At 33.7% G+C, this 115343-nt stretch carries 100 protein-coding genes, 1 other RNA gene and 1 pseudogene; 69 read left to right on the forward strand and 33 right to left on the reverse strand.

The genetic code is table 11. The features are described from left to right. Positions 1–317: 317 nt before the first annotated feature. The 22 genes and pseudogenes from ACFPTQ_RS08110 to ACFPTQ_RS08215 all read left to right on the forward strand — a co-directional run bounded on the left by ACFPTQ_RS08110 (position 318) and on the right by ACFPTQ_RS08215 (position 28395). Positions 318–1151, forward strand: a complete 834-nt coding sequence (locus tag ACFPTQ_RS08110; RefSeq protein ID WP_379776137.1) for a glycoside hydrolase family 16 protein — start codon at positions 318–320, stop codon at positions 1149–1151. Between the two features lie 59 nt (positions 1152–1210). Further along, positions 1211–2911, forward strand: a complete 1701-nt coding sequence (locus ACFPTQ_RS08115; RefSeq protein WP_379776139.1) for a beta-N-acetylhexosaminidase — start codon at positions 1211–1213, stop codon at positions 2909–2911. Between the two features lie 95 nt (positions 2912–3006). Beyond that, complete coding sequence (locus tag ACFPTQ_RS08120) at positions 3007–4389, forward strand: sugar MFS transporter (RefSeq protein WP_379776141.1); 1383 nt, start codon at positions 3007–3009, stop codon at positions 4387–4389. 40 nt (positions 4390–4429) lie between these two features. Beyond that, positions 4430–6355 carry a glucosamine-6-phosphate deaminase gene (nagB, locus tag ACFPTQ_RS08125; protein ID WP_379776143.1) on the forward strand — a complete coding sequence of 642 codons (1926 nt, stop codon included), beginning with the start codon at positions 4430–4432 and terminating at the stop codon, positions 6353–6355. Positions 6356–6389: 34 nt separating this feature from the next. Beyond that, positions 6390–6689 (forward strand): hypothetical protein, encoded by a 300-nt coding sequence (locus ACFPTQ_RS08130; protein WP_379776146.1) that lies wholly within the window; start codon positions 6390–6392, stop codon positions 6687–6689. A gap of 38 nt (positions 6690–6727) precedes the next feature. Beyond that, a complete protein-coding gene (locus tag ACFPTQ_RS08135) occupies positions 6728–7822 on the forward strand; it encodes a formylglycine-generating enzyme family protein (RefSeq protein ID WP_379776149.1) in 1095 nt (364 codons plus the stop codon). 112 nt (positions 7823–7934) lie between these two features. Further along, positions 7935–10364: a beta-galactosidase GalA gene (galA, locus tag ACFPTQ_RS08140; RefSeq protein WP_379776152.1), complete on the forward strand. Its 2430-nt coding sequence runs from the start codon at positions 7935–7937 to the stop codon at positions 10362–10364. Between the two features lie 146 nt (positions 10365–10510). Next, the gene (locus ACFPTQ_RS08145; protein WP_379777189.1) at positions 10511–11227 is read left to right on the forward strand and encodes a sulfatase-like hydrolase/transferase; all 717 of its coding nucleotides are present in this window, start codon (positions 10511–10513) and stop codon (positions 11225–11227) included. Between the two features lie 95 nt (positions 11228–11322). Beyond that, positions 11323–12738 carry an alpha-L-fucosidase gene (locus ACFPTQ_RS08150; RefSeq protein WP_379776154.1) on the forward strand — a complete coding sequence of 472 codons (1416 nt, stop codon included), beginning with the start codon at positions 11323–11325 and terminating at the stop codon, positions 12736–12738. 100 nt (positions 12739–12838) lie between these two features. Then, entirely contained in the window at positions 12839–14461 is a 1623-nt protein-coding gene (locus ACFPTQ_RS08155) for a beta-N-acetylhexosaminidase (protein WP_379776157.1), read from the forward strand. 87 nt (positions 14462–14548) lie between these two features. Then, entirely contained in the window at positions 14549–15934 is a 1386-nt protein-coding gene (locus ACFPTQ_RS08160; protein WP_379776160.1) for a sulfatase, read from the forward strand. 26 nt (positions 15935–15960) lie between these two features. Further along, positions 15961–16179, forward strand: coding sequence for a hypothetical protein (locus tag ACFPTQ_RS08165; protein WP_379776163.1), 219 nt, complete (start codon positions 15961–15963; stop codon positions 16177–16179). A gap of 211 nt (positions 16180–16390) precedes the next feature. After that, a complete protein-coding gene (locus ACFPTQ_RS08170) occupies positions 16391–17947 on the forward strand; it encodes a sulfatase (RefSeq protein WP_379776165.1) in 1557 nt (518 codons plus the stop codon). A gap of 134 nt (positions 17948–18081) precedes the next feature. Further along, positions 18082–20679 (forward strand): LamG-like jellyroll fold domain-containing protein, encoded by a 2598-nt coding sequence (locus ACFPTQ_RS08175; RefSeq protein ID WP_379776168.1) that lies wholly within the window; start codon positions 18082–18084, stop codon positions 20677–20679. A 150-nt stretch (positions 20680–20829) separates the two neighbouring features. Further along, positions 20830–22338, forward strand: a complete 1509-nt coding sequence (locus ACFPTQ_RS08180; RefSeq protein WP_379776171.1) for an alpha-L-fucosidase — start codon at positions 20830–20832, stop codon at positions 22336–22338. Between the two features lie 30 nt (positions 22339–22368). Further along, entirely contained in the window at positions 22369–22707 is a 339-nt protein-coding gene (locus ACFPTQ_RS08185) for an L-rhamnose mutarotase (RefSeq protein ID WP_379776174.1), read from the forward strand. A 455-nt stretch (positions 22708–23162) separates the two neighbouring features. Continuing rightward, positions 23163–24059, forward strand: a complete 897-nt coding sequence (locus ACFPTQ_RS08190) for an AraC family transcriptional regulator (protein ID WP_379776177.1) — start codon at positions 23163–23165, stop codon at positions 24057–24059. A gap of 60 nt (positions 24060–24119) precedes the next feature. Continuing rightward, positions 24120–25451 carry an L-fuconate dehydratase gene (locus tag ACFPTQ_RS08195; protein WP_379776179.1) on the forward strand — a complete coding sequence of 444 codons (1332 nt, stop codon included), beginning with the start codon at positions 24120–24122 and terminating at the stop codon, positions 25449–25451. Further along, a pseudogene (locus tag ACFPTQ_RS08200) lies at positions 25452–26231 on the forward strand (SDR family NAD(P)-dependent oxidoreductase). A gap of 21 nt (positions 26232–26252) precedes the next feature. Then, complete coding sequence (locus tag ACFPTQ_RS08205) at positions 26253–26384, forward strand: hypothetical protein (protein ID WP_379776182.1); 132 nt, start codon at positions 26253–26255, stop codon at positions 26382–26384. Positions 26385–26767: 383 nt separating this feature from the next. Then, complete coding sequence (locus ACFPTQ_RS08210; protein WP_379776184.1) at positions 26768–27097, forward strand: L-rhamnose mutarotase; 330 nt, start codon at positions 26768–26770, stop codon at positions 27095–27097. A gap of 137 nt (positions 27098–27234) precedes the next feature. Beyond that, positions 27235–28395: an alpha-hydroxy acid oxidase gene (locus tag ACFPTQ_RS08215; RefSeq protein WP_379776187.1), complete on the forward strand. Its 1161-nt coding sequence runs from the start codon at positions 27235–27237 to the stop codon at positions 28393–28395. A gap of 833 nt (positions 28396–29228) precedes the next feature. Here the strand turns inward: ACFPTQ_RS08215 and ACFPTQ_RS08220 are convergent. Further along, on the reverse strand, positions 29229–29588 hold the full coding sequence (locus tag ACFPTQ_RS08220) for a hypothetical protein (protein WP_379776190.1): 360 nt from the start codon (positions 29586–29588) through the stop codon (positions 29229–29231). An 838-nt stretch (positions 29589–30426) separates the two neighbouring features. Between ACFPTQ_RS08220 and ACFPTQ_RS08225 the strand changes: the two genes are divergently transcribed. The 3 genes from ACFPTQ_RS08225 (at position 30427) to ACFPTQ_RS08235 (ending at position 34343) form a co-directional block, all read left to right on the forward strand. Continuing rightward, positions 30427–30729, forward strand: coding sequence for a helix-turn-helix domain-containing protein (locus ACFPTQ_RS08225; RefSeq protein WP_379776192.1), 303 nt, complete (start codon positions 30427–30429; stop codon positions 30727–30729). Positions 30730–30815: 86 nt separating this feature from the next. Further along, positions 30816–32240: a DUF3945 domain-containing protein gene (locus ACFPTQ_RS08230; protein ID WP_379776194.1), complete on the forward strand. Its 1425-nt coding sequence runs from the start codon at positions 30816–30818 to the stop codon at positions 32238–32240. 21 nt (positions 32241–32261) lie between these two features. Continuing rightward, the gene (locus ACFPTQ_RS08235; RefSeq protein ID WP_379776196.1) at positions 32262–34343 is read left to right on the forward strand and encodes a type IA DNA topoisomerase; all 2082 of its coding nucleotides are present in this window, start codon (positions 32262–32264) and stop codon (positions 34341–34343) included. A 114-nt stretch (positions 34344–34457) separates the two neighbouring features. Here ACFPTQ_RS08235 and ACFPTQ_RS08240 read toward each other — a convergent pair whose 3' ends face one another. From ACFPTQ_RS08240 to mobA, 4 genes are all read right to left on the reverse strand, one after another. Continuing rightward, positions 34458–34634, reverse strand: coding sequence for a histone H1 (locus ACFPTQ_RS08240; RefSeq protein WP_055091131.1), 177 nt, complete (start codon positions 34632–34634; stop codon positions 34458–34460). An 86-nt stretch (positions 34635–34720) separates the two neighbouring features. Further along, complete coding sequence (gene mobC, locus ACFPTQ_RS08245; protein WP_379776199.1) at positions 34721–36721, reverse strand: conjugal transfer protein MobC; 2001 nt, start codon at positions 36719–36721, stop codon at positions 34721–34723. Positions 36722–36838: 117 nt separating this feature from the next. Next, on the reverse strand, positions 36839–38149 hold the full coding sequence (gene mobB, locus ACFPTQ_RS08250; protein WP_379776202.1) for a conjugal transfer protein MobB: 1311 nt from the start codon (positions 38147–38149) through the stop codon (positions 36839–36841). After that, positions 38146–38589: a conjugal transfer protein MobA gene (gene mobA, locus ACFPTQ_RS08255; protein ID WP_379776205.1), complete on the reverse strand. Its 444-nt coding sequence runs from the start codon at positions 38587–38589 to the stop codon at positions 38146–38148. Before mobA ends, mobB begins: the two co-directional genes overlap by 4 nt. 662 nt (positions 38590–39251) lie before the next feature. Between mobA and ACFPTQ_RS08260 the strand changes: the two genes are divergently transcribed. The 3 genes from ACFPTQ_RS08260 to ACFPTQ_RS08270 are packed head-to-tail and all read left to right on the forward strand — an operon-like array spanning position 39252 to position 41096. After that, positions 39252–40019 carry a ParA family protein gene (locus ACFPTQ_RS08260; RefSeq protein ID WP_379776208.1) on the forward strand — a complete coding sequence of 256 codons (768 nt, stop codon included), beginning with the start codon at positions 39252–39254 and terminating at the stop codon, positions 40017–40019. Positions 40020–40022: 3 nt separating this feature from the next. Then, complete coding sequence (locus ACFPTQ_RS08265) at positions 40023–40460, forward strand: DUF3408 domain-containing protein (protein ID WP_379776211.1); 438 nt, start codon at positions 40023–40025, stop codon at positions 40458–40460. 3 nt (positions 40461–40463) lie between these two features. Then, the gene (locus tag ACFPTQ_RS08270; protein WP_379776214.1) at positions 40464–41096 is read left to right on the forward strand and encodes a conjugal transfer protein TraD; all 633 of its coding nucleotides are present in this window, start codon (positions 40464–40466) and stop codon (positions 41094–41096) included. Positions 41097–41176: 80 nt separating this feature from the next. On the opposite strand, the gene ACFPTQ_RS08275 is transcribed toward ACFPTQ_RS08270, so the two are convergent. The 3 genes from ACFPTQ_RS08275 to ACFPTQ_RS08285 form a co-directional block, all read right to left on the reverse strand. Continuing rightward, entirely contained in the window at positions 41177–45430 is a 4254-nt protein-coding gene (locus tag ACFPTQ_RS08275; RefSeq protein WP_379776216.1) for a hypothetical protein, read from the reverse strand. Between the two features lie 126 nt (positions 45431–45556). Beyond that, on the reverse strand, positions 45557–46246 hold the full coding sequence (locus tag ACFPTQ_RS08280) for a hypothetical protein (RefSeq protein ID WP_379776218.1): 690 nt from the start codon (positions 46244–46246) through the stop codon (positions 45557–45559). Then, complete coding sequence (locus ACFPTQ_RS08285; protein WP_379776221.1) at positions 46239–46760, reverse strand: hypothetical protein; 522 nt, start codon at positions 46758–46760, stop codon at positions 46239–46241. Before ACFPTQ_RS08285 ends, ACFPTQ_RS08280 begins: the two co-directional genes overlap by 8 nt. 275 nt (positions 46761–47035) lie before the next feature. On the opposite strand from ACFPTQ_RS08285, the gene ACFPTQ_RS08290 reads away from it, so the two are divergent. The 10 genes from ACFPTQ_RS08290 to ACFPTQ_RS08335 all read left to right on the forward strand — a co-directional run bounded on the left by ACFPTQ_RS08290 (position 47036) and on the right by ACFPTQ_RS08335 (position 55450). Beyond that, positions 47036–47341, forward strand: coding sequence for a DUF4134 domain-containing protein (locus tag ACFPTQ_RS08290; protein ID WP_379776223.1), 306 nt, complete (start codon positions 47036–47038; stop codon positions 47339–47341). An 11-nt stretch (positions 47342–47352) separates the two neighbouring features. After that, on the forward strand, positions 47353–47685 hold the full coding sequence (locus ACFPTQ_RS08295; protein WP_379776225.1) for a DUF4133 domain-containing protein: 333 nt from the start codon (positions 47353–47355) through the stop codon (positions 47683–47685). Further along, a complete protein-coding gene (locus ACFPTQ_RS08300; RefSeq protein ID WP_379776227.1) occupies positions 47682–50180 on the forward strand; it encodes a TraG family conjugative transposon ATPase in 2499 nt (832 codons plus the stop codon). Before ACFPTQ_RS08295 ends, ACFPTQ_RS08300 begins: the two co-directional genes overlap by 4 nt. A 25-nt stretch (positions 50181–50205) precedes the next feature. Next, entirely contained in the window at positions 50206–50838 is a 633-nt protein-coding gene (locus ACFPTQ_RS08305; protein WP_379776229.1) for a DUF4141 domain-containing protein, read from the forward strand. A 5-nt stretch (positions 50839–50843) separates the two neighbouring features. Further along, complete coding sequence (gene traJ, locus ACFPTQ_RS08310; RefSeq protein ID WP_379776232.1) at positions 50844–51836, forward strand: conjugative transposon protein TraJ; 993 nt, start codon at positions 50844–50846, stop codon at positions 51834–51836. Positions 51837–51856: 20 nt separating this feature from the next. After that, positions 51857–52480, forward strand: a complete 624-nt coding sequence (traK, locus tag ACFPTQ_RS08315; protein WP_379776234.1) for a conjugative transposon protein TraK — start codon at positions 51857–51859, stop codon at positions 52478–52480. Positions 52481–52491: 11 nt separating this feature from the next. Further along, positions 52492–52779: a nitrogen regulatory IIA protein gene (locus ACFPTQ_RS08320; protein WP_379776237.1), complete on the forward strand. Its 288-nt coding sequence runs from the start codon at positions 52492–52494 to the stop codon at positions 52777–52779. Further along, entirely contained in the window at positions 52766–54085 is a 1320-nt protein-coding gene (gene traM, locus ACFPTQ_RS08325; RefSeq protein WP_379776240.1) for a conjugative transposon protein TraM, read from the forward strand. Before ACFPTQ_RS08320 ends, traM begins: the two co-directional genes overlap by 14 nt. Before the next feature lie 40 nt (positions 54086–54125). Continuing rightward, on the forward strand, positions 54126–55019 hold the full coding sequence (gene traN / locus ACFPTQ_RS08330) for a conjugative transposon protein TraN (protein ID WP_379777192.1): 894 nt from the start codon (positions 54126–54128) through the stop codon (positions 55017–55019). Positions 55020–55174: 155 nt separating this feature from the next. Next, on the forward strand, positions 55175–55450 hold the full coding sequence (locus tag ACFPTQ_RS08335) for a molybdenum ABC transporter permease (RefSeq protein ID WP_379776242.1): 276 nt from the start codon (positions 55175–55177) through the stop codon (positions 55448–55450). A 468-nt stretch (positions 55451–55918) separates the two neighbouring features. Here the strand turns inward: ACFPTQ_RS08335 and ACFPTQ_RS08340 are convergent, their stop codons facing one another. The 8 genes from ACFPTQ_RS08340 to ACFPTQ_RS08375 are packed head-to-tail and all read right to left on the reverse strand — an operon-like array spanning position 55919 to position 61119. Further along, the gene (locus tag ACFPTQ_RS08340; RefSeq protein ID WP_379776244.1) at positions 55919–56725 is read right to left on the reverse strand and encodes a PRTRC system ThiF family protein; all 807 of its coding nucleotides are present in this window, start codon (positions 56723–56725) and stop codon (positions 55919–55921) included. Beyond that, positions 56722–57435, reverse strand: a complete 714-nt coding sequence (locus tag ACFPTQ_RS08345; protein WP_379776247.1) for a PRTRC system protein B — start codon at positions 57433–57435, stop codon at positions 56722–56724. The genes ACFPTQ_RS08340 and ACFPTQ_RS08345 overlap by 4 nt, the downstream gene beginning before the upstream one ends. A gap of 10 nt (positions 57436–57445) precedes the next feature. Further along, positions 57446–58606 carry a hypothetical protein gene (locus ACFPTQ_RS08350; RefSeq protein WP_379776250.1) on the reverse strand — a complete coding sequence of 387 codons (1161 nt, stop codon included), beginning with the start codon at positions 58604–58606 and terminating at the stop codon, positions 57446–57448. 18 nt (positions 58607–58624) lie between these two features. Beyond that, on the reverse strand, positions 58625–58843 hold the full coding sequence (locus ACFPTQ_RS08355) for a PRTRC system protein C (RefSeq protein ID WP_379776252.1): 219 nt from the start codon (positions 58841–58843) through the stop codon (positions 58625–58627). Between the two features lie 16 nt (positions 58844–58859). Next, a complete protein-coding gene (locus ACFPTQ_RS08360) occupies positions 58860–59396 on the reverse strand; it encodes a PRTRC system protein E (RefSeq protein ID WP_379776254.1) in 537 nt (178 codons plus the stop codon). Between the two features lie 3 nt (positions 59397–59399). Beyond that, the gene (locus tag ACFPTQ_RS08365; protein WP_379776257.1) at positions 59400–59603 is read right to left on the reverse strand and encodes a hypothetical protein; all 204 of its coding nucleotides are present in this window, start codon (positions 59601–59603) and stop codon (positions 59400–59402) included. Continuing rightward, positions 59590–60684: a DUF932 domain-containing protein gene (locus tag ACFPTQ_RS08370; RefSeq protein WP_379776260.1), complete on the reverse strand. Its 1095-nt coding sequence runs from the start codon at positions 60682–60684 to the stop codon at positions 59590–59592. The genes ACFPTQ_RS08365 and ACFPTQ_RS08370 overlap by 14 nt, the downstream gene beginning before the upstream one ends. Positions 60685–60726: 42 nt before the next feature. Further along, positions 60727–61119, reverse strand: coding sequence for a single-stranded DNA-binding protein (locus ACFPTQ_RS08375; RefSeq protein ID WP_379776263.1), 393 nt, complete (start codon positions 61117–61119; stop codon positions 60727–60729). A 710-nt stretch (positions 61120–61829) separates the two neighbouring features. Here ACFPTQ_RS08375 and ACFPTQ_RS08380 point away from each other — a divergent pair. Next, positions 61830–62021 carry a hypothetical protein gene (locus tag ACFPTQ_RS08380; protein WP_379776265.1) on the forward strand — a complete coding sequence of 64 codons (192 nt, stop codon included), beginning with the start codon at positions 61830–61832 and terminating at the stop codon, positions 62019–62021. Beyond that, positions 62005–63561: a recombinase family protein gene (locus tag ACFPTQ_RS08385; RefSeq protein WP_379776268.1), complete on the forward strand. Its 1557-nt coding sequence runs from the start codon at positions 62005–62007 to the stop codon at positions 63559–63561. The genes ACFPTQ_RS08380 and ACFPTQ_RS08385 overlap by 17 nt, the downstream gene beginning before the upstream one ends. Here the strand turns inward: ACFPTQ_RS08385 and ssrA are convergent. Together ssrA and ACFPTQ_RS08395 are read right to left on the reverse strand one after the other, a co-directional pair. Beyond that, positions 63516–63913, reverse strand: a transfer-messenger RNA (tmRNA) gene (gene ssrA / locus ACFPTQ_RS08390). The two genes, ACFPTQ_RS08385 and ssrA, sit on opposite strands and share 46 nt — an antisense overlap. Before the next feature lie 86 nt (positions 63914–63999). After that, positions 64000–65205, reverse strand: coding sequence for a serine hydrolase domain-containing protein (locus tag ACFPTQ_RS08395; protein WP_379776271.1), 1206 nt, complete (start codon positions 65203–65205; stop codon positions 64000–64002). Between the two features lie 184 nt (positions 65206–65389). Between ACFPTQ_RS08395 and ACFPTQ_RS08400 the strand changes: the two genes are divergently transcribed. Together ACFPTQ_RS08400 and ACFPTQ_RS08405 are read left to right on the forward strand one after the other, a co-directional pair. Continuing rightward, a complete protein-coding gene (locus ACFPTQ_RS08400; protein WP_379776274.1) occupies positions 65390–66592 on the forward strand; it encodes an NAD(P)-dependent oxidoreductase in 1203 nt (400 codons plus the stop codon). 34 nt (positions 66593–66626) lie between these two features. Beyond that, on the forward strand, positions 66627–67103 hold the full coding sequence (locus tag ACFPTQ_RS08405) for a hypothetical protein (protein WP_379776277.1): 477 nt from the start codon (positions 66627–66629) through the stop codon (positions 67101–67103). A gap of 44 nt (positions 67104–67147) precedes the next feature. Here the strand turns inward: ACFPTQ_RS08405 and fumC are convergent, their stop codons facing one another. Next, complete coding sequence (gene fumC, locus ACFPTQ_RS08410; protein WP_379776280.1) at positions 67148–68533, reverse strand: class II fumarate hydratase; 1386 nt, start codon at positions 68531–68533, stop codon at positions 67148–67150. Between the two features lie 80 nt (positions 68534–68613). Here fumC and ACFPTQ_RS08415 point away from each other — a divergent pair, with 80 nt between their 5' ends. Next, positions 68614–68868 carry a hypothetical protein gene (locus ACFPTQ_RS08415; protein WP_379777218.1) on the forward strand — a complete coding sequence of 85 codons (255 nt, stop codon included), beginning with the start codon at positions 68614–68616 and terminating at the stop codon, positions 68866–68868. 132 nt (positions 68869–69000) lie between these two features. On the opposite strand, the gene ACFPTQ_RS08420 is transcribed toward ACFPTQ_RS08415, so the two are convergent. After that, complete coding sequence (locus ACFPTQ_RS08420; RefSeq protein WP_379776283.1) at positions 69001–71409, reverse strand: TonB-dependent receptor domain-containing protein; 2409 nt, start codon at positions 71407–71409, stop codon at positions 69001–69003. A 170-nt stretch (positions 71410–71579) separates the two neighbouring features. Continuing rightward, positions 71580–71924: an arsenate reductase (glutaredoxin) gene (arsC, locus tag ACFPTQ_RS08425; protein WP_379776286.1), complete on the reverse strand. Its 345-nt coding sequence runs from the start codon at positions 71922–71924 to the stop codon at positions 71580–71582. A gap of 96 nt (positions 71925–72020) precedes the next feature. Here arsC and ACFPTQ_RS08430 point away from each other — a divergent pair, with 96 nt between their 5' ends. Then, the gene (locus ACFPTQ_RS08430; RefSeq protein ID WP_379776289.1) at positions 72021–72944 is read left to right on the forward strand and encodes a CPBP family intramembrane glutamic endopeptidase; all 924 of its coding nucleotides are present in this window, start codon (positions 72021–72023) and stop codon (positions 72942–72944) included. Positions 72945–72947: 3 nt separating this feature from the next. Next, the gene (locus ACFPTQ_RS08435) at positions 72948–73997 is read left to right on the forward strand and encodes an AMP-binding protein (protein WP_379776292.1); all 1050 of its coding nucleotides are present in this window, start codon (positions 72948–72950) and stop codon (positions 73995–73997) included. 5 nt (positions 73998–74002) lie between these two features. Here the strand turns inward: ACFPTQ_RS08435 and ACFPTQ_RS08440 are convergent, their stop codons facing one another. The 5 genes from ACFPTQ_RS08440 to ACFPTQ_RS08460 form a co-directional block, all read right to left on the reverse strand. Beyond that, positions 74003–74701 (reverse strand): Crp/Fnr family transcriptional regulator, encoded by a 699-nt coding sequence (locus ACFPTQ_RS08440; RefSeq protein WP_379776295.1) that lies wholly within the window; start codon positions 74699–74701, stop codon positions 74003–74005. 198 nt (positions 74702–74899) lie between these two features. After that, complete coding sequence (locus ACFPTQ_RS08445; protein ID WP_379776298.1) at positions 74900–75448, reverse strand: DUF1697 domain-containing protein; 549 nt, start codon at positions 75446–75448, stop codon at positions 74900–74902. A gap of 15 nt (positions 75449–75463) precedes the next feature. Continuing rightward, a complete protein-coding gene (locus tag ACFPTQ_RS08450) occupies positions 75464–76099 on the reverse strand; it encodes an HAD family hydrolase (protein ID WP_379776299.1) in 636 nt (211 codons plus the stop codon). A 21-nt stretch (positions 76100–76120) separates the two neighbouring features. Next, positions 76121–76768 carry an HAD family hydrolase gene (locus ACFPTQ_RS08455; RefSeq protein ID WP_379776302.1) on the reverse strand — a complete coding sequence of 216 codons (648 nt, stop codon included), beginning with the start codon at positions 76766–76768 and terminating at the stop codon, positions 76121–76123. Positions 76769–76771: 3 nt separating this feature from the next. Continuing rightward, the gene (locus ACFPTQ_RS08460; protein ID WP_379776304.1) at positions 76772–77788 is read right to left on the reverse strand and encodes a M28 family peptidase; all 1017 of its coding nucleotides are present in this window, start codon (positions 77786–77788) and stop codon (positions 76772–76774) included. A gap of 210 nt (positions 77789–77998) precedes the next feature. Between ACFPTQ_RS08460 and rocD the strand changes: the two genes are divergently transcribed. The 10 genes from rocD (at position 77999) to moaA (ending at position 86744) form a co-directional block, all read left to right on the forward strand. Continuing rightward, complete coding sequence (gene rocD / locus ACFPTQ_RS08465; protein WP_379776307.1) at positions 77999–79249, forward strand: ornithine--oxo-acid transaminase; 1251 nt, start codon at positions 77999–78001, stop codon at positions 79247–79249. A gap of 6 nt (positions 79250–79255) precedes the next feature. Continuing rightward, positions 79256–80218 (forward strand): arginase, encoded by a 963-nt coding sequence (locus tag ACFPTQ_RS08470; RefSeq protein WP_379776309.1) that lies wholly within the window; start codon positions 79256–79258, stop codon positions 80216–80218. Positions 80219–80442: 224 nt separating this feature from the next. After that, positions 80443–81615, forward strand: coding sequence for a gephyrin-like molybdotransferase Glp (gene glp / locus ACFPTQ_RS08475; protein ID WP_379776312.1), 1173 nt, complete (start codon positions 80443–80445; stop codon positions 81613–81615). A 4-nt stretch (positions 81616–81619) separates the two neighbouring features. Continuing rightward, entirely contained in the window at positions 81620–82201 is a 582-nt protein-coding gene (locus tag ACFPTQ_RS08480; protein ID WP_379776315.1) for a molybdenum cofactor guanylyltransferase, read from the forward strand. Then, positions 82198–82998, forward strand: a complete 801-nt coding sequence (gene cobA, locus ACFPTQ_RS08485; RefSeq protein WP_379776318.1) for a uroporphyrinogen-III C-methyltransferase — start codon at positions 82198–82200, stop codon at positions 82996–82998. Before ACFPTQ_RS08480 ends, cobA begins: the two co-directional genes overlap by 4 nt. Continuing rightward, complete coding sequence (locus tag ACFPTQ_RS08490) at positions 82998–83234, forward strand: MoaD/ThiS family protein (RefSeq protein WP_379776321.1); 237 nt, start codon at positions 82998–83000, stop codon at positions 83232–83234. Before cobA ends, ACFPTQ_RS08490 begins: the two co-directional genes overlap by 1 nt. Positions 83235–83264: 30 nt before the next feature. Then, on the forward strand, positions 83265–84332 hold the full coding sequence (gene moeB / locus ACFPTQ_RS08495; protein WP_379776324.1) for a molybdopterin-synthase adenylyltransferase MoeB: 1068 nt from the start codon (positions 83265–83267) through the stop codon (positions 84330–84332). Between the two features lie 69 nt (positions 84333–84401). Further along, positions 84402–84833 (forward strand): molybdenum cofactor biosynthesis protein MoaE, encoded by a 432-nt coding sequence (locus tag ACFPTQ_RS08500; RefSeq protein WP_379776327.1) that lies wholly within the window; start codon positions 84402–84404, stop codon positions 84831–84833. Between the two features lie 2 nt (positions 84834–84835). Beyond that, the gene (gene moaCB / locus ACFPTQ_RS08505) at positions 84836–85750 is read left to right on the forward strand and encodes a bifunctional molybdenum cofactor biosynthesis protein MoaC/MoaB (RefSeq protein WP_379776330.1); all 915 of its coding nucleotides are present in this window, start codon (positions 84836–84838) and stop codon (positions 85748–85750) included. Beyond that, positions 85737–86744 carry a GTP 3',8-cyclase MoaA gene (moaA, locus tag ACFPTQ_RS08510; RefSeq protein ID WP_379776333.1) on the forward strand — a complete coding sequence of 336 codons (1008 nt, stop codon included), beginning with the start codon at positions 85737–85739 and terminating at the stop codon, positions 86742–86744. Before moaCB ends, moaA begins: the two co-directional genes overlap by 14 nt. A gap of 158 nt (positions 86745–86902) precedes the next feature. Here moaA and ACFPTQ_RS08515 read toward each other — a convergent pair whose 3' ends face one another. The 3 genes from ACFPTQ_RS08515 to ACFPTQ_RS08525 form a co-directional block, all read right to left on the reverse strand. Then, entirely contained in the window at positions 86903–87454 is a 552-nt protein-coding gene (locus ACFPTQ_RS08515; RefSeq protein ID WP_379776335.1) for an acyl-CoA thioesterase, read from the reverse strand. A 27-nt stretch (positions 87455–87481) separates the two neighbouring features. Beyond that, a complete protein-coding gene (locus tag ACFPTQ_RS08520) occupies positions 87482–88927 on the reverse strand; it encodes a rubredoxin (protein ID WP_379776338.1) in 1446 nt (481 codons plus the stop codon). Positions 88928–89002: 75 nt separating this feature from the next. After that, entirely contained in the window at positions 89003–92521 is a 3519-nt protein-coding gene (locus tag ACFPTQ_RS08525; protein WP_379776340.1) for a molybdopterin-dependent oxidoreductase, read from the reverse strand. Between the two features lie 670 nt (positions 92522–93191). Between ACFPTQ_RS08525 and ACFPTQ_RS08530 the strand changes: the two genes are divergently transcribed. The 4 genes from ACFPTQ_RS08530 (at position 93192) to ACFPTQ_RS08545 (ending at position 96967) form a co-directional block, all read left to right on the forward strand. Then, positions 93192–94424 (forward strand): CmpA/NrtA family ABC transporter substrate-binding protein, encoded by a 1233-nt coding sequence (locus ACFPTQ_RS08530; protein ID WP_379776342.1) that lies wholly within the window; start codon positions 93192–93194, stop codon positions 94422–94424. Positions 94425–94539: 115 nt separating this feature from the next. Continuing rightward, complete coding sequence (ntrB, locus tag ACFPTQ_RS08535) at positions 94540–95427, forward strand: nitrate ABC transporter permease (RefSeq protein WP_379776344.1); 888 nt, start codon at positions 94540–94542, stop codon at positions 95425–95427. Between the two features lie 82 nt (positions 95428–95509). Beyond that, positions 95510–96316, forward strand: coding sequence for an ABC transporter ATP-binding protein (locus tag ACFPTQ_RS08540; RefSeq protein WP_379776346.1), 807 nt, complete (start codon positions 95510–95512; stop codon positions 96314–96316). Positions 96317–96418: 102 nt separating this feature from the next. After that, complete coding sequence (locus ACFPTQ_RS08545) at positions 96419–96967, forward strand: chlorite dismutase family protein (RefSeq protein WP_379776348.1); 549 nt, start codon at positions 96419–96421, stop codon at positions 96965–96967. Positions 96968–97065: 98 nt separating this feature from the next. Here the strand turns inward: ACFPTQ_RS08545 and ACFPTQ_RS08550 are convergent, their stop codons facing one another. Further along, positions 97066–97698, reverse strand: coding sequence for a helix-turn-helix domain-containing protein (locus ACFPTQ_RS08550; protein WP_379776350.1), 633 nt, complete (start codon positions 97696–97698; stop codon positions 97066–97068). A gap of 787 nt (positions 97699–98485) precedes the next feature. Here ACFPTQ_RS08550 and ACFPTQ_RS08555 point away from each other — a divergent pair. The 5 genes from ACFPTQ_RS08555 to ACFPTQ_RS08575 are packed head-to-tail and all read left to right on the forward strand — an operon-like array spanning position 98486 to position 104374. Further along, complete coding sequence (locus tag ACFPTQ_RS08555) at positions 98486–98956, forward strand: T9SS type A sorting domain-containing protein (protein ID WP_379776353.1); 471 nt, start codon at positions 98486–98488, stop codon at positions 98954–98956. Next, positions 98953–99582 (forward strand): hypothetical protein, encoded by a 630-nt coding sequence (locus ACFPTQ_RS08560; protein WP_379776356.1) that lies wholly within the window; start codon positions 98953–98955, stop codon positions 99580–99582. The genes ACFPTQ_RS08555 and ACFPTQ_RS08560 overlap by 4 nt, the downstream gene beginning before the upstream one ends. A gap of 8 nt (positions 99583–99590) precedes the next feature. Beyond that, the gene (locus ACFPTQ_RS08565) at positions 99591–102311 is read left to right on the forward strand and encodes a beta strand repeat-containing protein (protein WP_379776358.1); all 2721 of its coding nucleotides are present in this window, start codon (positions 99591–99593) and stop codon (positions 102309–102311) included. Between the two features lie 44 nt (positions 102312–102355). Further along, positions 102356–103846 (forward strand): SUMF1/EgtB/PvdO family nonheme iron enzyme, encoded by a 1491-nt coding sequence (locus ACFPTQ_RS08570; RefSeq protein WP_379776361.1) that lies wholly within the window; start codon positions 102356–102358, stop codon positions 103844–103846. 21 nt (positions 103847–103867) lie between these two features. Beyond that, the gene (locus tag ACFPTQ_RS08575; protein ID WP_379776364.1) at positions 103868–104374 is read left to right on the forward strand and encodes a hypothetical protein; all 507 of its coding nucleotides are present in this window, start codon (positions 103868–103870) and stop codon (positions 104372–104374) included. Positions 104375–104455: 81 nt separating this feature from the next. Here ACFPTQ_RS08575 and ACFPTQ_RS08580 read toward each other — a convergent pair whose 3' ends face one another. From ACFPTQ_RS08580 to ACFPTQ_RS08590, 3 genes are all read right to left on the reverse strand, one after another. Then, positions 104456–105400, reverse strand: a complete 945-nt coding sequence (locus tag ACFPTQ_RS08580; protein WP_379776366.1) for a tRNA dihydrouridine synthase — start codon at positions 105398–105400, stop codon at positions 104456–104458. A 102-nt stretch (positions 105401–105502) separates the two neighbouring features. Beyond that, positions 105503–106288 carry an anti-sigma factor gene (locus ACFPTQ_RS08585; protein ID WP_379776368.1) on the reverse strand — a complete coding sequence of 262 codons (786 nt, stop codon included), beginning with the start codon at positions 106286–106288 and terminating at the stop codon, positions 105503–105505. A gap of 4 nt (positions 106289–106292) precedes the next feature. Beyond that, positions 106293–106823 carry an RNA polymerase sigma factor gene (locus tag ACFPTQ_RS08590; RefSeq protein ID WP_278035423.1) on the reverse strand — a complete coding sequence of 177 codons (531 nt, stop codon included), beginning with the start codon at positions 106821–106823 and terminating at the stop codon, positions 106293–106295. Between the two features lie 189 nt (positions 106824–107012). On the opposite strand from ACFPTQ_RS08590, the gene ACFPTQ_RS08595 reads away from it, so the two are divergent. The 5 genes from ACFPTQ_RS08595 (at position 107013) to ACFPTQ_RS08615 (ending at position 114829) form a co-directional block, all read left to right on the forward strand. After that, positions 107013–107582, forward strand: a complete 570-nt coding sequence (locus ACFPTQ_RS08595; RefSeq protein WP_379776370.1) for a glutathione peroxidase — start codon at positions 107013–107015, stop codon at positions 107580–107582. Positions 107583–107727: 145 nt separating this feature from the next. After that, the gene (gene menD, locus ACFPTQ_RS08600) at positions 107728–109389 is read left to right on the forward strand and encodes a 2-succinyl-5-enolpyruvyl-6-hydroxy-3-cyclohexene-1-carboxylic-acid synthase (RefSeq protein WP_379776372.1); all 1662 of its coding nucleotides are present in this window, start codon (positions 107728–107730) and stop codon (positions 109387–109389) included. 258 nt (positions 109390–109647) lie between these two features. Beyond that, complete coding sequence (locus ACFPTQ_RS08605; protein WP_379776375.1) at positions 109648–112080, forward strand: hypothetical protein; 2433 nt, start codon at positions 109648–109650, stop codon at positions 112078–112080. Between the two features lie 171 nt (positions 112081–112251). Continuing rightward, a complete protein-coding gene (locus ACFPTQ_RS08610; protein WP_379776379.1) occupies positions 112252–113850 on the forward strand; it encodes a family 43 glycosylhydrolase in 1599 nt (532 codons plus the stop codon). 124 nt (positions 113851–113974) lie between these two features. Next, the gene (locus tag ACFPTQ_RS08615) at positions 113975–114829 is read left to right on the forward strand and encodes a S1 RNA-binding domain-containing protein (RefSeq protein ID WP_379776382.1); all 855 of its coding nucleotides are present in this window, start codon (positions 113975–113977) and stop codon (positions 114827–114829) included. Positions 114830–115343 lie beyond the last annotated feature (514 nt).

The raw sequence follows: 115343 nt of genomic DNA on the forward strand, positions 1-115343 counted from the left end.
GTAACTTAAATGTAGTTGCAAAGTAACTTATTTGTAACCACCAGAAAAGACTTTTTACATAGTTTTAATTTTACTTTTGAAGAGTTAATAAAAATCTTTACTATCATAAAGACAAAATGTATTTATAAACTTATTTTAATGGAAAGTTATTGATTTATTGCATTTTTTTATTCTAAAAATTCTTGTCGCTGATAAATTTTAAACTTTCTTTTTTCACCCTATTAAATCATTAAGTCGTTTTTAAAATATAGAATAACTAATATATCTAGTTTTTGTTTGTACTGTTTGTTATTAATCGAAGATATTAAAATAAAACAATGAAAGGAAAATACAGTTTTAAGGTAATTATTGCAACATTGTTTCATTGTGGATTAACATCTTGTACAATTTGGAAATATACAAAAGAAAAAAAGCATACTATTAATTATGAATTAGTATTCGAAGATGATTTCAATGGTAATGCTTATGATACACAATTTTGGAGTTGTTATCCATTGGAAAACAGAAAATCACCATGGAATAAATATGTAACTGATGATAAGGATTTAGCCGAAGTAAAAAATGGCAATTTATTTCTGAGAGCTCGTTGGAACTCTAAAACTGATCTTCCTGAAACGGGAGCGATACTAACGAAAAATAAATTCAGTTTTAAATATGGTAAAATTGAAGTTAGAGCCAAGTTCAATAGGTTGGGTCAAGGAGGCTGGCCCGCAATATGGTTATTGGCTCAAAACGAAATATACTCAGGTTGGCCAAATGCTGGAGAAATTGATATCATGGAACAACTCAATTCAGATAATTTTGTTCACCAAACAGTGCATCAAACTGATGGAGAATCCAAACGTATATCAATTGAAAAAAAGCCTTTTCCTTTAATTTCAACAACAGAATACAATACTTATACTGTAGTAAAATTGCCAAATAGAATAGAATTCTATGTTAATAATCAATTGACAATGGTGCACGAACCCAAAGGGGATTATGCTAAACGCTGGCCTTTTGAAACTGATTATTACATTATTCTAAATTATGCCAGTGCAGATAAAGGAGATTCTGGAGTTAAATTTTGGCCTGAATTTGTGACTTCAACTGAAGGGTTTCCTTATGAAATGGCAATTGACTATGTAAAGGTTTGGAAAGTTATAGACTAATTAAGATTCATCATGAATTTAAAAAAGCTAAACATTAAATAATTGACAAATAATTAAAAATGAAAATACATCTATTGCTAATCATCTTCATTCTATCTTTTTCTTGCACTAATCCATACAAAGGGCATCAAAATTCAGTATCAGATTATCAGATAATCCCAAAACCAGAATCATTAGAAATTGCTAAAGGGAAATTTTTAATAACAGCTAAAACAAAAATTTCAGCCACTTCTGATTTAAAAAATGAAGGACAATATCTATCGTCTCTATTAAGTCATGTTGCAAAAATTGATGTTCCTTTTGATATTGAAAGTAATGGAGACATCGAATTACGAATAGATAATACTATAAAGGAAGAAGAAGGCTATTGGCTTTCAGTAACAAATAATAAAGTTCGTATTTCTGGTAAAACGGCTAAGGGTGTGTTTTATGGTATTCAAACATTAAGACAGTTATTGCCAGTTTCATTTGAATCCGGAATAAATCCTTTAACTATACCTGCAGTTACTATTAAAGATAACCCAAGGTTTCCTTATAGAGGAATGCACTTAGATGTAACAAGGCATATGTTTCCTGTAGATTTTGTTAAAAAATATATTGATTTAATTGCTATGCACAAAATGAATACGCTGCATTGGCATTTAACAGATGATCAAGGATGGAGAATAGAAATAAAAAAATATCCAAAACTGACCCAGGTAGGATCTAAGAGATATGGAACCATTGAGGGACGTTTGCATCAGGAAACTGGAAATGATGAAACAGAATATGGCGGTTATTATACTCAGGAAGAAGTAAAAGAAATTGTAAAGTATGCAGCCCAAAGGCATATTATTGTTATACCTGAAATAGAGTTACCAGGTCATGCAAGTGCAGCAATTGCTTCGTATCCTTTTTTAAGCTGTTTTCCAAATGAACCAACGGTGGTAACAAATAATATGGGATCGAAAGCAGGGAAGAAATTTCAAGCCAAGGGTAATCCAAAAATAGTTCAGGAAACTTGGGGCGTTTTTGATGATGTATTCTGTGCAGGAAATGAAAAAACCTTTGGGTTTTTAGAAGATGTTCTGGCAGAAATTATTCCACTGTTCCCTTCAGAGTATATTCATATTGGAGGTGATGAATGTCCAAAATCCAATTGGAAACGTTGTCCAGCTTGTCAAAAGAGGATGAAAGACAATAATCTATTAGACGAGCATGAATTGCAAAGTTATTTCATACAACGTATGGAAAAATACTTAAATGCTAAAGGGAAAAAAATAATTGGTTGGGATGAAATACTGGAAGGAGGTTTAGCTCCTAATGCAGCAGTAATGTCTTGGAGAGGTGAAAAAGGTGGAATTGAAGCTGCAAAGCAACATCATAATGTTATCATGACACCGGGAACACATTGTTATTTTGATAAGTATCAGGTCGATAAAGAAGAACAGGCAAATGAACCTTTAACTATTGGAGGATACATATCTGTTGAAAAAGTATATGGATATGATCCAATACCTAATGATTTAAGTAATGAAGAAAAAAAATATGTTCTTGGCGCTCAAGGAAATGTCTGGACTGAATATTTAGGAACTACTGATCTTGTAGAGTACATGATTTTACCAAGAATGTCAGCTTTGTCAGAGGTAGTCTGGACTCAAAAAGAGAATAAGGACTGGAAAGATTTTAAATTTCGTTTAAATAAAATGAAAGACCTTTATGAAGCTATGAAGTTAAATTATGCGAAACATGTTTTTGAAACGAAAACGGTTACTAAATAATAAGAGTAAAAGAAATCGTCAAATCTCTTCTAGAGAAATGATTTTTTTTATCATCAAAAGTTATTAAAATAAAATTGTATAAATAATCACACAAAATGACACAAACTAAAAGTGTATTAGAAAAAAGTCCAAATACTGTTTTTATTCCAATGGCTATTTTAACACTATTGTTTTTTATTTTAGGTTTCGTTACCTGGTTAAATGGACCTCTTATTCCTTTCTTTGAACTAGCTTGCGAATTATCATCTTCACAGGCTTATTTTGTAGCTTTTGCATTCTATATTGCTTATTTTGTGATGGCTATTCCATCGTCTTTTATAATCGAAAAAGTAGGTTATAAAAATGGATTATCAGTAGGGTTGATAATTATTGCATTAGGAGCATTTATGTTCTACCCTGCAGCCGAAACCAGAACTTTTGGTTTGTTTTTATTAGCATTATTTATCATGGGAACAGGTTTGGCTATTTTGCAAACAGCTGCTAATCCCTATGTAGTTGTTATTGGTCCCAGAGAAAGTGCTGCTGCCAGAATTAGTGTCTTGGGTATCGCTAACAAACTAGCTGGTTTTATTGCGCCTTTAGTTTTAACTGTTTTGGTACTATCTAATATGCAGGATTACACTGTTGATAAAATTGCTGCTCTTGATAGTGTTGCAAAATCAGAGGCATTAGATATACTCTCCCTAAAGTTGCAAACACCTTATATTTATATGGGACTTGTAATACTAATTTTGGCTTTATTTGTTAAGATATCACCATTACCAGAAATTGACTTGGACGAAGATGGACATGTGGAGCACATGAATATTTTTAAACAAATACGAAATGCCTTTAGATTTCCGCAATTGGTTTTAGGTGTAATAACATTAATGCTATATGTTTCCGCTGAAGTTTTAGCGGGAGATTCCATAGGTGGATTAGGCAAACAATTAGGTGTTTATGGAGAAGACGGTAATTTTTATTTGAAACTAACTTCCTTTACCATGACTGCAATGGTGGTTGGATATATTTTAGGTATTGCACTAATACCAAAGTACATTTCACAAATTACCGCTTTAAAAGCTTCAGGAATTTTAGGCTTTATGATGGTACTTTTAATTGTATCTGTTTCTCCAGCAATACTTGTTCAATTACCTGGAATTCCTGCATTACCCTTAGTAATTATTTTAGTAGCACTTATGGGATTTTCTAATGCCCTTTGTTGGCCAGCCATTTGGCCAATGGCTCTTCAGGATTTAGAAGGATATACTAAAATTGGAAGTGCCTTATTAATTATGGGAATCATTGGTGGAGCTATTTTTCCATTGATTTATGGTGTATTGGTGGAAACAATTAATACCGATAACGAAATAAATAATGTAGTAACAACAGCAAAAAGTGGCAATCAAATAGCCTATTTAATGTTACTACCAACTTACTCAATGATTATTTTTTATGCTTTTAAAGGACATAAATATAGAAGTTGGACTAGAAAATAATTCAAATTAAGATTCAAATTATAATATAATTCAAAAAACAATGAAAAGTACAATAGACAAAGCGACTGGATTTGAAAAAAGATTTGAAAATATCAATACCATAGTTTTTGAAAATTCAAAAGAGGCATCTAAAGCTGTTGCTCAAGAAATTGCAGAACTTATCAAAGCTAAACAAGTAAACAATGAAGTTTGTATATTAGGACTAGCAACAGGTTCCACTCCAAAAGGATTGTATGCAGAATTGGTGCGTTTGCACAAGGAAGAAGGACTGAGTTTTAAAAATGTAATTACTTTCAATCTAGATGAATACTATCCGATGGAACCAGATTCTATTAATAGTTATGTTCGATTTATGAAAGAATTATTATTAGATCAGGTAGATATTTTACCCGAAAACTACCATATTCCTGACGGAACTTTGTCTAAAGAAGCAATTGCCGAATATTGTGTTGATTACGAAACTAAGATTGAAGCTTTAGGGGGAATCGATTTGCAAATTCTAGGAATTGGTGGTAACGGACATATTGGTTTCAACGAATCAGGTTCGTTACAAAATTCAAAAACACGTTTGGTTGCTTTAGACCATATTACAAGAGTTGCTGCAAGTGGAGATTTCTCAGGCTTGAGCAATACGCCTAGAACGGCAATAACATTAGGTGTAAAAAAAATAATGGAAGCCAAACAAGTAATCTTGATGGCTTGGGGAGAAGGAAAATCAAACATTATAAAAAGATCAGTTGAAGGTGAAGTAACTAATCAGGTTCCTGCTTCATTTTTACAAGAACACAACAATGCTGTTTTTGTTTTAGATAAAGAAGCTTCTTCTAAATTAACAAGAATCAACAAACCTTGGTTAGTAGAAAAGATTGATTGGACTGATAAATTAATCAGAAAAGCAGTTTTAGGATTAGCATTGGATTTAAAAAAACCAATTCTAATGCTTACTGATGCCGATTATATTGAAAACGGAATGAGCGATTTACTGGCACATTCAGGCCCTGCATACGATATTAATATCGCCATTTTTAATAAATTACAAAACACAATCACAGGATGGCCAGGAGGTAAACCAAATGCCGACGATACTAATAGACCTGAAAGAGCTGAACCTGCACGTAAAAAAGTATTAATTTTTAGTCCGCATCCTGATGATGATATCATTAGTATGGGAGGAACTTTTATGAGGTTACAGGAGCAAGGTCATGAGGTTCATGTGGCTTATCAAACTTCAGGTAATATTGCTGTTGCTGATGATGAAGCTTTGAGGTTTGCCAGTTTCGTATGTGATTACAATGCCAAATTTGGAATAAAAAATATTGAAGCAGAAGATATTTATAAAAAAGCCTTAGCCTTTTTGAAAAATAAAAAAACAAGTGAAATTGATATTCCTGAAGTTCGATATATCAAAGGGTTGATTCGAAAAGGAGAAGCCCGTGCTACAAGTCATTTTGTGGGACTCCCTGATTTTCAAATCCATTTTATGGAACTTCCTTTCTATGAAACTGGAGCCATCGAGAAAAAACCATTAGGACCAGAAGATATCCAAATTACTATGGACCTAATTTCAAAAGTAAAACCACACCAAATATACGCAGCAGGTGATTTAGCCGATCCACACGGAACACATAAAGTATGCTTAGATGCTATTTTTGAAGCGGTAAAACAATTGAAACCGAAAGATTTTATGAAAGACTGTTGGGTTTGGTTATACCGTGGAGCATGGCAAGAATGGGGAATTGACGAAATTGAAATGGCTGTTCCTATGAGTCCGGATCAGGTGCTAGCAAAAAGACATGGAATTTTTAAACACCAATCACAAAAAGATGGTGTGGTATTCCAAGGATCAGATGCTAGAGAATTCTGGCAACGCGCTGAAGACAGAAACAGCGAAACAGCATTATTGTATAACCAATTAGGATTGGCTCATTATGCTGCAATGGAAGCATTCGTAAGATGGGAATTTTAATAAATATTGAAGTATATATTAATTAAAAGCTATTATGATTACTAAACCATTCTGTTTCCAAATAGATGAGATTATACAATTAAAGGATAAAGTTGTTTTTAACCAATTTGTTAATTGGGTTACTGGAGAATTTGATTTATTTCTTCAGGAAGAGGATGCTAACGGATTAAAAGTATATTTCCCTAATGGGTGGTTTAGTATTGGATGCTTTAAAAATAAAGATTTAGAATTTGATGCGGCAATTAAAATTGAAGCAAAGTCAGAAGTAGTTTGTCATGAAAAAAAACATCAATTAATGCAAATCTATAAGCAGATTTGTCTTTATAAAAGATAGTAGAAGAAGGCATTAATATATTAGACAATAAAATCAATATGAAAACAAGTGTAAGAATAGCACTACTTCCTTTAATTCTGCTGTTTTTTATGAATTTTAAGGATAATACTAAATCTCTTGAAGATAAAAAAAATAATATAGGTGCTTTTTTGATTGATGATCCAAAGGATATTTCAACTCCAGAAGGCATGGTTTGGGTAAAAGGCAAGACCTTTACACAAGGAGCAAAGCAGGGCGATCCATTTGCTATGCATAGAGAAATGCCAGGACATCAAGTAACTGTCGATGGCTTTTTTATTGATATTACTGAAGTTACCAATAAACAATTTAAGGCTTTTGTTGATGCAACAGCTTACAAAACTGTAGCAGAAAGAGTGGTAGATTGGGAAGTTATGAAAAAAGAATTTCCTGATGAAACCCCAAAACCCCATGATTCAATATTACAACCCGGTAGTTTAGTATTCAATACCTGTCTTGGTAAAATAACTTCTATGGATAATTACACACAGTGGTGGAGCTGGCAATTAGGCGCTAACTGGAAACATCCAGAGGGACCAGGAAGTTCTATAGTAGGAAAAGAGAATTATCCAGTAGTACATATTGCTTTTGAAGATGCCTTAGCCTATTGTAAATGGGCCAATAGACGTTTACCAACCGAAGCTGAATGGGAATCTGCAGCACAAGGAGATTTAGTAGATGCAATTTATACTTGGGGGAATACTCCTGAAATATTAAATCAAAAAGCGAATACCTGGCAAGGTGTCTTTCCTGTAAAAAATGAGTCAAAAGATGGTTTTGAATATATAGCACCAGTACAATCATATTCACCAAATTCTATAGGTATTTATGATATGCTGGGAAATGTTTGGGAAATGACAAGCGACGTATTTGATGAGCAAAATTACAAAAAAATAGATAACAAGAAATTGATTAAAAATTCTAAGACTGCTGATAAAACATGTTGTTTGAGTAATCAAAATAATAGGGAACATGTAATAAAAGGAGGTTCGTTTTTATGCAATGCATCGTATTGTGCTAGCTATAGAATTTCGGCAAAAATGGGAATGAACCCAGATTCTGGAACGAATCATATTGGTTTTAGAACTGTTGCTACTGTTGCTATGTTAAGATAGATTTGAGAGAGTTGATAAGTCTAAAATCTTTTCTGTTAATGTGTAAGTAAAAACTATTATCAAAAATAAAAATCGGTAATGATTTTATAAATAATTAAATACAAGTTAAATTATGAATCTATCTTTAAAAAATAACAATAAAATTTTGTTTTGGATTTTATTGATTTCTTTTCAAATAATTTATTCTCAGAATAATACTTCAAGAGAAAGCATTTCATTAAATAAAAATTGGAAATTCCATTTAGGAAGTGCTAACAATCCATCAAAAGATTTTGACTATGGCATTGTTCGTAATTTCACCATTGCTGGTGGTGGAGGCGGTGCTGTAGTGCCAAAATTTGACGATAGCAAATGGCGCACAGTTCATGTTCCTCATGATTGGGCAGTTGAACTTCCTTTTGAATACCATAAACATTTTGATGTTCAAAGTCATGGCTATAGACCCGTTGGTGGTTTTTATCCTGATAATAGCATCGGTTGGTACAGAAAACATTTTTCTGTTGATAAGGCGAAAGAAGGGCAGCGTTTTGTAATCCGTTTTGAAGGGGTTTATCGTGATTTTAAAATTTGGGTAAATAACAATTACATCGGAAGCAACTTTAGTGGATACACCGAAAGTTCTTTTGATATTACAGACTTTATAGAATTTTCAAAAGACAATGTTATTGTAGTTCGGGTTGATGCGACCCAATATGAAGGTTGGTTTTATGAAGGAGCTGGTATTTACAGAAACGTTTCACTGGAAACATTCAATCCGGTGCATATTCCCGAGTATGGAGTTTATGTATCAACAAAAGTCGATAAATCAAAAGCACTGGTACAAGCCGAAACTTCTGTAAAGAATCAAGAAGGTAAAACGATTGATTGTTCTGTAGTTTCTTATGTGATAGATTCTAAAGGAACTAAGGTTACTAAATCATTGACAGAAAAACTAACGGTTAAAAATAATGAAATTGGTAAAACAGTTCAGAAGTTATCTATCAACAAGCCGGAATTATGGGACTTGGATTCGCCTAATCTATACCGATTGGTTTCTATTGTAAAAAAGAATGGTAAAACGACAGATAGTACTCAAACCGAATTTGGTGTTAGAACTTTTGATTATAATGCCACTACAGGGTTTTCTCTAAATGGAAAATCAATGAAAGTCAAAGGAATGTGTGTGCATCAGGATCATGCTGGTGTTGGAACGGCAGTGCCGGATGCCTTAGTGTATTACCGAATAAAATTATTAAAGGAAATGGGGGTTAATGCCTACCGTTGCAGCCATAATCCGCCATCAAAATCCGTTCTGGAAGCTTGTGATAAACTGGGAATGATGGTTTTGGATGAGATTCGCGTAATCGGTACAGGGAAAGAATATTTCGATCAATTTGAAAAATTAATTTTAAGAGACCGTAATCATGCAAGTATTATGATGTGGAGTCTTGGAAATGAAGAAACAGGCGTTCAAAATACAGATTTGGGAAGACGTATGGCGCATACCTTGGTACAACGCCAGAAAGAATTGGATCCTTCACGCTTGAGTACTTATGGAGGAAATAACGGAATCAATTTTAAAGGAATTAACCAAGAGATGGATGTCCGAGGTTTTAATTATCATATTAAAGAATTGGATGATTATCACAAAGAACATCCTACACAGCCTATCATTTTTAGCGAAGTATCCAGTATGGTCAGTTCAAGAGGTATGTATGTAAAAGATTCACTAAAAGGGTATTTACCCGATTATGATTTGAATAAACCACGTTGGGGACAAAATGCTGAAGAATGGTGGAAATTTACCGTAGAAAGACCTTGGTTGATAGGAGGTTTTGTTTGGACTGGCTTTGATTACCGTGGAGAACCTACTCCTTTTACTTGGCCAAATGTTAATTCTCATTTCGGGATAATGGATGTTTGTGGTTTTCCAAAAAACACCTACTATTATTATCAAAGCTGGTGGACAGATAAAGATGTAATTAAGATTTATCCACATTGGAATGGGCATAAAACAGGCGATAAAATAAATGTGTGGTGCAACAGTAATGCTGATGAAGTTGAATTGTTATTAAACGGTAAAAGCCTAGGGAAAAAAGTAATGCCTAGAAACGGCCATTTAGAATGGGACGTTGTTTATGAACCAGGAAAATTAGAAGCAATTGGTTTGAGAAACGGAAAAATTATTCGAACTGCTGTAGAAACTACAGATAAAGCCTATCAAATTGTTTTGACTCCTGATCGTAAGATGATTAAAGCTGATGGGAATGATGTGTCAGTAATAAATGTAAGTGTTCTAGATAGTAAAGGCAGAGAGGTTCCAGACGCGATGAATTTGATTCAGTTTAAACTTGCAGGAGAGGCTCTCATTCTTGGTGTAGGCAACGGAGATCCAAGTTCTCATGAAGCTGATAAGTGTCTTGATGACAACTGGAAACGTTCATTGTTTAATGGGAAATGCCAAATTATTATTCAGTCTCTAGAAAAAGAGGGAGAATTTTCATTGACGGCTTCTTCTGAAGGTTTGAGAAATACCACTGTTTCCATAATTATAAAAAAATAAGAGAATGAAAGTGTTCACAATTCCAGTTATTCTGTTTGCTCTATCATGCGTTTTTTTTATGTAATGCATTGGCGTAAAATAAAGCGGAATCTACTAAAAGACCCAATATAGTAATCATCATTTCAAATGATCACGCCTATCAGGCCATTAGTGCCTATAATGGTAAATTAATGCAAACCCCGAATATTGATCGTATTGCCAAAGAAGGAGTTTTGTTTAATAAAGCATATGCGACAAATTCTGTTTGTGGTCCTAGTCGTGCCGTGATTTTGACCGGTAAATACAGTCATAAAAACGGTTTTAAGGATAATGAGAATTCCCAATTTGATGGCAGTCAGGATTCATTTGTAAAACAGTTGAAAAACTCGGGTTATCAAACTGCTTGGATTGGGAAATGGCATTTGGAAACCCAGCCACAAGGGTTTGATTTCTGGCAAATATTACCCAACCAAGGGCAATATTACAATCCTGATTTTGATTTGATGGATGGTAGTAAGAAGAAGGTAGATGGTTATGTGTCTGATGTTATTGAAGACGTTTCCGAAAATTGGTTGAATAATCGCAATAAGGATAAACCTTTTTGTTTGGTTATAGGACATAAAGTGACTCACCGTAACTGGATACCAGATACGCAAGACATGGGGGTGTTTGATGGTGTCGTTTTTCCTTTACCTGCCAATTTTTATGATGATTACAAGAATCGGGAAGCTGCCAAAGTGCAGGATATGACCATATCAAAAACTATGCAGATGGGATATGATTTGAAAATGTTTGACAATGAAAGTGACGCAAATAAAGATGGAAATATTAAGCGGATGAACCAGAGCAGCGACAAAAATTTGACACCTATTACGGCTCTATAGCTGCCAATTTAAAAGCCGAAAATTTGAGCGAAAAAGAATTAATTGTGAAGTCTAAATCTGGTTTAGCTAAAAATAAAGATTAAATAAGTATAGAAATGAGTTCAAAATATGTAAAGTTAATAATGAGTATTTTTTTAATGTGTTTTTTTTCGGTAAACGCACAATTAAATTCCTTGTCTTTGCCAAATAAACAGCAATTAGCCTGGCAGAAAGCCGAATTTGGGGTGATTTTTCATTATGATTTACATGTATTTGATAAGTCAAAATACAATCAAGACACAAACAGGATTAGCCCGGTATTCGATTATAATATTTTTAATCCAAATCAATTGGATGTCGAACAATGGGTCATTGCTGCCAAAGCAGCGGGTGCAAAATTTGCTATACTTACCGTCACCCATGAAACCGGTTTCGCTTTGTTTCAATCGGATGTAAATCCGTATTCGATGAAGAGTTTGAAATGGAAAGAAGGAAAGGGGGATATTTTTAAGGATTTTACAGATGCTTGTCGCAAGCATGGTATCAAACCAGGTGTTTATTTGGGTATTCGTTGGAATTCATTTTTTGGCGTACATGATTTCATCGTAGATGGTGAACCCAATAGTGCAATGCAAAAAAAAAGACAGGCCTATTACAATGCAATGGTGGAAGGAATGGTAAAAGAAATTTGCACCAACTATGGTCCTTTATTCGAAATATGGTTTGATGGTGGCGCCAGTAGCCCACAAAAAGGAGCACCAGATGTATTGCCAATAGTAAAAAAGTTCCAGCCTGATTGTTTGTTTTATCACAATGACCAGTTGGCCGAAGCTCGTTGGGGAGGTTCTGAAAGTGGGACGGTGAATTATCCTTGTTGGTCAACATTTCCATACAATTTTACAGGTTCGGGAGAAAGTGCTATTCCCGGAATTTCTAAAAACGGGTTTCAATTATTGAAAGAGGGAGATGTAAATGGAAAATATTGGGTGCCAGCGATGGCCGATGCACCTTTGCGCGGTTTTAACAGAAGACATGAATGGTTCTGGGAACCCGATGATGAAAAGAGTATTTATCCTTTGGAAGAACTAATGAACATTTATTACAAATCAGTTGGAAGAAATGCAACTCTGATTATGGGATTAACACCTGATAATACAGGGCTTATGCCAAAAGAAGATGTTCAAAGACTAAAGGAATGGGGTGATGAGATAAAAAGACGCTTTGATTTTCCTCTTGCTGCTACAAGAGGAAAAGGGAAAATAATTGAATTAAAGTTGGCTCAAGAAATGTCAATTAATCAGTTTGTGGTACAGGAAGATATTGCTTTAGGACATTGCATTAGGGCTTTCAGAATACAAGTCTATCAGAGAGGAAAATGGCAAACGGTCAACCAGGGTAAGGCTATAGGTAATAAGTACATTTTTTTATCGGATAAATATATTCTTGCAAAAAAGTTGAGATTAGTGATTGATGAATCAGTAGCTGAGCCGGATATAATAAATTTTGCTGCATATTATGTTAATTTAAAATAAAAATTATGATAAAATTTTTGCTTATGAAATTTAGGTCAAATCAGTAGTGAGGTTAACTCTTTTAAAAAATAATTATTTAGAGAACATAAATCAATTGATAATGAAAAAAATCCTGTGCTTAATGTTACTTTTTGCTATGCTACAATATGATGGCTTTGCACAGCAAATTAATATCATACCCCGTCCTAACAAATTAACGATGCTATCAGGCTATTTAGATCTGACTAAGATGCGTTATGTTTGCTATTCTGAAACCACTATGGCAGAGGCCAAAATACTTCAAAGCAATTTGAAAAAAGAGTATGGATTACAAATAAACCTAAAAGCTGATCAATACTTAGATAATTCAATAAATTTGGAGTTAGATGTAAACTTGACGGATTCTTTGGGAAAAGAAGGCTACCAGTTAATTGTAAGTCCTTCTAAAATAACCTTAAAGGCAGCCAGTCAAGCTGGTATTTATTACGGAATTCAATCTTTGCTGCAGGCCGTTGATACATCCAATAATAAAAAACAGCTTGCCTTGATGACTATTGAGGACAAGCCTCGGTTTGAGTGGCGCGCATTTATGTTAGATGAATCTAGGTATTTCAAAGGCATGGCGCAGGTAAAACTGTTGTTAGATGAAATGGCTCGTTTGAAAATGAATATTTTTCATTGGCATTTGGTTGACGATCAAGGTTGGCGCATCGAAATTAATAAATATCCCTTGCTTACTAAAGTAGGTTCCCATCGTAAGAGCACTCAAGTGGGCGAACAAAAATGGAAGAGCAATAAGCAATCGGGACAACCTCATTCAGGTTTTTATACCCAGACACAAATTAAGGAAATTGTGAACTATGCCGCACAGAGACACATCACCATTGTGCCTGAAATTGAAATGCCCGGACATTCGAGTGCGGCAGTGGCAGCGTATCCATGGCTGAGTACAGAAAATAAACAAATTGAAGTGCCCGTAAAATTTGGTAGGTTTTATGATATTTATGATGTGACCAATCCAAAAGTATACAATTTTATTGAAGATGTTTTACAAGAAGTATTTTCAATGTTCCCTTCAAAGGTTATCCACATTGGCGGCGATGAGGTAAGTTATGACGCATGGACAAAATCATCCAAAGTGAAAGCTTATATGGAAAATAACAATCTGAAGACTTATGCTGATTTACAAGTACATTTTACCAACCGTATTTCTCGGTACATAGAAAAAAATGAACGTAGGATGATGGGGTGGAACGAGATTATGGGCATCAACATTCACCAAGATTTTGAAGAGAAAAAAATTGATAAAAACGCCGAAACCTCATTGGCCAAAAACGTGATAGTCCATTTTTGGAAAGGCGATATTAATCTGTTAAAACAGGCCGCACAACATGGTTATGATATTGTTAACTCGCAAAATCAACTTACTTATTTAGACTATGCTTATTCATCAATTTCGCTTCAAAAAGCGTATGATTTTAACCCGATACCCAAAGACTTGGATTCTATATTTCATAATCGGATAATTGGCACTGGCTGTCAGATGTGGAGTGAATGGATTCCCACGATTGGTGAAATGCACTATCAGGTTTTTCCTCGTCTTGCGGCATATTCTGAAGTTGGCTGGACTAATAAGGATTCGAAAAATTATGATCAGTTTAGGGAAGCTTTACAGCCGATATTAAAGATATGGAAGACTAAAGGGATTTATTTCGCGCCCATAAATGATGCTGAAGCCAAATAAAGTTCAATTTGTTATAGTTTTTTGCAGATTTAACGATTGCAATAATCACAGTTTATAGTTGAAAAACGATTTTTTAAAATTAAAATAATGAAAAAATTTAGTTTAAAGCATAGTTTTTTTTTCGCCATTTTTATTTCTTTTTCTTTCGCAGGAAATGCCCAAAAGCAGCAGTCAGCAACAAGACCAGAAAGTCCCAACATTATAGTAATCCTTACAGATGATGCTGGCTATGCAGATTTTGGGTTTCAGTCAGATAAACTAATCCCAACGCCGAATATTGATGTATTACAGCAAAATGGCGTAACATTCACACAGGCTTATGCTACTGCGCCAAATTGCAGTCCATCTCGCGCAGGTTTATTAACCAGCTGTTACCAGCAACGTTTTGGTCATGAATATAATTTAGTAAAACCTAAACCAGCTGAAAGCATAAGTATAGATAGTTTGGGACTTCCATTATCTCAAAAAATAATCCCGGAATATTTAAAAATAGAAGGATATGCAACAGCCATTATTGGTAAATGGCATTTGGGCGAATTGCCATATTTTCATCCATTAAAACGGGGCTTCGATCATTTTTTTGGTACGCTGGAAGGTGATAGTTATTACCTAACAGGTCAGGCTAAAAAAATTGAAAGAAATTATAAAAAGATTCAGCCGGACAGCCTTCCATATTTAACTGATGCTTTTGGAGATGAGGCGGTTTCCTTTATAAAGAAACAGAAAAGACCGTTCTTTCTATATCTTGCATTTAACGCACCACATGTGCCTCTGCAAGCAAGGGAAGACTATCTGAAACTTTACCGTAAACAATTCGTGGATGTAAAAAGGGCTACTAATGCAGCAATGATCAAGTCCATTGATGATAATGTTGGCAAGATATTAAATGTGTTACAGGAAAAGAATATGCTGGAAAATACATTGATTGTTTTTACAAACGATAATGGAGGAGAAATATTTTTAAACGGATCAAGTAACTTACCTCTCAAAGGTTTAAAAAGAATGTTATACGAAGGTGGAATCCGAGTGCCCATGATTATTCATTGGCCCAAATATATAAAAGGTAAAAAAGTATCTGAAACGATTGTTTCAACGCTTGACATTTTACCGACAATTATTGCAGCAGCTAAACTGAAGCCTGAAACTAAAAAAAAAATGGATGGAAAAAACTTATTGCCACTGCTTAAATACGGTCAAAAACTTCAGAATAGAAGTTTATACTGGAGACAGGGTAAAATTGGAGCTATAAGAGATGGGGATTGGAAATTGATATATTTTAATTTTAAAAACTGTAAGCCTGAACTTTATAACATAAAAAGTGATATTAATGAAATTGTTGATTTGTCTGTTAAAGAACCTATTGTAGCTGGAAAATTATTGAAGAAATATATGAAATGGCAAGCAGACTTGATAAGTCCATTATGGACTGGCGGACCAACAGATGAAGAAGTCTTAAAAATGTATGATAAATAAATTAATTCTAAAATAACCATGTCCATATGAAACTTTCTTCAGGATTGATCCAGCAATTTTTTGAAGGGGATTTTCCTTGGGTGGTTTCGGAAAAAGGATTGAAAGCAAAAACACAAGCGCTAAGTAAATCAATAAATACTGATGTTGAGGCCAATAAGAATGGCGTGGTTCTTTATACCGGTTTTATAAAAATTCTAACCTATGGCAAATATAATTTTTCATTTCAAACATCCGGAAAAGCTTAACATGAAACAAAAGACCTATTAATCGGATCCCGATTTATAGAGCAAGCAGAGCTTTAGCTAAAACCGTTTTTAATAATTTTTCTATTCTCGATACGATTTTCTATCGAAAACATTCGAACTAACGAAAAATTATTATAAACTAATTGCAGCGCACGTGTTAGTTTTATAATAAGAGAGAATTAGAATGTAGTAATTGTAAATTTAGTATATAATGAATGTATCGTTAAATAAGTTTCGTGTTTGTGTCAGTATGGTGTTGCTGATTTTATCTATAGGAACTGCGAAAGCTCAGTCTTCAAAAAAAAATATAAAATCAAGACCCAATATTATTGTTTTTTTAGTAGACGATATGGGTTGGATGGATACTTCTGTTCCTTTTGGTAATAGCGTTATGCCTTTGAATAAACGTTTTCAAACCCCTAATATGGAGCGATTAGCAAAGGATGGGATGAAATTCACCAATGCTTATGCGCAACCAGTATGTACGCCAAGTAGGGCCAGTATGTTAAGCGGAATGAATGCGTCACATGCCCGAATCACAAATTGGACCTCCCCAGAAAAGAATAGTCCTACTGACAAACCGGATGAGCAGTTTAACTCACCCGAATGGAATTACAACGGCTTGAGCCCGGTCACAGGAATTGAACATACCCAATATGCAACTACTTTTCCACAATTACTTAAAGAGGCAGGTTATTTTACTGTTCATGTTGGAAAAGCACACTGGGGGCCAGCAGGTACTCCTGGGGCTAATCCTTTGAATATGGGTTTTATTATAAACATTGCCGGTCATGCGGCAGGACATCCAAAAAGTTATTTGGGGGAGGATAATTATGGGAATCAGTCCTCTAAAACAAGTTGGCAGGCGGTACCAGATCTAGAGGAGTATTATGGAACGACTACTTTCTTGACCGATGCGCTTACTAAAGAAGCAATCAAAACACTTGAAAACCCAATAAGAAACAAGCAACCTTTTTATTTGAATATGGCACATTATGCGGTTCACGATCCAATAATGAAGGATCCACGTTATTATCAAAAATACATTAGCGCAGGACTAGATGAAGTAGAAGCAAAATACGCCAGTCTGATTGAGGGTATGGATCAAAGTTTAGGTGATATAATGGATTACCTTAAATCTAAGCAAGTCGATAAAAATACAATTATTGTTTTTATGAGTGATAATGGAGGCTTGAGTCTTGTGCCGCCAAGAGGCGGACATGCTCATACACAAAATTTGCCTTTAAAAGCAGGCAAGGGCTCTGTAAACGAAGGAGGAATAAGAGTGCCTATGATTGTAAAATGGCCTAGTGTATCCAGAGCGGCATCTGTGGCAGAGCAGTATGTAATTATAGAGGATTTTTTTCCAACGCTGTTGGAAATGGCTAAGGTTAAAGATTATAAGAAAGTGCAGGATATAGATGGGAAAAGTTTTGTCCCTATTTTAAAAAATCCTGATTTTAAGGATGACAGCAGGGCTTTAATCTGGCATATTCCTAATAAATGGACAACAGAAGAGGGACCAGGAATCAATTTTCAGAGTGCCATCAGAAAAGGGGATTGGAAGCTGATATATGACATGCGTGACCAAAGCAAACAGCTCTATAATTTAAAAACGGATATCGGAGAGCATAGCGATCTATCAGTTGAACATCCCGACGTGGTAAAAGCTTTGTCTAAAACATTATCGGAGCAATTAAGAAAATGGAAAGCAACTATGCCAATAGATAAGAAAACGAATCAGCCCGCAGCTATGCCTGATGAATAGCTATGATAATTAATAAGCTTTAGATATTTGTTATGATATTTTTTATAGTAATGGTTGTGTTAATTATTTATAAAAAAATCATGTATTTGTCCTAGTAAAAAAACAACAATATTAATCAAAAACCATTATTTATTATGAAAAAAGTATTACTTATTGCTTTTTTATTTACCGTTAATCAGGTAGTGAAAAGTCAGGCAATCAACAAAAGTATTGCCTTTTCAGGTACTACAAATAGTTATGCCTCCTTTGGGAATGTCAATGAATTAAACGGAGTAAACCAGTTTTCTGTTGAAGCCTGGGTTTATATTAATTCATGGAATGAAAACAGTTATGTTTTCAGAAAAATGGCTTCAACCAACAATAGAATTGATTTACAATTGGGACCTATAGCAACAAAAAGATTATATTTTCATGTTGCCAACGGCGCAAATACTTATGCTGCTCTTGATAATTCGGCTATTGCAGTCGGACAATGGAATCATATTGTGATGGCTTATGATGGTACAAAGTCTGCTTACAACATGATTCGTATTTATATAAATGGAACCCAATCTACAACTGGAATCTGGTATTCTTCTGGAAATGGCTTGCTTCCCACAACGACTCCTATAAACACCGCAAATTTTGAATTAGGAAAATGTTTTAATGGTCGTATTGATGAGGTCAAACTTTGGAATTATGCTATCACAGCATCAGACATTGATATGAAGAATACAATTAATAAATACCATCCTTCATATGCCAATCTGATTTCTTATTGGAAGATGGATAAGAGCGCTACATCAGTTATTGATACAAAAAATATTTATCCTGGAACCCTTATAGGGGCATCCTTAGTACCAGTTACGGATAATAATACCTTTAAGTATAAAATTGTAAGTACTTATGTAAGATCTAATTTTTATGAGAGTAATCAAATTAGTGAGGAGTATCTTCGAAATAATAATGATATAATCTATCTGGCAGCCAATCCTTATGCAAATGGAGATTTATTTTTTGAATATCCAGTTAATGACGGATTGTTAACTAATGCTGCATACATGGCAAGTTTTGCTTCAAGAAACGGACTGATGGATTTTTCAGGTTCCGGTGCTTCTATGAATTGTGGGGGGGATTTACTTAATAAATCTACAGGAGGAGTTGGTACTTTTTCTTTTGCATCATGGGTATATATAGATCAATGGATTGAAAACAGTTATATTTTTAGAAAGTACGAATCAGCAACTAAAAATATTGATTTACAATTAGGTGCAGCAGCGAGTAATCAATTAATTTTCCATCTTTCAAATGGAGCTGATAATTATGTGATTGCTGATAATTCAGGAATTTCAACAGGTGGATGGCATCATGTTGCTGTAACTTATTCAGGAAGTGCAGCTGCTTATCAACAAGTAAAAATTTATGTTGATGGTGTTTCTGTAGCTGTTTCTTATAAAAATGGAGATGGTTTAGTTGCCACTACTGGACCTTTTAGTAGATCAAATTTTGAATTAGGAGTAAACTTTGATGGTAAGTTGGACGAAACTGTTACCAGTTTATTAAGTTTCAGTAGTGGCGAAGTGAATACAATTAAGAACAATCCTATAGTTGTAGATTCATGGAATGAAACAAAGACTTCTGCTTATTGGAAATACGACGATGCATCACAACCAGGAAAAGATTCAAGAACATGGGTAGGTGTATTAGACGGACTAAAACAAACCATGACTGGATATGATGGAGTACAAATTCGTTTAGGAATTAGTGGTGGAGATTGGAAAACAATGATTACAAGTAGTACGGCCAGAACAAATTTTGCTAATAAGGTAAAAAATATTGTAGATACCTATGGTTTTGATGGAGTGGATTTAGATTTTGAGTGGTGTTTAACCACACAAGAATGGTCTGATTACAGTGCTACTATTTTGGCTATGAATTCTATTTTTCCTTCAACCTATAATTTTAGTATTACACTACATCCATTGTATTATAAAATTAGTTCGGCTGCAATTTCGGCTCTTGATTTCATATCCATACAGTCTTATGGACCAAGTCCTAATCGATTTCCTTATACTGAATTTGTGAATAATGTTAGTACTATGCTTACTTATGGTTATCCTGCTCAAAAACTTATTATGGGAGTACCATTTTTTGGTGCTGCTACTGATGATTCTAAAGTAACTACAAGTTATAGAACGATTGTAGCTCAATATCCCTCACTAGATCCCTCACTTGATCAAATATCTGTGAATGTACCTCCTGTAAAGGATATTACCTTCAATGGACAAGAAACTATAATAGATAAAACGAAATATGTTAGAGATATGTCATTAGCTGGTATAATGTATTGGGATAGCGCAACTGATGTTGATTATACAAACCAACTTTCACTTTTAAGAGCATTAAATACTATAATGAATGCAAATTTAGATGGAGGGAATTTAACTGCTAAGAGTGTTACTAGTGTGAAATTAGAAAATAGTTCTAATACTGCTAATGGTACTAACGAAGTAGCATCTAATGTTTTGATATATCCAAATCCAGCTAAGTATGTTTTTACAATTGAATTACCCGTTGAAAAAGAGGGCTGTGTTAAAATATATAGTTTGAATGGACAAGAGATTTATACAAAAAATTTAAGTAGTGAAGAAAAAATTAATTTAAATGGAAAAGATTTTAAACCGGGCGTTTATATTGTTAAGTTTTATGATAAAAAAGGGAACTCTAAATCGTCTAAATTCATAATTCAATAGTGTTTTTTTATTGAACTTTCATAATCTGGAGGCTGTTCATTCAGTCTCCTTTTTATGAATTCATAGCTAATTGTGTTATTTTATCAATATACTATTCTGAAAAAGGATTGTAAATAAAATAAGAGAAAAAATAAATTTAATAAAAATAAAATGAAGAGTAGAATAAAGTTAGGACTTTTAATGACAATGCTTACATCGGTAGGTTTTTCGCAAACACAAAATTTTGTGCGCCTTGATAAGTCAATGTCTGACGATGAATTGGTAAAAATTGCGGCTAACATTACGCCCACACCACAACAATTAAGGTGGCAGCGTTTGGAAGTAACAGGTTTTATACATTTTGGAATCAACACTTTTACAGGTAGAGAGTGGGGAGAAGGGAAAGACGATCCAAAATTGTTTAATCCCACAGCTTTAGATGCTAAACAATGGGTAAGAACTTGTAAAGAAGCAGGAATTAAACAAGTAATTCTTACCGCAAAACATCACGATGGTTTTTGTTTATGGCCAACTAAAACTACTGAGTATTCCGTAAAAAACAGTCCTTGGAAAGAGGGAAAAGGAGATGTTGTAAAAGAAGTCGCCGATGCCTGTAAGGAGTTGGGGGTAGGTTTTGGAGTTTATTTATCACCTTGGGATAGGAATAATGCGTCTTATGGAACTGATGCATACAATGATTTTTTTATCGATCAATTAACTGAATTGCTTACTCAATATGGGAAAGTGGATGAGGTTTGGTTTGATGGTGCTAATGGAGAAGGTCCTAATGGCAAAAAGCAGGTATATGATTTTGAAAGATGGTACGCACATATTCGAAAATTACAACCACAAACTGTAATTGCAGTTTCAGGTCCTGATGTTCGTTGGGTAGGAACAGAAACCGGGCATGGACGTGAGCAGGAATGGAGTGTAGTGCCTGTAGGAAAAAACAATAAATACAATGAAGGTTCCCAAACTAAAGCTGATGAACCGCCATCCGGAAATAACAGAGGTCAGGTTTTAGGAAGTCGTAGTCAATTAAGAGATGGAGACGCCTTAAAGTGGTATCCAGCAGAAATAGATGTATCGATACGTCCGGGATGGTTTTATCATGAATCGGAAGATAAAAAAGTAAAAACACCAGAGTATCTTAAAGAAATTTATTTCCATTCGGTAGGAAGAAATGGAGTTCTTTTATTGAATATTCCACCTGATACAAGAGGATTAATTACCGATTTTGATATTAAGGCATTAAAGTCTTGGAAAGAGAAACTGGATGCTATATTTAAAGTAAATTTTTTAAAAGGAGCCAAAGGAGTTGGAGCGGTTAAAAAAATAAAATGTTTATTAGATGGAAATGATGCTACACACCATTCTTTTTCAATGAAGGAGAATGATAATAGCATTGAAATGAATTTGAAGAAAGAAAAAACATTTAATGTGTTACTACTTCAGGAAAACATTACGATTGGTCAAAGGGTAGAGAAATTTGTTCTTGAATATTGGAATGGTAAAGAATGGAAAAAAGCAACTGAAGGAACTACTATTGGTTTCAAAAGGTTATTAGAGTTTCCTGCTGTAACTGCATCTAAAGTAAGGTTGCGTATTGAGTCAGCTAGGCTGGAGCCAGCATTAGCCGAAATAGGTTTGTATTTTGATAAAGAAGGTATCAACGAGTAAAACTTAAAATAGGTTTTAAATAATACTTTTATGAGAACACAAAAATATTGTTTTGCTTTAGATTTAAAGGAAGATTTAGAGATGATAGAGGAATACAAAATGTATCATCTTGAGGTCTGGCCTGAAATTATAGAAAGTATAAAAGCCTCTGGAATTGAGCTGCTCGATATTTATAACGTTGGAAATCGTATGTTTATGATAATTGAAACGAATAAAGATTTTTCATTCGAAAGAAAATCAGAGATGGATGCCAATAATCCTAAAGTTCAGGAATGGGAAAAATTGATGTGGAAATATCAAAAAGCACTACCGTTTGCAAAGTCTGGAGAAAAATGGATACTAATGGATAAAATATTTGAGTTGAAATAAAGAGATAAATAAACGATTAAAATTGGATTATATAAATAAGTTTTACAATGATTTTCGTGGGATGGTATCGAAAATTGCTGACTTTTTATTGAAAAAAGCCTTAAAATAAATGATTTAAGGCTTTTTGTAGTTGTCGCGATTACAATTGAACACCTTAACCTGTATTAATGTTTTTTGATAGTCTCGATAAAATAGTTTGTAATCCCTTTTTTATTGAGGTTATCATTAATGATTGAATATTCACGTTTATTGGTATCAGATTCAGGTTTAAACCCCAGCAATTTATTATAGTACTTTAGTAATGCGAAATAATCTTTACCTTTAGATTATGAGTACAGATTTAAGAAAAGGTTCGCGTACATTAAGCCTATTAACATGTTATGTTGTTTGGGGTACATATTGTTTTAAGTTTGTTTGTGAAATTTAATATGATTTTCTAAATAAATACAAAAAACATGAAGCTTCATTTATTAAATAAAACAAAATTTGATACCACATCTTTTTCTGTTAGTATTAATGAGTATAATCATTTTTTGAAACTTTGGCATTATCATCCAGAATTAGAATTAGTGGTTATTATCAAAAGTACAGGTACTTGTTTTATAGGTGATAGTATTGAAAAATTTGAAGAAAACGACATCGTTTTAATAGGGAAGAATCTACCTCATAAATGGCTTAATGATGATGAATATTTTTTTAAAAATTCAGAATTAACAGCTAAAGCACTTGCCGTACATTTTGATGAAGAATTTTTGGGAAATATTTTTAATCGCGCTCCCGAAATGAAACCTATAGGAAGTCTAATTGAACGAGCTTCAAGAGGAATACGATTTCTTGAAGTTGATTGTACCTTAAAAAATAAAATTATTAATTTAAATGAAAATGGTGTTTTTGAAAGGACCATTAAGTTTATCGAAATTCTTTATGAATTAGCGAATCATAACAATTATAAATTGTTATCAAGTATAGGCTTCTGGAGTCCGAGTGATAATTCCATTGATAATAATTTGGATAAAATGTATAATTATATTTTTGATAATTTCAGAGGGAACTTGAGTTCTAAAGATGTTGCTGATTATATAAATATGAATCGTTCCTCTTTTAGTCGCTTCTTTAATCGAATTCAGAGAAAAACGTTTACCAAGTATTTGAATGAAATAAGAGTTGGTTTCGCCTGTAAATTATTGCTTGAAGCTAAAAAAGATATCACCACCATATGTTATGAATCGGGTTATAACAATATTTCAAATTTCAATAGGCATTTCAAAGAAATAAAGAATATGTCTCCAACTGAATTCATGAAATTACATAAAAACAATAAAAAAGGCAAAAAAAGTATCAGTGTTAGTTGATGATGTGTTAGTGTGTGGTGATTTTTACCGTTATTTTTATTTTTTTAAATTATTATAAAAATGAAGCAAAACATCATCATTACGAACATACAAGTAAAGGACGTTCGTTTTCCTACCAGTTTATCATTAGACGGATCAGATGCAATGAATCCAGACCCCGATTATTCAGCGGCTTACGTTATTTTAGAAACCAATCACCCTGACGGTTTGGAAGGTCATGGTTTAACCTTTACGATAGGTAGAGGAAATGATCTTTGTGTTGCTGCCATTAATTCTTTGAGCCCTTTAATTATTGGTAAAAAATTAAAAGAGTTTACCGATGACATGGCTGGTTTTTGGCGCATGATAACAGGTGATAGCCAACTACGTTGGTTGGGACCTGAAAAAGGAGTGATTCATTTGGCTACAGGCGCCATTGTAAATGCTGTTTGGGATTTGTATGCCAAAGTTGAAGGGAAGCCTTTGTGGAAACTTTTAGCAGATATGAGCCCAGAAGAATTTGTAGCCTGTGTTGACTTTACTTATATTACAGATGCTATAACTCCAGAAGAGGCTTTGATTCTGTTAAAAACTAAAGAAGCTACCAAAAAAGAACGTATTGCTTATTTAGAAGCCAATGGATATCCAGCTTATACCACTTCCGCAGGTTGGTTAGGATATTCAGATGATAAAATGAGAAGATTGTGTCGTGAAGCTAAAGCCGAAGGTTTTAAGCACATGAAGATAAAAGTTGGATCCGATTTACAAGACGATATGCGACGAGCTTCAATTATCAGAGAAGAAATTGGAGATGATTTAAAGTTGATGATGGATGCTAATCAAAAATGGGATGTTGATGAGGCCATAGTAAATATGGATTCTCTTAAAAAATTTAACCCTTGGTGGATTGAAGAACCAACTAGTCCTGATGATATTTTAGGTCATGCTAAAATCGCAAGAGCTGTAGCACCTATTAAAGTGGCAACTGGAGAACATTGCCAAAACAGAGTAATGTTTAAACAGCTTTTACAAGCAAACGCAATTGGAATTTGTCAAATAGACAGCTGTAGAGTAGGGGGTGTAAATGAAATTTTAGCCATTTTATTGATGGCAGCGAACTTCAATATTCCCGTTTGTCCACATGCAGGAGGAGTAGGATTGTGTGAATATGTACAGCATTTATCAATGATTGATTATATTGTTATTAGTGGAAGTTTAGATGATAGGATAATAGAATATGTAGATCATCTTCACGGACATTTTCTTGATCCAGTAGTGATAAAAAATGGTGCCTATATGCCACCAAAGTTGCCAGGTTATAGTATTACTATGAGAAGTCAATCGCTTGAAAATTATGAATTTCCACAAGGTAAAATTTGGGTTGAATTAAATAAGAATAAAATGGAAGCGTAGATTATAAAGTTTAATTTATCAGGAAAAATAGAGGTAGTTATAGGTGGTGGTAATGAAATAGGTAAAGCCATTTGAAATGCTTTAGCAGAACAAAGTGCAAATGTTCAAATTTTAGAAATTAACATTGAAAATGCAATTGATACGGTTGAAGAGATTGAGAAAAATGGAGGGAAAGTAGCAGCTTATCAGTACAATGTAGCGAATCAAAAACAAGTAAAAGATGTTATACAAATCATTACAGAGCAGACAAGTATTGGTATATTAATAAACAATGCTGGTATTACTCCTGTTGGAAACGTAGAAAACACTGCCGAAGAGGATTAAGATTGATTGTATGATGTGAATTTAAATGGCTTGTATAATTGCATTCTAGTAGTAATTGGTGTAATGAAAAGTAAAGGAGTTGTTATTTTGAATATGGCTTCTATAGCATCAACGGTAGGTATATTTGATCGTTTTGCTTATTCTATGACCAAAGGTGCTGTATTAACGATGACTTATTCAATTGCCAAAGATTATGTGAAATATGGTATTCGTTGCAATTGTATTTCACCAGCAAGAATTCATACCCCTTTTGTTGATGGTTTTATAAAAAAGAACTATCCAGATAACCAAGCTGAAATGTTTGAAAAACTGTCTAAAACCCAACCTATTGGTAGAATGGGTGAACCCGAAGAAGTTGCTAATTTAGCTTTGTATTTATGCTCTGACGAAGCCTCATTTATAACTGGTTCTAATTATGCACTTGATGGTGGATTTGTAACTTTAAACGGGAACTAAATACTATAAAAAAGCATAACGATGAAGTTAATTCGATTTAGAGTAGATAGTAAAGAGAAGGAAGGACATCAACTAGGAAGTAGCACAAGAATTGATGTGTTTGTGTTTAGAAGTAATATTTACAAAGATTTTTTCAGGATAATTTTTATGTAGTAGGTGTAGCTATTTGTTTGGGATTGTCATAGGTGAATCGTAGTAAATTAGTTTATGCAAGATTTAAATATGGGTAGCATTCTACTGAAGTGAGTATAGAGGGCTAGAAGAGTCTGAATTGTATTTAAATACGGTACTTCGTATTAGTGACTAACAAACATGTTTTAATCCCTAAACGAATCATATTATCCGATGGGAAGAAAGTTGACTAGTGTAATAGTAAAGAAAGTATCTTATGCTGATGAAGCAAATTCTTTTAAACGTATTTCTATGTATCGTAACAGAAAAATGAAAGTTCAAGATTAGTATAAATCTCTTATAAATTAAAAATAATAATTTACGCTATAGCGTAATGATAAAAACTCTTTTTAAAATTATAAAAAATGAAAAGATATTGTTTTGCACTTGATTTGATTAACGATCAAGAATCAATTAGACATTACATTGAGTATCATCAATTGGTATGGCCTAAAATTATAGAAAGTTTACATGAAGCAGGTATCGTTAAGGCTGAAATTTATCATGTTGAGGATCGTTTATTTTTAATTATGGATACTGATGTCAGTTTTTCTTTGGAAAAGAAAGGAAAGATGGATGCTGAGAATCCTATCGTACAGCAATGGGAAAATATTATGTGGAAGTACCAAAAGGCATTACCAAATGCTAAACCAGGAGAGAAGTGGGTTCTAATGAATCGTATATTTCAACTTTAAATAAGAAGATTACAAGAAGTAATGAAAAAAGTAGTGACTACTTTTATTTATTATAATTATATGAATTAATTGTTTATATAAGATAAAAGATGATTACGATAATGAAGATTTGACATTTTTTCAAAATAAATATTGTTATGAGTAATAATAAGGAAATAAAGATTAATACCAAGTATCCTTCAATAGACGATTTAAGGAAAAAAGCTCAGAAGAAGATTCCGAAATTTGCATTTGAGTATCTCGATGGAGGATGTAATGAAGATGTAAATCTTTACAAAAACACCAAAGAAATTAGGGATGTAGAATTGCTACCATATTATTTGAGTAAACATTTGGGCTCATGTATGAAAACCGAACTTTTCGGATATACTTATGATGCTCCTTTTGGTATAGCACCTGTTGGATTACAAGGATTGATGTGGCCTAATGCTCCTGAAATTTTAGCAAAAGCAGCTTTTGAGCACAATGTTCCTTTTATATTAAGTACAGTTACTACTAGTAGTATAGAAAGAATTGCCGAAATTACGGAAGGTAGATCATGGTTCCAATTGTATCATCCGGCTGAAAATAGATTACGAGATAATATCATCAAAAGAGCAGAAGTAGCTGAATGTCCGGTTTTAGTAATTCTATCAGATGTTCCTACTTTTGGATTTCGTCCAAGGGATATCCGAAATGGATTGGCTCTGCCTCCAAAAATGTCTGTAGCTAACATTCTTCAAGTTTTAGGGAAACCAGAATGGGCTCTAAACATCTTGAAATATGGTCAGCCTAGTTTTGAGACTCTAAAACCATATATGCCAAAAGGATTGGATTTGAAACAATTAGGTAAATTCATGGATGCTACTTTTTCAGGAAGATTAAATGAAGAGAAAATCAAGCCAATCCGTGATATGTGGAAAGGAAAGTTAGTTATTAAAGGTATTGCTAATGAGTATGATGTAGAGAAAGCTATTAGTTTGGGAGTGGATGGAGTTATTGTTTCTAACCATGGTGGAAGACAATTAGATGCAGGAGAATCTTCTATAAAACCGTTAGCTAGAATTGCCGAAAAGTATGGAAAAGACATCAAAGTAATGATGGATAGTGGTATACGTTCTGGTCCTGATATTGCCAGAACTTTAGCAAGTGGTGCAGATTTTACTTTTTTAGGACGTTCTTTTATGTATGGAGTTGCTGCTTTAGGAAAACAGGGAGGAGATCATACTATTTCACTTTTAAAAACAGAATTACAACAGGTCATGGAACAAATTTGTTGTGAAAAAATAGCAGATTTTCCAAATCACATCATAAAATAAATTGTTATAGGTCTTTAAATAGTGAGTCTGTTGTGTTTAAAAGTAAGTTTTATATTGTGTTATTTTTTGACTACTTTAATTTATGAATACAAAAGATCAATGTTGATCATTCTGCTATTAAATATTTGGTATATCTGTTTGTACTGTTAATTGTGATGCCAATGAAGAAACGTAAATTATATTTTTGCTGTAGTTGGGAATCAACGTGGCTTATATTAAAATAAAAGGGCAATACTGTTATCTGAATAGGATAGTTGATAAATTCTGATAATCCAGGAGATCTCTTATTGAAAAAGAGAAGGTAGTTGATGTTTAGAAACCAGTTATTTGTAATCACGGAGTTCCATGTTAATAGCAACTTCAATTAATAAATATTGACAAGAGTGGCTTTTATAGTAGTGTAATTAAAGCTTGTAATGAACGTTCATTTTCTAAAATTGAAATTCAACAATGTAAATACCTTAAATAATATAGTAGAACAGGATTATCGCACTCTGCTTAAATAAATTTAAAAATAAACATCAGTCATTTGCATAAACAGATCCAACCGATAAGATAAGAGTCGGTTTGGTAAAAGTGACTGTACCGCTTATCCCGCCCCGCAATTGTACTTCTTAGGGGCTGAACAATTGCCGGGGGCGACCTTGAATTTCCTTTTCTGAATAGATTCTGTGTTGATTAAGGGCAAAGCTTTAATGGCTTCAATATAATAAAAATAATCATTATTTACTGTATAACTGCCTAATTGCTCTACATCGGCATATTCATAATTTTCAGATTCGATGCTTTCTAAAATAACCGCTATATCTTTGGCTGAAATAAATTCGCCTTTTTCATTCTTTTAATAATTTCAAGGGGTTCCATTCCTTCGGATTATAACTTGCTGTTAAAATAATGCCAACCAGGGCTTTTTCGGCAATTACTCCCATTTCTACAGTTGATGTTGTAGATAAACCTAAATCGACAACATCTAGTCCCATTGATTGTAGTGCGCTACTCACAATCTTAGCTATTATTTTACCCGAAAGACGGGCATCTCGACCAATTACTATTTTTTTTCTCGTGGCATCTTTTGATTTTAACCAATAGGCAAAAGCTGCTGTAATAGTTACTATATCTTTTGGATTGAAAGCATTTCCTACTGTTCCGCCTTTGGTTCCTCTTATTCCTGAGATGGATTTTATTAGAGTCATAATTACTGTTTTTATTATAATTTATTTTTCTTTTTAAAGTTTTAGAAGCAAAATAGATGTAGGTTAAATAGTTTAATTACACAAAAAGATATTCGTCAATCAGAAAATACTTGTTTTTCTTTTTTTGAGATATTTTGAAATAATTTTGGAACTAAAAACAGAAATAAATAATTGTTTCTTAATTATCTTAAAATCATTTTTTTTATTTGTTTTTTTGTAATGGAAGTAATCTTGTTATTGGGCAATAATTAACGATATTAAATTAATATTATAAGAAAATGTATTAAAAATGTTCTCGAGCACACTATATTTGTATTTCAAATGATAAAAACTTATTTGAACTATTTAATTATCAAAATAAGAAGTTATAATTAATAATATGATATAGTTGTTTTTAAATTTTAAAAACTCAGATATTCTGTAATTTTTATGATCACTAAAAAGGTGGATTTTTGTATGTTAAAATTTTCATTGTAATTAGGGGTAAATAATTCTTATTTTTTTATTAATTATTGTTTATATGAAATCTCATTCTTCTTTTATGGAGCCTAAATTACATAGAGCCGAAATAAAAGAGGAATACACAATAAAACTTATCACAAGCTAAACAAGCTTGTCGGGCAACGACCGAGGTACTTTTTCCGTAAGGAAGTAGTACCTCGGCTTGTTTTTTATATCATCGATTTTCCTCTAAAATTAACATCTATATCCATACTTATTCTGAGGTACAGGGGTACAACTATTTAGTTGTACTTGTACAGCCGAGATTCTAATTGTTCTTTTGTTGCACACTGAATGAGATTTGTATTTCTAATAAGTTACTATAAAACAGGAGCGTATGAATATCGACAGAATGGAATTTATAGCTTGGATGGAGCGTATTATGGATCGCTTTGATATTCTGAACGAACATATTAACGATGTTCAAAAACAACGGAATAACATTGATGGAGAGGAATTATTAGATAATCAGGATCTCCTTCAGATGTTGAAAATTAGTAATCGCTCACTTCAGCGTTACCGTTCATTGGGGAAACTACCGTATTACACTATTAGCGGGAAGCTTTATTATAAATTATCAGACGTTCATCAATTTATACGTGATAGTTTTAATAACCCAATTAAAAAAGCCAAAACCTGACAACTACTTCCTCTGCAAGTCAGATTATTTAAATGCTTTTTTTATCACATTATTTTCGGGGGATGTAAATTCTAAATACACTAATAATGAACGAGCAAGCTATAGACAAACCACAACTCCACGAGCAATTTTCGGATATTTTATTAGTACTTGATAAAGAGAAAAAGAAAATAGAGGTAGTTAAGAATATTGGAAAGAATAAAGAATTGCAAACCGTTGCACCAGACAAAAAAAATGAAAGTCAGTTTATGCGTGTAGATAAACATGGCGATCTGTTTAGCAATTTTTTTAGCAATTTTCTGCATCAATTGAAAAATCCAACTCGCTTTAATTTTTTTAAGGTACCTACTCAAGAGGCAATTAGTATTGCCGATGCAATGCAAAAAGAAGTTGAAAATCCTACCGAAGCTGGAAAAAAACTATTTGAAAAACATGAAATAAAAATAAATCGTAAACAACAAAATAGTAATACTATGGAAACAACACAGTCAACAACGGAAACGAGCGAATACCGATTCAAACAAGAACAGATCGATTGGAATGCGATGTCTAATTTAGGACTAAGTAAAGAGCGACTTGAAAAAATGAAGCTACTAGAACCTTTGTTAAAAGGCTATAAGACCAATGAATTGGTTCCTATCAGTCTTGATTTAGGAACTTCCGTTACTCGTATGGATGCCAGACTTTCGCTGCAACAGAATGATAAAGGCCAGGTGGTTGTTGCTATTCACGGAATCCGAAAAGAACCCCAGTTGAACTTTCCATTCTTTGGTCATGAATTTACTAAAGAGGATAAGGATAATTTGCTAAAAACAGGAAACATGGGACGTGTGGTAGATTTGACTAATCCTAAAAATGGAGAAACAATCCCTTCAATTATTAGTGTGGATAGACTGACAAATGAATTGATTGCCCTTCGTACAGATCGTATCAAAATTCCAGATGAAATAAAAGGCGTAAAGTTAGATGAACAACAAAAGCAGACTTTGACTGAAGGTAAAGCTTTGTACCTAGAAGGGATGATTTCTAAAAAAGGAGAACCGTTCAATGCTGCTGTTCAATTTAATGCAGATAAATGTTACGTGGAATTTCTCTTTGACAGAACTAATAATACGCAATCTGTAAATCAACAACAGGAAATACCACGCATATTTAGAGGAAAAGAGCTTGATGAACAACAATACCAAAAGTTCAAAGATGGGCAAACGGTGTATGTAAGTGGTCTGGTTGACAAGAAAGGGAACGAATATCAGGGCTATATCACATTCAATAAAGAAACTGCAAAAACAGATTTTTCTTTTGATAATCCAAATAAAATGAAAGAGAAAGCGCAACCCAAAGAAGAAAATAAAACGCAAGTTGCTGTTAATTCCGAAGGTAAAACGAATGAGGCTACTAAGAACATCAAAGAACCTTTGAAAACCGAACAGAATAACCCAGATAGTAAAAAGCAACAACAAGAACAGGATAAACCCAAAGCAGCTAAGAAATCTACAGGTCGAAAAATATAACTATCCTAAAGACTCAATCGAATGAAAGTAGTAATTGCAGAAAAACCGAGCGTTGCCCGCGAAATAGCCAGCCTGTTAGGAGCCAGAGAGAAGAAAGAAGGTTATTTGATGGGTAATGGGTATCAGGTGACCTGGGCATTTGGACATTTAGTCACCTTGGCTATGCCCGAAGATTATGGAATTATAGGGTTTCAAAAAAAAGGCTTACCGATATTACCTAATCCATTCTTACTAACTGTGCGTAAAATAAAGGCAACTGATGGCTATGTTCCAGATACAACAGCATTGAAACAATTGAAAATCATTGAAAAGCTTTTAAACAACTGTGGAAGTATTATTGTAGCCACAGATGCCGGACGTGAGGGGGAATTGATTTTCCGTTACATTTATGAATATCTAAAATGCAACAAACCCTTTGAAAGATTATGGATAAGCTCATTGACAGAAAAAGCAATTCTCAAGGGATTTGAAACGCTAAAATCAGGAAAGGAATTTGATGGATTGTACTCAGCGGCCTTAGGAAGAAGCCGTGCTGATTGGTTAGTAGGTATCAACGCTTCACAAGCGTTAACCATTGCTGCCGGAGCAGGTGTTTATTCTTTAGGGAGAGTGCAAACCCCAACATTAGCACTTATTTGTAAAAGGTTCATAGAAAATACAGCATTCACAATTAAGAAATATTGGCAAATTGAGTTAGAGCACCGAAAGGATTTTATTGATTTCAAAAGCCTTTCTTTAACCAAATGGGATGATAGTAAACAGGCTCATCATGCACTGAAATTCACTCAACGACATGGAATAGCTACGGTAACAACATTTGAAAAGAAGATTGTTAATGAACAACCACCGTTACTATTTGATCTTACAGCATTACAAAAGGAGGCTAATATAAAACTGAATTTTTCAGCAGAGGAAACTCTTACTATTGCCCAAAGTCTTTATGAGAAGAAATTTATTAGCTATCCACGTACAGGGAGTAAATATATTCCCGAGGATATGTGGGGAGAAATTCCCAATTTAATAAGGGTATTAGAAGAAATGGATAAGTTTAGAGGAGTAGTGCCTAAAATGAAAAGAGGACGTTTGAATAAACGCATCGTTAACGATCTAAAAGTAACCGATCATCATGGTTTATTGATTACTGATAAAATACCTTCGGCTTTAGCAGCAAAAGAGAAAGCCATTTATGAAATGATTGCCTATCGTTTTTTTGAAGCCGTGTCTCCTGTTTGTATCAAAGAAATAACAGATGTTGCTTTGCAAGTGGCACATTATGATTTTTCACTAAAAGGATGTAAAATTATTGATGCAGGTTGGAGATTCATTAAGGGAAGTTTTATCGATGAGGATAACAATCCCGTCCAGGATTTAATGGAACTAAAAGTAGGGGATGAGTTAAAGATAAAAGAAGCTAAAGTTTTAGAGAAACAAACCAAACCACCAATCCTTTATACCGAGGCTAGCTTATTGGGAGCAATGGAAAATGCAGCTAATCAGATTGAAAATGAACAAGAGCGAAAGGCTTTGCAAGGAATAGGAATTGGAACTCCGGCAACAAGAGCAGCTATTATCGAAACACTTTTTAAAAGAGAGTATATCAAACGCGATAAAAAACTTTTGTTACCTACAGAAAAAGGATTAAAGGTTTACGAATGGGTAAAGGACAAAAAGATTGCTGATGTCGCTATGACAGCAGATTGGGAACTAGCTTTGCAAAAAATCGAAAACAATGAAGTAGATGTTGCAGTATTTCAAAAAGGGATGGAAGATTATACCAAGACTATCTCACAAGAAATACTCGCTTTGTCTGTTGAAAAAGAAAAACAACCCCAACTAATTTGTCCAAGATGTAAAATTCAGAAATTAGTGATTCGGGATAAATTGATGAAATGTCTAGATGAAAGCTGTAATTGGGTTCAGTTCCGAAATATATGCGGCATACAGTTAAGCTTTTTAGACTTGGAAACATTGATAACTAAGGGGAGAACCAATCTCCTCAAAGGTATGACCAGTAAATCCGGGAAAAAATTCGACGCTTATATCGAAATGGATGAAAAAGGGGAGACCGCTTTTACTTTTCCTGAAAAGAAAAAAAGCAAATAGAGAATTCTTTTTATTTAAAAAGGGCGTTAATTCATTGATTGCTTTCGGATTTGATCCGAGTTATAAAACTTTAAAAAAATGGCTGTTTCAAAGTATGAGACAGCCATTTTGATTTTATTTTTTTGACTCGTTTAAAGAAGTTTTTCTGAATTCTTTTAAAAGCTTTTCTATTTCCAGAGAAGCTTTACGAGCTCTGGTTCCTGCTGCTTTATTTCCTTTTTCTGTTTGTAATTCTGCATCCGATTTGAATGTTTCAAATTCTGTAGCGATTTTTTCGATTAGTTCTTTCATAGGTGATTTTATTTTATACCAATTGTAAAAATAGAAATTACTATTGAAATCTAATCCTGATAAAAGAATTTTTCATAATTAATTTTCTAACTCTCTTGTAGCAAATGCTTTAAGTCAGGATCATTCTTGATACGTTCCAATTCACTTTCAATTATTAGAACAATATCTTGTTTTACTTGCCTGTAATTGGCTTCAATTTCGGTTTTCATTTTATCTTCACCATTTTCATCAACGAAAGATAAAATCTCAGGTATCTTTTTATAAGCCTTGGTTTCTGTAGCTACTTTTTCATTGTTTACTACTATTTCGGAATGGAAAATTTTCTGTTCAATACGTTCATCAAAGTTATCAGAAACAGCTCCCACAAACATTCCTTGTGTTAATGTGGAAATTTTTGAAGCAGGTATAAGGCTGTCCAATTGTGTGGATATGGAAGTGGATTTATCGTTTCTATTGATGGTCATACTTTGTCGTTTCTGTAACACTTTCCCAAAACGTTCTGACAAGCTTTTGGCAGTTTCTCCTACCACTTGTCCGCTAAAGATATTACCTACTGTATTTTGGATAACCTTACTTTCTTTGTCACCGTAATCGCGTGTTAATTGAGAATAATCCTGAAAGCCTAAACAAACTGCTACCTTATTGCTTCGGGCTGTAGCAATCAGATTATCCAATCCTCTGAAATAGATGGTTGGCAACTCATCAATAATAACCGAACTTTTTAATTGTCCTTTTTTATTGATTAGTTTTATAATCCTCGAATTGTACAAGCCAAGTGCCGCAGAATAGATATTCTGTCTATCCGGATTATTGCCCACGCAAAGTATTTTAGGTTCATTAGGATTGTTGATATCTAATGAAAAATCATCACCAGTCATTACCCAATAGAGTTGAGGTGAAATCATTCTGGATAAAGGAATCTTGGCCGAAGCTATTTGTCCTTGCAATTGATCCTGTGCTCCACCTTGCCAAGCATCCATAAAAGGAGATAGGTAGTTTTCGAGATCAGGATAGGAAGTAAGGATCGTAAATACATCTACATATTTCTTGTTTAGCAATTCAATAGCATGAGGGAATGTGCAGTACTTCCCATTATCATAGATTTTCAAAAACCAGATGATAGCGGCCAACAGAATTATCGGAGATTCAACAAAAAAGTCTCCCTGCTTTTGTATCCAACTTCTGTTGAGGTTAAGCATTATGGTATAAGCCGATTCATAAGCGTCAGAGATGTCTGTCATAAAATTTGGATTGATGGGATTACAACGATGGCTCCTTCTTGGGTCATCAAAATTGATTATATAAAATTTTGGTTTCACGGTATATTTATCGGTATGCTTTAACAAATGATTATAAGCTATGGTTGAAAGATCATCAAATTTGAAATCATAGATGTACATCGAAAATCCCTTTTCGATATGCTGTTTGATGTAATTATTTATAATGGCATAACTCTTACCGGATCCTGGTGTCCCCAACACTATGGAGGCTCTGAACGGATTTACAACATTGATCCAACCTGTATTCCATTTGCCTTTGTAATAAAATTTAGTTGGAAGATTAACCGAATATTCATTTTGCATTAATTTAGTTTCTTGCATGAAACTTTCGTTCTCGTTATTAAAAACATCGTCCATCAGATTGTTTTTAAGTAAACGACTAATCCATACACCAGCCATCATCAAAGCAATGTAACCTATCGAGCTTGTCAGAATGTATAATAAAGTCGCTAATTTTGGAGATATCTGTAGTAAAAATGTATTTAGAAAGAAAAGTATAAAACCGATGATTAAAGCTATGTAGATTTTGGTCCAGGTAATTTTTTCATTTTTTACTCCTTTTGTTCCCAAACAACTTAACGCCAGTAAAAGCAATGCAAAAAGTTTGGTATATAAGGTATGAGAGAATAGACTTGCTGTTCGTTGGAAATTAGCTAATATCTTATTGATGATTGGTAATGTCCAATTTCGTTCTAGAAAAAAGCTGTAACAAAACCAGTAAAAGTGCATTAGTACCAGAAGTATACTTACTGCACGTATAAAAGCCATTATTTTGGCTAGTCCTCTTAAATCGTCTTCTCCTTGCATTTTGGCATAATTAAAAATTGTTGTTGAATTTAGGAGTTAAGGAAAATCTTTAAAACGAACGATCTTCAAATGGCTTTTATTGGCGTTATTTGTCTATAGAAAACTTAAATTGGAATCCTATTTATTATTACCGTTTCTTCTGCGTTTTTTCTTCATTTTGTTAGCAAAATCCTGTTCTTCATAATCCTCTGCTTGTGCTTCTGGTAATAAACTACCAAGGCTTTCGATAAAACCAAAATCAGTATTAGATTGAGTTGATTGGCTCTTATCAAGGAAATTAAAAAGAGCATGTGGTTTTTCTGTTTCCGGTTTTGTACTGTTAGTGCTTTCGGGAGATGTAATCTTTATATTGTCATGTATTCCATCTTGGCGTTTTTGAGTGGTTTTTTCGTTCCAACAATCATTAAAAATATTAGCAGAAAGGTTTTTACCCAATTGTGATCCGTTCCAAACGCTGCGGGATTCATGGTCAATAAACGTAATTCCGTAAATACGTCCTTCGTGATTTCTACGAACTACAGTGTTGATACCTTGTTCAAGCAGTTGTTTCTTGAATTCGGTTTCATTGGAGGTGGTATGGATTCCAACTTCTATTGTCTTTTTTAGGATTTCTTTTGCCAGTTCAGCTTTCATTTTTTCTTTTGACTGCTCGAAATGTTTTTGTAAAGCATCAAATCCTGCCTGTTTACCAAAGCGAGAAGCTTTAAACGGATTACTTACTTTTTCTCCTTGTTCATTCAGCGCGGAATAGACTAATCCTTGTTTGGGTTGTCCGTGTAATTCTCCTTTTACTTCTTCTGCGGTAATATTAAAAAGAGAAAGTAAGGCATTATAAGCCCCTAAGCTTTGATAGTGATAATACTTTGGTAAATGTCGAACGACCGAGGCTATTTGGCTTTTTATATTAGCTGCCTTGTAGTCAAGCGGTCTGAAAACTTCTTCTTTAGGATTAGGTGTTTTTTCTGTTGCAGGTATTAGTTTATATTCTTGTTCCAAAGCACGACAGGCATCCATGGAACGTAATTTTTCATAGTTGTCTGGTAGTTTTTTACCGTTACGATCTACACAGATTGATACAATATGAATGTGAGTTCGTTCAATATCGGTATGTTTAAAAACTACATAAGACTGGTCTCCATAACCCATACGTTCCATATAATCTTTTGCTATTTTTTTGAAATTTTCATCATTTACCTTGTCTCTCGGATCAGGGTTGAGAGAAATATGCAGCACGGGTTTTTCCGTTCGTTTGTTTGCAATTAGGTAAGGTTCAAATGAGTGATACAATTGAGTAATAGTATAATTTCCATTGACTGTTTCTCGTATTCTATGCGTTGCCAATATTGCTCCGTTTTCCTGGTCAACTTTGAGTTGGTTATAGGAAAGTGCACCAATGATATTTGCTCCACGACCAATCTTTGCTATCATTTTTTCTCATTTTTAATCAAATGTTTTACTTCAAATTCCTCGGTCAACTGTATTATGTCACGGCATAATTTTGCTAATTCTGTTGTTTGTTTTTCTAATTTAAACAGATAAGCGGCTGCTTTTTTTTCGGAAAAATTACGGTACAATATCTTCACAATCTGATTATAATTCACACCAACGGCACGAAACTGACCATACAAAGTGGTTAATCGCATGTAGTAATCCATAGCTGCCATATCAATTTTTACGGTTTTTATTTGCCTTTCAAATAGAACAGAAGTGATAAAGTTTGCTTTATTATCAACTCCTGAAGCTTCATAAAGGGAAAGAAATTTGGCATTTTCTTCGTCTGTTAAACGAAAAACATAACGATGAATGCTCGGATTCTTTTTGGGATTCCTGCCACCTTTGTGCTGTTTGTTGTTCTGTTGTTCATTCATCACTAATCCATTTGTAAATTTCACAAAACACCGACTTCGGAGGGTTTTTCAAGCTTCCTGCAAGGGCAAGTTGTTTTGAGGCACGGAATTTATTTCGAGTGCCTCAAAACACAACTTGCTCTGTTCTGGTGAACAGATAATCCGTCCGCCTGTCGGCGAACCGGATTTAATAAGGCAGGGAAAAACGGCTTAAGGCCGTTCCAGTTGCTGTCCAAATATTGATTTGATCTTTCCATCGATTTATCAGATTACTGTTTTATACAAAGTAAATGATTGAAAACATAATCATTATAGTGTGAAGAATAGCCAAGAATTACCAGTTAGTGCCAATTACTACCACGAGAATAAAAGCAAATACATAGCTGTATTTCTTTGTACTTATAAATAGACATAAGGACATAGTTAGCTATGCAGGTAACAACGTACTTACAGAAATAGAAATGTAGAAAAGTACAGTTATACGAATATAAATAAGTTGATAAATACCTATTCATGTACATACAGTTATAAAGGCATATTCGAATAGGTAAAAAGCTTGTTAAGTACTTGCCTAACTATATAATTCTGAACAGAGTGACAAACCTAAATGCAGTAATGAGTAAATAACTACTGATATAAATACATGAGTAATTAGATATATAAATAATTAAAACCGTTAAAATATGAATGCAAAACACAAAACAGTATTTATTGCCTTTTCTTCTCAAAAGGGTGGTGTCGGAAAAAGTACATTTACAACACTTATTGCCAGTACGATGCACTATCGATTGGACTACAATGTTGCCGTGTTTGATGCCGATTTTCCACAACACAGTTTGATGAAAATGAAATCCCGTGATCTGGCTATGGTAATGGAAAATGAGCATTTGAAAAAATTGGCGTACAAACAATTTACCACCATTAACAAAAAAGCCTATCCCATTATGCAACACAAGGCAGAAAGTGTATTGGAAGCAGCTCATGAATTTTTGAATACCTCTTCAGTTCCTATTGATGTTGTATTTTTCGACCTTCCAGGAACGGTAAACACTCCCGGTATACTCAAAGCATTGGCTGGAATGCACCACATTTTTACGCCTATTACAGCCGATCGTTTGGTGATGGAAAGTACACTCGTTTTTACCCAGCTTTTACAGGATGTGATTATGAAAAAAGGGACGACTTCCATAGAAACCATTAACCTGTTTTGGAATCAGGTGGATGGCAGGGAAAGTACACCCTTATATGATGTTTATAACCAACTTATAGAACAATTGGGATTAAGCCTGATGCAAAGTCAAGTTAAGAATAGCACCCGTTTTCGTAAAGAAAGTGAAGAGGATAGTAAAACTGTATTTCGCTCTACAGTTATGCCTCCAGATGAACGTTTAATGAAAGCTTGTCAGTTAGATTTATTTGTAAACGAATTTTTAAAAATCATTCAATTGTAGTTTATGGAGAAAGATAATAAGAGAAAAACCACTCCTGAAATTAACGAGGAGTTGATGATGAACCTGATGGTGGACGGCATAAAAAAAGAAGGTTTACAGCTTCCATCAGAACTGACTGAAGAATCAGAAAAGGAAAATTTTAAGCCTATAGAATTATCACCTGTGAAATCAGAAATTAAAGAAAAGACCAGAACCAAAAAGACCAGTGAACTGGATTACGAGAGTATTTTTTTTAAGAGACCCGATACCAATGCCCGTGATGGAAAAACGGTCTATATCAGGCCCGATTTTCACGAAAAATTATCCCGTATTGTTCAGGTGATTGGTGAAGACAAGATAACTATTTATGCTTATTTAGATAATTTGTTGAAATACCATTTTCAGGAATTTGGCGAGCAGATAATTAGGAGTTTTAATGATAAATACAAACCTATTTTATAAGTTATGGAAATAGTAATTGTGATATGTTTATTGATTGTAATTTTTCTTCTTTTGCAGGATAAGATTGTTATCAAGATAGGAGTGGAGCAAAAGCCAACACAGAAAAAAAATAATCCAAAGCTACTCCATATTATGGGGCAGCCCAAAACTCAAAGAAGTCTTTCAGTGTCAAACAATGCCAATGAAAGTCAAAAGAAAAAGCAGAAAGATAAAACGGATAATTTTGATTTTGAAATTGATGATCAAGATATTGATAAGCAAATTCCGCAGGAAGAGCTGGACGAAGTTTTCAGAAATATACCTGATTTTGAGGACGAGGCAGAAGAATGGAATAGTTATGGAATATCCGATGGTGATAACGGTTTTGCCCAAGGTGTTACCTTTGAAGAACTAAGCTCGGTGGAGATGCTGCTGCAAAAAGAAAATTTGGAGCCCTCTCAAAAGGAAAAAGCAATTGCTATAGTTCAGAAAATACAAGGAACCGAATTATTCGACCTACTGGAAAATTCTATGGAAAGTGCTTCCCGTAAAATAGCCGAGTTATTAGACAGTAGCCTTTCTTCTGAAACAGAAACTAGTTCTTCCTCTTTGCGGAAAAATGATTTCGAGGATTTTGATATTGGGGAGTTTGTGTGATAACAAGCTCCTTTTTTTTGTTTTTAAGTTTTTGATTGCAAAATGGACTTTCATTAGGGGCAATTACTTTAATCGATTTGTCACTTTTTTATTAAAGAATCTAATTTTCCTTTTATTTCCTGATTCTCTAACTTGTACAAACCAGATAAATATAGTTGTCCTAAATATTCCCCTTTTTTCCAGTGCCAATCGCCAAGAATCTGCTTTTCTCCTCTAACATTCCAGAGTAATACTAAATCTTCTTTTTTTAACCACTCGATTAACTTGTCTTTTCTGACGAGTAATCCCATAAGACTTTTGTTGTTTACTGATGGATCAAAACAAATAAGTTCACCATTACTATCTACTAGTTCACCTTCATTTTGAGAAAATTCCAATTTAAGTCCTTCCTTAATTTTTTGAACAGGCTTATGGTAGTAAATAGAATCTGTTTTTGAGCAATCATATTCTTCTTCCCATAAAAAATACTCACTTGTACGATGAAAATCACCAATTAACTTATCGCTTTTCCTGTTGTAAACCTCAATCCATTCATCACCGTTGTAGTATGGCTTATTATGGAACGCAAAAGCTTCAGACCAGTAATATTCTCTTGAGAATACATGGGTCATCGTTCTGATTTCGGGAAGGTCACTACGAAAAAAATCACCTTTAAGGTTCTTTTCAATTTTTGTCAAATCATTTTTCCTAACAAAATAACTTGATACCCAGTAAGCAAGTTTCTTGCGGACACTATCATATTTATCCTCGCCAAGAGTTTCTGGTTCTGACCAATTTGAATCGATGTCAAGCCATAACCATTTGTTCCCTTCTGGATCTGTCACTTCTAAAATATCCGATGGAGCAGGTAAATTATCTGTTGATATGAGCCAATCTTTCACCGACGCATCATAATCGTTGTAGATGGTATTGAACCACCAATTAGGAGTATATGTTTTATACCGTTCGGCTTTGGTTTCTTTAATTATCATTGTTGGATCAATGTCACGAACGTTAGGTTGCCATGGTCCATCATATGGTATACTCTTTTCCTTTTTATACCATTGAGATTCATCTAACAACTCACATTGGTCTGATACTCTTGCCAACAATTCATTCAATACTATCCACTGGTATTTTTTTCCAATTCGCTCCATGTGACCACTGCCTCTTCCAGAACCCTGATGGATGTCGAATTCACTAAATATTTTGGGATCGTAGCCTAGTTCAAAAATTCTCACAATGGCATAATTGCTTAACCCATCGTAATTTACTTTCCAATTCCTCATCGCACTTTGAAAAGTATATCTCCCAAAATCACCATAACCGCCAGTTTTACGACCATATTCTGTGGTCATTGATCTAAGAATAGCGGTAGTTCCCCATTGACTATTACCGTAATGTCCTTCCTCTCCTTTAGGAGCATATTTATCATCGATTTCTTTGTTAGACGGATATTTTAATGGAAGTGGTTTGCTTTTATAGGGAGGCCGAATTTTAGCAGTATCAAAGTCTAGTTTAACATTGTGAAACAAGGCAAATTCAATTACACCTCTAGCATAGTCCCTAAGCAAAATATTAGGTACTATTTTATTCTTATTAAAAATAGTTTTATAAATATAATTGCATAATTCAGTTAAATTCTGATTTTTTCCAGATCTCAGTGCGCACCCATAAGATACAGCATAAATTCTTTCAAGTATGTAAGGGTCGTTGACATCTTTGAATTTTTCTAAAAGTATAGGAAGCAGATGTATCCGATTTTCTAGCAGACAAATTAAAGCTTTAGTGGCACCATCACGGAGGTATCGATTAGCGCTACATAAAAACCATGATAGCGTTGTACTAGCTAACAATATAGCTTCATCTTTAATATGCGATTTATCATCTTCTTTCCAAGCCCAATTTATTAGACGACTTATTGCATTTGTGCTGCTGTTATCTCCGTATTTATCTTGAAGCCAAATAGACCATATTTCATCTCTTTCAGGCATTGTAAAACCGCTTAGGAAATTATGCAAACTTTCAGCGTTAAAATAGAATTCGGGTTTCATTGATGTCGAAACGACCGTGGCTAAAAAACTGTGAAATAATTCTTCTTCTTTTATAATAACATCATTCACAAAATCTTTGGCACTATCACCAATACAATCTGATTTTCGCCAGATTAAAGATTTTAAAAATGCGTCTGCAATTGGATAAATTGGTTTTAGATGTTCAGCCAGTTCAAATATCTCTTTACCAGTTCTTTCGGGAAGCTGAATTGTTAATGCTTCAACCAAATTTTGGTTTTCCCAGCATTTTATATCGTCTTTAGTTAAATCATACAGCTTTCCGCTTTCAAATGATTTTTTTGGATTTTCCATATCTAGATGCCTGTCCAGTAGCATCGATACTGTAAGATGATCTTGAAACCTTTGGTATGCAAAGTATATTATTTCGAATTCTTGTCCGCTATCTGACCACCTCAGATCTTTATTGAAGATACCTTCTGAAAGCAGCTTCTTTAGAAACGGTTCAGGTTTGTAGCAGTTTCCTGAAAATATGGAATTAATTACAATATTTGCATCTTCGTAAGAAATATATTCTTGATTTGCATCGACCATTTTTGAAAGAACTGTGTTGACCGATTTTTGAACTAATTTCGTGTTTTCATCAAAATGAAGTTCAGTCACAGTTGAGAGTTTTGTGTTAATGCTATCAAGATAAAAATCAATTATCGAAGTTATTCCGTCAACTCCGGCTGGCATTTGAGTAAGTCCTTTTGCTTTTATTGATTTACAAAACAATTTTAAGAATAATGGATTGTGAAATTCAGGATTTAGTATTGGAATTCCTGGCTCAACTAGACCATAATGTTCAAAAAAACGTTTTGTTGCTTCATATTCGTTGTCTGCAAAACCATAGTGTTCAACTCTTAAAATGATTGATTCATCGAATTCGGAAGTAGGTGCAATCAAACGTTCATAAGAAGACCGTAAACTTATTACCAATCCGAGCCATGGAAATGCTTTAAACGAATTGATAAAAGACTTTAATCGATTAGGCCAGATGTATACACCTTCTCCTTCATTAATAGCATCAATGAAGATTATTGTCCTTTTTTGCACACTTTCTGCCTGAGAATTTAGGGCACTTAAAAAGACGAGCTCATCAATACCAGAAATGCGTAGTTGGTTGTTTAAAATCTGTGTCCATGGTAAGTCTTTGTTTGAAAAATTTTCACCCAGTAAGAAAAGACTTTTATACTGATTCTCATTTCTCTTTTTTACTATATCAGCCAGTAAATGTGATTTTCCAATACCTGCATCACCAATTAGCAACAAGTATGGATTGTTACCTAAGAAAACAGTGTCACTCTGTAAAAAGTCTTTGTAGTTATTTATTGCTGAAAAAAAGTTATCGACTGTATTTAATTCAGAGGTAAAAGGACGATTGTAGACATCTTTAATAGCCTTTTCTTTCTCCGATCTCATGACATATAATCGGGTTAGTATTTTATCTGTTAGTTCAGACGCCATTTCAATTTCTTCTAAAATGTCATCAAATCCTAAATCATTACAACCTTCAAAATTTATACTGAGATACTCCTTTTTGATAATATTTATTCTTTGCTCTAATTTACTAAGGTTTTCTGTGAGTACAACGTCATCTGTACTTATACGGATATTTCTATATTTTTCGATAAAAGTAGTATAGCTTTCGTCTGATTGTGTTTTGAAATTTTCATCTCTGGCTAGCCCGTCAAAAAGTTTAGCGATAGGTAATTCGATATTTAAATCGATCGTATATCTTGCTCCTAAAGCGAGAGTACTTTCCTGATTTTTATAATTGAACCATGAATCAAGAAATTCCTCCTGATTAAACCAAAAATATTTCAATCCTTCGTTTTCCTTTTTAGCAAGTCTTGTTATTAGTTGAGAGCTACCCCAAAAATCAAATGTCAAATCAATGCCTTTTTTGTTAGCATAATCTTGCCATTTGACTATACTCGATTTCCATTTATCCAACATAGAAGTTTTTCCTTTAACCTTTCCATCGGGCATGTCAATAGGAATAGCAACGTAATACTTTTTAAGTTTCGGATGATTGTCGATAGCGGTGATGATAGATTTATCAATTTCTGTCCATTGGGTAGCCGTCAAACTTGTTGTAAAATACTTAGCCTGCCACATATGTAAATCACCATTTTTGAAATACCAGTAACATTCTTTTCCACCATCAGGTTTACCCATCCTCCAAAACGTTTTCTGATCAGAAATAATTTCTCTTGCGGCCAATTGGCATACTAATTCTTCAAAGCCATCATTGAGACTGTTATTTAGTGGACGTATATTGTTCCAGTTTACTGCCATTTCTATTTTGTTGAGAATGTTTTGTGTTTCTTCCGAAGCTATTATATTGAATCCTTTTTTCTGAAATACGATATTTTTATGGTGTTTTGTTCCTAAGCGCTGAAAACTATTATTGAAAGAATTTGTTTATTTTATGATTTGTTCTATTTTCTCCATCAACATCTGAAACCGTTCCTCCCTAATTAACGGATGGATGTGCATGGCTAAAATTTCGTTTGCTTGTGGATGGTTTTTAATAGCTGTAAGTTCTTGCTTGATGTATTGTTTCAAATCGACTTCACTTGCTAGTATTTCTTCGACTATTGTTGTTCTATTGTCAATCATATAGATGATGTCTTCATAGTCGTGACTTCCGTAAAAGTCATTTTGCCCTCTGTCTTTAAAAGCTTCTAATTTGGTAGCCAGAAAATAAGGTGATGGTAATACGTTGATTTTAATTCCTTCGGGCAATTCTATTTGTTGCAGGTATTTGAATCCGGGCTTGTACCATTTATTAGATATTCCAATACTACTGTCGTCAGCAGGCATAATGTCTATTGCTATATTTTCAAACTGATACGAACATATGGATTGTCCCTGAGGATCCGGGTAGAAATTAAGTTCTGCTAATCGTTCTTGCATTTGTGTCCATTCATAATAATTAGCTAAATTAATGGTCATGTCTATATCAGAAGTAGGACGAATTTCTTCTGCAGCCGGGTCATCTGTATATAAGCTAATTACTGCCCCTCCAATGAAGACCATCTTTTCATTTAATTCCTTTAAACCTTTCGCCACTTGAGCTACTAATGCCAGATTGATTACTTTATTATGCATTCAGTATTCGTTTTTCTAATTCTCGTTTTGCCATTTCTTTTTCTCTTACTCTTCCCACTCTAATGGCATCAACTAAAGTTAATAATTCGTATAAATCTTTGTCTTTTAATGAAGCTGCTACAAGAGTAGGGTATAAAGGTTCTATTGCCTGGCCACGGTCTAAACCTTTTGCATATGGCCAAACATATTTATCAGTTGCCTGAATTATTTTATTTAAAGGTTCCGCTGAATGAGCTGTTAAAATACCTCTAACTAATGCTCCTGGTTGCTGCGGAAAAGCATAGCATACACCATGAATTAAAAATTCATTAAAAGCAATTTTGTTTACTTTTTTTCTGGCATCATCAATTAGTCCTGCATATTTGGAACGATTTAAAGACTGACTAACTTCCGATTGACTCATACCCAATTCCTGAGCAATAGTATGGTGAAACCAGGATTTTTCACCTAATGCAATGATTTTTAACAAAATTACAATGTCTTGCGGTTTGAGATTATTTTTTGCTTGTGCCATTCTGATATTTCATATTGCGATATGCAATATTAGTTATAAAATTTACAATAAACAATCTTTTACTGTGTAATATTGCATATTGCGATTTGCGATATGTAAAATATTTGTTTGCTCAAATTTAATGATTTTTATTTCATAAAGTAAATGATTACGTCTTCTTCTGCCAAATAACTCCACTTAAAGACAGCTCATTACTAGTTTCCTGTTTCCATAAGACATTTGACATCAAATCCTGCAATGAGCAGGAATGTCTAACAAATAAATTCATTTAAATCATGGAAAAACAAAGAAAAAAAGTTTTACTGATGGCTATGGCTATGCTGTCAGCTTTTGGCGCATTCGCACAAGGGAACGGTTCTGCAGGAATCAACGAGGCTACCCAAATGGTAACCTCTTATTTTGATCCTGCAACTCAGCTTATTTACGCCATCGGAGCAGTAGTTGGACTAATCGGAGGTGTTAAGGTGTATAACAAATTCAGCAGTGGTGATCCTGATACGAGTAAGACCGCAGCAAGCTGGTTTGGAGCTTGTATTTTCTTGATTGTATCGGCTACTATTTTACGCTCCTTCTTCCTTTAATCTTTTGGCTGATGAGTACTTACAACATCAACAAAGGTATTGGGAGGGCGGTAGAGTTTAAGGGATTGAAAGCACAATACCTTTTCATTTTCGCTGGTGGATTGCTTGGGATTCTTATTCTGGTAATGATTTTGTACATGACAGGAGTCAATTCCTTTATCTGTCTGTTTATTGGAACAGGAGGAAGCTCTCTAATTGTGTGGCAGACTTTCTCTTTGAACAAAAAGTATGGCGAACACGGCTTAGTGAAAATAAGTGCTCATAAACGGCATCCTCATTACATCATTTGCCGAAAGGCTATCCACCGTTATTTCAAGTTTAAAACTAAATCCAGGAACGCATGAGAAATAAATCAAAAGCGACTACATTGGAAAGTAAGTTTCCATTGCTAGCGGTAGAAAATAATTGCATTATCTCAAAGGATGCGGATATCACCGCTTGTTTTCGGGTAGCACTTCCAGAGCTTTTCACAGTGGCTTCTGCGGAATATGAAGCGATTCATTCCGCTTGGCATAAGGCTATTAAGACTTTGCCCGATTTTACGGTGATACACAAACAGGATTGGTATATCAAGGAAAATTACGCTCCTGATATTGCTCAGGAAGATTTAAGTTTTTTAGCAAAATCCTACCAGCAACATTTTAATGAGCGTCCGTTTCTGAATCACTATTGCTACTTATTTCTAACTAAAACGACTAAGGAACGTATGCGAATGCAGAGTAATTTCTCTTCGCTTTGCAAAGGGGTACTTATTCCAAAAGAAATAAGGGATAAAGAAACAATTCATCGTTTTATGGAAGCCGTAACACAGTTTGAACGAATCGTAAATGACAGTGGTTTTGTAAAACTAGAACGATTAAGCGAAGAGGACATCCTCGGAACAGAGGACAAGCAAGGAATATTAGAACAATACCTAACGCTTTCAAGGGAATATGGAACACCGATGCAAGACATTGCTCTGGGAGCTGAAGAAGTGCGCATTGGAAACAAAAGACTTTGCCTGCACAACTTATCAGATACAGACGATTTACCCAGAAATGTAACGGCAAATACCCGTTATGAAAAATTGTCCACAGACAGAAGTGATTGTCTATTGTCTTTTGCCGCTCCAGTTGGATTGTTGTTAAGTTGCAATCACATTTACAATCAGTATTTGTTTCTGGATAACAGCGAAGATAACCTGCGTAAGTTTGAGAAATCAGCAAGAAACATGCACTCATTGGCACGTTACAGCAGAGCGAATCAAATCAATAAAGAATGGATAGAACGCTATTTGAACGAAGCACATTCTTTTGGACTTTCTTCTATTCGGGCACATTTCAATGTGATGGCTTGGTCAGAAGATCCTGTCGAACTAAAACAGTTAAAGAACGATACTGGGAGTGCTTTGGCACTGATGGAATGCAAGCCTAGGCACAACACTACAGATGTTGCCACGCTTTACTGGGCAGGAATTCCGGGGAATTCCGGAGATTTTCCGAGTGAAGAAAGCTTTTATACTTTCATAGAACCCGCACTCTGTTTTTTTACTGAGGAAACCAACTATCAAAGTTCTCCATCGCCTTTTGGAATTAAGATGGCTGACCGGCTTACAGGCAAACCCATTCATTTGGACATCTCTGATTTACCAATGAAGCGTGGAATTATCACCAATAGAAACAAGTTTATATTAGGTCCTTCAGGTTCAGGAAAGTCATTTTTTACCAATCACATGGTCAGACAATATTATGAACAAGGTGCTCATGTGCTGCTGGTGGATACCGGGAACTCTTATCATGGATTGTGCGAACTCATCAAAGGAAAAACAAAAGGGGAAGATGGTGTTTATTTCACTTATACAGAAGACAATCCTATAGCCTTTAATCCTTTTTATACCGATGACGGTGTGTTTGACATAGAGAAAAGAGAAAGTATCAAAACCTTGATATTGACCTTATGGAAACGGGATGACGAACCACCGACCCGCTCAGAAGAAGTGGCATTGTCTAATGCTGTGAGTGGTTACATCGAACGCATCAAACAAGATGATGAATTGCCTTCTTTCAATGGGTTTTATGAATACGTAAAGGGTGATTACAGAAAGATATTAGAAGAAAAACAGGTACGGGAAAAAGACTTTGATCTAGCCAACTTCTTCAATGTGTTAGAACCTTATTACAAAGGAGGCGAATACGATTATTTGTTGAATTCGGATAAGCAACTGGACTTACTTTCCAAACGATTTATTGTGTTTGAAATAGATGCCATAAAGGATCATAAAATTCTTTTTCCGATTGTAACCATAATCATTATGGAAGTTTTCATCAACAAAATGCGTCGCTTGAAAGGAGTGCGGAAGTTAATCTTAATTGAAGAAGCCTGGAAAGCTATTGCAAAAGAAGGAATGGCAGAGTACATCAAATACCTGTTTAAAACGGTAAGGAAGTTTTTTGGAGAAGCCATAGTAGTAACTCAGGAAGTGGATGACATTATCCAATCGCCCATTGTAAAGGAAAGCATTATCAATAATTCGGATTGTAAAATACTGTTGGATCAGCGTAAATACATGAACAAATTTGATGATATACAAGCCATGCTTGGTCTCACTGAAAAAGAAAAAGCACAGGTACTTTCTATAAACATGAATAACGATCCCGGGCGGTTATACAAAGAAGTTTGGATTGGTTTGGGAGGTACTCATTCGGCAGTATATGCCACAGAAGTGAGTCTTGAGGAATATTTAGCTTACACCACAGAAGAAACCGAAAAGTTGGAAGTGATGCGTCTTGCCGGAGAACTGGATGGAAATGTAGAACATGCTATTAAACAAATAGTCCTTCAGAAAAAAGAAAACAAATAGTAATTATTTTAAAAATTAAAAAACAATGAAAAAGTTAATGTTCATGGTGTGTACAGTAATGTTATTTGCTGTCACACCAGCCGTTAAAGCACAATGGGTGGTAACAGATCCTTCTAATTTGGCTCAGGGGATTGTAAATACAGCGAGACAGATTGTACAGACTTCTACCACAGCTACCAATATGATTAACAACTTTAAGGAAGTCCAAAAAGTGTATAATCAGGGAAAAGAGTATTATGATAAACTAAAGGCAGTAAATAATCTGGTAAAAGATGCCCGAAAAGTACAACAGACTGTATTGCTTGTAGGGGATGTTTCTGAGATTTATGTAAAGAATTTTGGAAAAATGATGAACGATCCTAATTTCAATGCACAGGAACTTTCGGCAATTGCTAATGGGTATTCCATTTTGCTTAATGAAAGTACTGAGCTATTGAAAGAGCTTAAACAAATTGTAAATGCTTCCACTTTGTCATTGAATGATAAAGAGCGTATGGATATTATCGATGGTGTGTATAAGGAAGTAAAAGAGTATCACAATCTTGTTCGTTATTTTACAAACAAAAACATTTCAGTCAGTTATTTAAGAGCTAAAAAAGCCAATAACAGTAAAAGAGTATTGGAACTTTACGGGACTGCTAACCAAAAATACTGGTAATCATCATGGAATTTACTAATCTTCATGAAGTATTACGCTCGCTCTATGATGAGATGATACCACTCTCAGCGGATATGGCGGCGGTAGCTAAAAGTCTAGCGGGATTAGGAGCTTTATTTTATGTTGCTTTAAAAGTGTGGCAGGCACTAAGCAGTGCAGAACCTATAGATGTCTTTCCACTCCTCAGACCTTTTGCTTTGGGACTTTGTATTATGTTTTTTCCAACGATGGTTTTAGGTACTCTCAATGCAGTATTGAGTCCTGTGGTAAAAGGGACACATAGTATCTTAGAAAATCAAGTTTTGGATTTGAATGCCTTACAGCAGCAGAAAGACCAACTGGAAAGGGAAGCAATGCTTCGCAACCCTGAAACCGCTTATCTGGTATCAGATGAAGAGTTTGATAAAAAACTCGATGAACTGGGTTGGTCACCTTCAGATTTAGTTACCATGTCTGGAATGTACATGGAAAGGGAAATGTACGGAGTTAAAAAGGAAATTCGTGATGGTTTTCGGGAGTTTTTGGAAATACTGTTTCAGGCAGCTGCGCTGGTTATTGATACGATAAGGACTTTCTTCCTGATTGTCTTATCCATATTAGGACCGATAGCTTTTGCCATTTCAGTATGGGATGGATTTCAGTCTACACTAACACAATGGTTTACCCGATACATTAGTGTGTATCTCTGGTTGCCTGTTTCTGATCTTTTTAGTGCTATGTTGTCCAAGATACAATCCTTAATACTACAGAAAGATATAGAAAGTTTGTCAGATCCCAATTTTATTCCTGATTCATCCAACACTGTGTATATCATCTTTATGATTATTGGCATCATTGGGTATTTTACAATTCCTACAGTAACGGGTTGGATTATTCAGGCTGGGGGAGCAGGTAATTTTATGCGAAATGTAAACCAAACTGCAACAAAAACAGGAAATATTGTAGGAGCCGGTACAGGAGCAGTTGCAGGTAATATTGGAGGCAGACTAATGAAGTAATAATATTAAATAGCAGTAAAATGGAATTTAGAACCTTAAGAAATATCGAAAATAGTTTCAGGCAAATCAGACTTTATGCCATTGTGTTTGCATTGTTCTGTATTGGAGTAACCGGATATGCGGTGTGGCAATCGTATCACTTTGCAGAACTGCAACGTCAAAAGGTGTATGTGTTGGATAATGGTAAATCGTTAATGCTGGCTCTTGCTCAGGATGCTTCTATCAATCGTCCTGTTGAAGCCAGGGAACACGTCAGACGTTTTCACGAACTTTTCTTTACCCTGGCACCCGACAAGAGTGCTATAGAAAATAATATGAAAAGAGCATTTAATCTTGCAGACAAAAGTGCTTTCGATTACTATAAAGACTTGTCTGAAAAAGGGTATTACAATCGTATCATTTCAGGGAATGTGCAACAGCGTATCGAAATAGATAGTGTGGTATGCAATTTCGATAGTTATCCGTATGCTGTGAGAACTTATGCTGAGCAATTTATTATTAGATTCAGTAATGTAACTAAGCGTAATCTGGTGACATCATGTTACCTCGTGAATTCAGTTCGATCGGATAACAATCCACAAGGCTTCAATATAGAAAAGTTCAATGTAATTGAGAATAATGATGTAGAAATTATGGAACGTTAAAAACGGCTAAGATGAAAAAACTACGAGCAAATATAAACACTTGGTTTGATAAGCTTGATAAACAATGGAGGGAACTTCCTGTGCAGCAACAGTACAATTATCTTTTATACTGTTTTCTGGGGTATCTGATGCTAACTATAGCTGTAATTCTAAAGGTTTGGTATGATACAGCGAAATCCAATCCAAGACTAATTATCGAGCATATTGAAAATCCTGTTGTTAAAAAGAAAGAATCAGCTATATCGATGCAGGATTCATTGTTAAAAAGCATAAAAAACAAAAGTCATGAAAGAAAATGAAAATAAAAAAAATACCGTCTTTGTTACAGATAGTAGTCAAGATAATTCTTCGGATATAGTACTGGAAAGCAGTTTAAATAAAGTCAATAAATTTAAAAAGCCACTTATTTTTTCGTTGATGGGGATGGTATTTCTGGGATGTATGTATTTGATATTTAAACCATCTGAGAATAGCAAAGTGACACAAGATATAGGTCTCAATGATTCGGTTCCTCAAGCTACTGATAACGGTTTGCAGGATGATAAGGAAAAAGCCTATGAGGAGGCAATGTTGGAGCAAATGAATCTGGAAAAACAAAATTCACTATTATCTCTTTCTGATTATTGGAAAGAAGACGATATAGATAGTACAACTCCAGTTCTTTCAGAAGATGAGAATGAAGTTTCAAATAATACAGCTACAAACACGAATCCCTCCTTATATAGTTATCGCAATGCACAACATACCTTAGGTACTTTTTATCAGAATGACAATTCGGAGACATTACAACTGCATAAACAACTGGATGAGCTAAAAGAGCAATTGGCTAAAAAGAATGAGACACCAATTGATCCAGTGGAAAGCCAATTGGAATTAATGGAGAAATCTTATCAGATGGCAGCAAAATACCTTCCAACTAATGCGGTTTCAGGGGATCAGCCAAAAGAACAAAATACAGTACTTTCTGGTTCATCAAACCAAAAAGAAACTTTTGTTGCGTTTGTTCCTGCCAGTAAAAATGTAGTTTCTTCCTTATATAGAGTACTTCCTGATAGTACATTTATTGCTAATTGGAGCGAAAATTACAACCTTGGATTTAATACGGTTGGAAAAACCGAGCAACAATTACAGCCCAAAAACAGTATCCGTGCTGTTGTGCAACAAACACAGCTTCTAACGGAGGAGAGTAGTGTTCGTCTACGTTTATTAGAATCAGCCAAAATAGGAAATCATATTATTCCGCAAGGAACAGTATTGACAGCCAATTCAAAAATTCAACAAGGACGTGTCCAAATGAAAATTACTTCGATAGAACAGGATGGCAATATTATTCCGGTTAACATTATAGTGTATGGACTGGATGGGCAAGAAGGTTTGTTTGTGCCATATTCTCCCGAAATGAGTGCTTTCAAAGAAATGGCTGCTAATATGGGACAGACTTCAGGAAGTAGTATTATGATGACAAATTCTGCCGGACAACAAATAGCAGGCGATTTGAGTCGTGGACTTGTACAGGGTGTTTCGGGCTATTTTTCTAAAAAAATGAGAACTCCAAAAGTAACACTCAAAGCAGGACATCAAGTATTTCTTGTTTCTAAAAAATAAATATTCAATTTTTTAAACTTTATACAACATGAAAACAACAATGAAAAACATACTAATAGCATTGGTCTTAGTATTAGGCTATGCTACTCCATTTCAGGCACAACAGACTGTTCATAATATCACAAAGCTGGACTTGGGAAAAATAGAACCGTATAAGATAGAAGTAACTTACAGTAAAACTTCGCACTTGATATTTCCTGCTGCTATCCGCTACGTGGATTTGGGAAGTGATTATCTGGTTGCAGCCAAAGCAGAAGATGCAGAAAATGTATTACGAGTAAAGGCAGCAGTTCGTGATTTTGATGAAGAAACTAACTTTTCGGTAATCACCGAGGATGGACGTTTTTATAATTTCAATGTGCTTTTCAACGCTTTTCCAGTTAGTATGAATTACAATCTTTTGGAAATGCAAAAAGGAATAAGTAGGGAGAATGCTAATGATGTTCTTTTTGAGGAACTTGGAAAGAATTCACCTTCGCTTGTAGGTGAGTTAATGGAAACGATTTATAAAAAAGACAAACAGCTGATAAGAAATATTGAAACTAAAAGTTTTGGGATTCAACTTTTATTAAAAGGAATCTATATCCACGACGATAAATTCTATTTCCATACCGAGGTACGTAATCTTACCAATGTGCCATTCCGAATTGATTTTATTGATTTCAAAGTAGTAGATAAAAAGCTCGCTAAACGCACTGTAATACAAGAAAGGACGATAATTCCTTTACGAATATACAAACCGTTAGACGAAATTGTAGGTAATACTGTTGAGCGAAATGTATTTCTGTTGGATCTATTTACTATTGCCAATGACAAAGTACTCTTTATAGAAATTTTCGAAAAAAACGGTGGCAGACATCAGGTATTAGAAATAGAAAATTCTGATTTGATCAAAGCAAAGCTTATCAAAAACATGAAGTTAAAGATTAATTGATTTTAATAAAAACATAAAAAGGGGCTGTTTCACAATTGGTGAGGCAGCCTCTTACTATTTGTTGAATGTATTTGTTTTAAACCTTTAAAAAACAATAAGTTATAGCTAAGGAGCGTTTTTTAAAATTAAAAGAGTGAAATATAAACGTACACATTATGTATCCAACATTGTTTTTAAGCATCCTGGCTCTGTTAAGTGGTTTTGGTCTTCGTTACTGGATTAACAGAAGGAAATTTTATCGAAGAAACCCAATGGGAGCGGAAGGCTTTTCGAGTTATGAAAAATCAGTATTCATTTCTTTTCTGGAGCGTACTGGAAAATGGATTGCTTTTATTTTGATTGTTTTTGGACTTTTGTTCTTCTGGAGTTATTCAAGACAAAAGAAAGAAAAAGAAGAAGTGGTTTTAATTGAAACACAAAATCCAAAATAATCAAGCGGCGTTCTTTTGCTTCTTTTCTTTGGTCGCTGATGTGGAAAGAAAAGAAGTTAAACCAAACTAATAAAGAGGATAATAAATATTCTCATGTAAAACTAGCAAGCTTTTTGGTGAAATGGTAAGGCTTTACATTTTAGCAAAGTGCTTGTACCTTTTTTTAGTAAAAATACTTTCCCGACCATCGAGAGGGAGTGTCTTTTTACTCTGATTTCATCATAAATAATTCAGCGACGTTCTTTTGCTTCTTTTCTTTGGTCGCTTATGTGAAAAGAAAAGAAGTCGGACAAAATAAATAATGAGGATAGTGTGTATCCTCACGCAAAACTTACAAGCTTTTTGGTAAAATAGGAGGATTCGCATTTTACCAAAGTGCTAGTATCCCTTTTTCTGCAAAAAGACTTTCCTGACCATCGGAAAGGAGTGTCTTTTTGCAACCCGCCCCGATATCTATCGGGGGTTGGCTTAGCCAACTGGGATGGGCTGTGACCTAAAGTCTTTCAAATTGAGAAAAAAGCCTCTGTATTGGGTAAGTCCGTTGCGAAATAAACCCCACAAAAGAGAACTACCCATCTGTGCCAATGCAGAATTAATATATAAATCTTGTTTTTCCAATGCTTCCGCAAGGGAACAACTTGGAGTGTCGTCTGTAATTTCGGACTGTTTCAGCAGTTCGGGAAATTCTTCGGTTACAAAAGGCAAGTTAGCAACGGTTTCATATTTTTCTGAATTAGGCTGTTTAATATCGCCTATAGAGGATAGTATCACTTGTCCGGTATGTTGGCTATTGCCAAAATCCATCCAATAACGTGGGCGATTAGCATAAGCTCGACTGTTATTAAGTTGTTTTAAAATGTCAGCAATTTCAAAACGAGCTTTCACGCTATCCACACAGCTAATAAAAATACTTGCTCCAGCATTTTCGGGTAATCTTTCCAAACTGTCTTTTTCAAATTTTATAGTTTCCGCTTTCCAGTTTGTACCCGACCAACGATTGGCACGGTTTATCAGTGCGACCGATTTGTACAGTCCTGTTTCAGAATGGGCAAATCGTTGTCTGCCCAAATTGGCTTCTGTGATTATATCATCATCCCAAAGACGAACATTTAAACCTGCATGACCTAATGCAATAAGGCTATGATTCATTTCCATTAGGGAAGTTAGTACTTTTGAACCTGTACCACCTGCACCGATAAGATTTAGCGTTATTGGATTTGTGGGATTTATTAAATAGTTGTCCGTAAAGTGGACTTTTGTTTTTTCGGTGTTCATGACAATATATCTTTTAAGGTTTTACCATTCTTTTTTAATACTTCTTTAGGAAAAGAGGTGTTTGTATTGACAAGGCTTTCCCAAAGAGTTATACAGTTTCCTTTTATCGGATTATAGTCCTGCATCAAATGACTGAAATAGCTGTTGAAAAAATAACTTTCCCATGCGGTTGTAAATTCTTCTAATGAAGCAATTTTCTTCATCTGAACATCTACCGTTCCCATGCACACATTAGCATTTTCATATACATTAAAAAAAGGAGCATTGTACAATTTTGTGTTTTCTTTAGGTCTGCGATTACTTCCCAAAGCAAAAACAGAAAGACTATTTTTGTTGGCAAACCATAACATAGGAGGTACATTTACCTTGCCATTTGGGATACCTAAATTTTCTGTAAAACAAAGTTCTCTTTGCATGGCTTTGGTAAACCAGATTACTTTATTTTGAGTAGGGTCAATATGTAAAATAGCATTGCTTATTATTCCTTCTGATTTTAAACAAGGTTCTTTTTCTTCTTTGGCTGTTTTCAATGCCTTTGCCAGTTGGTTTGCTTCTCTTACAGTTAATGGATGGGCATTAATAGGATTCCCATTTTTATCCATGTCAAAATATTCTACATAGGTATCAGAATTCGTTCCTTTAGTCTGATAGAATACTAATGCAGATTTAGGATGATACAGTGTTCCAAAATTTTCTGTTATATCGTTCATCACTATTGTTTTAAAAATGGTTTAACAGGTAAATTAATTCTCCGATAAGGGCAAACAGCCTATTTTCAAAATCAAGATTGTTTGCTGTGATGTCACTTCCGTCAAAACTTTTAACGATACTAGGCTCTTCCATCTGTCCGTATTCTTGTAATTCACTATTTACACATTGAATAATATTTTCATTCAGCCAACCTTTTCCATCAGCATAAAAGGATATGTAGTAATCCATTGTTAAAATGTTTTCATTTTCGTCTTCGTTTTCTTCTGCTTCTTCGTTGGGTCTTGCTTTTCGAAATATATTTTCATTTGGATATTGCTCTAAAAGGGCATAGGTTTCTTGAGCTAATTTTAAACAATCCTGTTCAAAAGCGTTCGCACTTTTAAAGCGGTTCAATCGTTTTTTGAAAAAAGTTAAATTGGCAGTATTGAAGATTTTTTGTTCCATTTTGTCGCCAATCCATTCTGCTTGTTCGAATTCACTCAAATAAATGGATGTTTCTTCGGAATCATCATCAGTTAGTTGCCATTCTTTTAACATCTCGTATTGATAATAAAGAAAACTATTTTCCTGTCTGTAATAAGGTATGTTGACACTATGATAGAGATAACTACAAACCGATAATAAAAGCTGTGCACTGTGTTTTCGTTTATTGTTTTTTAACAAACGGTACAGCGGTACTACTGGAATATAATAGAGTGTAGCGTTAGTATTGTATCGTTCTTCACTTGTAAAAAAGGTTTTTTTGTTATCCTGTACGAGTTTGATTTCTTCCCAATCTCTCACCTTATCTTTTAGTTTTTCTTTGGTGTCCCATAAAGCCAAAGCGATATTGTATGGATAACCAAAAGGTTGGGTGTGAATGGGGTTAATATTATAATGTGTTGCAAGTTGGGAAAGAGATTGGTAAAAATCTCTTTCCGTTTTTACTGTTTTCTGACAAGCTTGTACCGTTTTCGTTTCTGCCAAAACAGGCAGGAATGAAGTTCTTAAAAAAACATTAGTAACATCGGTACTGGTAAGGACTGCTGTTTGTCCTTGCGGATTTCGTTTGCATCCTTTGTTCGTTTTATCCAGTTTGCGAACTCTCCTAATTGGCGGTGTAGTTGCTTTTGTTTGGATTCTTTGGGTAGTTGTATCGTACCCGCTATGATGTGTGATTGCATAAGTCATTTTTTTAATGTTTTTGGATTAACCTTTTGTACCTATAGCACTTTCAAAGTGGTATTGTACCGTATCATCCTTTATTATGGGTGCGCCAATTTTTGCTGTTGTAAGTATGGGATAGGTGTTCGAATAGAAGTTTAACACCGCTTGTACACTCCATTTTGGTTCGGGGTCTGTGAGTTTGATTTCTTGTCCTTTATCGTTAAACAGAAATACTCTTTCTAATTGCGTGGCTAATAACATAATGATTCAATTTAGATTAAACATTTTCTTGCTCTGTTCCGAAAAGACTAGGCGAAGCGAATTTATCAGATAGTTCTTTTTTGCGTTTGTGTATGGCTTCGGCATATTCAGGGTAATCGTTAGGATTAGGTACTTTCATCCAGGCATCACGGGGTTTGCCATCGTTGTCCAATTCATCAGCCTTTGCCATCGCTTCTTTGTATTTCTTTTCTTTTTCGTCCTTTGCTTTTTTCTCCTTATCGGTTTTTTCTTTTTCCATTGCCGATTGTTTTTGGGCATTTTCCAATTGCTTCATATAGGCTTCCATATTGACCATTAAACCCGAAGCAGTTCGTAAGGGTACTGTAATGCTTTCAAAAAATCCCTCGTCTAGTTCTTCTGCTGTTCCTCTAAGATTAAGAGGCGGGATTAGTTGTTTGGCATTGTCTCCGCATTGTTCGTTTTGCAGTAGAATAGAAACAACCATTTTGTTTTCTACTCTTTTGGATATCGTTAGCTGTAAATTGCCTATAATTTCCAATTGTGCTATCTGATTGAAAAAATTAGTATTCATATTTTAAACTTTTAAAGTGTTGTTTAATCCGTTTTTAATTACCGTTAATTTTTCGTGCATATCCATCCAATAGGCTTTTTGTCTTTCATTGAAATCTGAAAAATCGTTACCCTCCTGTTGGTAGTCTTTGTATTCTGCCGTTATTTTGATAGCTTCATCAAGGTCGGTTACCTCAATAGCATAACCATTCAAATCAATTACTTCCATTCATCAAAAAATTTATGTTGATAGCATTCGAACCAATTTTTGCAAACGAGCTACACAGTTCGAATGCTTTTTGTGATTTTATTTGTGCCGTACCGCCTAATACAATGGATTGTAATTTGGCTTCATCATCTTTATAATTGCGTACATTTTGATAGTAGCCAGTCACAGCGTTATAAGCCCCAAATAAAGTCCCTTTTGTGGTTTTCATTTTTTGGGTATCATTAGTCATCGCATAAGCAAAAGCACTTTCAACAGTATTTTTGAACAGGGTGGAGATTTCGTCATTATTCCCTTTTTTGATATGCTCTAGGGTTTCTTTATTGGGACAAAGTGCCAACTGTATCAATTTTTCAACCTCCTTATCACTTATTTTTACTTTCGCCCAGTCATTAAAGATGTTTTCTAATTGATTGCTAAACTCGTTTGCTAATCCCATTACTTTGTGAGCATTGTCTAAGCGTTGTTTTGCTCCCGAAGTATGACGAATGCGTACTACATTGCTCATATTGCGAAGTGAAGCATTAAGCGTATTTTGACAAACAATTCTAACAGGAGTAAAAGCTGCGGTAATACTTCCACTACCATCGTGAGAAGTAGTGAGGAAAATATATTTTTCTGTTACATCATCGCCATTACCCACACGGATATAATCAGGCAGTTTTGCAGTAATAAAAATACGCTCTCCATTGCCTAAAGCCCCTGCGGTCTCGTATAAGATTCCGTCAGTTCCTCCAACAATAGCATCAAAAAAACTAAAAGCCTCCCGATTTTGTACAATATGATAGTCTTTACCTACCACGCCCAAAACGGTGTTGTTATCAGTGCGCATAGTAGCAAAATAATTAGGCACGTTTAGTTCGTTGTCTCTAATTTCTATGCTGTTTGTATTTTCAATAATACCTGAACCTTTTGTGTATAAAGGGCTTTTGATTACCTCATAATCCAGTCCTGCGTGTTGGATTGCTTCTGTACTTGTGGGATAATCTTGTACAATTTGCCCTAAACCGTGCCATGCTTTTTGCTGAACACTAAAAAATGAATAACGTTCTGTTTTTTCGTTGAAGTTTAAATTATGTGCCATGATATTGAAATTTTAAAATTTGAAAAGATTAAATGAATTGTGTTAGAATGGTAAATCGTCTCCAGTATCCTGATTTGAAGTTTTAGTTTTCTGTTCGTTGTTGCTTGTCTGAGCGATTTCTGTTTTTTTACCACCTCCGTGCAATTTGATAGTTGAAGTATGGAAGTTTAAACTTGCTCTTAATTCCCCATTATTGGCTGTCCACGGTCTTGTGCTAACTCTACCTGTAAGCTCTACGAAAGTGCCTTTGGTGAGTATCTTCGCTACATTTGGGCTTATCCAATAAGAGCAATCGAAATAGGTAGTTTGCTCTATGCGTTCGCCTTGTTTGTTGCGATAACTGTCATTTGTAGCTATTGAAAAGTTGACTACTTGTTTTTCTTTTGACGTTGTGCGTACTTCTGCATCCCTTGTCAGTCTTCCGATAATGTTCATAATATTTACTTTTTAGAGTTAAATTTTATTTTATTTATTCGGCAATGAGAGGAGGAGCTGTTTCGTTTCACTCTATTACCATTTCTAATGCTGTTCTTTTCCATTATTGACATTTTTTTTATTCGTCTAAAGAGCCGGAGTATGCTTTGTTTCGTTTCAGGAGCATAAAAGGTTAGTGTTTAGCAGGAGCAAGGTTTTGTCAAATAAATACGACCCGAATGGGTGGAGATTTTTTTGCAAACCCTTAGGGCATGACCTTGTTCCTGCGTTAAGAACACTAGAATACCTTTGCTCTTGAAATGGGACAAAATAGCATACTGACTCTTGAATAAAAACAGAGTGGAAGCGATAAAAAAGGCATTGAGTAAATGGTTCTATATGATTTGAAAAAATGAACTAATGCGATAGAATTCCTAGAAAACTTTAAGTGTCTAGTGTTTTTTTAAATATTTGGCTATGAAAGCCATGTAAAAGGATCTTGAAAAATAGTGTTTGGGAGTAGATTTTCGGTTTTTAAAGATGCTGTTATTAGGTATCCGATTAAGCTTTTTTATGAAGTAGAGTAGCGGATGAGTAAATGTGCTTTGAGGATTTAAGTTTATCTGTTCGATGACAATATTAGTCAAAGTAAGACTTAATAAGCCATGATTTCCTGTTAGATTGTGTAGCGGTTAAATTTATTTGTTAATACACATAATAAATAATTAATAATGCAAAATATTTTTTTGCATGGAAAGGTATGGAGGATAAAGATGAATGAAAATGATAAAGTGTTGATAGACGGAAAGATAAAAGAGTTAAAAAAGGATATTGAAGAGAAAAGGGAACAAAATTTTATAAATTTACTAATTGAAATTATTGTTACCATAACATTAAAAGAGTTAAATGAAAAGAGCGATTAGATATTTAAGATTTAGTCAGTTAGGACAAAGTAATGGATCTATTGAGAGACAGGAACTTTATACTGATCAATGGTTGAAATTTAACAATGTTGAATTGGTTGACACCTTTATAGATAGAGGTAGAAGTGCAAAGACATTTGATAGACCAGATTTTATAAAACTTCAAGAGTTTATTTCGAAACATTTTAAAAGTGTTGATTATCTTTTAGTGGATCAGATGGATAGGTTCAGTAGGGATGCTGGTGAAGCTATGAGTATGGTGAAAACACTTCAAAGAAAATACAATATTCAGGTAGTTAGTGTAACTGAAGGAATCACATTTGATTATGATACACCTGGAAGTTTTTTCAGAGCAGGTTTGCAACTTCTGCTTGCTGAAGAGGATAATATTAATAGAAGTATCAAAATTAGAGGAGGGCTTTATACCGCAAGAGCAAAAGAGGGGCGTTATATAGGTATTAAACCTCCGTTTGGATATGTGAAATTAGGAGAAGGAAAAGAACGAAAATTAGTTATTGATGAGACAGAGGCTAAAATTGTAAAATTTATTTACGATGCTTTTTTACATGATACACCACTTTACATAATAAAAGAAAAAGCTCGTGCTCTAGGTTTTCCTAAAAGAGGAAATACGGCTGTCGAAAGAATTTTGTCAAATCCTGTTTATGCAGGAATGCTACAAGTACAAGGTTATAAAGAATATCCTGGAGGAATATTTCCCGCGATTCATGAAGCAATTATAGATACTGCAACTTGGCAGCTTGTACAGAGTAAAATGAAAAAACCAGAAAAGATTAGAACTGTTTTAGATGAAGATCTTCCTCTCAGGGGTATTCTAAAGTGTCATTGTGGTAATTATTTGACAGGAGCTCCGTCAAGAAGTAAATCAGGAAAATATTTTCATTATTACAAATGTAAATTTTCGAAGCATAATAATATTAGTGCAATAAAAGCTCATAAACAGCTTTTAGAAATTTGGGAATTAATGAGTCTTCCCAAAAATAGATTGTTAGAGATAAAACAGTCAACAAATAAAGCTATAGAAGAAAATTTAAAAGTTAGTAAAAACAAAATAATAGAGAAGAAACTTATTCTTGAAGAAACTCAGCAAAAGATGTTTTCGGTTGAAGAGAAATGGATTAAAAATGAAATATCAAAGGATACTTATGACAGATGGTATTCTTCTTATAGTAATACTATTTTTTCTTGTAAAAGTGCAATTGAACGACTTGGTAAGTTTGAAAGTAATGCTTATACTATTTTACAGAAAAATTTAGATATGCTAGGAGATATGAAAAATATATACTTACGAGCAGATATTATTCAAAAAAGAGAATTTGTAAAACTGGTGTTCGACAGCAATTTATACTATCAAGATGGTATCTATCGAACACCTACTATGATCGATTCTTTGTCTCATAATCATCTGATAATGAATGAGAAATGGTTACTTGTGTGCGATAAAAAAAGGGATGATTTTCCAATCATCCCATCCAGTGGAGTCGCCGGGAATCGAACCCGGGTCCAAACAAGCAACTAAAGAGCTTTCTACACGCTTATTTCCTGATTGAATTTTCGATAGGATGCTAGGCCAGAAACAGCCACATACTACTTAGCTTCTTAATTTTCGAAATCTGCCCGAAGCTAACAGAAATCTAGGTCTATTTTTACGGTTCCCCTGTACTGACCGCCATAAACCAAGGCTTTCAAGGAGAATCCAGCTTCCCTACCTTGTAGGGACGTGGCGTAATCGTACTATAATTCGGATTATGCAGCTAAAGCGTAAGTATTTTCGCCGTTTAAAAGTTCGAGATCTTATATTTACGAGCAAGGTCTCAATGCTCGACGTGCTTACTGTTCAATTCGACTTGCTGTCAAAACCAGTCGACCCCAGTTGTGTAAAGTATTCAAATCACAATTTGAGTGCGCGAATATACAATTTTATAGTTTAATATTACTATTAGCCTAGTAGCAAAAATTATTCCTCATTATCATCTTTACCTAATTTAAATGGATAGTCTCCAAATAAGGGAGCTAATTTTTTAACCTGATAGGTCTTTGTAGTGTACTTATTTGATAAAGCGATAATGGTCACATGTTCTTTCAGCAAGGTTATATATGATGATGTATTTCCATGCCACCAACCGTTATGGAAATAGAAATTTTGTCCTGTTTCCCAATTAATCATTCGGATTCCTAATCCATAATTTTTTTCTCCTTTACGTTCTTGGCTAAAAGGGGTATAGACCATTTTTAATAATTTTGGACTTAAAAAATTTGGATTATTTCGAGCCAAATCAAATTTTAGTAAATCTCTAGGTGTCGAATAAATATTTTTATCTCCATATATAGCGTCCAGATAGTCTTTACCTATTTCTACTTTGTTCCCTTTATAGGAAGGAACAATTGAATCTTTATCTCTTTCATAATCAAAAACAAAAGTGTGGTTCATACCCAAAGGTTTGAAAATCATACGTTCCATTGCTTTATGGTAACTTTGACCTGTCGCTTTTTCGATAATTAATGCCAAAACGGCATAATTGGTGTTGCAATAAGCAAAACGAGTATTTGTTCTGGATTCTAAACCAATTTCTTTGGTGGCCATTAAGTGAACAATATCTTTGTTGCTTAGAATATTATGTCGGTCCCAAACACCATCTTTTTTGTCTGTAAAATAGGCGTAATTGCGCATACCACTTCGATGATTTAGTAGCATTTTTACTGTTACTTCGGGAAAAGGAAAATTTCGAATTATGGTATTTACTTTTTGATCTAAACCAATTCTTTTGGCATCTATTAATTTTAGTACGGCAGCCGCTGTTAGAATTTTACTAACTGATGCTAAATGCAAAGGGGTCGTAGCAGTAATAGGCCTCTCGTCTCTAAAATTAGCCATACCTTCATATTTTTCAAAGATAATTTTGCCATTTTGAGCCACTAAAAAACTACCATTCATGCTGTTATTAGGCCAGTTTTTATTGTAAAAACGTTCAATAGCATTTTTTTTAGTATTTATATATTGAGCGGATAACTTTGGGAGTTTATTAGTTGGAGGCTCCATATGAGGCATGGTATCCTTTGGTTTTTGGTTTTCAGCAGCCTCTTTATTCTTTTGATTACAAGAACTCAAAACTAAGATTAGGAGGAGTAATTGTAGTATATTTGTCTTTTTTATAAAATTCATTTTTGCGAGTACTATATTCGCAAATATATAGAATCAAATAATTTTGGGCGTTGTTTTTTTTAACGTTAACAGATTTTTTTGAAAGTTTTGAGGAGCATTTTTTCTATGTTTTTGGCTTTCAGCTTCTAATGAATTTTGAAGAATAAAATAGATTTATCACAAGAAATATAAGGAATCTTACATTATGAAATTTGGAATACTACAAGAAAGAAAAATCCCTGCTGACAGACGTGTTGTTTTTTCTCCTAAAGAGCTAATGAAACTACAATCGCTTTATCCTGAATTAAGTATAAAGGTAGAAAGTTCTCCAATTCGAGTTTTCTCTGATTTGGAATATCAAAATGAAGGGATCGTTGTTAGTGATGATGTTTCTGATTGTGAAGTTTTAATTGGAGTAAAAGAAGTTCCTGTAGCGCATTTGATTCCAAATAAAACTTATTTCTTTTTTTCACACACTATTAAAAAGCAGCCTTATAATAGAGGTTTACTTCAAGCTTTATTGGCTAAAAATATTGATTTTTATGACCATGAAACTCTTGTAGATGTTCAAAATAACCGTTTAATTGGTTTTGGGCGTTATGCAGGAATGGTAGGAACTTATAATAGTATTCGAGCATTTGGAATTAAATTTGAATTATTCAAATTGCCTAAAGCGGAAACACTTTCGGGAAAGGAAGATTTAATTCGCTATTTAAAACGAGTGGTACTTCCACCGATTAAATTTGTGGTGACCGGAAAAGGAAAAGTGGGCGCTGGTGTCAAAGAAATTTTGGATGCTATCAAGGTAAAATCGGTAACGGTTGAGAATTTCTTGACTAAAAATTATACACAATCGGTATATACGCAAATCGATGTTTTGGATTATAATCAAAGAAAAGACGGAGCAGTTTTGGATAATAACGATTTCTTTAAAAATCCTCAGGATTACGAAAGTAATTTTGAACGATTTACCAAAGTTTCGGATATAGTAATTACAGGTCATTTTCATGCCAATGAAGCTCCTGCGATTTTAACGCAAGAGATGTTAAAGGCTAAAGATTGTAAAATAAAAGTAGTAGGCGATATCTCTTGTGATATCAACGGTCCTGTTGCCTGTACCTTGCGTTCTTCTACTATTGAAGAGCCTTTTTATGGTTATTTACCTTCAGAAAACAAAGAAGTAGATCTATTTCATCCGGCTGCTATTGTAGTGATGGCAGTCGATAATTTGCCATGCGAATTACCTAAAGATGCCAGCGAAGGTTTTGGTCAAATGTTTATCGAAAAAGTAATCCCTGCTTTTTTTGATGGGGATAAAGATGGAATTCTAGAAAGAGCCAAAATCACTGAAAAAGGAAAGTTAACGCCAAGATTTAGTTATTTACAGGATTTTGTGGATGGGAAATAGGTTTTAGTTTAAAGTTTAAGGTTTAAAGTTTTTGATGAAAAATATTTTTATACTTTTTATTATTTTGTTTAATATTCAATTTTGTGATGCTCAAAGTGAATCATTAGATGATGGAAATTTTCCTCTTTCATTGTTATCAAGAAATTTTGAATATTTAAACCAAGGAAATGAATTATTTGAAAAACATCCTTTTTTGAAAAGAACAGAATTAAATTCAATAATTGGATGTATTTATCTTTTAAACGATAAAGAAGAAGAAATTAAACATGTTGCACTCGGAAGGTTGGAAGGTATAGCCACACAATTATTCAATGAAGGTACTCCTGTTATTTTAATATCAGGCATGGATAGTACTGAGTCGGCAAATAAAAAAAATGAAAATTTAGAAGATGATAATCACATCATTTATTTGAGTATAGCTGCTTGTCATGTTTTTGAAGCTGAAAGTAAAGCTCAAAAAATATTTAATGCGCAAACGATGAAATTAATCGCTCAGAAAAATGCTTTTTAAAGTCCTAATTCGGCCTTCCAACTCCGAACTTCTAACTTCTAACTTTATACCATATCCTCAGGTTTTACCCAATTATCAAAATCCTCAGCAGTTACATAACCCAAACGGATAGCTTCTTCCCTGAGAGTAGTGCCGTTTTTGTGAGCGGTTTGGGCAATTTCGGCAGCTTTGTAATAACCAATTTTAGTATTCAATGCTGTAACCAACATTAACGAATTGTCTAATAATTCTTTGATGCGTTTGTAATTCGGTTCGATTCCTTGAGCACAATGTTCATCGAATGAGGCACAGGCATCTCCTAACAAGTTTGCAGATTGTAGAAAGTTGGCTGCTATCATAGGTTTAAAAACATTCAGTTCGTAATGTCCTTGCATACCACCAATTGTAATTGCCACATCATTTCCCATAATTTGGGTACAAACCATAGTTAATGCTTCGCATTGAGTAGGATTGACTTTTCCTGGCATGATGGATGAACCGGGTTCGTTTTCAGGAATTAGAATTTCACCAATTCCCGATCGTGGTCCTGATGCTAGCATTCTGATATCATTGGCAATTTTGTTCAAAGAAACAGCTAATTGTTTCAAAGCACCGTGTGATTCTACTATCGCATCATGAGCGGCTAAGGCTTCAAATTTATTGGGAGCAGTTACAAATGGAAGCCCTGTAAATAAGGAAATATATTCAGCTACTTTTGTGTCATAGCCTTTTGGTGTGTTTAGTCCAGTTCCTACGGCGGTTCCTCCTAAAGCCAATTCGGCTAAATGGGATAAAGTATTATTTAATGCTTTCAATCCGTGATTTAATTGTGCCACATAGCCTGAAAGTTCTTGTCCTAAGGTGAGTGGAGTAGCGTCCATTAGGTGAGTGCGACCAATTTTTACAATATCTTTAAAAGCTTTTGCTTTTTTGTCTAAGCTGTCTCTTAGTTTTTCAATATTGGGGATTGTGTTTTCAATCAATGTTTTATAAGCGGCAATGTGCATTGCAGTAGGGAAGGTGTCATTAGAAGATTGTGATTTGTTCACATCATCATTGGCTTTTATGTAAGCTTCATCTTCGCCAATTTTCAGTCCTTTTAAAATTTGTGCTCTGTTAGCAATAACTTCATTAACATTCATGTTGCTTTGTGTTCCAGAGCCTGTTTGCCAAATCACTAAAGGAAATTGATCTTCTAACTTTCCTTCTAAAATTTCATCACAAACGCTCGCGATAGCATCTCTTTTATCAATACTTAAAACACCTAAATCACAATTAGCGAAAGCAGCTGCTTTTTTTAAATAGGCAAAACCAACAATAATTGCTGTAGGCATTGAAGCCGAAGGACCTATTTTGAAATTATTTCGGGAACGTTCGGTTTGCGCTCCCCAATATTTGTCGTAAGGAACTTTAACTTCGCCCATCGTGTCTTTTTCTATTCGGTATTGCATGATTATGAATTTGTATTTTAGGTGATTCTAGCTTGATTGACTTTTTTAATTAACAAAAAGCTGTTTAAATGTACGCATAAATGTATTTTTATGAAAATTGGCAGTTGATTTTATTGCTAAGAAAAAAATTAACTGCTACATTTGTGGCTACATTCAAAATTCCGGAAAACATGTTTGAATTTTCACAGTATTTAGGCTTTTTACTTTTCTTAACCATCCTTACTATGGGATTTTGGTTAATGTTTTTCCTAGTGAGCTTCGTATCTTATTGGGTAGGTGGTGCTGCTTGGGAAAGATTTAAAGAAAAGAAAGCAAAAAATCAAGAATCTCTATAATGGAGGTTTAATAAAAAAGGATTCGTTTTACGAATCCTTTTTTTATGTTCAAAAATTAAATTCCAATAAAAAATCCAAATTCCAAATGTAAATATTGGAATTTGGATTTTTTTATTTTGGTATTCTTATATATTATCCTGGGAATTCACCACCGTCACCACCGCCGTCATTGTTATTTCTTTGTTGCTTAGGTTTATCCGTTTTTTTCATGTTCAAACGGTAAGTAAAAGATAAATTGAATTGTCTTCTTCTCCATTGGTATTCACTATAAGAAATAACACTTGGTAAGTTTACATCATTTTTCATTTTTCTAGAATTGAAAAGATCACTCACATTAAAAGCAATTGTTCCTTTATCTTTCAAAACATCTTTACTAAATGCCGTATTGATAACGTAGTTTCCTAAACTCTTACCTTGAGCTGTTTTTCTTGGTCCAAAATACATTCCATTAATTTGCCAATCAATTTTATATGGTAATGTTAATCTAGAACTTACTCTTGAGAACCAAGAGAAAGCCTCATTATTAAGTTCTTGTGTTTTTACTTCTTTGTTAACATTGGTATAAGTATAACTTCCAGTAGTTTTAGAATTTGATAAATTGAAACTACTATTTAGTTTCCACGTTTTGGTAGGATTGTAATTTAGTGTAAATTCAAATCCAAATTGTTGTTCCTTAGCAAGGTTGATAGGACTACTTAAAACTACAGGATTATTACCCACATAATCTCCTGTTTCTGTTCTTACAAAAGAGAAAACATCTTTTGTGTTTTCAAAAAACATCGAAGTACTAAATGTTACTTTTTCCCATTTTTTTAAATATCCTAAATCAAATTTATCTGTAAATGAAGGATCTAAATCAGGATTACCTCTAAACAGGTTAATATTACTCGAATAGTTGGTGGCTGGATTTAAGAAACGTCCTCTAGGTCTTGATAATCGTTTACTGTAACTTAAAGAAACACTGCTTTCATCTGAAATTTCATAGTTGATGAATGCGCTTGGGAAAAAGTTATTGTACTTTTTGGTATTGAAATTTTGGGTATCTAACAGGTTTACATCAATTTTAGTATCTTCCCAACGTAAGCCAAATAGATAAGAGATTTTTTTTAATTTAAATCCATATTGTGTGTACAAAGCATTGATACGCTCATTGTATTCTAAAGTATTCGATAGGAAACTATTTATTGGATTTCCTTGATCATCAGTGGTAACACTATATATGTTGTCTAGGTTATTAAAATTTCCTTTATATCCCATTTCAAATTGACTACCATTTTCAAAAGGTAAAACATAATCTGTTTGAACTTGAATCATGTTTTGTTTTTGTTTGTTAAAGGTAGTGTCATACGTTGCAGGGGTGTTACTGTTTAAGGTTTCATCAGTAATTAGAGCGTTTTCGTTATCATTATTTGTAGCGTATGAAAAATCAACGGTTAATTTGTGCCCATTATCATTGAAGTTTTTTAAGAAGTTAGAAGCAAATTCGGTGTCGTTTCCATTATCATCTCCTTCGCTTAAACGGTAACGTTTAGAGATGAAATTATAACTTCCATCAAAAGAATTATAGTTAACTAAATCATTATTACTACCTCGATCATCTCTGTAACTTATAGAATTTGTCCAAAAAGTATTAGGAGCTACGGTCCATTCTATACCTGTTTTACTGGAAATTCCTTTTCTGATTCGTTCAGTATTTTTATCTTCATTAGTATAACCAATGGTGTTTTTATTACTATCTAATAATTGCGAATAGGTTAAACCTGCACCTTCACTAGTTCTATAGTTGTATCCTGTAGAAGTGAAGAAGTTTAATTTTTTAGTTTTAAAATTCAAATCACCACTTAAACCATAGGTTTCTGGAATACCTGTTGAAGCGATAAAACTTCCATTAAAACCTAAATTTTTTCCTTTTTTCAAAACAATATTTAAAATACCAGCACCACCTTCGGCATCGTATCTAGCGGATGGATTTGTGATTACTTCAACTTTATCGATAGCATCTGCAGGAATTTGACGTAGTGCTTCGGCCATATTTAATGAGTTAGAAGGACGTCCGTCAATAAAAATACGTACATTTTCATTACCACGTAAACTTACATTTCCTTCTACGTCAACTGTTACCGAAGGAACATTTTCAAGCACATTGCTCACTGTTCCACCTTTTACAATCATATCTTGACCTACGTTGTACACTTTTTTGTCTAATTTTATTTCAACTGTAGATTTTTCGGCACGTACAACTACTTCATTCAAAACAGCGGCGTCTTCAGAAAGTACGATTGTTCCTAAATCGCTATTTTTTTCAAAAGTACGATTGTTGAATTCAACCGCTTTAAAAGAAATAAATTCAATTTTGATGTTGTAGGTTCCTGGTGCAACTTCAATTGCAAATCCTCCTTTAGCGTTCGTTATTCCTCCCGAAATCACTTTTGGATTTTTTGAATCAGTAATAGTGATTGTTGCGTATTCCAGCGGTTGTTTAGATGTTTTTTCGATTACTGTTCCTGTGATTTTTACTTTTTCCTTTGCTGGATCATTCACAGGGTCTATTGTTTTTGCGTAATTAGTAAGGCAAATAAAAAATAAACTAAGGCTTAAAAATAATTTAAAAGGTCGTTGCATTTTTGTTGTTTTATGTTTTTCCTTTGAATAAAAAAAACCGATTAGGTTTAAAACCAAGGATGTTAAATTGCTGTTAAAAAGTTATTTGTTTAACTAAAGAAAGCTTCAATTTTATCCATATCGCGAGCAATAATGGCTTCGTTTCCTTTGATGATGATAGGTCTTTCGATTAAAATAGGATAATTTACCATTGCTTGAATAATAGCTTCGTCAGTCATTTCTTGATTTTTGTAATTTTCAATCCAGATTTTTTCTTTTTGACGAATAAGATCTATTGGTTTCAATTTTAGCTTTGATAACACTGATGTAAGTTCATCAATACTAGGAGTTTCTTCTAGATATTTAATAATTGTATATTCTTGATTTGCATTTTCTAAAAAAGCCAAACAATTTCTTGATTTTCCACAACGTGGATTATGATATACTTGAATCATGAATTCTGGTTTTATAATGTGAAATAAAAAGGGTAATTTCGAAGTAGCAAAAATAACTTACGAAAGTTTAATAGTACTATTTAAATCGTTAAAAAAATGTTTATAGAGCAAAGTATTCGAAAAGACAATCCATTTTGGAAGTATCTATTGGGTTCAGCAATAATTATTGGAATGTCTTTTATAGGTCAGCTTCCACTTATAATTGCTATTATGACCAAAACGATGACAACAGGCGAAAGTTATCCAATGACACAAGAAGCAGTGATGCATTTTTTAGAATCAAATTTGACTCTTTTCTTATTATTACTCTCTTTTGTTTTCGCATTTGCTGCGATTGTTTTTGTTGTAAAATTTTTCCATAAACAAACGATGCTTTCGGTTACAACTTCCCGAGACAAAGTTGACTGGGGGAGAATTGGGTTTTCTTTCGGAATTTGGGCCTCCATATCAATTGTTTCTACATTAGTGTATTATTTTCTAAATCCAGAATTGTATGTTGTTGATTTTAAGCCGCTTCCTTTTGCTGTTTTAGTGCTTATTGCTGTTGTTTTAATCCCTTTCCAGACCAGTTCAGAAGAATATATTTTTAGAGGATATTTGATGCAGGGATTTGGTAATTTGGCTAAAAATAAATGGTTTCCATTAGTGATGACTTCGCTAATATTTGGAGCTATGCATTATTTAAATCCAGAAGTTGATAAGATTGGAAATCTAATATTTGTCTATTATATTGGTACAGGATTGTTTTTAGGAATCATCACTTTGATGGACGACGGAATGGAGTTGGCATTAGGTTTTCATGCCGCTAACAATTTAATAGGAGCTTTGTTGGTAACCTCAGATTGGTCCGCTTTTCAAACCTATTCTATATTTAAAGACATGTCAGAACCTCGTTCAGGCTTAGATATTATTCTACCAGTAGTCTTGATTTACCCTTTACTTTTACTTATATTTAGTAGAAAATACAAATGGAGTAATTGGAAACAAAAGTTATTTGGTTCAATCGATACTAATTTCTAGTTTATGAAAAAGGTTACCTATAAAAACATTCATAATTATTTTAAATTCAACGGAGTTCACTTAAATGGTGAGGAATTAAGAGTGACGGCTTATTACTTTATTAAGGAAGGCGATGAGCATGAAAAAGCGCTGGGGGAATTTTTATTGGATTGGTTTGATGATAATTGGTATATCGATTTGCAAACATCGGGTACCACAGGTTCCCCAAAACGTATTCGAAAAAGTAAACAAGCTCTTGTGAATTCAGCCTTAGCTACGGGTGATTTTTTTGGTTTAAAACCAGGTGATACTGCTTTATGTTGTTTACCTGTTCAGTTCATTGCAGGCAAAATGATGTTGGTGAGAAGTTTTATTTTAGGTTTAGAAATTGATATTGTTCCACCTAGTTCGACTCCATTGGCTTCATTGAATAAAAAATATGATTTTGTTGCGATGGTGCCTATGCAAGTTCAAAATTCTTTACATGATTTGCACAAGGTTAACCAACTTATTGTGGGTGGCGCTAAAATGGATAGTAGTTTAGAGCAAAAATTAGTAGGTTTAAACACTAAGGTTTATGAAACCTATGGTATGACCGAAACCATAACACATATCGCAGCAAAGCGGGTTGGAGAAACAGCATTTTCGATATTACCCAATGTGCGTATTTCGCAAGATGACAATGAATGTTTGGTTATAGATGCACCGTTGGTGAGCGAAGAGCGATTGTTTACTAACGATTTAGTCCAGATTATAAATGAAAACCAATTTATTCTTTTAGGCCGTATTGATAATGTGGTAAATAGTGGCGGTGTCAAATTGATTCCTGAAAAAATTGAGGAAAAATTGGGCAATAGTATTTCTTCTCGTTTTTTTGTTGGAGGTATTCCAGACGCTGTTTTAGGCGAAAAATTAGTTTTAGTTATAGAAAGTGACAAACAAGATTTTGACGATACAATATTTCATTTGTTAGAAAAATATGAAAAGCCAAAAGCTTTGTTTTTCGTCCCTGAATTTGAAACTACTGAAAGCGGAAAAATTAAGCGTAAAGCGATTTTAAAATCGTTAGTTTAATTGTTTTATTTGTGTTCGGCGATTTCAGCATTTAATTTGTTGAGCTGTAAGATTCCAATTTTTTTATTAACGATTTTAATTACACCTTCTTTTTTTAGACTTGAAAGTATACGAGTTACTTGTTCATCGGTTGTACCAGCAAAATCAGCAATTTCTTTTCTTGATAGGTTGATATTAAGTAAGTTGTTAGTGTGTCCGAATTTTTTATGTAAATACAAAAGGATGTCGATTACTCTTTCACGAACATTCATTTGAGCAATTTTTTTCACTCTGTTTTCACTTTTGTTCAGTTCTTCGGCATAGAATAACATCATATCATAAGTAAATTCAGGAATTGATTTTAGAATGGCGTGCATTACATCGTTACTAAAATTACATAAAACAGTATCTTCAATTGCCGAAGCCGCAATTAAATAACGATTAGTGGTACCAAACCCTCTAAAGCCTAAAGTATCTCCATCAGTAGTGAGGCGAACAATTTGTTCTTTGCCGTAAATTCCTGTTTTTAAAACCTTTACTTTTCCTTTATGGATAAAATACAAACCTTGCATAGGAGCGCCTTCAATCATGAATTGTTGCCCTTTTTTGCAAGTATAATTTGTTTTTTCTAAAACAAAATCTTGCATTTTTTCTAGATGTATATGCTTTTTAATAAAACAATTAGTGTTGATGCAGTTTGTACATTCAGTAGTAATTCCTCTCATTTGTTTTATATTTTAGATGAGTTGAACTCAGTTATCAATAAAACAAAAATAAATAAAATAAGTATTATTACTTAATTTCTATAGTTTAAATTACGTAGTTTTAAGTGTTTTTATGAATTTAAGAAATGGAGTTGTTCTTTTTAGGATAATTGTATTTTTTAGAAATAAAATATATCAAATTCTCAGTTGATGAGTTGGTTATGCTTCTTCATTGTACATTTTTAGTAAATGTGTTACCGTATTCCAGTTACGTATTGTAGCCGTAAGATTGAGTTTTTTTTCAATATATTTTTGGTCTAATCTTGTCTTTCCAGCCGAAACAGCATATTTTATAAATATTTTATTGCTGTCTATGTGAACTTCATCTGGTTTTACTTGACTCATTTTAAGATCGTGAATTCTGTCTTTGTGCAATTCCATTGAAACAAATGCTACGTAGAGTTTTTTAGTATCTACATTGTTTTCTTTCAAAAAGGGATTGTTTTCTTGACAAGCAATTAAATCTTCTTTGTTAATAACAACTACAGGGACATCATGTCCAAAGGTTTTAAAAATTTCTTGTTTGATTTTAAATCCCACTGCAGCTGGACTTTCTTCTTCGCTAGTTACAAAAACATTACCCGTTTGAATATGGGTTTTAACATTAATAAAGCCCATGTTTTCAAGCATTTTTTGTAATGCATCCATTTTCATCATGTTGTGTCCAGACACGTTGATGCCGCGAAGTAAAGCCAAATGTGTTGTCATTTTTATTGAAATAAGTTAGTGTAAAAGTAAGTCAAGTTGTGTCATATCGTCAAAAAGCGGAATATTCATTTGCTGTAAAGCATCAAAATTAGCATGATTAGTAAAACCAAAAACATCAAATCCACCACTCAAAGCAGCCTGGACTCCTGCAGGACTGTCTTCGATAATGACACAGTCTTTGACGTCAAATCCCATGATTTTTGCGGCATGTAAATACAATTCGGGATTGGGTTTCCAGCTATTGATGTCGTAAGCACTAAATATATTACCCTCAAATTTATCAATCAGTTGGGTGGTTGTTAAGTTTAGTCTTATTTTATCAGCAGGACCATTTGATGCAACAGCAATTGGTACGTTTATTTTGGCTAACAAATCATGAATTCCTTTAATAGGTTGTAATTCTTTTTGAAAAGCCTCAAAAGTTCGTTTTCGAAATTCTTCCTCAAAATTTTCAGGTAATTTTTTTTGAGCCAAATCAGCAATATAGTTAAAACAAAATTCAAGTGATTTTCCTAAGAATAATTGATGTGCATAATCTAGTTCAATACTAGCTCCATGAGATTTTGCCATTTCAACTAATGTACCTATGGAAATAGCTTCGCTATCTACCAATACACCGTCACAATCAAAAATGATGCATTTGTATTTCATGTTCTTTGTATTACAGGCTATTTATAAAAGTTTCAGTAATTCTAACGGATGTTCAATTAGGGCTTGTGCTCCTTCTGTTACTAATTCCTCTTTTGGTCGATAACCCCAAAGAACCCCCACAGCAAACATTCGGGCGTTTTTAGCAGTTTGCATATCTATTCCAGAATCGCCAACATACAGTATTTCTTCTGGTTTACAATCTAGTGCAGTACTGATTTCAAGAGCCGCAATCGGATTGGGTTTTTTAGTTGATTCACTTTTCAACCCCATAACAATTTCGAAATAGTTTGGGAATAAGGTGTTCCCAATTTTCTTAGTTAATTCATCTGCCTTATTCGATAAAATGGCAAGTTTGATATTTTTTGCTTTTAGTGAGTCTAATAATTCCATGACTCCACAATAAGCAATGGTTTTGTTAGTGCAATTTTTCCCGTAAATGGTTATCATCGCCCCGAAAGTTTTTGTGATTGTTTTGCTATCTTGATGAGTATTTGGAAGGGCTTTTGTAACTAAAACATGCAGTCCGCTGCCAATGAAATTATTAATAACTTCATAGCTATGTGTGGGTAAATTACTTTCTTGAAGAACAAAGTTAATAGAATCTGCTATGTCTTTTAATGAGTTGACTAGGGTCCCGTCTAGGTCAAATAGTACGGCTTTGTATTTCATTTATTATTTTTTATCTACCAGAATTCTTTCGTTTCTATTTGCAACTTCCCATGCGATGTTAAATGCTAGTTGCGCTCTTTTTGCTAAAGCGTCATACTCAATTTTGTCGGCAGTGTCTGTAGGTTTGTGATAATCGGCATGCGTTCCGTTAAAAAGGAAAACAGAAGGGATGCCTAAGGCAGCAAAATTATAATGATCCGAGCGACGATAGTAATTGTTTGGATCGTTTGCTGCATTGTATTTATAATCAATGTCTAAATGGGTGTAATTTTCGTTTACTTCCTTACAAATTTTATCTAAATCACTTGAAAGTCTGTCGGCACCAATTAAATAAATATAGTTGTTAGTATCTTTATGAGCTACATCACGACGCCCAATCATATCGATATTGATATCAGCAACAGTGTTTTTGATTGGGAATAATGGATTTTCAGTATAATAGCGAGAACCATGTAAGCCGTGTTCTTCACCTGTAACATGTAATATTAAAATAGAGCGTTTAGGTCCCTGTCCATGTGCTTTTGCAAGTTGAAAAGCTTGGGCAATTTCAAGAAGAGCTACTGTTCCTGAACCATCATCATCAGCACCATTATAAATAGAATTGTTTTTAGTACCCACATGGTCGTAATGGGCAGATACCACAACGATTTCATCTGGTTTTTCAGTCCCCTCGATGAAAGCCCAAATATTCTCTGAATCAGGAAGATTCTCATTTCTTCTGGCATTTAAAAAAGCAGCAGGAACCGTTTGATAATAATTTTGAGCTCCTTTTGGAAACGGTATTTTGTCTTTTTTATATTGATTAATTAAATAGTTTCCCGCTTTTTTTTGCCCTACAGAACCTGTTTCTCTACCTTCCATAGAATCACTGGCAACGATGTAAAGGTGTTTTTTTAATTCTTCAACTGTAATAGAATTAGAATATTTAATTGGGCTAATTGTTTTTTTTGACGAGACTTCTTTCGTACCTTGACAAGAAGCCAACGCACTAAAAGCAAGTAGAAAAAGAAATTTTCTCATAAATTGATATCTGATGGTTGTGATTGTATTTTTTACAAATATCTGAAAATTAATTTGATAAAACCTAGTGATTCTATGCTGATGAAGCTGTTTTTTATGTAAAAAAGAGAGAATAAATCGCTTCATTTTCTTGTCTTTAAGGCTAATATTAAGGTTTTGATAGGCAATAAAATATACGTATTTTTGTAACTTAGAAATTAAATAGAAATCATGGCACAAATACAGGAAATTCACTCTCCAAAATCGGAAGAATTAATTAATAAAGAAAATAATTATGGAGCTCATAATTACCATCCTTTACCAGTAGTTTTGGAAAAAGGAGAAGGTGTATTTGTGTGGGATGTAGATGAAAAAAAATATTACGATTTTTTATCGGCTTACTCAGCGGTTAATCAAGGACATTGTCATCCTAAAATTGTGGGAGCAATGCTTGAGCAAGCCCAAAAATTAACCTTAACTTCTCGTGCATTTTATAATGATAAATTAGGTGTTTACGAAGAATTTGTAACGCAATATTTTGGTTTTGATAAGGTTTTACCAATGAATACAGGAGCAGAAGCTGTGGAAACTGCTGTGAAGTTATGTAGAAAATGGGCCTATGAAGTAAAAGGAATTGCTGAGAATCAAGCACAAATCATTGTTTGTGAAAACAATTTCCATGGAAGAACTACAACTATTATTTCTTTTTCGAACGACGAAACGGCTCGCAAAAGTTTTGGGCCTTTTACGGAAGGATTTATAAAAATAGAATATGATAATCTGGATGCATTGGAAAAAGCATTGGAATCTTCAAAAAATATTGCTGGCTTTTTAGTAGAACCTATTCAAGGTGAAGCAGGAGTTTATGTTCCTAGCGAAGGATATTTGGCGAAAGCCAAAGCATTATGCGAAAAACACAATGTGTTATTTATTGCCGATGAAGTTCAAACAGGTATTGCTCGCACTGGAAAATTATTGGCAGTACAACATGAAAACGTACAACCCGATATCTTAATTTTAGGAAAAGCCATTTCAGGAGGTGTATATCCTGTTTCGGCTGTTTTGGCAAATAATCCAATAATGAATGTAATCAAGCCAGGGCAACACGGTTCTACTTTTGGGGGTAATCCTGTCGCTGCTGCGGTAGCAATTGCTGCATTAGAAGTTATCAAAGAGGAGAAGTTAGCCGAAAATGCTGAACGATTGGGTGTGATTTTGAGAAAAGGACTAAATGAAATTGCAGCTAAGAATTCATTGATTAAGCTAGTGAGAGGAAAAGGTTTATTGAATGCAATCGTAATTGATTGTGATGAAGAATCAGATTTAGCATGGAATATCTGTTTGAAATTCAGAGATTATGGTTTGCTGGCTAAACCTACACATGGCAACAAAATTCGTTTAGCGCCACCGTTAGTGATTACAGAAAATCAAATACAAGACTGTTTGTCAATTATCGAAAAAGCATTAAACGATTTTAAATAAAACTTTATGAATCGTGTAGTTAAATTAATCAAGAATCGCTCCGATATTGGTGGAGGCACGCGTGGTTCAGATATTGGAGTTGATGCATTGGAAATTGCCGCTATTAATCAAGGAAGCGACTATTTTAATCAATTTACCTTCGAAGATGTTAAGACGCACAACGAAACCATTTACGATAAGAATCGAAATACATTTGCGAAACGTATTGAGTTTGTTTTAGAACAATGTACTCGTGTTTCCTATGCAATTAAGCGTACTTTAGAAGCACATTTTTTACCTATTGTTTTATCAGGAGATCATTCTTCAGCTTTGGGAACTATTAGCGGAATTAAAGCTATGTATCCTCATAAAACATTAGGAGTTGTTTGGATTGATGCTCATGCTGATTTGCATTCGCCTTATACTTCTCCTTCAGGAAATATTCATGGAATGCCTCTTGGAGCTGCTTTAGGTTTTGATAATTTAAAATGTCAAATCAATGAAGTAATTCCGGAAACGCAACTTCATTGGGAGGAAATGAAAAATATTGGAATTCCTGGTCCTAAATTAGAGGCTGAACATTTAATTTATTTTGGAGTACGGGATACTGAGGAGGCTGAAGACTTCCAAATTGCACAATTAGGTATTAAAAATTTCCGTGTTGAGGAGGTTCGTTATAAAGGTTTAGCTAATTGTGTAGAAAGAGCATTGTCGCAATTAGAACATTGTGATATGATATATGTTTCATTTGATGTTGATTCTCTAGATTGTGATTTGGTATCAAATGGAACAGGAACACCGGTTTCAAAAGGTTTTGATCACTATGAAGTAATTGCTATAATTAATCAAATTATTGCTTCTCGAAAAGTAATTTGCGTAGAATTCTGCGAAATTAATCCACTTTTAGATACGAAAGGGAATAAAATGGCTGAAGCTGCTTTTGAAATTTTAGATAAAATTACGTCTTCCTTAATCTTACCTAATGAATAATTAGTGTTTTTGTATAAATAAGGGATTTAATTTACGTTGTTTTAAAGATTCGTTTTTGGTGATTTGCAACAAAAAACAAATTATTATTTGTTTTTTCGCAATTTTTAGAATTTTAATTCTATTTATAGCATTTCGTTCTTAAAAATGTTTCATTTATCACAATATAAAACATAATTACTTATATTTGTATAAGTATTTATACTTATTTTTAAAAATAAGTTTTTATGATTCAAGTAGCCGAAGCTTTAAAAATAATTGCTGAGAACAGTAGTAAAATGTCAATTACTAAAATCAAAGTGAGTAAATCATTGGGATTTGTATTGGCAGAAGCTGTTTATTCACCAATCAATATGCCGCCTTTTCGTCAGTCGGCGATGGATGGATATGCATTTATTCATGGTGAATCATCAAAGTTTAAAGTGGTGAAAACGTCTCAAGCGGGTGATTTTTCTGAGGAACCTATTGAAAAGAATGAAGCTGTTCGCATTTTTACAGGTGCTTTTGTTCCTGATGAGATGGATACTGTTGTGATGCAAGAGCATACGAAGCTAACAGATGATCGGCTTCAAATCGATAAAATGCCATTGGCTAAGGCGAATGTGAGAGAGAAAGGGGAGCAAGTTAAAAAGGGGGAATTAGTTTTTGAAGCCAATACGGTTATAACTCCAGCGGCAATAGGTTATTTGACTTGTTTAGGAATTACCAAAATCAAAGTATATGAAAAGCCTAAAGTAGCTATTTTAGTTACTGGTAACGAATTGGTTACTGCTGGAAAAAAATTACCCAAAGGAAAAATTTACGAGAGTAATTCAGTGATGCTTGAAGCAGCTTTGAAAACAATTGGAATCAAAAAAACGACTATTTTTAAAGTGAAAGATAGTTTGAAAAAAACAAGAATTATCATTGATAGTTGTTTGACTAATTATGATGTATTGTTGATTTCTGGTGGAATTTCGGTGGGGGATTATGATTATGTGCGAGAAGCTTTGTTGAAGAATGGCGTAACTGAGTTGTTTTATAAAATCAATCAAAAACCAGGAAAGCCTTTGTTTTTTGGTCGAAAAGATGAAAAAATAGTTTTTGCCTTACCTGGAAATCCAGCTTCATCCTTGACTTGTTTTTATGTGTATACTTTGCCGGCTTTGAAAAAAAGAATGGGATTTGAAAATGTGCATTTGGCAGAAATAACACGAAAAATAAACACATCTTTTACCAACACAACAGGGAAGACTTTATTTTTGAAAGCCTTGTTTGATGATGAAAAGGTGACAATATTAGAAGGACAGAGTTCGGCAATGTTGAATACTTTTTCGATAGCTAATGGATTAATTGTTGTTCCAGAAGATGTATCGACAATCCAAGCAAATGAAGCTGTAAAAGTGTTAGCCTTTAGTTGATAACATGGAAAAAGTAATGGTATTTATTCTTTGTGGAGGCAAAAGTAGCCGAATGCAATCGGAAAAAGGATTAGTGCTTTTCCAAGGTAAACCATTTATAGAGCATATAATTGAAGCGGCTTTGCCCATTAGTAGTGAAATACAATTAGTGACCAATACAGCAAATTATGATTATTTGCCGTATCAAAAAATAAAAGATATTGAATTAGATAAAGGACCTATTGGCGGAATTTATTCGGCTTTGGTTCATTCGGAATCAGAATTGAATTTGATTTTGAGTTGTGATATTCCTTTGATTTCAACGGAATTATTAACAGCGTTAATTGCAAAACATCTAACAAATTTTGAAGTTTCTGTTTTTGCAGATAGCAACAAAATACATCCTTTGATTGGAATTTATTCGAAAAAAATAATTCCAATTTTAAAAAAGGCCATTGAAGAAAATGATTTAAAAATGATGCACTTGCTAGATAAAGTGAATCATCAAATAATAAAAGTTGAGGACGAAAGAAGTCAACAATTTAGAAATGTAAATTCGCTAACCGAATTGCAAGAATTGAATACCAATTTAATCGGAGAATTATGAAAAATGCAAACACACCAAGGTTGACAATTGTAGGAGCAGGTCCTGGCGATGTGGAATTAATTACCATTAAAGCGATTAAAGCTATTGCTGATGCGGATGTAGTGCTGTACGATGCATTAGTTAATGAGGATTTATTGCAATATGCTGCGGCAGGAACAGAGATTGTTTTTGTGGGTAAGCGTTTTGGTTGTCATGCTTATACTCAGGATCAAATTAATGAATTAATCGTAGTAATGGCAAAAAAACATGGTCATGTGGTACGATTAAAAGGAGGAGATCCATTTGTTTTTGGTAGAGGAAGTGAAGAAATTGAATTTGCTCAACAACACGGTTTATTAACTGCAATTGTTCCGGGTATTTCTTCTTCATTAGGAGTTCCAGCATCTAATGGGATTAGTTTAACGCAACGAGGTATTTCAGAAAGTTTTTGGGTAATTACAGGAACAACTTCATCTCATAAATTATCTACCGATGTGACTTTAGCAGCACAATCATCTGCAACGGTGGTCATTTTGATGGGAATGCATAAATTGGACGAAATTGTAGCCATTTATCAAAGCAATAGAACCGATGATTTACCAGTTGCCATTATTCAAAATGGAACAAAAGAAACGCAAAAAAAAGCAATAGGTACCGTGAGTACTATAAGTAAGTTGGTGGCTGAACAACAATTGTCATCACCAGCCATTATTGTAATTGGGGAAGTGGTGAAACATGCTTCGGAATTGTCTGTTTTTACTAAAGCAGCTTATAGCGAAGACGAATTTATTTTTCAAAATCTAAATGTAACCGAATAATGCTAAGTGTTAAATATTTTGGTGCTGTAGCCGAGAAAACTAAAGTTCAAGGAGAAAATATTCCTATTTCTAATTTATCTTTACAGGAATTAGTAGATGAATTGGAACAAAAATACGATTTGGCTTCACTTTCTTATAGTATAGCTGTCAATCAAAAACTAGTGCAAGACAAAAACAGTTACATGTTAATGACTAATGATGTTGTTGCTTTGTTACCTCCATTTGCAGGAGGTTAAGAAACGACAATTTCTAATTTGGTAGCAATTATGCGATACAATCGACAAATTATACTTCCTGAAGTTGGCGAAAAAGGTCAAGAGAAATTAGCTCAAGCCAAAGTATTAATCATTGGTGCAGGTGGTTTAGGTGCGGCAATTTTACCGTATTTGGCAGCTGCCGGAATTGGAGAAATCGGGATTATTGATGACGATGCTATCGAAATAACCAATTTACAACGTCAGGTAATTTATAAAAGTAATGCGATAGGAAAATCAAAAGCATTAGAGGCTAAAGAAATGGCTTTATCTCTAAATCCTACCATTCAAATCAATGCTATTACCGATACTTTAAATGCTAAAAATGCCATTTCATTATTCGAATATTATGATATTATGGTCGATGCAACGGATAATTTGCATACCAAATATTTGATTAATGATGCCTGTGTGGTTACCCATAAACCTTTTGTTTATGGTTCTATTTACAAATTCCAAGGACAGGTTTCGGTGTTTAATTATCAAAACGGACCAACCTATCGCTGTTTATTTCCAGACGAATCTACGAATAGCAAAAACTGCGTAGATGCCGGTGTGATGGGAATTTCAGTTGGAATCATAGGTATGTTTCAGGCTAATGAAGTCTTGAAAATGATTTTAGAAATGGGTAAGGTACTTTCGGGTGAATTGTTAATTTATAATATGCTAACGAATGACCAACAAAAATTTGATTTAGTAAGAACTTCGGAGAATTCATTAAGTAAATCAGATTTTGAAAAGAAATATAGAGTGATTTCTACTACTGATTTAGAAATTTCTGCCCAATTAGCATTGGAAAAAACTAATGATAGTCAAGTGATTTTTTTGGATGTTCGAAATGAAGAAGAATTGCCTAAACTGAGTTTGCCAAATGGTATTCAAATTCCGCTTTCAGAATTAGAAAGTAGTCTTTTAACATTAGATTCAAATAAAAAAATATTGGTCTATTGCCAGTCAGGAATGAGAAGTAAAACAGCTGTTGAAATTTTGAGGAAGAATCAATTTCTAAATGTTCAAAGTGTGGCAGGTGGTGCTTTGAAATTAGAAGAAGTTATAACCAATAATATTCTTTCGATTTAAAAATAATAACTACAGATTCAAAAAAATATAAAAGTTTATAATTTGCGAATTTGCGGTAAAATTAAAAAAATGAGTAAAAAAGTTTTCATAGAAGGAGCCATAACTCCAGAATTTATAGCCGATTCCATTGCCAATCACCAAGGGAAACATACCATAGGTGCGCATAATATTTTCTTAGGGCAAGTTCGCGCCGATGTGCATGAAGAAAATGTAGTAAAAGCGATTGAGTATACCGCTTATGAAGAAATGGCAAATGAAGCTCTGGCAGTTATCAGAGAAAGAGCTTTTGCTCAATTTGACTTGGTTTGTATGCATATTTACCACAGTTTAGGTGTAGTAAAAGCTGGAGAAGTTTGTCTTTTTGTTTTTGTGTCAGCAGGGCATAGAACACAAGTTTATGAAGCTACTGAGACTATTGTCAATTGGATTAAGACTGAAGTGCCTATCTTTGGTAAAGAAATATTTGAAAACGAAGACTTCATTTGGAAGCAAAATAAATAATAATGGTTGATATTACCCATAAAATAAGTACGTTACGTTCGGCAACTGCTATGGCAACTGTAAAAGTAAGTTTGCCAGAAACCATAGAAGCTATTCAGAATAATTTAGTTCCTAAAGGCAATGTGCTTGAAATGGCTAAAACTGCAGGTTTGTTTGCAGTAAAAAACACGCATTTATCCATTCCAGATTGTCATCCGCTGCCAATTGAATACACGGCTGTGGGGTATGAAATTAAGGATTTAACGATTGATATTCTTTTTACAGTTAAAACGGTTTATAAAACAGGAGTTGAGGTAGAGGCGATGCACGGTGCTTCTATTGTAGCGTTGACAATGTATGATATGTTGAAACCAATTGATAAAAACATCGAAATTTCGACTATTAAATTAGTGGAGAAAAAAGGAGGAAAATCCTCTTATAAAAACAGATTCCGGGATGTGTTAAAAGCGGCTGTTTTTGTGTGTTCGGATTCTATTTTTGCAGGAGAAAAAGAAGATCGTTCTGGAAAAATTATTGTAGAAAAATTAAATTCTTACGGAGTAGAAACATCACATTACGAAATTATTCCTGATGAGGTTGATTTTATTCAGGACAGAACTAAAAAATATGCAGAAGATAACCAATTAGTTATTTTTACTGGTGGTACAGGGCTTTCGCCAAGAGATGTAACGCCAGAAGCTTTAGAACCTTTGTTAGAAAACAGAATTCCGGGGATTGAAGAAGCAATTCGTAACTATGGTCAGGACCGTATGCCTTATGCGATGTTGTCGCGTTCGGTGGTGGGAACTATCGGTGATAGTTTGGTGATGGCTTTGCCTGGCTCCGCTAATGGTGCCAAAGAATCGATGGATGCTGTTTTTCCTCATGTTTTGCATGTTTTTCACATCCTAAAAGGGAGTAATCATGATACCAAATAACACCCTATTGACGGATGATTATGGACGTAAACACAACTATTTGCGTATTTCTTTGATAGAAAAATGCAATTTGCGTTGTACCTATTGCATGCCTGCCGAGGGAATAGCATTGTCTCCTAAACAGGATTTAATGACTGCTGATGAGGTATTTGCTATCGCCCAAACATTCGTAAATAATGGCGTTAATAAAATACGATTGACAGGAGGGGAGCCGCTTTTGCGCAAAGATTTTCCTGAAATTATTGAAAAACTAGCCCAATTAAATACCGAAATATCGATTACTACCAACGGAATTCTAATTGACAAACATCTGGAAGTTTTAAAGCAATTTAACATCCGTAAAATCAATTTGAGTCTGGATACTTTGGTAGCAACCAAATTCAATACGATTACACTTCGCAATCAGTTTGAAAAGGTAATTGATAATTTACATTTGCTTTTGAATAATAATTTCAGTGTAAAACTTAATGTGGTGTTGATTAAAGGATTCAATGATAATGAAATCGTTGATTTTATTAATCTAACCGAGTCTTTGCCGATTTCCATTCGTTTTATCGAATTCATGCCTTTTGCAGGCAATGAATGGGATAGGAGTAAGATGGTATCACAGAAGCAAATTCTGGACCAAATTACTACTCATTTTTCAGAAGCTAATTTGGTGAAATTAGAAGACGAGCAAAACTTTACAGCCAGAGAATTTAAGATTAAAAACTTTTTAGGAAGCTTCGGAATTATTAGTTCAATTACCAATCCGTTTTGTGATGGTTGCAATAGAATTCGCCTTACTGCAAATGGAAAAATCAAAAATTGCCTGTTTTCCAATATTGAAACCGATATTTTGACTCCGTATCGCAATGGAATTCCAATTGAAATGGTAATTGCCAATGCCATTAAAAACAAGAAAAAAATAAGAGCAGGAATGACTACCATCGCCGATGTCGATAATCCTGCGTTGAATCAGGATAACCGCTCTATGATTGCGATTGGGGGGTAACCACTCGAAAGATTTTCAGCGTTCAGTTTGTCATCCTATGTTTGTAGAATTGAAAATTCATAAATACAAAAAGCACAGTTTTCACTGTGCTTTTCGCGTTTTTAGAAGTTGTTTATAGATTCGGCCGTTTTAAAAAACGGTCGTATTTATCGCAACTCTTAATTTTCAAAATCTACTCTTACTTTGTATTCATTTGATTTTAATATTGTCTCAATAGAACCAAATGTTGCTACAGTTTTTTGGTATTCTTTTTCTTTTTTCAAAGCGATTTGTCTCAACGCATTTTGAAAGCGACTCACTTCTTTTAAGGTAGTTAAAATTAATCCGGGAACAGGCGTATTGTTTCCTTCTTTGTCTTTGGCCACCATAGTAAAATAAGATGAATTACAATGTTTGATAACACCTGTTTGAATGTTTTCAGATTCTACGCGTATACCAATAATCATAGAGCTGTTTCCTACATAATTTACACTAGCTTTCATTGTTAGTAATTCGCCTACTTCAACAGGTTTTAGGAAGTTTACGGTATCAACCGAAGCCGTTACACAGTAATTTCCTGAAAATTTAGAACCACAAGCAAAGGCAATCTGGTCCATCAAGGATAAAATATAACCACCGTGAATTTTTCCACTGAAATTAGTGTGCGATGGCAGCATTAATTCTGAAATCGTAATTTTTGAAGAATCAACAGTTTTATATTCGATACTCATAAAAGGTATTTTTAGGATAATTTTAGTTTAAATATCTTGTTTTTCTGTAGCCAAAAGTACGAAATCTGATTTTGGTGCTTCACATAAAGAACAACAATAGTCAGCAGGTAGCTCTTTAAAAAGAATTCCTTTGTCTATTCCTTGTTCGATATCACCAAATTCTGGATTGTAAATAGTGAGACATTCTGAACATTGGTAAATATCATGCTCTTGTTTTTCTTTTTTTGTTGCAGCAGTAGCGGTGTTATTTTCTACAGAAGTGATATTACCCAGTTCATTAAAGTATTTTTTACTTAATTCGATTAAAATACTTGGTAATTCTAACTTGTCAATATCTTGGGTGTGAACAATATATTCACGAGTATTTGGGTCAAAATGTTTGGCATACAATACATTATAGGTGTCTCGTATTTTTATTGTTTCTAAATCTTTAGGTAACTTATTTTTCTCAATTACTATTGAAGTAAAATAATGCCCATCACGATTGTAATCAGAAATACCAAAGGTAAGTCCATAAGTACTAATATCAAATTGGTCTAAGGTCCTAACTAAGAAAGTCTTTAGATTTAAGGACCAATCTGTAGCTACAGGTAAATGCCAGTTTAATTCTAAAAGCGAATGACGTACATTAATTCCATTTTTGCCAAGGAATTTTTCCCAATCTAATTTTCGGTCTTTTGGAATTCCTTTTACGATGAAGGATTTCCATGGTGTGATACATATTTTTCCAATTTTGCAATCAAAACATAAGTCGCACATTTCCTTTAAAAATGCTAAATCATACAGGTTGTTTCTCCAATATAAACCTAGCCAGTATTGGTCTATACCCAAACGGTTCATTCCTTCATAATAAGGGAACGGATAAAAAGGAATAGTTAATGGCTTATCAATCGTACGGTTATTAGAATCAATATTCTCACTCACTAAGTTGAATATCATTTCGATTCCCATGGAGTCTTCACTAACCAAACGTTCTATTTCGTAATATATTTTAGCAATATCCCAGCTGTAAATTAGCACTGGATACACTTCCATACGTTGCCAATTAGGTAGTCGAATATATAAGTACCAATAATCTTCGTGCTCAGAAGCAATAAAATTAATATGCCCAGTAAACAAGGGTACTAATTGTTGTTTAGGGTCGGTAATATTTACTTTTAAAACAGGTTGTTCTTTAAATTGTTCTAAAACATACAGGAACTTATTACCAGTAAGCCAAGGGGTATTTCTAAAAATATCTGTTGATACATAAGAAGATACAATGTTATTTCCACTTTGTTCATTGGGATAAACAATGTGAAGTTTGGCATTATTTTCTGATTCTGTATACTTAAAACCATTAGGAAAAATAATGTCTTGCCTAGAGCCAAAAGAAATGTTTTTCAAACCTTGTTCTAGACATAAGTTTACTATATTTTTTAGCTCACCTGGCGAAATAACGCCCCCTTTTATTATTAATCGTGTTAATTCCATGTTTTTAAAAGTTTATAGTTTGTGGCTTGTAGTTTGTGGTTCAGAACAATGAACGATAAACAATAAACAACAAACTTATTTACACTTTGCTAAAATCTCTTTTACTTCTGTTTTACAGCTACCACATCCAAGACCTGCACCTGTAGATTTACATAATTCGGTGAAGTTGGTTGTTCCTGATTTGATTGCTTCTTCAATGTTTCCTACACCAACTTGGCTACAAGAACAAACAAGTTTACCTATTACGGGTTTTGCACTAGCGTTACTTCCTCTTAGCAGTTGGTTTCTTTTGTCAGACAGTTCAATTTTGCTTTCAATCATGGTTTTGAATTCGGCAAATTCACTTTTGTCACCCATTAAAATAGCCCCTACTAATAAATCGTCTTTAACGATACATTTTTTATAATATCGTTTTTTCAAATCAGCGAAAACAATTTCTTCGTAGCTGTCGTCATTTTCAGGAATATTAATATCGCCAATGCTACAAAGATTAATATCCTCTAATTTAAGAATATTCATTAAAACAGATCCTTTGTAAAAACTACTAATGTCACCAGCAAAATAATTCGCTAATATATCGGCTTGTTCTTCGGCAGCAGAGGTAATTCCGAATAATTTGCCTTCAAACTCGGCAATTTCTCCAATAGCAAAAACATCCGGATTAGAAGATTGAAGGTATTGATTTACTTTTACACCTCGTCCACAAACAATACCAGCTTCTTTAGCAATTTCAATATTAGGAATTGTTCCAATGGCATATACAATGGCATTAGCGGTTAGTATTCTACCACTTTTAAGTGCTATTTCTAACTCGTTTGGAAAATCGGACTCAAAAACAGTACTTACTTCGTTATCAAAATAAATTTGGATATCTCGAAGTTGTACTTCTTCAGCTAATAATTTACAAGAGATTTGATCTAATTGACGTTCCATCAATCGGGAAGCTCTTTGAATGATGGTTATTTTTACTTTTTTATGTTTTAGAGCTGCCGCTAATTCTAAACCTAATAATCCACCACCCACAATGACTACATGTTGATCTTCTGGGGCTAAATTGGTTTGATCCAAATAGTTTTTCAATTTATCGGCATCGTCTTTTCTGCGCATCGTAAAACGACCAGGTAAATGTAATTGTGCATTTTCTGGAATAAATGGACGACTACCTGTTGCCAGAATTAAACGGTCAAAAGTATGGGTTTCGTCTTGACTGTCTGTGATTGTTTTGTTGATAGTATCTACATTATCAATACTCACAGCAGCTTTTAATTTTATATTTAGTTTACTTAAGCCATCATCCGTTCTAATTTTTAATAAATTTTCCCAAGACAATTCGTTGGTTACATATTCAGGTAACAGTACACGGTTGTAAAAAGGATTGGCCTCGTTAGAGAAAACAATAATCTCATCGGTTGTGTTTAGTTCTCTGTAGTTTTGGATGAATCGGAAAGAAGCCGCTCCAGCCCCTACGATAGCTATTTTTTGAAATGGTTTTTCGTATTTTTTTACAGCTACTGCGGTATACTTAAAATCAGGTTCTTTAGAAACAGGATCTACAAGAGTATTTGTTAGATTGTTAGTTCTATTTAGATCGTTTTCTAATTGTTTACCCCAATGCATAGGTAAAAATACGACTCCTTCTTTAATGGTATCTGTTACTTTAACCTTAATTCTTACTTCTCCATTTCGGCTATTAACCACTGCAACATCTCCATTTTCAATACCTGTTTTGAAGGCATCTATTGGATTGATTTCAAGATAAGGACTAGGAATATGAGATAGTAAACGAGAAACTTTCCCAGTCTTAGTCATGGTGTGCCATTGGTCTCTGATGCGACCTGTAGTAAGAATAAGAGGGAAGTTGTCGTCAGGTTCTACAGAGGTGTTTTCAATTGTTGTAGGTAAATTGAAAATGGCTTTTTGAGAAGGCGTATAGAATTTTTTATCGGTAAAAAGGCGAGGAGTACCAGGATGTCCATAATCTGGGACAGGCCATTGAAAAGTTCCTTCTTGTTTTAATCGATTATAATTAAGGTAAGAAACATCAATATGCGTATTTTTCGTCATTTGTGAATATTCCTTATAGACATCTTCGGTAGTATTGAAATTAAAACCTGTAAATCCCATTTTTTTGGCAAATCGGATAAGGATTTCAAAGTCAGGAAGCGCTTCACCAGGAGGGTTTATTCCTTTTGGGAGATAGGAAATTCTTCTTTCCGAATTGGTCATAGTTCCTTCTTTTTCTAACCATCCCGCAGCAGGAAGCAGTAAGTCGGCAAATTTAGCCGTATCGGCATTGTGTGATATCTCTTGAACCACAACAAATTTAGCATTTTTCAATGCTCTTTCGGCTTGTCTGGAATTAGGTAAACTTACCATTGGATTGGTACAAATAATCCAAACGGCTTTCATTTTTCCTGATTCTAAAGCGGCAAACATTTCGGTAGCTGTTAGTCCTGGTTTTTCGGAAATGGAATCTACTCCCCAAAAATCAGCAACTTCTTGTCGGTGTTCAGGGTTGGCTAATTCTTTATGAACGGCAAGTAAATTTGCCATTCCACCCACTTCACGACCACCCATAGCGTTGGGTTGTCCAGTTAATGAAAATGGTCCTGAACCCGGTTTGCCCACATGTCCTGTTAGTAAAGAAATGTTAAGCAAAGCAGTATTCTTATCAACACCAACGGCACTTTGATTCAATCCCATTGCCCATAAGGTAAGGAATCCTTGGGCTTTACCTATTAAATCTACGGCTTGATCAATTTCTTTTATTGAAATACCACACAATTGAGTTGCTTTTTCTAATGAAGTAGAGAGTACTAAATCCTTATATGCTTCAAAATTTTCAGTATGTTTTTTGATGAAATCAATATCAGCATAGCCTTTTTCGATAATTCTTTTTGCTAATGCATGGTATAAGATAATATCGCTCCCTGGTAAAATTTGCAAATGTAAATCAGCTGATAAAGCGGTATCTGTTTTTCTAGGATCAATAACAATTACCTTAACGTTTGGATTTTTCTCTTTATGTTGTTCTAAACGTCTAAATAGGATGGGGTGACACCAAGCAGGATTAGCACCCGTTATCAAGAAGGTATCTGCTAATTCAATATCTTCATAGGAGATAGGTACCGAATCTTCTCCAAATGTTTTTTTATAGCCTGCAACGGCCGAACTCATACACAAGCGAGAATTAGTATCAATATTATTGGTTTTTAGAAAACCTTTGACCAATTTATTAACGAGATAATATTCTTCGGTTAAGCATTGTCCTGAGATATAAAAGCCCACACTATCAGGTCCGTGCTTTTTTATAATAGAAGAGAATACGGCTGCGGCTCGATCTAAGCCTTCATCCCAAGTGACACGCTCCAAAGGGTGTGATTTGCTCCAACGCATTTCAGGATAAAGAATTCTATCAGAAATGTCGTTGGCTACATAATGTAGGTTCATTCCTTTAGAACACAACATCCCGCGATTAACTGGATGATCGACATCTCCTTTTACTGTAACTCCATTGCTAGAATCCTTGCTTACAATTATTCCACATCCTACTCCACAATAGGAACATGTAGTTTTGATTTCTGAATTTTGCATTAGCATTTCTGTTTTTTTATAGCGAACTCCTTATTCAAACTTGATACTTGTATTTAAAATGTAAAAGTACGTATTAATTACGTATAAGTACTTATTTTTTTGGATTTTTTTTTGAGTTTGACAAAAAAGTAAAAGAAACTCAAAATATTGTTTTTAATGTTTTTTTTGCTTTGAAAAACGATGATTATTCAAAAATATCCCTTTTGTGATCAAGATATATTATCTGGTAAACGTACAGTTTTAAATGAAAATCAACTTTTTTTAAACAAAATTTAACTAACTGAAAAGGCTACTTTATTACATATTATATAGTAATGATATTAAAAACCGTCTACTAGTGAAATCTACTGTAGATGATGTAGTTTTCAGTTTAAACAAACATGAAATCTATTTTAGGAGAAGAATTTTTATTCCATTAATTTCTTTTAGTAACAATACGTTGCAGTAACTACGTATTTTATGAAGTCAAAAATCCATGTATAATAAGGGATTAGTTATAAATGTTGTGTTTTGGCAGTTTTTTTTAATGTTTAGGTGCTAGATTAAACTGTGATAAAAAACTGTTTTTGATTGGTTTTTAGGTGGTTTTTAAGTAAATATACTTAAGTAAATTTGCTTCATACAAAATAAGAATCTCAATAAGTAAGTTTAAATCATTAAAAAAATCGATATGAAAAAAACAACACAAAAAATAGCAAAACTTTTTTCAAGATTGATGCTAGCAGGATTGGTAACCTTAGTTTCATTAACATCAATTACAACCAGCGCACAAGGTGATCCTATCAAATTAGGTTTTATTCCTCTTACGGATTGTTCACCTATCGTAATGGCCAAAGAATTGGGTTTGTTTAAAAAATATGGTGTAGAAGTAATTGTAACCAAAGAATCTTCTTGGGCAAATGTTAGGGATAAAATCTTAACAGGAGAATTAGATGGAGCGCACTGTTTGTATTCGATGCCTTTCTCAGTTTATACTGGAGTGGGAGGAAAAGCAGGATCGGAAATGAAAATAGCGATGATGCTTAACTCAAATGGTCAAGCTATTTCTTTATCAAATGATTTTTGTGGTAAAGTTGGTTTTAAAGATGTTGCGAAAGTTGGACCAGTTGTCGCAGCTAAATTAAAAGCCGAAAAAGAAGTAACGTTTGCAATGACTTTCCCTGGAGGAACGCACGATTTATGGTTGCGTAACTGGTTGGCTTTAGCAGGAGTGAATCAAAAAACTTCAAAAATTATCACTATTCCACCTCCGCAAATGGTTGCAAATATGAAAGTGGGTAACATGGATGGATTCTGTGTAGGAGAGCCTTGGGGTGGTGTAGCAGCTATGCAGGGAGTAGGATTTACTCAAATAGCTTCTCAGGATATATGGAAAGATCATCCAGAAAAAGCATTGGTTGTAAATAAAGATTTTGCTGCCAAAAGAAAAGAAGATCTTAAAAAAGTAATGAAAGCGGTAATGGAAGCTTGTATTTGGTTAGACGTTCCTGCTAATCGTAAAAAAACAGCCGATATCATAGGAAGAGCACCATATGTAAATGCTAATAACGATGTTATTCAAGATAGATTAAATGGAGAATACAACTTAGGTTGTAAACTGGGACAAAAAATTTACAAAGGAGACCAAATGGTTTTTCATAAAGGAGGTACAATTAACTTTCCTCGTAAATCATACGCTATTTGGGCAATGGCACAGTTTGTAAGATTTGGATATTTGAAAGAAGCACCAAATTATAAAGCCATCGCTGATAAATTAATTCTACAAGATTTATACAAAGAAGTGGCTGCAAGTATGAAAGTAAAAGTACCTGCAGATGATATGAAGCCATTTTCATTAACAATGGATAAAACAGTTTTTAATCCTGCAAATCCAGCAGCATATTTAAAAGTTGTAAAAAGATAATTAAAAAAAACTAAGAATCCCTCTCATTTGAGAGGGGTTTTAAAACAAATAATCAAGCATAACTAAACAATTGAAACAAACAATACAATTAAGTTAAACTAAAAAAGAAGGAATCATGGCAGAAAGAGAAACATTAACAATTGATGCTCTAGAGGAGGCAAATATTGCTGTAGAATCAACATCTCAGAGCGTAGAAATCAAAAATGAAAAATTAAGTTTATTCATTGAAAAAGTAGTAACTAAATCAAAATCAGTTTTTTTAGCAATCTTAGGATTGGTTATTTTTGGAGGAGTATGGGAATTAGTAAGTAGTCTTACCGAAGGTGCTTTGCCAACTCCTATAGCAACATTGGCAGTTTTATATGAAATGCTAAGTGATCCATTTTATGATTATGGACCTAACGACAAAGGAATAGGATTGCAATTGTTCAACTCTATTAAAACCGTATTATTAGGATTCTTTTTAGGTTCTTTGGTTGCTATTCCTATTGGGATCTTAATGGGGGCGAGTACAATTTGTAAACAAATATTTTACCCTATTGTGCAACTTTTAAAACCAGTTTCACCATTAGCATGGTTCCCAATTGGTTTAGTAGTATTCAAAGACACAGGATTAGCAACCATTTTTATAGTGTTTATTACCTCATTATGGTCTACATTAATTAATACTTCTTTTGGTATTGCGTCTTTACCTCAAGATCATAAAAATGTAGCAAAAGCGTTTGGTTTTTCTAAAATGCGATACCTAACAAAAATTTTGATTCCATTTAGTTTGCCTCATATTATTACTGGTTTACGCTTAAGTATAAGTGTGGCTTGGTTAGTAATTGTAGCAGGTGAGATGTTATCAGGAGGTGCAGGAATTGGATTCTTTGTTTGGGATAGCTGGAATGCATTAAGTCTTGAAAAAGTAATTTCGGCTATCATTATCATTGGAGTCGTTGGATTATTATTTGATAAATTATTCACCTATATCGAAAGTAAAGTAGCATACAAAGCGTAATAAAGAGATTGAGGTTCAGCTTAGCTAAGGCTTAAAGTTCTGAAATCTAAAATCATCAGTCAAAAATCTAAAATTGAAGATCATGAGTTATTTAGAAATCAAAGATTTGGAAATTTCATTTCCAACACCAAAAGGGAAATATACAGCCGTTAGAGATATTAATTTATCCATTAATAAAGGCGAAATCATATCAATTATTGGACACTCAGGTTGTGGTAAATCAACTATCTTGAATGCAATTGCAGGAATGTTAACCCCTACAGCTGGTTCAGTTGTGTTAAATAATGAAAGTATTAAAGGACCTGGTCCTGATCGAGGAATTGTTTTTCAAAATTACTCGCTTTTACCTTGGTTAACGGTATATCAAAACTTGTTTCAAGTTGTCGATTCGGTTGTAAAAGGGACTGTTGCAGAAAAACAGGAAATTGTGGAAAAAAATCTTAAGATGGTAAATTTGTTTGAACACAAAGACAAATTACCAGGACAACTTTCTGGAGGAATGAAGCAAAGAGTAGCCATTGCTCGTGCCTTTGCAATCAACCCAGGTGTTTTATTAATGGATGAACCTTTTGGTGCTTTAGATGCCTTGACTAAAGGATCTATGCAATTAGAAGTGTTGAAATTATGGAATCTGGACAATCGTGAAAAAACGATTGTGATGATTACTCATGATATTGAAGAAGCGTTATTCTTGTCTGATAGAATTATTGTTTTAAATAATGGTCCGTCTTCAACTATAAAGGAAATTGTTGAAGTTCATTTGCCAAGACCAAGAAACAAAATTGAAATTGTAAAAATGCCTGAATATATTGATTTGAGAGATAAATTGTTACACTTGCTAACTGATCATTTCTCGATTGAAGACATGGGAATGAAATACAAAAATTAGTTTAATTTGTTTTGTTTGTTTAAATCCCTATCGTAGTTGTACGATAGGGATTTTTTAGTGTCGTTGAAAATTTTCTTTTTTATAATTTAAAATCGATATCAAATGAGCAATACAATATTTGAATTTATTGGAGGAGATTCAGGAGAGTGGAAGCTAAGGGATATGCAGCTTTTGAAAGGAGAGCCACTGCAAATGGTAGAATATTTAAACAAAGTACCTGGATCATTAGAAAAATCAGAACATGGAATTTGGTCTTTGAAAGGAATTATTAGTAATCTTAGATATACAGAAAAAGCAGAAAAAGAGCAACTGCTTGCTATTCAGGAAGATTTAGGAAGACCTTCTGCACCTTATGCCGCTTTTATACCTTTAAAAAAATTCGTTGATTGGTGGAATTTGGCCCAGAATGAAAGGAGAAAAATCATGGAAGAAAGTTCTAAACATACTCAAACAGGTTTACAATATTTACCAGCCATTGCTCGAAAATTATTCCATAGCAGGGATATAGGGGAACCTTTTGATTTTTTAACCTGGTTTGAATACGCACCTTCTGATGAAGAAGCTTTTGAAGAATTACTTTATAAACTTCGACAAACGGAGGAATGGAATTATATTGAGAGGGAGGTGGATATTAGGTTGATGAAGGTTTAATATCAGAATATATATCAAACAATAAAGTTCGTTTATATCAAACGAGCTTTGTTATTATATCTCTTTATTGTTTTGATTTTTTTTTTTTTTTTTTCTTCTTAAGCAATCTGAATGTTATTAAGATATTCATTTGGAGCCAAACCAATAATTTCTTTAAAACTTGTAAAAAAAGGATTGTATGAAGTGAAACCAATTTCTCTTGATAAAGAATCTAAAGTATTATTTTTAAGGTATCCCTCGTTAATAAGTTTTATAGCATAATGGATTCGTACTGAATTTTTAAATTCAGTAAATGATATACTACAGTGGTATTTAAAAACATACGATAAGTGACTTTTAGGAATATTTATTCGACTCGCTAAATCGGTTAGAGTGAGTTTTGAATCTTTAAAAATTTTATCTTCGAGGGCTGTCTTTTCAATGACTTCGAAGTAATTTTGAAGATTAGCATCTATTTTTTCTTTTAAAACTCGATGTTGGACATTGCTAATTTTAATCATAGGTTGCAATTGCCAAATTTCATCAAAAATTAAATTTGAACTTCTGTTTTCCTGTACTTTATCAGTTAGAATTTTATAACCATAAAGAATTTCTGGAGTTACTATTATTTTGACTAAAATTATCATCCATATGATTGCTGACACCCATTGATAAGACATTCCTCTTATTGCCTCACCATTTATAAGTTCTACAAATAAAGAAATGGTTAATCGCAAAGTAACGAGCAGCATGGCAATGAACAAAAAGACTGTCCAATGATAGGTTTTCCGTAATTGTTTTTTTGTGAATTTATTTTCTCCTTTTTTGTTCCAAATAGTGTTTTTTAAAGTTTTGAAACTTAAGTACAAATAAATTATTAAAAAGAGTACAAAGATTAAATACAATACGAATCTAAGTAGAAATAATGGTTTGAAATAGTTGTTTATTTCAAAAATTAATAAAAAATATGCAACTGGGAAGATAAAATGTAATAAATCTTTTTTCTCGAATGATTTAAGAGCTGTTATCTTCTTAAAATACAAATAACATAATGGAATGACTACGAAAGAAATGTTAGAATAACTATCATAATGTATTCTTTCTACATTGAATAGTAAATTGAGAATTCCATAACTAAAGTAACGTGTTGAGATGACAAAAATTAATAGAACAATATAAATGTTCATTATTGGATTTGATTTTCTATTGGCAAATAGAATTCCACTAATTATATAGCCAATTAAACCCGATATGATGTATAAGGAATCAAATATCATTTGTTTTTTAGATAGCTTTAATAAAAATTATATTGAATTAAATCTTCTTAAAAAAATCAAATTTAGATTAAAAAACCCGATTAACTACACGTTTTTTTGTCTTTTTTTTAAAAAATAAAGTAAGAATAGTTTTATTTTTAATAGACATTTGTTTACTAAAAAGTGAAAAAGCATTACTATTTGCTTTAAATTTTATCGACGAAACGCATAAAACATCGTTAAAATGAAGATTTGTTTTATTTTTGTTTTAAAATTATATTTTATGAAGTTTATACTGTTTTTTATCACTCTTCCTTTTTATGGTCAGGTGTTGCATCATCAAATGTTGTCCTCACAAGGAACTTCCAAAAAAATAGCTAACGGTTATATTATTAGTCAGACAATAGGGCAACAAAGCACTATAGGAAATTCTGATAAGAATGTTGTCGCTATTCAAGGTTTCCAGCAAAGCAATTGGAGTACTATTATTTCTTCAAATGAAACTAATCAAATTACAACTTTAACGTTTCCTAATCCTTTTGCTGAGGTTGTAAATTTTCAATTCTCGCAAGCTATAAAAGAGGAGATGTCCATTTATGTTTTTGATATCGCGGGTCGTTTGGTTTACCAACAAAAAAAGCAGGTAACAAATCAGCTTTTATCTATAAATCTATCTAATTTACCTCAATCGGAATACTTAGTTAAACTTCAAAATAACACGCTAACTTACTACACTAAACTTGTAAAACTATGATAAAAAACTACTTTTTAGGTCTGTTTTTTTTAACAACTACTACATTATTTTCCCAGGAAATTTATTTGAAAACAGGAAAAAATTACACCAAGTATAAGTATAAAGACTCGAATCTTCAGAGCAATCCTAATCTTCAAAGTGGAACGGGGAGTTTTTATGAAATTGGATTGATAAAACCATTGACCAATAAAAAAATATATTATTCATTAGGACTTTCCTTGAATGATTATAATGCTATAGGTGGAAACATGGCCAATTCCTATCGTTGGGATACCCAATATTTTGGTTTACAATCTGGTTTGCAATACCAATTATTTTCATTCAAAACGAATAAAAAAAATGCTATTGATGTAGTGGTTAAAACTGATTTGAATATTTCTTCTATGATTTATGGAAAACAAGAAATCAATGGTGTTTATTATGATTTGAAGAAACAAGAAGAATTTTCAGGAATACTTTTAGAATCATCATTAGGCTTACAGTTTAAGTACCGAATTCCTGCTTTTGGAGGATTGAGTTTAGGCTATGATTTTGCTCAAACAGTAAATGTAGGAAGCTCATCTAAAGAGCACTTGTCTTACAATACAAACCAACTCGAATTAGGGATCCATTTCAATATTAATTAATCAAGGATATGAAAAAAATAGTACTATTATTTATATTTTTTGTAGCAACACAAGTTTTTGCACAAAATAAAGGAATTACCTATCAAGCAGTAATTTTTAATCCTAAAGGAGAGCAACTTCCGGGGGTAAATAATTCAAATAGTCCGTTAGTAAATAAAAATATCTGTTTGCAGTTTAAGTTTGTAGATGAATTTTCGAATGTTGAATACCAAGAAACTATTCAAACCCAAACCGATTCTTTTGGTATGGTTAATCTAGTAATAGGTTCAGGAACTCAAACAGCAGGTTACGCACCTTCTTTTAATGGTATAGTTTGGAATAATACCAAGAAGAGCTTAATAGTTGGAATTAATGCTCAAGGGACTTGTTCTAATTTTGTTGAAATAAGCAATCAAGTATTTACCTATGTTCCATTGGCTTTTACTGCTGTAAATGCAGAGAATGTTACCGGAGTTGTAGGGATTGAAAATGGAGGAACTAATGCTACAACAGTACTAGGCGCTAGAGCTAATTTAGGGATAAATAATGTTGATAATACAAGTGATGCAAACAAACCGATTAGTGTTGCAACACAAGTGGCTTTAAATCTAAAAGAAGATATTGCTAACAAAAGTACAGATATAACCACCGACGGAAATTCGGATGTAAAATACCCAAGTGTAAAAGCAGTTAAAACTTATGTAGATGGAAGTGCAACAACCGCTTCTACAGCATTAGCTAATGAAGTTACAAGAGCGACTAATGCTGAAAATACAATTGCAAACAATTTAACAGCAGAAACAACTGCCAGAACAGCAGCAGATGCTACATTAACAACTAATTTAGCTACTGAAGTAACCAACAGAACCGCTGCCGACTTACTGAAAGAAGATATTGCTAACAAAAGTACAGATGTAACCACCGACGGAAATTCGGATGTAAAATACCCAACTGTAAAATCGGTTAAGACCTATGTTGATGCAAGTGCTACAACTGCTTCTACAGCTTTAGCCAATGAAGTAACAAGAGCAACTGCTGCAGAAACTATAATTGCAACCAATTTAACAGCAGAAACCACAGCTAGAACAGCAGCTGATGCCACTTTGACAACCAATTTAGCTACCGAAGTAAGCAACAGAACCGCTGCCGATTTATTAAAAGAAGATCTAGCCAACAAAAGTACTGATGTAACTACTGACGGAACTTCGGATATGAAATACCCAAGTGTAAAAGCAGTTAAAACTTATGTAGATGGAAGTGCAACAACCGCTTCTACAGCATTAGCTAATGAAATTACAAGAGCAATTAATGCTGAAAATACAATTGCAACCAATTTAACAGCAGAAACCACAGCTAGAACTGCAGCGGATGCTACATTAACTACTAATTTAGGTACCGAAGTAAGCAACAGAACCGCTGCCGACTTACTGAAAGAAGATGTAGCAAATAAAAGTACCAATGTTACCACCGATGGAGCTTCGGATACGAAATACCCAAGTGTGAAATCGGTTAAAGATTATGTTGATAATGCTACTAGTTCTATAAACACTTTAGAAAATGGAAAAATGTACATTGGTAATGATAGTAATCAGGCAACTGAGGTAGCTATTTCAGGTGATGTAACAATAGACAATTTGGGAGTTACCGCTATAGGGGCTAATAAAGTGATCACTTCTATGATTGTAGATGATGCAGTTGAAACTAATAAAATCAAAGATGCTAGTGTAACTTCTTCCAAATTGGCAACTTCTATTGATTTGTCGGGTATTCCTACTGCACCAACAGCAGATGAAGGGACAAACACAACACAGATAGCAACTACTGCTTTTGTTACTTCAGCAGCATCTTCATCAAAGTTTGTTGATTTATCTAGCCATCAAACTATTGGAGGAAATAAAACTTTTAATGAACCTTTAAATGTAAAATCTGGAGATGGACAATTAGCCAAAATTGGTACTATAGGAAATGTAGATAACTTGTATTTTGGTCAGGCTAATTTTGTATATGCCCCATCGGTAGGAAGAAATAATACAGTTATGGGAACTTTTGCTTTTACATCTTCTGGAGGAAGTAATAATACTGTTATTGGAAAAGATGCGATGAGACAAGGGAATGGAAGTGGAGGAGATGATAATACAGCTTTAGGATTTAGAGCTTTGTCTAATGCTCAAGAAGGATCAAGAAACACTGCTGTAGGTACAAGTACTATGGAAATGGGGATAGGAACTGACAATGCATCTTTAGGTTATCGAGCTGGAGTAAATTTAACCACTGGTTCAAAAAATACAATCATAGGAAGTAACGCAAATGTTTCAAATGGCGCTTTAACGAATGCTACTGCTATAGGTTATGGTGCAACGGTAGCAAATAATAATACTATTCAATTGGGGAATTCAGATATTAGTAATGTAAATACTTATGGTTCTGTAACGGCTAATGCAGCAATTACAGATGAGATAACTTCCGATTTAACGATTGATAGTAATAATGTCGAGCAATATAAAAGTAAAATACTAATATGTAATCCTAGTAGTCCTATCACGATCACATTTGCTAATGGATTACCAAGAGGGTTTAATTGTATGATTTTGCAAAAAAGTGATGATGCAAATAAAATTAATATTTCAGGAGGGCTAGGAGTAACGATGAAAAACAGAAATAATTATACTGCAACGGCTGGTAATTATGCAATTGCAACAGTTGTGAGTATAGGTGGGGATATTATTGTTACTGCAGGAGATATGCAATAATTTGAGTTTAATAGATAAAATTTTAAGTTAATAAAAGAATAGTTATGAAAAAAAATATACTGATAATACTAATTGTGCTTTTTGCAAGTTACACTAGAACTGTTGCAAATAATTTGATAATGGGAACGCCAAGTGTAAGCGGAAATTCTGTTACTTTTACGATTAAATGGGATAATAGCTGGAATGTTACTACAGGACCTTCTAATTGGGATGCTGTATGGGTATTTGTTAAAAGGCAATCATGTGTTAATGGTGCCACAAGTCCTTGGATTCACGCCGATTTAGCAACTTCTGGTCAATCTGTTTCAGGGGCTCAACTTCAGGTTGATTTAGTTACTGATAACAAAGGGGTTTTCATAAGAAGAAATGCTCCAGGAATTGGAAATATAAACGAGGCAACAGTTACATTAACTTTGGCAACAGCTGTTGGGGCAGATAATATAGGTGTTTATGGAATGGAAATGGTCAACATACCTCAAGGACAATTTTATATTGGTGATGGTAGGGTAGATATGCGTAGTTTTTCAGAAGGTGGTACTAATGCTCCAAAATTAATCGACGCTTCTGTTCAAAGTAATGGTTTAGGTGCTGCTTCAAATTATCAAAAACAATCATTAGGTTCTGCAGGTAATTTACCTTCAACATTTCCACTAGGGTATAATCGTTTTTATTGCATGAAATATGAAATTACTGCTGCACAATACGTTGCTTTTTTAAACACACTTTCTTACAAACAACAATTGAGAATGCAACGTGATTATAATTCGAATACAACACCACCTACATCTCCGGCTGGTACTCAATTTCATTGTTGGCCTTGTTCTAATCGATCTGCGAATATTGTGATAGCAACACCGGCACAATCATTAACACAAATGTCTCCTGCGGTATATGCTAATGACTTTGATAACGATGGTGTATATAACGAAGATGAAGATGGTTTAGGTTTGCCAGTGGCATTGAATATGAAAAACTTCTTTGCATTTTTAGATTGGGCTGCCATACGTCCTATGACTGAATTTGAATATGAAAAAGTGTGTAGAGGACCTGTTACTCCTACAGCTAATGAATATGCTTGGGGTTCGACCGATTTATTCAGGGAATTTGATGTGGTAGATAGAGGAAAATCGACAGAACAAAATAGAAAAAATGGTTTAGGACCAACGAATAGTGGGTATAATACTTTTTATAGAACAGGTATGTTTGCTACAGCAAGTTCTGATAGATTGCACGCTGGAGCTACTTATTATGGCGTGTTAGACATGACTGGTGGAGTATGGGAATCTTGTATAGGAGGATGGGGTGTTGATTATTCAAATTTTACTACTGCCAATGGAGATGGTAATTTGTATGAAAGTGGAGAGTCAATGAATAATGGTTCAACAGATATGGCAGAATGGATTCCTAATAGAATTATTGTAAAGGGAGGAGGAGCAAACTGGGAAGGAGAATGGATGGGTGTATCGCCTCGAAATTGGGTGAATTTTGATAATTATCCTTTTTATCAAGGAGGTCGTGGAGTAAGATCCTACTAAATTACTTAATATTAATAAGTCATGAAAAAAATAATCTTATTGACCTTATTTTATTTTAGTTGCAATTACCTTCAAGCGCAAATTAGTTTGCCAAGTATGCGAGGGGTATTTTCTGGTGGGTTAAAAATTATTCCCACTATGTATTCTGGAGGGAAAGGAATTGGTTCAGATCAAAAAGAAATAATTCAAAATAATTGTACGCCTTTGATTGTTGAATCTATATTTTATGGAGGACAAGGATATGGTTCACAAGATAATGTTTTGTCTCAATCGATATGTTCGCCAGTTATTGTAGAGTCCATATTTTATGGAGGTCAAGGATATGGCGCTCAAGATAATGTTCTGGTACAATCTGTTTGTAGTACACCTGTCGTTGAATCCATTTTTTACGGTGGGAAAGGGTCAGGAAATATAGATAATTTTGTTATACAATCCATTTGTACTAATCCATTAACTGAATCCATTTTTTTTGGGGGTAATGGTTATGGTGATCAACAGAGTATTGTTATTCAAACCATTTGTCAATAATTAAAATAGAAAAGGATAAATGAACTAAACATAAGAAAGTTCATTTATCCTTTTTTTACCGATAGTTTACTAGTTGTATGTTTACCCCTCCTTTATAATCTCTCTCACAGCCTGCTCATAATTACGAATACTTTTCGCTTTTTTTATCTTTTTATGGACTTTGTGTGGGTTGGCAAAAATCACTGAAAAATATTCCCATAAGTGATGCATCTTCAATAAGATATGTGTAGCTCCCGATAAGGATTCGCTATAACCTGCATATAAAGTATCATGGAAATCACTAAACAATTCCATTTTATTAGAAGGATATTCGGAACTATTGTTTTTTATCATCGAAGGCAAAAATGGATCGGCAATTAAACCCCGACCTATCATCCAGTTGTCAATAGTTGGAAAGCGTTCCTGCATTTTTTGAAATTGTGCTACCGAGGTAATATCGCCGTTGTAATACAATTTTAGTTTTGTATTGTCTACACATTGCTGGAAACCATCTAAATTCACTCCGCCATTGTATAATTGTTTCCCAATACGGGCATGAATTGCCACATTCTTAATCGGGTATTTTTCTAAAAGAGGTAAAACATTCAGGATTTCTTCGGGAGTTTCATAACCCAAACGCATTTTCATCGAAACAATAATATCCGATTCGGCATGAACTCTTTCCAGAATATGATCAATTTTTTGTGTTTGGCAAATCAATCCGGATCCCATGCCAGATTTGGTTACCATTGGATACGGACAACCTAAATTCCAATTCAATTCTTTATATCCTAATTCCTGAACATATTTCGAAACAAATAAAAATTCATCCGCATCATTAGTAATGATTTGAGGAATAACTTCTAAATCCTGATTGTTCTCAGGAAGTAAGTCACGTTGGTAGGAAGATTTTACAACCAGTTTTCCGTTTAAGCGAATGTATGGAGAATAAAAAGTATCAATACCGCCAAAATATTTGTTTTGCGCATTTCTAAAACGATAATCGGTAAATCCCTGAAGAGGAGAGGAAAGAAGGGTATAGCTCATGAAAAAAATAATTGTGCAAATATAATCAATGCAAACTATAACTTTAAGAAACAAAAAAGACTTTCGATAGAAAGTCTTTTTTGTATTTAATATTGAAGAAATTTATACTTTACCCAAAGTGTATAATTGTTCTAATGTAGGCGTTAAACTACCTCCAGCAGGTTCCAGTGTAATTCCAAAAGCTTCAGCTTCGGCAATATTACTAACAGCAAAAAAGCGCTCATTGTTGTCTTTAAATTTATCCAATAAACCAATGCTGGTAGGTGTAAGAGGATTTAGTTTTAAAGCCCAAACTTGGTAAACCATTCCTTTTGGAGGTTCTGGTAATCCAGAAGCATCTACATAAACCGTTTGCGTTTCTTTGTTCCAATATACTTTTGCAGAAGATTCAGGGGAAACGGTTTGTCCTCCAAGTGTAACTACGGTGTTTTTATCGTCTTTGATAACAGCCAAATGAGTTTCGATAGCGGCTTTTTTAGTTGCTAATTCGTTACGTTCTTTTTCGATTTTTACTTTTTCTAAGTTGGTAGTTACTATTTGATTATTAGTAAGTTCTAATTGATTGTATTGAAAACCAATTCCAGCTAAGAGTATAATAGCAGCTGCCCAACCGATGTATTGAGACCAATTTCTTTTAGGACTCATGGTGATAACTTCAGGGGCGCTCAAGTTTAGTTTTTCTTTTATAGCAGCATAATTTTTAACCGATTGAAAAGGAGCAAAGCTAGACGATAAGGCCAACATTGATTTTTCGATTGCTATAATTTCGGCATTAATTTCAGGATATTTTTTAGCCATTTCAGCAACCTCTTCACTTTCGGTTTCTGATAATGAACCATAAACATAAAGTTCTAATATACCTGATTCTATATATTCTTTCGTTTCCATCGTACTATACTTTCAAATAGTTTCTTAAATCATTAATACAGTTTCTGTTGTGTGTTTTTACCGTTCCTAATGGAATTTCAAGTTCATCAGCAGCCTCCTGTTGGGTATAACCTTTAAAAAACAATAAGTCTATTATTTGGATACATTTAGGTTTTAATCGTTTGATGAAATCCTGCAGTCCTATTCCGTCTACTTTATTGGTCAATTTGTTATTGTCTTCAAATAGATTTACGAAATTATCTGAAGAAAGGTTTTTTTGACTGTTGTTAAAGTTTTTAGAACGCAATCTATCAATCGAAGTATTTCGTGCGATATTTAGAATCCAAGTGTAAAAACGTCCTTTATTTTCGTTATAAGTATCTAAGTTTTTCCAGATTTTAACAAAAACCTCTTGAAGTACGTCCTCCGCTTCTTCTGTGTTTTTGATTAAGTTACTTATAACCGCAAATAAACTTTTGGCATACATATCATAAAGATGTGTGAATGCTTTTTCGTCCTTTCTGTAAATTAAAGCTAATAATTCGTCTTGACTCATCGTTTTTATATTTTGCATTACAAACTTAGGGAAACTTATTTGATATCTTAAAACTTTTCTTAAAATTGGGTTTAAAATTCTTGTTTTTAATCTAATATAGAATATTTAACAACAGTTTAATACTTTTTATCTCTTTTTCAAAAGGAAAAATGAATGCAAATTACTTACTTTTATCAAAAATATATTTTTATGAAAAAAATAATAATGTTGGCTTTCAGTGCTATGTTTCTTTTTAGTGGATTCGTTCAAGCACAAAATAAAAAATCAAAAAAGGTAGATACGCAAAGTATTTATCAGTTTAAGGTTAAAACATTAGATGGGGAAACTTTTGATTTTTCTACTCTAAAAGGTAAAAAAGTATTAATTGTGAATACCGCTTCCAAATGTGGTTATACACCACAATATGAGCAATTAGAAAAAATTTATAAGGAATATAAAGCCAAAGGATTTACAGTTATAGGTTTTCCAGCCAATAATTTTAATGGTCAAGAACCCGGAACTAATGAAGAAATTGAATCATTTTGTAAATTAAATTATGGAGTTACTTTTCCGATGATGGAAAAAATTTCGGTTAAAGGTGATGACATAAGTCCGATTTATCAGTTTTTAACGCAAAAAGCAAAAAACGGAGTGAAGGATTCAGAAGTAAAATGGAATTTTCAAAAATATTTGATTGACAAAAAAGGACATTTGGTAGAAGTGTATTATTCTAAAACAAAACCGGATGCACCCGAAATTGTGAATTGGTTAAAAGAATAAATAATAGACAAAATGTAGAAAGCGATTTTTAATGATAAATTAGAAATCGCTTTTTTTTTGACATATGATCATTTAAAAATCAGTTCTAAAATTTATAAAATAGCAATCCATCTTTGTATCTTTGTTTCTTATTGAAAAACAAAGAATGATTTACCCCAAAATACCTTTAGCGCAAAGTATCCTTGAGATTTGTTTGGCCAAAGGAATACAGCAAATTGTCATTTCTCCAGGTTCCAGAAATGCACCACTAACCATAGGTTTTGCAAATAATCCTGATTTTAAATGCTATAGCATTGCCGATGAACGCTGTGCTGCTTTTTTTGCCTTAGGTATTGCACAACAAATCAAACGTCCGGTAGCTATAGTTTGTACTTCGGGTTCGGCATTACTCAATTACTATCCCGCCATTGCAGAGGCTTTTTACAGTCAGATTCCTTTGATTGTAATTTCGGCAGATAGGCCACAAAGTAAGATTGATATTGGCGACGGTCAGACCATCCGCCAAGAAAATGTTTTTGCGAACCACTCTTTGTACAATGCTAATTTATCAGAGGATGCATCCAAAGAAAATGATTTTAAAATCAATGAGGCAATAGATACGGCTTTTTATAAAAAAGGTCCAGTACATATTAATGCGCCTTTTGAAGAACCTTTATATGAAACCATATCAGCGCTTACAGTAGATGTAATGGTGAATCATTTTGCCAGTTTAAATTCCGTTAATCAATTAGAGGATTTAACTGAATTTGCTGCAAGCTGGAATCAATCGGCTAAGAAATTAGTTTTAGTAGGAACCAATGATCCTAGTTTGATTTCAAATGCAACCATTGAAGCTTTGGCTAACGATGAATCAGTTGTGGTGATGACCGAAACAACTTCTAATTTGCATCATCCGAATTTCATTTCTAATATCGATACGATAATAACACCTTTTACAGATGCTGATTTCGAAGAATTTTGTCCGGATATTTTAGTCACTTTTGGAGGAATGATTGTGTCTAAACGTATCAAAGCCTTTTTACGAAAATACAAACCCAAACAACATTGGCATATTGATTCTTCGCGTGCTTATGATACTTTTGGGGTTTTGACGAAACATTTTGAAGTAAATCCGGGTACTTTTTTCGAAACATTTTTACCTTTAACAACTGCTGTTAAAAGCGAGTATTTTGCTAAAATGGAAAAGATAAAGGTGCTTCGAGAAGAAAAACAAGAAGTCTTTTTATCAAAAGTTTCGTATTCTGATTTTTTAGTTTTTGACCGTATAATAAAAACTTTGCCTCAAAATAGCCAATTACAAATCAGTAATAGTTCCGCTATTCGATATGCCCAATTAATGAAAATAGATCCTTCAATAGAGGTTTTTTGTAACCGAGGAACTAGTGGAATTGACGGAAGTACTTCGACTGCTATTGGAGCAGCCGTAGCTTCAAATAAACCAGTTGTTTTTGTTACTGGTGATGTGAGTTTTCTTTATGATAGTAATGCGTTATGGAATGCTTACATACCCAAAAATTTTAAAATTATTCTGATCAACAATGGAGGAGGAGGTATTTTTAGAATTTTACCAGGACATGAAGAAAATGCCGTGTTCAATACCTATTTTGAGACATCGCATCAATTAACAGCAGAACATTTGGCTAGAATGTATGGTTTAGTTTATATAACTGCTTCTGACAAAGAAAGTTTAGTCAATGGTTTGAACGAATTATATTCACTGAATACTCAGCCAGCAATACTAGAAATTTTCACCCCAACAGCTGAAAACGATGTTGTTTTAAAGCAGTTTTTTAGGGAGTTGGTTTAAATGTAGTACTCAATTGCTGCCTTTTAATTTGTTTTAAATAATTCATTATAAGATAAATAGATAAACTCTTCTGTGGTTACTACAGAAGAGTTTTTTTGTTTTTTTAATACAGGACAGTACAGGTTAGTTAATTGGTTTGGAGTGTTTATTTTAGTAAACTTTAACTTATCTATTTGTTACCAAGTGTACTTTTGTTTGTAAGTTAGTTTGTAATAAATATAATTGAGGTCTTATCATTTAATATAAAATTTTTTTCACATGGTTAAAGCGTTATTGGGCAGTATAAATTATGGCTTAGTTTGTTTCTTCTTTTTTATTTCATTAGGTCTTTTACAAGCTCAGGAACAAAAAACAAACCCTGAAATTGAAAAAATATATCTACATACCGATAGAACCCGATATTTTATAGGTGAAGACCTTTGGTACAAAGCTTATGAGGTACGGGCTATTAATAATATATTGTACGATAATAGTAATCTTTTGTATGTAGAGTTAGTTTCATCTGATTCTAAAATAATAGCGCGAAATAAAACGAATATCGAAATGGGTTTGGGTTATGGCGATTTTAAATTAGCCGATTCGCTAGGGGTAAAACCAGGAATCTATCAATTACGAGCTTATACCAATTGGGATCGAAATTTTGGAGAAGACTTTGTTTTCAAAAAAAATATTGAAATCATAGATGCTTTTGAACTTAATTCTAAAGTTAAGAAAACAAATAATTTTACAGTAGAGACAAAAAATATTGTAAATATACCTAAGACCACAACCCAATTGGGTTATACGGTTAATTTTTTTCCAGAGGGAGGTTCCCTTCTTGAAAATGTAGCTAGTATGGTGGGATTTAAAGCAGTTGATGGTAGTGGAGTACCAATAGACATTTCAGGAGAAATTTATGATTCCGATAACGAATTGATTACAGCATTTCAGAGTTCATTTGATGGGATGGGAAAATTTTCAATATTGCCAACGGCAGGAAAAAGTTATTATGCTAAGATTAAAACAGCAACTGGTGCTGAATTGAAACAAAATTTGCCTCAAACTATTAAAACAGGGTATGTCCTAGGGTATCGACTTTTTAAAGGAAGAAATATCGTTACGATTAATACTAATGATGCCACCTTAGTTCAAAATCCTAATGCGCAATTAACAGTGGTTTGTAAAGCAAAAGGAATTCCATATTTAGAAACTACGCAAACACTTACATCATCAACTTTATCTTTTGAATTAGGTAAAGACAAGATGCCGGAAGGGATAAGCCAAATCACATTAATAGATGATAATCGTAAACCGCATAGTGAGCGATTAGTGTTTTTTGAAAAAGATAAAGATTTAGTGGTGCAACTAGCTACAGATAAAGCGAGTTATCAACCAAGTGAAAAAGCGACTATTACTGTTGGTTCAAAATCTAAAGAAGGTCAAGTAAAATCGGCTAGTTATTCCATGAGTGTTACCGATCTGAATGGAATGGAAGATAACGAGTTTGAATCGAATATTTGTTCTTATTTTTTGATGGAATCTGATATTAGAGGGAAAGTGTATCATCCCGCTTATTATTTTGATTCAAATAACCCAAAACGTTTAGACCATTTAGATAATTTACTTTTAACACAAGGCTGGCGAGATTTTCTTTGGAAAACAGTTCCTCAAATTAAAGAATCAAACAGTTTTAAAGTTGAAAAGGGAATTACAATTTCAGGGAGAGTCAAACAAGTTTTTGCCGACAAACCACTTGAGAACAGTTTTGTTTCATTGTCTTTATTGAATAAAAAACGAAGAAACTTTTTTAGTGTGAAACCTGATACTGCTACAGGAAATTTTAAATTTGAGAATATAATGTTTTCTGGAAAAACCAATATGTTTTTAAGTTCAATAAATGAAAAAGGAAAATTCAGAGGCGAAATTCTTTTAGATTCCATCGAAAAAGAGCCTATACCGGTTACTTTTAGAGAGAATTTTAGTAATTGGTCTAAAATGGCATTACAAGAGGCGCAGAATGTCTTTAGAAAAAATGTAGCTTTTGGAGTAAAACCTGAAAACATTTTGGATGAAGTAGCTATAGTTTCCAAAAAGAAAACTACTTCAAGATCGTTTTTTGGATTGCCTGAAAATAGCTACATAGCGGATGCAGATGCAAAAACTTTTACTAATATTTATGAATTAATTGCTCAAAAAATTCCAGGAGTAATGTTTAATGGTGATTCAGTGACTTTTATTCGTAATAATGCTTCACCTTTTTATGTATTGAATGGTTTTGAAGTAACCAAACAGGAAATTGACGTTATTCAGCCTATTGATATTGAGAGAATTGATGTAATTAGAGGATTGCAAGCAACAATGTTTTTTGGTGAAGCGGCTGAAAGTGGATTTATAGCCATTTATACCAATCCAAATGCGCCAAAAAGGATTAAAGAAAAAACATATGCTATTCAAAAAGAAATCGATGGTTATTATGTTTCAAGAGTTTTTTATTCACCTACACCAGAACAGGTAAAGTTAGATTTAGATAATAAATTGGCAGTAAGAAACACATTGTATTGGAATCCTTATGTTCATCCTGATAAAACAGGTGTTGCAAATGTGAGTTATTTTAATACAAAAGTAGGAACTAAAGTAAAAGTAGCTTTAGAAGGGATTACTGCAACTGGAATCCCAGTGGTAAAAACAGCATATTATACAATAGTTAAGTAATTTTAGTTAGTTTACAGCTAAGAAAAACAAGCTTTTATTTTTTTTCTATTTTAATTCCTGAGTAAAAATAGAAAGATCTTGTTTAGGAGTTTTTTTATTGCTAGACAGTACAGGATGATTGAATGTTTTTTCTAAGTTATTTTAGCTTTTCTAATATTCAACAAAATGATTATGAAGAATAGTTCGGTTCGATTTAGTTTTCAGCTATTGCTAATTACAACGGTTTTTTCATTTGTAAAAACAAAAGTTGTTGCACAATTTCAAAATATAAAAAATGATATTTTTTGGGATACAAAAGAGGGATTGCCAATTTATAGCCAGGGTGGCGGAATTTTTAAGTTTAAAGATTCACAAACCGGGATTGAAAAATATTATTGGTACGGTGTTCATTATGAAGAGGCTGAGAAGTACAGAAAAGATCCTTCACTAACATATCAAAATTGTACATTTAAATCGGTAACATGTTACAGTTCTACTGATTTAGTAAATTGGACTTTTGAAAGGGATGTTCTTACTGATAAGCAAGCATTTCCTGATGAAAAAAAAAACTGGGTCGGGCGTTTGGGGGTGGCTTTTGTAAAAGAAATGAATAAATATGCTTTGTTTGTTCAGCATGGTAATCAGGTTTTGGTATCATTAGCCAATACTCCAACTGGAGATTTTATTTGGCATCAAAAAATAAATATGCAAGCTTGGATTGGTACCACAAATACTGGAGATCAAACCATTTTTACTGACGACGACGGAAAATCCTATCTGATTTATTCTTACGGTAAGGGACGCAACAAAATATATGTTTCTGAAATTGGTGTAAAAAAAGGGAAGGTTACTATTTTGGATTGTACCAAAGTTTTTCAAGGAGAAAGCAGAGAAGGGAATTGTATGTTTAAATACAAAAATAAGTACTACATGGTAGCCTCTAATATTTATGGTTGGGATTCGTCTTTTGCGTATTATTTGGTTGCTGATAATATTAGAGGGCCTTATTTGCCTACTAATGAAATGCAAATTATTAAGGGTTCAGAGGAAGATTATGCTCATGTTACACAAACTGGATTTTTTTATACGATAAAACGAAACGGTAAAGAAACAGTAGTGTATTGTGGTGACCGTTGGGCTAATTTTGCAGGTAATGGTTTAGGATATAATCAATGGTTTCCGCTTTCATTTAATGGTACAACTCCTTATTTTAATTCGCTAAGTTCATGGAATTTGGATGAAAAGTCAGGAGATTGGACTGTTGGTTCGGATAATAATTATGTAAAAAACGGTAGTTTTGAAGCCGATAGAAATAAAATCCCGAGTAGTTTTAAACCTGTTCAGGAACAATTATTGGGTTGGAAAACAACTGTCATCAAAGGGAATCCAATTCAGATAAAAAGCGAAAATTCTCCACAATTGAATTATTTTAATACCGAAAGTGATCGAAAAAAAGTTATTGGAGAAAAAAGTTTGAATATCACTGATAAAGCCGATTTTACAAGAGAGATTACGCAGCAAATTACTAGTACTCCTTATGTTTCTTTAGAAGATGGCTTGTATAATTTGACGGCCAAAGTTAAAAATAGCGTAGGTTTCAATGAACTTAAAATGTATGCGAATAGTGGTGGTGTCGATTATAAATTTAGTATTGAGAATGAAAATTCTTCTTGGACTAGCATTCGCATTTCAAATATTGTGGTAAAAGATGGTAAAATAACAATTGGATTTTTTGCTAATGGAAAAGCTAATTCATTTTGTTTAGTGGATGATGTGACTTTGGTGAAATAATAAACACAGATTAACAAGGGTTTTTTAAAAAATATACTTTGTCTTCTTTGCGAAAAACTTTGTGTCTTTTGTGGTTAAATTATTTCTTAACATCGTACCTTTGCCACTTATAAAATGGAATACAATGCTTAAAATAGGAAAATACAATAACTTAACTATATTGCGTGATACTAAAGTTGGTTTGTTTTTGGGCGACCCAGAAACGGATCCTGAAGGAATTCACGATGTATTACTACCCAATAAATACGTTCCTAAAGTATTTGAAATTGGAGAAGAAATAGTTGTTTTTGTGTATTTGGATCACGAGCAACGTCCTGTTGCAACTACTTTAGAACCTTATGTTTTATTGAACGAATTTGCGCTTTTACGTGTAAATTATATCAATCAAGTGGGGGCTTTTATGGATTGGGGTATGGAAAAAGATATTTTAGTTCCTTTTAAAGAACAGGCTCGTCCAATGGAAAAAGGAAAGCGTTATCTGGTTTATCTTTACATGGACCCAAAGACGAATCGTTTAGTGGCTTCTAGTAAAACCAATCAATTTTTGAGTAATGATGAACTAACTGTTGAGAAAAACGAAGAAGTAGATTTGATTGTTTCTCATATTACCGAAATTGGGATTAATGTAATTATCAACGAAAAACACAAAGGACTTTTATACAAAGACGAAGTCTATGATGATAGTATTCGTACTGGAGACAGAATGCGTGGTTACATTAAAAATATCCGTCCTGATCATAAAATAGATGTTTCGTTGCAAAAATTAGGCTATGAAGGAGTCGAACCTAATGCTGATAAGATATTGTACGAATTAAGAGCTAGCCGTGGATTTTTAAGATTAAATGATAATTCGCATCCAGAAGATATCAAAACGGTGCTTAAGATGAGTAAAAAGACTTTTAAGAAAGCAATTGGTGCTTTGTACAAAGAAAAACTGATAGAAATTAAAGAAGACGGAATTTATCTCGTAAAAGAATAAAAAAAAAGAAAGACTAATCCTGATGGTTAGTCTTTCTCTTTTATAAGCTCTCTTATTTTTGGACAACTTATAACTTATTAAACAATTGGAAACTATGTTGTAGTTTCACGTTAACCGTTCTTTCTTTATCTTTTTTTAACGCTAATTGAAGTTTGGAATCTCATTTTGCATTACCGCCTTTGGTAGAAAAAATAATGTTGGATTTTACACATTCATTTTAAAGATATTATATCTGTGTATAGTAATCCAAACGGGTTACCGTAGGTGCTACTTTGAATAAATTCTAACCGCTTTTAGTGTTCCCCAATTGGGCTCTTTCTTTCCGTAGAACAAATTTAATAACATACTAAAAAGAGTGATAAAGCTTGTTGATTTTTTCAATATTCTTTTTTTTAGTTAATAAATCAGTTAGAAACTCTGTAGCTAATTTGAATTGTAAATTATCCACCAATTCTAGAACTAACTACATCTAAAATTAATAAAAAAAAGTTTTAGTTGATAGAAAAAAAAGGAT

Source organism: Flavobacterium sp. GCM10022190, assembly GCF_042656445.1.
GTDB lineage: Bacteria > Bacteroidota > Bacteroidia > Flavobacteriales > Flavobacteriaceae > Flavobacterium > Flavobacterium nitratireducens.

Excerpts from the sequence above, each read along its gene's own strand:
- ACFPTQ_RS08110 (WP_379776137.1), top strand. The coding sequence starts at position 318 with ATGAAAGGAAAATACAGTTTTAAGGTAATTATTGCAACATTGTTTCAT.
- ACFPTQ_RS08115 (WP_379776139.1), top strand. The coding sequence starts at position 1,211 with ATGAAAATACATCTATTGCTAATCATCTTCATTCTATCTTTTTCTTGC.
- ACFPTQ_RS08120 (WP_379776141.1), top strand. The coding sequence starts at position 3,007 with ATGACACAAACTAAAAGTGTATTAGAAAAAAGTCCAAATACTGTTTTT.
- nagB (WP_379776143.1), top strand. The coding sequence starts at position 4,430 with ATGAAAAGTACAATAGACAAAGCGACTGGATTTGAAAAAAGATTTGAA.
- ACFPTQ_RS08130 (WP_379776146.1), top strand. The coding sequence starts at position 6,390 with ATGATTACTAAACCATTCTGTTTCCAAATAGATGAGATTATACAATTA.
- ACFPTQ_RS08135 (WP_379776149.1), top strand. The coding sequence starts at position 6,728 with ATGAAAACAAGTGTAAGAATAGCACTACTTCCTTTAATTCTGCTGTTT.
- galA (WP_379776152.1), top strand. The coding sequence starts at position 7,935 with ATGAATCTATCTTTAAAAAATAACAATAAAATTTTGTTTTGGATTTTA.
- ACFPTQ_RS08150 (WP_379776154.1), top strand. The coding sequence starts at position 11,323 with ATGAGTTCAAAATATGTAAAGTTAATAATGAGTATTTTTTTAATGTGT.
- ACFPTQ_RS08155 (WP_379776157.1), top strand. The coding sequence starts at position 12,839 with ATGAAAAAAATCCTGTGCTTAATGTTACTTTTTGCTATGCTACAATAT.
- ACFPTQ_RS08160 (WP_379776160.1), top strand. The coding sequence starts at position 14,549 with ATGAAAAAATTTAGTTTAAAGCATAGTTTTTTTTTCGCCATTTTTATT.
- ACFPTQ_RS08165 (WP_379776163.1), top strand. The coding sequence starts at position 15,961 with ATGAAACTTTCTTCAGGATTGATCCAGCAATTTTTTGAAGGGGATTTT.
- ACFPTQ_RS08170 (WP_379776165.1), top strand. The coding sequence starts at position 16,391 with ATGAATGTATCGTTAAATAAGTTTCGTGTTTGTGTCAGTATGGTGTTG.
- ACFPTQ_RS08175 (WP_379776168.1), top strand. The coding sequence starts at position 18,082 with ATGAAAAAAGTATTACTTATTGCTTTTTTATTTACCGTTAATCAGGTA.
- ACFPTQ_RS08180 (WP_379776171.1), top strand. The coding sequence starts at position 20,830 with ATGAAGAGTAGAATAAAGTTAGGACTTTTAATGACAATGCTTACATCG.
- ACFPTQ_RS08185 (WP_379776174.1), top strand. The coding sequence starts at position 22,369 with ATGAGAACACAAAAATATTGTTTTGCTTTAGATTTAAAGGAAGATTTA.
- ACFPTQ_RS08190 (WP_379776177.1), top strand. The coding sequence starts at position 23,163 with ATGAAGCTTCATTTATTAAATAAAACAAAATTTGATACCACATCTTTT.
- ACFPTQ_RS08195 (WP_379776179.1), top strand. The coding sequence starts at position 24,120 with ATGAAGCAAAACATCATCATTACGAACATACAAGTAAAGGACGTTCGT.
- ACFPTQ_RS08205 (WP_379776182.1), top strand. The coding sequence starts at position 26,253 with ATGAAGTTAATTCGATTTAGAGTAGATAGTAAAGAGAAGGAAGGACAT.
- ACFPTQ_RS08210 (WP_379776184.1), top strand. The coding sequence starts at position 26,768 with ATGAAAAGATATTGTTTTGCACTTGATTTGATTAACGATCAAGAATCA.
- ACFPTQ_RS08215 (WP_379776187.1), top strand. The coding sequence starts at position 27,235 with ATGAGTAATAATAAGGAAATAAAGATTAATACCAAGTATCCTTCAATA.
- ACFPTQ_RS08220 (WP_379776190.1), bottom strand. The coding sequence starts at position 29,588 with ATGACTCTAATAAAATCCATCTCAGGAATAAGAGGAACCAAAGGCGGA.
- ACFPTQ_RS08225 (WP_379776192.1), top strand. The coding sequence starts at position 30,427 with ATGAATATCGACAGAATGGAATTTATAGCTTGGATGGAGCGTATTATG.
- ACFPTQ_RS08230 (WP_379776194.1), top strand. The coding sequence starts at position 30,816 with ATGAACGAGCAAGCTATAGACAAACCACAACTCCACGAGCAATTTTCG.
- ACFPTQ_RS08235 (WP_379776196.1), top strand. The coding sequence starts at position 32,262 with ATGAAAGTAGTAATTGCAGAAAAACCGAGCGTTGCCCGCGAAATAGCC.
- ACFPTQ_RS08240 (WP_055091131.1), bottom strand. The coding sequence starts at position 34,634 with ATGAAAGAACTAATCGAAAAAATCGCTACAGAATTTGAAACATTCAAA.
- mobC (WP_379776199.1), bottom strand. The coding sequence starts at position 36,721 with ATGCAAGGAGAAGACGATTTAAGAGGACTAGCCAAAATAATGGCTTTT.
- mobB (WP_379776202.1), bottom strand. The coding sequence starts at position 38,149 with ATGATAGCAAAGATTGGTCGTGGAGCAAATATCATTGGTGCACTTTCC.
- mobA (WP_379776205.1), bottom strand. The coding sequence starts at position 38,589 with ATGAATGAACAACAGAACAACAAACAGCACAAAGGTGGCAGGAATCCC.
- ACFPTQ_RS08260 (WP_379776208.1), top strand. The coding sequence starts at position 39,252 with ATGAATGCAAAACACAAAACAGTATTTATTGCCTTTTCTTCTCAAAAG.
- ACFPTQ_RS08265 (WP_379776211.1), top strand. The coding sequence starts at position 40,023 with ATGGAGAAAGATAATAAGAGAAAAACCACTCCTGAAATTAACGAGGAG.
- ACFPTQ_RS08270 (WP_379776214.1), top strand. The coding sequence starts at position 40,464 with ATGGAAATAGTAATTGTGATATGTTTATTGATTGTAATTTTTCTTCTT.
- ACFPTQ_RS08275 (WP_379776216.1), bottom strand. The coding sequence starts at position 45,430 with ATGGCAGTAAACTGGAACAATATACGTCCACTAAATAACAGTCTCAAT.
- ACFPTQ_RS08280 (WP_379776218.1), bottom strand. The coding sequence starts at position 46,246 with ATGCATAATAAAGTAATCAATCTGGCATTAGTAGCTCAAGTGGCGAAA.
- ACFPTQ_RS08285 (WP_379776221.1), bottom strand. The coding sequence starts at position 46,760 with ATGGCACAAGCAAAAAATAATCTCAAACCGCAAGACATTGTAATTTTG.
- ACFPTQ_RS08290 (WP_379776223.1), top strand. The coding sequence starts at position 47,036 with ATGGAAAAACAAAGAAAAAAAGTTTTACTGATGGCTATGGCTATGCTG.
- ACFPTQ_RS08295 (WP_379776225.1), top strand. The coding sequence starts at position 47,353 with ATGAGTACTTACAACATCAACAAAGGTATTGGGAGGGCGGTAGAGTTT.
- ACFPTQ_RS08300 (WP_379776227.1), top strand. The coding sequence starts at position 47,682 with ATGAGAAATAAATCAAAAGCGACTACATTGGAAAGTAAGTTTCCATTG.
- ACFPTQ_RS08305 (WP_379776229.1), top strand. The coding sequence starts at position 50,206 with ATGAAAAAGTTAATGTTCATGGTGTGTACAGTAATGTTATTTGCTGTC.
- traJ (WP_379776232.1), top strand. The coding sequence starts at position 50,844 with ATGGAATTTACTAATCTTCATGAAGTATTACGCTCGCTCTATGATGAG.
- traK (WP_379776234.1), top strand. The coding sequence starts at position 51,857 with ATGGAATTTAGAACCTTAAGAAATATCGAAAATAGTTTCAGGCAAATC.
- ACFPTQ_RS08320 (WP_379776237.1), top strand. The coding sequence starts at position 52,492 with ATGAAAAAACTACGAGCAAATATAAACACTTGGTTTGATAAGCTTGAT.
- traM (WP_379776240.1), top strand. The coding sequence starts at position 52,766 with ATGAAAGAAAATGAAAATAAAAAAAATACCGTCTTTGTTACAGATAGT.
- traN (WP_379777192.1), top strand. The coding sequence starts at position 54,126 with ATGAAAAACATACTAATAGCATTGGTCTTAGTATTAGGCTATGCTACT.
- ACFPTQ_RS08335 (WP_379776242.1), top strand. The coding sequence starts at position 55,175 with ATGTATCCAACATTGTTTTTAAGCATCCTGGCTCTGTTAAGTGGTTTT.
- ACFPTQ_RS08340 (WP_379776244.1), bottom strand. The coding sequence starts at position 56,725 with ATGAACACCGAAAAAACAAAAGTCCACTTTACGGACAACTATTTAATA.
- ACFPTQ_RS08345 (WP_379776247.1), bottom strand. The coding sequence starts at position 57,435 with ATGAACGATATAACAGAAAATTTTGGAACACTGTATCATCCTAAATCT.
- ACFPTQ_RS08350 (WP_379776250.1), bottom strand. The coding sequence starts at position 58,606 with ATGACTTATGCAATCACACATCATAGCGGGTACGATACAACTACCCAA.
- ACFPTQ_RS08355 (WP_379776252.1), bottom strand. The coding sequence starts at position 58,843 with ATGTTATTAGCCACGCAATTAGAAAGAGTATTTCTGTTTAACGATAAA.
- ACFPTQ_RS08360 (WP_379776254.1), bottom strand. The coding sequence starts at position 59,396 with ATGAATACTAATTTTTTCAATCAGATAGCACAATTGGAAATTATAGGC.
- ACFPTQ_RS08365 (WP_379776257.1), bottom strand. The coding sequence starts at position 59,603 with ATGGAAGTAATTGATTTGAATGGTTATGCTATTGAGGTAACCGACCTT.
- ACFPTQ_RS08370 (WP_379776260.1), bottom strand. The coding sequence starts at position 60,684 with ATGGCACATAATTTAAACTTCAACGAAAAAACAGAACGTTATTCATTT.
- ACFPTQ_RS08375 (WP_379776263.1), bottom strand. The coding sequence starts at position 61,119 with ATGAACATTATCGGAAGACTGACAAGGGATGCAGAAGTACGCACAACG.
- ACFPTQ_RS08380 (WP_379776265.1), top strand. The coding sequence starts at position 61,830 with ATGCAAAATATTTTTTTGCATGGAAAGGTATGGAGGATAAAGATGAAT.
- ACFPTQ_RS08385 (WP_379776268.1), top strand. The coding sequence starts at position 62,005 with ATGAAAAGAGCGATTAGATATTTAAGATTTAGTCAGTTAGGACAAAGT.
- ACFPTQ_RS08395 (WP_379776271.1), bottom strand. The coding sequence starts at position 65,205 with ATGAATTTTATAAAAAAGACAAATATACTACAATTACTCCTCCTAATC.
- ACFPTQ_RS08400 (WP_379776274.1), top strand. The coding sequence starts at position 65,390 with ATGAAATTTGGAATACTACAAGAAAGAAAAATCCCTGCTGACAGACGT.
- ACFPTQ_RS08405 (WP_379776277.1), top strand. The coding sequence starts at position 66,627 with ATGAAAAATATTTTTATACTTTTTATTATTTTGTTTAATATTCAATTT.
- fumC (WP_379776280.1), bottom strand. The coding sequence starts at position 68,533 with ATGCAATACCGAATAGAAAAAGACACGATGGGCGAAGTTAAAGTTCCT.
- ACFPTQ_RS08415 (WP_379777218.1), top strand. The coding sequence starts at position 68,614 with ATGTATTTTTATGAAAATTGGCAGTTGATTTTATTGCTAAGAAAAAAA.
- arsC (WP_379776286.1), bottom strand. The coding sequence starts at position 71,924 with ATGATTCAAGTATATCATAATCCACGTTGTGGAAAATCAAGAAATTGT.
- ACFPTQ_RS08430 (WP_379776289.1), top strand. The coding sequence starts at position 72,021 with ATGTTTATAGAGCAAAGTATTCGAAAAGACAATCCATTTTGGAAGTAT.
- ACFPTQ_RS08435 (WP_379776292.1), top strand. The coding sequence starts at position 72,948 with ATGAAAAAGGTTACCTATAAAAACATTCATAATTATTTTAAATTCAAC.
- ACFPTQ_RS08440 (WP_379776295.1), bottom strand. The coding sequence starts at position 74,701 with ATGAGAGGAATTACTACTGAATGTACAAACTGCATCAACACTAATTGT.
- ACFPTQ_RS08445 (WP_379776298.1), bottom strand. The coding sequence starts at position 75,448 with ATGACAACACATTTGGCTTTACTTCGCGGCATCAACGTGTCTGGACAC.
- ACFPTQ_RS08450 (WP_379776299.1), bottom strand. The coding sequence starts at position 76,099 with ATGAAATACAAATGCATCATTTTTGATTGTGACGGTGTATTGGTAGAT.
- ACFPTQ_RS08455 (WP_379776302.1), bottom strand. The coding sequence starts at position 76,768 with ATGAAATACAAAGCCGTACTATTTGACCTAGACGGGACCCTAGTCAAC.
- ACFPTQ_RS08460 (WP_379776304.1), bottom strand. The coding sequence starts at position 77,788 with ATGAGAAAATTTCTTTTTCTACTTGCTTTTAGTGCGTTGGCTTCTTGT.
- rocD (WP_379776307.1), top strand. The coding sequence starts at position 77,999 with ATGGCACAAATACAGGAAATTCACTCTCCAAAATCGGAAGAATTAATT.
- ACFPTQ_RS08470 (WP_379776309.1), top strand. The coding sequence starts at position 79,256 with ATGAATCGTGTAGTTAAATTAATCAAGAATCGCTCCGATATTGGTGGA.
- glp (WP_379776312.1), top strand. The coding sequence starts at position 80,443 with ATGATTCAAGTAGCCGAAGCTTTAAAAATAATTGCTGAGAACAGTAGT.
- ACFPTQ_RS08480 (WP_379776315.1), top strand. The coding sequence starts at position 81,620 with ATGGAAAAAGTAATGGTATTTATTCTTTGTGGAGGCAAAAGTAGCCGA.
- cobA (WP_379776318.1), top strand. The coding sequence starts at position 82,198 with ATGAAAAATGCAAACACACCAAGGTTGACAATTGTAGGAGCAGGTCCT.
- ACFPTQ_RS08490 (WP_379776321.1), top strand. The coding sequence starts at position 82,998 with ATGCTAAGTGTTAAATATTTTGGTGCTGTAGCCGAGAAAACTAAAGTT.
- moeB (WP_379776324.1), top strand. The coding sequence starts at position 83,265 with ATGCGATACAATCGACAAATTATACTTCCTGAAGTTGGCGAAAAAGGT.
- ACFPTQ_RS08500 (WP_379776327.1), top strand. The coding sequence starts at position 84,402 with ATGAGTAAAAAAGTTTTCATAGAAGGAGCCATAACTCCAGAATTTATA.
- moaCB (WP_379776330.1), top strand. The coding sequence starts at position 84,836 with ATGGTTGATATTACCCATAAAATAAGTACGTTACGTTCGGCAACTGCT.
- moaA (WP_379776333.1), top strand. The coding sequence starts at position 85,737 with ATGATACCAAATAACACCCTATTGACGGATGATTATGGACGTAAACAC.
- ACFPTQ_RS08515 (WP_379776335.1), bottom strand. The coding sequence starts at position 87,454 with ATGAGTATCGAATATAAAACTGTTGATTCTTCAAAAATTACGATTTCA.
- ACFPTQ_RS08520 (WP_379776338.1), bottom strand. The coding sequence starts at position 88,927 with ATGGAATTAACACGATTAATAATAAAAGGGGGCGTTATTTCGCCAGGT.
- ACFPTQ_RS08525 (WP_379776340.1), bottom strand. The coding sequence starts at position 92,521 with ATGCAAAATTCAGAAATCAAAACTACATGTTCCTATTGTGGAGTAGGA.
- ACFPTQ_RS08530 (WP_379776342.1), top strand. The coding sequence starts at position 93,192 with ATGAAAAAAACAACACAAAAAATAGCAAAACTTTTTTCAAGATTGATG.
- ntrB (WP_379776344.1), top strand. The coding sequence starts at position 94,540 with ATGGCAGAAAGAGAAACATTAACAATTGATGCTCTAGAGGAGGCAAAT.
- ACFPTQ_RS08540 (WP_379776346.1), top strand. The coding sequence starts at position 95,510 with ATGAGTTATTTAGAAATCAAAGATTTGGAAATTTCATTTCCAACACCA.
- ACFPTQ_RS08545 (WP_379776348.1), top strand. The coding sequence starts at position 96,419 with ATGAGCAATACAATATTTGAATTTATTGGAGGAGATTCAGGAGAGTGG.
- ACFPTQ_RS08550 (WP_379776350.1), bottom strand. The coding sequence starts at position 97,698 with ATGCTGCTCGTTACTTTGCGATTAACCATTTCTTTATTTGTAGAACTT.
- ACFPTQ_RS08555 (WP_379776353.1), top strand. The coding sequence starts at position 98,486 with ATGAAGTTTATACTGTTTTTTATCACTCTTCCTTTTTATGGTCAGGTG.
- ACFPTQ_RS08560 (WP_379776356.1), top strand. The coding sequence starts at position 98,953 with ATGATAAAAAACTACTTTTTAGGTCTGTTTTTTTTAACAACTACTACA.
- ACFPTQ_RS08565 (WP_379776358.1), top strand. The coding sequence starts at position 99,591 with ATGAAAAAAATAGTACTATTATTTATATTTTTTGTAGCAACACAAGTT.
- ACFPTQ_RS08570 (WP_379776361.1), top strand. The coding sequence starts at position 102,356 with ATGAAAAAAAATATACTGATAATACTAATTGTGCTTTTTGCAAGTTAC.
- ACFPTQ_RS08575 (WP_379776364.1), top strand. The coding sequence starts at position 103,868 with ATGAAAAAAATAATCTTATTGACCTTATTTTATTTTAGTTGCAATTAC.
- ACFPTQ_RS08580 (WP_379776366.1), bottom strand. The coding sequence starts at position 105,400 with ATGAGCTATACCCTTCTTTCCTCTCCTCTTCAGGGATTTACCGATTAT.
- ACFPTQ_RS08585 (WP_379776368.1), bottom strand. The coding sequence starts at position 106,288 with ATGGAAACGAAAGAATATATAGAATCAGGTATATTAGAACTTTATGTT.
- ACFPTQ_RS08590 (WP_278035423.1), bottom strand. The coding sequence starts at position 106,823 with ATGAGTCAAGACGAATTATTAGCTTTAATTTACAGAAAGGACGAAAAA.
- ACFPTQ_RS08595 (WP_379776370.1), top strand. The coding sequence starts at position 107,013 with ATGAAAAAAATAATAATGTTGGCTTTCAGTGCTATGTTTCTTTTTAGT.
- menD (WP_379776372.1), top strand. The coding sequence starts at position 107,728 with ATGATTTACCCCAAAATACCTTTAGCGCAAAGTATCCTTGAGATTTGT.
- ACFPTQ_RS08605 (WP_379776375.1), top strand. The coding sequence starts at position 109,648 with ATGGTTAAAGCGTTATTGGGCAGTATAAATTATGGCTTAGTTTGTTTC.
- ACFPTQ_RS08610 (WP_379776379.1), top strand. The coding sequence starts at position 112,252 with ATGAAGAATAGTTCGGTTCGATTTAGTTTTCAGCTATTGCTAATTACA.
- ACFPTQ_RS08615 (WP_379776382.1), top strand. The coding sequence starts at position 113,975 with ATGCTTAAAATAGGAAAATACAATAACTTAACTATATTGCGTGATACT.